This window comes from Campylobacter vulpis, assembly GCF_014217995.1.
Lineage (GTDB): Bacteria > Campylobacterota > Campylobacteria > Campylobacterales > Campylobacteraceae > Campylobacter_D > Campylobacter_D vulpis.
This window is the reverse complement of sequence record NZ_CP041617.1, coordinates 1,322,774-1,438,116: the sequence shown is the minus strand read 5'-3', so window position 1 is coordinate 1,438,116 and position 115,343 is coordinate 1,322,774. Positions and strand designations below refer to the sequence as shown.

General features: G+C 33.7%; 112 protein-coding genes and 3 pseudogenes (2 of these 115 running past the window's edge). 37 read left to right on the top strand and 78 right to left on the bottom strand.

Annotated features, from left to right (window positions below; translation table 11 throughout):
* The 8 genes in view from CVULP_RS07385 to CVULP_RS07350 are tightly spaced (at most 29 nt apart) and all read right to left on the bottom strand, a layout consistent with a single transcriptional unit that may run on beyond the window.
* On the bottom strand, positions 1-361 hold the start of the coding sequence (locus tag CVULP_RS07385) for a type IV secretion system protein (RefSeq protein WP_099506968.1). The gene continues 644 nt to the left of window position 1, outside the view; only the first 361 of its 1,005 coding nucleotides appear in the window; the start codon lies at positions 359-361; the stop codon falls past the left edge of the window.
* A complete protein-coding gene (locus CVULP_RS07380) occupies positions 358-1,173 on the bottom strand; it encodes a type IV secretion system protein (RefSeq protein WP_257874322.1) in 816 nt (271 codons plus the stop codon). Before CVULP_RS07380 ends, CVULP_RS07385 begins: the two co-directional genes overlap by 4 nt.
* Positions 1,174-1,177: 4 nt before the next feature.
* Positions 1,178-1,447: a hypothetical protein gene (locus CVULP_RS07375; RefSeq protein ID WP_213276854.1), complete on the bottom strand. Its 270-nt coding sequence runs from the start codon at positions 1,445-1,447 to the stop codon at positions 1,178-1,180.
* A gap of 22 nt (positions 1,448-1,469) precedes the next feature.
* Positions 1,470-1,892, bottom strand: coding sequence for a single-stranded DNA-binding protein (locus CVULP_RS07370; protein ID WP_213276852.1), 423 nt, complete (start codon positions 1,890-1,892; stop codon positions 1,470-1,472).
* Positions 1,885-2,469 (bottom strand): Rha family transcriptional regulator, encoded by a 585-nt coding sequence (locus CVULP_RS07365; protein ID WP_265415661.1) that lies wholly within the window; start codon positions 2,467-2,469, stop codon positions 1,885-1,887. The genes CVULP_RS07370 and CVULP_RS07365 overlap by 8 nt, the downstream gene beginning before the upstream one ends.
* 29 nt (positions 2,470-2,498) lie before the next feature.
* A complete protein-coding gene (locus CVULP_RS07360) occupies positions 2,499-3,128 on the bottom strand; it encodes a hypothetical protein (protein ID WP_265415660.1) in 630 nt (209 codons plus the stop codon).
* 9 nt (positions 3,129-3,137) lie between these two features.
* Positions 3,138-5,906 carry a VirB4 family type IV secretion/conjugal transfer ATPase gene (locus tag CVULP_RS07355; protein WP_265415659.1) on the bottom strand — a complete coding sequence of 923 codons (2,769 nt, stop codon included), beginning with the start codon at positions 5,904-5,906 and terminating at the stop codon, positions 3,138-3,140.
* A gap of 18 nt (positions 5,907-5,924) precedes the next feature.
* On the bottom strand, positions 5,925-6,188 hold the full coding sequence (locus CVULP_RS07350) for a TrbC/VirB2 family protein (protein ID WP_213276843.1): 264 nt from the start codon (positions 6,186-6,188) through the stop codon (positions 5,925-5,927).
* A 138-nt stretch (positions 6,189-6,326) separates the two neighbouring features.
* Between CVULP_RS07350 and CVULP_RS07345 the strand changes: the two genes are divergently transcribed.
* Positions 6,327-6,785, top strand: a complete 459-nt coding sequence (locus CVULP_RS07345) for a hypothetical protein (protein ID WP_213276842.1) — start codon at positions 6,327-6,329, stop codon at positions 6,783-6,785.
* Positions 6,786-6,840: 55 nt separating this feature from the next.
* Here CVULP_RS07345 and CVULP_RS07340 read toward each other — a convergent pair whose 3' ends face one another.
* The gene (locus CVULP_RS07340; RefSeq protein ID WP_265415658.1) at positions 6,841-8,835 is read right to left on the bottom strand and encodes a methyl-accepting chemotaxis protein; all 1,995 of its coding nucleotides are present in this window, start codon (positions 8,833-8,835) and stop codon (positions 6,841-6,843) included.
* Between the two features lie 158 nt (positions 8,836-8,993).
* Here CVULP_RS07340 and CVULP_RS07335 point away from each other — a divergent pair, with 158 nt between their 5' ends.
* From CVULP_RS07335 to flgG, 5 genes are all read left to right on the top strand, one after another.
* A complete protein-coding gene (locus CVULP_RS07335) occupies positions 8,994-9,827 on the top strand; it encodes a metal ABC transporter solute-binding protein, Zn/Mn family (protein WP_099461222.1) in 834 nt (277 codons plus the stop codon).
* The gene (locus CVULP_RS07330; RefSeq protein WP_099461223.1) at positions 9,827-10,654 is read left to right on the top strand and encodes a metal ABC transporter ATP-binding protein; all 828 of its coding nucleotides are present in this window, start codon (positions 9,827-9,829) and stop codon (positions 10,652-10,654) included. The genes CVULP_RS07335 and CVULP_RS07330 overlap by 1 nt, the downstream gene beginning before the upstream one ends.
* Positions 10,647-11,456, top strand: a complete 810-nt coding sequence (locus CVULP_RS07325) for a metal ABC transporter permease (protein ID WP_099461224.1) — start codon at positions 10,647-10,649, stop codon at positions 11,454-11,456. Before CVULP_RS07330 ends, CVULP_RS07325 begins: the two co-directional genes overlap by 8 nt.
* A gap of 66 nt (positions 11,457-11,522) precedes the next feature.
* The gene (locus tag CVULP_RS07320; RefSeq protein ID WP_099461225.1) at positions 11,523-12,335 is read left to right on the top strand and encodes a flagellar hook-basal body protein; all 813 of its coding nucleotides are present in this window, start codon (positions 11,523-11,525) and stop codon (positions 12,333-12,335) included.
* A gap of 25 nt (positions 12,336-12,360) precedes the next feature.
* Positions 12,361-13,152, top strand: a complete 792-nt coding sequence (gene flgG, locus CVULP_RS07315) for a flagellar basal-body rod protein FlgG (RefSeq protein WP_004276759.1) — start codon at positions 12,361-12,363, stop codon at positions 13,150-13,152.
* Here the strand turns inward: flgG and CVULP_RS07310 are convergent.
* The 6 genes from CVULP_RS07310 to CVULP_RS07285 all read right to left on the bottom strand — a co-directional run bounded on the left by CVULP_RS07310 (position 13,123) and on the right by CVULP_RS07285 (position 18,445).
* Positions 13,123-14,157, bottom strand: a complete 1,035-nt coding sequence (locus CVULP_RS07310) for a fla regulon two-component system sensor histidine kinase FlgS (RefSeq protein WP_099507466.1) — start codon at positions 14,155-14,157, stop codon at positions 13,123-13,125. The two genes, flgG and CVULP_RS07310, sit on opposite strands and share 30 nt — an antisense overlap.
* Positions 14,158-14,164: 7 nt before the next feature.
* On the bottom strand, positions 14,165-14,956 hold the full coding sequence (locus CVULP_RS07305; protein WP_252195546.1) for a DUF234 domain-containing protein: 792 nt from the start codon (positions 14,954-14,956) through the stop codon (positions 14,165-14,167).
* A 920-nt stretch (positions 14,957-15,876) separates the two neighbouring features.
* On the bottom strand, positions 15,877-16,161 hold the full coding sequence (locus CVULP_RS07300; protein WP_099507464.1) for an EexN family lipoprotein: 285 nt from the start codon (positions 16,159-16,161) through the stop codon (positions 15,877-15,879).
* Between the two features lie 102 nt (positions 16,162-16,263).
* Positions 16,264-17,490, bottom strand: coding sequence for a DUF5710 domain-containing protein (locus CVULP_RS07295; RefSeq protein ID WP_213276841.1), 1,227 nt, complete (start codon positions 17,488-17,490; stop codon positions 16,264-16,266).
* A 68-nt stretch (positions 17,491-17,558) separates the two neighbouring features.
* A complete protein-coding gene (locus tag CVULP_RS07290; RefSeq protein ID WP_265575621.1) occupies positions 17,559-18,137 on the bottom strand; it encodes an NTPase in 579 nt (192 codons plus the stop codon).
* Between the two features lie 26 nt (positions 18,138-18,163).
* Entirely contained in the window at positions 18,164-18,445 is a 282-nt protein-coding gene (locus CVULP_RS07285; RefSeq protein WP_213276828.1) for a hypothetical protein, read from the bottom strand.
* Between the two features lie 194 nt (positions 18,446-18,639).
* On the opposite strand from CVULP_RS07285, the gene CVULP_RS07280 reads away from it, so the two are divergent.
* Positions 18,640-19,191, top strand: coding sequence for a hypothetical protein (locus CVULP_RS07280; protein WP_213243790.1), 552 nt, complete (start codon positions 18,640-18,642; stop codon positions 19,189-19,191).
* Between the two features lie 8 nt (positions 19,192-19,199).
* A pseudogene (gene mobP1 / locus CVULP_RS07275) lies at positions 19,200-20,588 on the top strand (MobP1 family relaxase).
* Between the two features lie 227 nt (positions 20,589-20,815).
* Here the strand turns inward: mobP1 and CVULP_RS07270 are convergent.
* The 30 genes and pseudogenes from CVULP_RS07270 to CVULP_RS07125 form a co-directional block, all read right to left on the bottom strand.
* Positions 20,816-21,484 carry a hypothetical protein gene (locus tag CVULP_RS07270; protein ID WP_099506924.1) on the bottom strand — a complete coding sequence of 223 codons (669 nt, stop codon included), beginning with the start codon at positions 21,482-21,484 and terminating at the stop codon, positions 20,816-20,818.
* Entirely contained in the window at positions 21,481-21,729 is a 249-nt protein-coding gene (locus CVULP_RS07265) for a hypothetical protein (protein WP_099506925.1), read from the bottom strand. The genes CVULP_RS07270 and CVULP_RS07265 overlap by 4 nt, the downstream gene beginning before the upstream one ends.
* 372 nt (positions 21,730-22,101) lie before the next feature.
* Complete coding sequence (locus tag CVULP_RS07260) at positions 22,102-22,713, bottom strand: NYN domain-containing protein (RefSeq protein ID WP_213276829.1); 612 nt, start codon at positions 22,711-22,713, stop codon at positions 22,102-22,104.
* 253 nt (positions 22,714-22,966) lie between these two features.
* A complete protein-coding gene (locus tag CVULP_RS07255; protein ID WP_265415657.1) occupies positions 22,967-28,774 on the bottom strand; it encodes an SNF2-related protein in 5,808 nt (1,935 codons plus the stop codon).
* A 45-nt stretch (positions 28,775-28,819) separates the two neighbouring features.
* A complete protein-coding gene (locus tag CVULP_RS07250; protein WP_006803285.1) occupies positions 28,820-29,086 on the bottom strand; it encodes a hypothetical protein in 267 nt (88 codons plus the stop codon).
* Positions 29,086-29,649, bottom strand: a complete 564-nt coding sequence (locus CVULP_RS07245) for a P-loop NTPase family protein (protein WP_006803284.1) — start codon at positions 29,647-29,649, stop codon at positions 29,086-29,088. Before CVULP_RS07245 ends, CVULP_RS07250 begins: the two co-directional genes overlap by 1 nt.
* A 116-nt stretch (positions 29,650-29,765) precedes the next feature.
* Positions 29,766-29,915 carry a hypothetical protein gene (locus CVULP_RS07240; RefSeq protein WP_180753082.1) on the bottom strand — a complete coding sequence of 50 codons (150 nt, stop codon included), beginning with the start codon at positions 29,913-29,915 and terminating at the stop codon, positions 29,766-29,768.
* A complete protein-coding gene (locus CVULP_RS07235; RefSeq protein WP_099507693.1) occupies positions 29,912-30,511 on the bottom strand; it encodes a YopX family protein in 600 nt (199 codons plus the stop codon). The genes CVULP_RS07240 and CVULP_RS07235 overlap by 4 nt, the downstream gene beginning before the upstream one ends.
* 342 nt (positions 30,512-30,853) lie before the next feature.
* A complete protein-coding gene (locus tag CVULP_RS07230; RefSeq protein ID WP_213355903.1) occupies positions 30,854-33,037 on the bottom strand; it encodes a DNA topoisomerase 3 in 2,184 nt (727 codons plus the stop codon).
* Between the two features lie 137 nt (positions 33,038-33,174).
* Positions 33,175-33,795 carry a hypothetical protein gene (locus CVULP_RS07225; RefSeq protein WP_213276811.1) on the bottom strand — a complete coding sequence of 207 codons (621 nt, stop codon included), beginning with the start codon at positions 33,793-33,795 and terminating at the stop codon, positions 33,175-33,177.
* Between the two features lie 61 nt (positions 33,796-33,856).
* Positions 33,857-34,129 carry a hypothetical protein gene (locus tag CVULP_RS07220; protein ID WP_252195545.1) on the bottom strand — a complete coding sequence of 91 codons (273 nt, stop codon included), beginning with the start codon at positions 34,127-34,129 and terminating at the stop codon, positions 33,857-33,859.
* Between the two features lie 107 nt (positions 34,130-34,236).
* On the bottom strand, positions 34,237-34,641 hold the full coding sequence (locus CVULP_RS07215) for a hypothetical protein (RefSeq protein WP_252195544.1): 405 nt from the start codon (positions 34,639-34,641) through the stop codon (positions 34,237-34,239).
* Positions 34,641-35,390 (bottom strand): TrbM/KikA/MpfK family conjugal transfer protein, encoded by a 750-nt coding sequence (locus CVULP_RS07210; RefSeq protein ID WP_099507567.1) that lies wholly within the window; start codon positions 35,388-35,390, stop codon positions 34,641-34,643. The genes CVULP_RS07215 and CVULP_RS07210 overlap by 1 nt, the downstream gene beginning before the upstream one ends.
* A gap of 3 nt (positions 35,391-35,393) precedes the next feature.
* A complete protein-coding gene (locus tag CVULP_RS07205; RefSeq protein ID WP_006803315.1) occupies positions 35,394-35,822 on the bottom strand; it encodes a cag pathogenicity island Cag12 family protein in 429 nt (142 codons plus the stop codon).
* On the bottom strand, positions 35,803-37,614 hold the full coding sequence (locus CVULP_RS07200) for a type IV secretory system conjugative DNA transfer family protein (protein WP_213276818.1): 1,812 nt from the start codon (positions 37,612-37,614) through the stop codon (positions 35,803-35,805). The genes CVULP_RS07205 and CVULP_RS07200 overlap by 20 nt, the downstream gene beginning before the upstream one ends.
* A complete protein-coding gene (locus CVULP_RS07195; protein ID WP_099506933.1) occupies positions 37,615-38,238 on the bottom strand; it encodes a hypothetical protein in 624 nt (207 codons plus the stop codon).
* Position 38,239: 1 nt separating this feature from the next.
* Complete coding sequence (locus tag CVULP_RS07190; protein WP_099506934.1) at positions 38,240-38,938, bottom strand: Rha family transcriptional regulator; 699 nt, start codon at positions 38,936-38,938, stop codon at positions 38,240-38,242.
* An 11-nt stretch (positions 38,939-38,949) separates the two neighbouring features.
* Entirely contained in the window at positions 38,950-39,948 is a 999-nt protein-coding gene (gene virB11, locus CVULP_RS07185) for a P-type DNA transfer ATPase VirB11 (protein ID WP_199374434.1), read from the bottom strand.
* A complete protein-coding gene (gene virB10, locus CVULP_RS07180) occupies positions 39,929-41,098 on the bottom strand; it encodes a type IV secretion system protein VirB10 (protein WP_006803311.1) in 1,170 nt (389 codons plus the stop codon). The genes virB11 and virB10 overlap by 20 nt, the downstream gene beginning before the upstream one ends.
* A gap of 10 nt (positions 41,099-41,108) precedes the next feature.
* On the bottom strand, positions 41,109-41,996 hold the full coding sequence (gene virB9, locus CVULP_RS07175) for a P-type conjugative transfer protein VirB9 (protein WP_099507585.1): 888 nt from the start codon (positions 41,994-41,996) through the stop codon (positions 41,109-41,111).
* Positions 41,993-42,655: a virB8 family protein gene (locus CVULP_RS07170; protein ID WP_099507586.1), complete on the bottom strand. Its 663-nt coding sequence runs from the start codon at positions 42,653-42,655 to the stop codon at positions 41,993-41,995. Before CVULP_RS07170 ends, virB9 begins: the two co-directional genes overlap by 4 nt.
* Positions 42,645-42,818 carry a hypothetical protein gene (locus CVULP_RS07165; RefSeq protein ID WP_006803308.1) on the bottom strand — a complete coding sequence of 58 codons (174 nt, stop codon included), beginning with the start codon at positions 42,816-42,818 and terminating at the stop codon, positions 42,645-42,647. The genes CVULP_RS07170 and CVULP_RS07165 overlap by 11 nt, the downstream gene beginning before the upstream one ends.
* Positions 42,808-43,812 (bottom strand): type IV secretion system protein, encoded by a 1,005-nt coding sequence (locus CVULP_RS07160; RefSeq protein WP_099506968.1) that lies wholly within the window; start codon positions 43,810-43,812, stop codon positions 42,808-42,810. Before CVULP_RS07160 ends, CVULP_RS07165 begins: the two co-directional genes overlap by 11 nt.
* Positions 43,809-44,810, bottom strand: coding sequence for a type IV secretion system protein (locus CVULP_RS07155; protein WP_265415656.1), 1,002 nt, complete (start codon positions 44,808-44,810; stop codon positions 43,809-43,811). The genes CVULP_RS07160 and CVULP_RS07155 overlap by 4 nt, the downstream gene beginning before the upstream one ends.
* Positions 44,811-44,832: 22 nt before the next feature.
* Positions 44,833-45,255 carry a single-stranded DNA-binding protein gene (locus CVULP_RS07150; RefSeq protein ID WP_213276852.1) on the bottom strand — a complete coding sequence of 141 codons (423 nt, stop codon included), beginning with the start codon at positions 45,253-45,255 and terminating at the stop codon, positions 44,833-44,835.
* Positions 45,256-45,288: 33 nt separating this feature from the next.
* Positions 45,289-45,846, bottom strand: coding sequence for a hypothetical protein (locus CVULP_RS07145; RefSeq protein WP_099460823.1), 558 nt, complete (start codon positions 45,844-45,846; stop codon positions 45,289-45,291).
* Positions 45,843-46,403, bottom strand: coding sequence for a Rha family transcriptional regulator (locus CVULP_RS07140; protein ID WP_213315960.1), 561 nt, complete (start codon positions 46,401-46,403; stop codon positions 45,843-45,845). Before CVULP_RS07140 ends, CVULP_RS07145 begins: the two co-directional genes overlap by 4 nt.
* Positions 46,404-46,432: 29 nt before the next feature.
* Positions 46,433-47,035: a hypothetical protein gene (locus CVULP_RS07135; RefSeq protein WP_265415655.1), complete on the bottom strand. Its 603-nt coding sequence runs from the start codon at positions 47,033-47,035 to the stop codon at positions 46,433-46,435.
* Positions 47,036-47,044: 9 nt separating this feature from the next.
* Positions 47,045-49,141 (bottom strand): annotated as a pseudogene (locus CVULP_RS07130) (VirB4 family type IV secretion/conjugal transfer ATPase); the annotation flags it as partial.
* Positions 49,142-49,275: 134 nt separating this feature from the next.
* Positions 49,276-50,190 carry a DMT family transporter gene (locus CVULP_RS07125; protein WP_213315895.1) on the bottom strand — a complete coding sequence of 305 codons (915 nt, stop codon included), beginning with the start codon at positions 50,188-50,190 and terminating at the stop codon, positions 49,276-49,278.
* A gap of 92 nt (positions 50,191-50,282) precedes the next feature.
* On the opposite strand from CVULP_RS07125, the gene der reads away from it, so the two are divergent.
* The 5 genes from der (at position 50,283) to pflB (ending at position 56,969) form a co-directional block, all read left to right on the top strand.
* Positions 50,283-51,656 (top strand): ribosome biogenesis GTPase Der, encoded by a 1,374-nt coding sequence (gene der, locus CVULP_RS07120; protein WP_099506977.1) that lies wholly within the window; start codon positions 50,283-50,285, stop codon positions 51,654-51,656.
* A 123-nt stretch (positions 51,657-51,779) separates the two neighbouring features.
* The gene (locus tag CVULP_RS07115) at positions 51,780-52,277 is read left to right on the top strand and encodes a shikimate kinase (protein WP_213276707.1); all 498 of its coding nucleotides are present in this window, start codon (positions 51,780-51,782) and stop codon (positions 52,275-52,277) included.
* Positions 52,274-53,233 carry a tryptophan--tRNA ligase gene (gene trpS, locus CVULP_RS07110; protein WP_099506976.1) on the top strand — a complete coding sequence of 320 codons (960 nt, stop codon included), beginning with the start codon at positions 52,274-52,276 and terminating at the stop codon, positions 53,231-53,233. Before CVULP_RS07115 ends, trpS begins: the two co-directional genes overlap by 4 nt.
* Before the next feature lie 47 nt (positions 53,234-53,280).
* A complete protein-coding gene (gene serS / locus CVULP_RS07105) occupies positions 53,281-54,516 on the top strand; it encodes a serine--tRNA ligase (protein WP_099506975.1) in 1,236 nt (411 codons plus the stop codon).
* A gap of 8 nt (positions 54,517-54,524) precedes the next feature.
* Positions 54,525-56,969 carry a motility protein PflB gene (gene pflB, locus CVULP_RS07100; RefSeq protein ID WP_099506974.1) on the top strand — a complete coding sequence of 815 codons (2,445 nt, stop codon included), beginning with the start codon at positions 54,525-54,527 and terminating at the stop codon, positions 56,967-56,969.
* On the opposite strand, the gene recJ is transcribed toward pflB, so the two are convergent.
* On the bottom strand, positions 56,955-58,541 hold the full coding sequence (recJ, locus tag CVULP_RS07095) for a single-stranded-DNA-specific exonuclease RecJ (protein ID WP_099506973.1): 1,587 nt from the start codon (positions 58,539-58,541) through the stop codon (positions 56,955-56,957). The genes pflB and recJ overlap by 15 nt on opposite strands.
* The gene (locus CVULP_RS07090) at positions 58,525-60,150 is read right to left on the bottom strand and encodes a CTP synthase (protein ID WP_099506972.1); all 1,626 of its coding nucleotides are present in this window, start codon (positions 60,148-60,150) and stop codon (positions 58,525-58,527) included. The genes recJ and CVULP_RS07090 overlap by 17 nt, the downstream gene beginning before the upstream one ends.
* Before the next feature lie 104 nt (positions 60,151-60,254).
* Between CVULP_RS07090 and CVULP_RS07085 the strand changes: the two genes are divergently transcribed.
* The 3 genes from CVULP_RS07085 to CVULP_RS07075 all read left to right on the top strand — a co-directional run bounded on the left by CVULP_RS07085 (position 60,255) and on the right by CVULP_RS07075 (position 64,256).
* Entirely contained in the window at positions 60,255-62,162 is a 1,908-nt protein-coding gene (locus CVULP_RS07085; RefSeq protein ID WP_213355801.1) for a motility associated factor glycosyltransferase family protein, read from the top strand.
* Between the two features lie 18 nt (positions 62,163-62,180).
* The gene (thyX, locus tag CVULP_RS07080) at positions 62,181-62,801 is read left to right on the top strand and encodes an FAD-dependent thymidylate synthase (protein WP_099461154.1); all 621 of its coding nucleotides are present in this window, start codon (positions 62,181-62,183) and stop codon (positions 62,799-62,801) included.
* A gap of 66 nt (positions 62,802-62,867) precedes the next feature.
* Positions 62,868-64,256, top strand: a complete 1,389-nt coding sequence (locus tag CVULP_RS07075; RefSeq protein WP_099461153.1) for a cation:dicarboxylate symporter family transporter — start codon at positions 62,868-62,870, stop codon at positions 64,254-64,256.
* Here the strand turns inward: CVULP_RS07075 and CVULP_RS07070 are convergent.
* The 3 genes from CVULP_RS07070 to gltX are packed head-to-tail and all read right to left on the bottom strand — an operon-like array spanning position 64,246 to position 67,559.
* Positions 64,246-64,923 (bottom strand): MqnA/MqnD/SBP family protein, encoded by a 678-nt coding sequence (locus CVULP_RS07070; protein ID WP_099461152.1) that lies wholly within the window; start codon positions 64,921-64,923, stop codon positions 64,246-64,248. The genes CVULP_RS07075 and CVULP_RS07070 overlap by 11 nt on opposite strands.
* Positions 64,924-64,932: 9 nt before the next feature.
* Complete coding sequence (locus CVULP_RS07065) at positions 64,933-66,168, bottom strand: malic enzyme-like NAD(P)-binding protein (RefSeq protein WP_099461151.1); 1,236 nt, start codon at positions 66,166-66,168, stop codon at positions 64,933-64,935.
* Positions 66,165-67,559, bottom strand: a complete 1,395-nt coding sequence (gene gltX, locus CVULP_RS07060; RefSeq protein WP_099507249.1) for a glutamate--tRNA ligase — start codon at positions 67,557-67,559, stop codon at positions 66,165-66,167. Before gltX ends, CVULP_RS07065 begins: the two co-directional genes overlap by 4 nt.
* Before the next feature lie 111 nt (positions 67,560-67,670).
* Between gltX and CVULP_RS07055 the strand changes: the two genes are divergently transcribed.
* A complete protein-coding gene (locus CVULP_RS07055) occupies positions 67,671-68,489 on the top strand; it encodes a peptidylprolyl isomerase (protein ID WP_099461149.1) in 819 nt (272 codons plus the stop codon).
* 12 nt (positions 68,490-68,501) lie between these two features.
* Here CVULP_RS07055 and CVULP_RS07050 read toward each other — a convergent pair whose 3' ends face one another.
* Together CVULP_RS07050 and ppk2 are read right to left on the bottom strand one after the other, a co-directional pair.
* Positions 68,502-69,692, bottom strand: a complete 1,191-nt coding sequence (locus CVULP_RS07050) for a M20 metallopeptidase family protein (RefSeq protein ID WP_099507250.1) — start codon at positions 69,690-69,692, stop codon at positions 68,502-68,504.
* On the bottom strand, positions 69,667-70,554 hold the full coding sequence (ppk2, locus tag CVULP_RS07045; RefSeq protein WP_099461147.1) for a polyphosphate kinase 2: 888 nt from the start codon (positions 70,552-70,554) through the stop codon (positions 69,667-69,669). Before ppk2 ends, CVULP_RS07050 begins: the two co-directional genes overlap by 26 nt.
* Before the next feature lie 83 nt (positions 70,555-70,637).
* Between ppk2 and dsbD the strand changes: the two genes are divergently transcribed.
* The 3 genes from dsbD to CVULP_RS07030 are packed head-to-tail and all read left to right on the top strand — an operon-like array spanning position 70,638 to position 74,324.
* Positions 70,638-72,305, top strand: a complete 1,668-nt coding sequence (dsbD, locus tag CVULP_RS07040) for a protein-disulfide reductase DsbD (protein WP_099507251.1) — start codon at positions 70,638-70,640, stop codon at positions 72,303-72,305.
* Positions 72,305-72,973 carry an MOSC domain-containing protein gene (locus CVULP_RS07035; RefSeq protein WP_099507252.1) on the top strand — a complete coding sequence of 223 codons (669 nt, stop codon included), beginning with the start codon at positions 72,305-72,307 and terminating at the stop codon, positions 72,971-72,973. Before dsbD ends, CVULP_RS07035 begins: the two co-directional genes overlap by 1 nt.
* 10 nt (positions 72,974-72,983) lie before the next feature.
* Positions 72,984-74,324 carry a sodium-dependent transporter gene (locus tag CVULP_RS07030; RefSeq protein WP_099461144.1) on the top strand — a complete coding sequence of 447 codons (1,341 nt, stop codon included), beginning with the start codon at positions 72,984-72,986 and terminating at the stop codon, positions 74,322-74,324.
* Here CVULP_RS07030 and CVULP_RS07025 read toward each other — a convergent pair.
* From CVULP_RS07025 to CVULP_RS07005, 5 genes are all read right to left on the bottom strand, one after another.
* On the bottom strand, positions 74,287-75,186 hold the full coding sequence (locus tag CVULP_RS07025; RefSeq protein WP_257874342.1) for a 1-aminocyclopropane-1-carboxylate deaminase/D-cysteine desulfhydrase: 900 nt from the start codon (positions 75,184-75,186) through the stop codon (positions 74,287-74,289). The two genes, CVULP_RS07030 and CVULP_RS07025, sit on opposite strands and share 38 nt — an antisense overlap.
* A complete protein-coding gene (locus tag CVULP_RS07020) occupies positions 75,167-76,108 on the bottom strand; it encodes an OmpA family protein (protein ID WP_099461143.1) in 942 nt (313 codons plus the stop codon). The genes CVULP_RS07025 and CVULP_RS07020 overlap by 20 nt, the downstream gene beginning before the upstream one ends.
* Positions 76,098-77,462, bottom strand: coding sequence for a MotA/TolQ/ExbB proton channel family protein (locus tag CVULP_RS07015; protein ID WP_099461142.1), 1,365 nt, complete (start codon positions 77,460-77,462; stop codon positions 76,098-76,100). Before CVULP_RS07015 ends, CVULP_RS07020 begins: the two co-directional genes overlap by 11 nt.
* A 72-nt stretch (positions 77,463-77,534) precedes the next feature.
* On the bottom strand, positions 77,535-78,599 hold the full coding sequence (fbaA, locus tag CVULP_RS07010; protein ID WP_099461141.1) for a class II fructose-bisphosphate aldolase: 1,065 nt from the start codon (positions 78,597-78,599) through the stop codon (positions 77,535-77,537).
* On the bottom strand, positions 78,599-79,420 hold the full coding sequence (locus CVULP_RS07005; RefSeq protein ID WP_099461140.1) for a peptidylprolyl isomerase: 822 nt from the start codon (positions 79,418-79,420) through the stop codon (positions 78,599-78,601). Before CVULP_RS07005 ends, fbaA begins: the two co-directional genes overlap by 1 nt.
* A 76-nt stretch (positions 79,421-79,496) precedes the next feature.
* On the opposite strand from CVULP_RS07005, the gene nth reads away from it, so the two are divergent.
* Genes nth through CVULP_RS06985 form a run of 4 tightly spaced genes read left to right on the top strand, consistent with a single transcriptional unit; the run spans position 79,497 to position 81,584 of the window.
* Entirely contained in the window at positions 79,497-80,132 is a 636-nt protein-coding gene (gene nth, locus CVULP_RS07000) for an endonuclease III (protein WP_099461139.1), read from the top strand.
* Positions 80,133-80,137: 5 nt separating this feature from the next.
* Positions 80,138-80,773 (top strand): DNA/RNA non-specific endonuclease, encoded by a 636-nt coding sequence (locus CVULP_RS06995; RefSeq protein WP_372712702.1) that lies wholly within the window; start codon positions 80,138-80,140, stop codon positions 80,771-80,773.
* A complete protein-coding gene (locus CVULP_RS06990) occupies positions 80,773-81,390 on the top strand; it encodes a trimeric intracellular cation channel family protein (protein WP_099461137.1) in 618 nt (205 codons plus the stop codon). The genes CVULP_RS06995 and CVULP_RS06990 overlap by 1 nt, the downstream gene beginning before the upstream one ends.
* Positions 81,387-81,584, top strand: coding sequence for an EexN family lipoprotein (locus tag CVULP_RS06985; protein WP_099461136.1), 198 nt, complete (start codon positions 81,387-81,389; stop codon positions 81,582-81,584). Before CVULP_RS06990 ends, CVULP_RS06985 begins: the two co-directional genes overlap by 4 nt.
* A 1-nt stretch (position 81,585) precedes the next feature.
* Here the strand turns inward: CVULP_RS06985 and CVULP_RS06980 are convergent, their stop codons facing one another.
* Genes CVULP_RS06980 through CVULP_RS06935 form a run of 10 tightly spaced genes read right to left on the bottom strand, consistent with a single transcriptional unit; the run spans position 81,586 to position 90,826 of the window.
* Complete coding sequence (locus tag CVULP_RS06980; protein WP_180753033.1) at positions 81,586-83,394, bottom strand: Na/Pi cotransporter family protein; 1,809 nt, start codon at positions 83,392-83,394, stop codon at positions 81,586-81,588.
* A gap of 9 nt (positions 83,395-83,403) precedes the next feature.
* On the bottom strand, positions 83,404-83,838 hold the full coding sequence (locus CVULP_RS06975) for a hypothetical protein (RefSeq protein WP_099507254.1): 435 nt from the start codon (positions 83,836-83,838) through the stop codon (positions 83,404-83,406).
* Complete coding sequence (locus CVULP_RS06970) at positions 83,835-84,164, bottom strand: rhodanese-like domain-containing protein (protein ID WP_099507255.1); 330 nt, start codon at positions 84,162-84,164, stop codon at positions 83,835-83,837. The genes CVULP_RS06975 and CVULP_RS06970 overlap by 4 nt, the downstream gene beginning before the upstream one ends.
* On the bottom strand, positions 84,161-86,002 hold the full coding sequence (gene htpG / locus CVULP_RS06965) for a molecular chaperone HtpG (RefSeq protein WP_099461133.1): 1,842 nt from the start codon (positions 86,000-86,002) through the stop codon (positions 84,161-84,163). Before htpG ends, CVULP_RS06970 begins: the two co-directional genes overlap by 4 nt.
* A 44-nt stretch (positions 86,003-86,046) precedes the next feature.
* Positions 86,047-86,745, bottom strand: a complete 699-nt coding sequence (locus tag CVULP_RS06960) for a lysophospholipid acyltransferase family protein (protein ID WP_099461132.1) — start codon at positions 86,743-86,745, stop codon at positions 86,047-86,049.
* Positions 86,720-87,892: an SH3 domain-containing protein gene (locus CVULP_RS06955; RefSeq protein WP_099507256.1), complete on the bottom strand. Its 1,173-nt coding sequence runs from the start codon at positions 87,890-87,892 to the stop codon at positions 86,720-86,722. Before CVULP_RS06955 ends, CVULP_RS06960 begins: the two co-directional genes overlap by 26 nt.
* Positions 87,889-88,536: a phosphoribosylformylglycinamidine synthase subunit PurQ gene (gene purQ / locus CVULP_RS06950; RefSeq protein ID WP_099461130.1), complete on the bottom strand. Its 648-nt coding sequence runs from the start codon at positions 88,534-88,536 to the stop codon at positions 87,889-87,891. Before purQ ends, CVULP_RS06955 begins: the two co-directional genes overlap by 4 nt.
* Positions 88,537-88,545: 9 nt before the next feature.
* The gene (gene purS / locus CVULP_RS06945) at positions 88,546-88,782 is read right to left on the bottom strand and encodes a phosphoribosylformylglycinamidine synthase subunit PurS (RefSeq protein ID WP_099507257.1); all 237 of its coding nucleotides are present in this window, start codon (positions 88,780-88,782) and stop codon (positions 88,546-88,548) included.
* A 9-nt stretch (positions 88,783-88,791) separates the two neighbouring features.
* A complete protein-coding gene (purC, locus tag CVULP_RS06940) occupies positions 88,792-89,502 on the bottom strand; it encodes a phosphoribosylaminoimidazolesuccinocarboxamide synthase (protein ID WP_099507258.1) in 711 nt (236 codons plus the stop codon).
* A 1-nt stretch (position 89,503) separates the two neighbouring features.
* On the bottom strand, positions 89,504-90,826 hold the full coding sequence (locus CVULP_RS06935; RefSeq protein ID WP_180753036.1) for a S41 family peptidase: 1,323 nt from the start codon (positions 90,824-90,826) through the stop codon (positions 89,504-89,506).
* Between the two features lie 91 nt (positions 90,827-90,917).
* Between CVULP_RS06935 and CVULP_RS06930 the strand changes: the two genes are divergently transcribed.
* The 3 genes from CVULP_RS06930 (at position 90,918) to CVULP_RS06920 (ending at position 95,392) form a co-directional block, all read left to right on the top strand.
* The gene (locus CVULP_RS06930) at positions 90,918-91,193 is read left to right on the top strand and encodes a metal-sensing transcriptional repressor (protein WP_099461156.1); all 276 of its coding nucleotides are present in this window, start codon (positions 90,918-90,920) and stop codon (positions 91,191-91,193) included.
* Positions 91,194-91,276: 83 nt separating this feature from the next.
* Positions 91,277-93,850: an ATP-dependent Clp protease ATP-binding subunit gene (locus tag CVULP_RS06925; protein ID WP_099507260.1), complete on the top strand. Its 2,574-nt coding sequence runs from the start codon at positions 91,277-91,279 to the stop codon at positions 93,848-93,850.
* 219 nt (positions 93,851-94,069) lie between these two features.
* Positions 94,070-95,392: a major outer membrane protein gene (locus CVULP_RS06920; protein ID WP_099507261.1), complete on the top strand. Its 1,323-nt coding sequence runs from the start codon at positions 94,070-94,072 to the stop codon at positions 95,390-95,392.
* 444 nt (positions 95,393-95,836) lie between these two features.
* Here the strand turns inward: CVULP_RS06920 and CVULP_RS06910 are convergent, their stop codons facing one another.
* Positions 95,837-96,862, bottom strand: a complete 1,026-nt coding sequence (locus CVULP_RS06910) for a type II asparaginase (protein WP_180753038.1) — start codon at positions 96,860-96,862, stop codon at positions 95,837-95,839.
* 157 nt (positions 96,863-97,019) lie between these two features.
* Here CVULP_RS06910 and accB point away from each other — a divergent pair, with 157 nt between their 5' ends.
* Both accB and CVULP_RS06900 read left to right on the top strand, forming a co-directional pair.
* Positions 97,020-97,472: an acetyl-CoA carboxylase biotin carboxyl carrier protein gene (accB, locus tag CVULP_RS06905; RefSeq protein ID WP_099507262.1), complete on the top strand. Its 453-nt coding sequence runs from the start codon at positions 97,020-97,022 to the stop codon at positions 97,470-97,472.
* Complete coding sequence (locus tag CVULP_RS06900; protein ID WP_099461122.1) at positions 97,473-98,804, top strand: acetyl-CoA carboxylase biotin carboxylase subunit; 1,332 nt, start codon at positions 97,473-97,475, stop codon at positions 98,802-98,804.
* A gap of 218 nt (positions 98,805-99,022) precedes the next feature.
* On the opposite strand, the gene CVULP_RS06895 is transcribed toward CVULP_RS06900, so the two are convergent.
* The 9 genes from CVULP_RS06895 to hemB are packed head-to-tail and all read right to left on the bottom strand — an operon-like array spanning position 99,023 to position 106,617.
* Positions 99,023-99,643 carry a formyltransferase family protein gene (locus tag CVULP_RS06895; protein ID WP_213276711.1) on the bottom strand — a complete coding sequence of 207 codons (621 nt, stop codon included), beginning with the start codon at positions 99,641-99,643 and terminating at the stop codon, positions 99,023-99,025.
* Between the two features lie 31 nt (positions 99,644-99,674).
* Complete coding sequence (gene pseH, locus CVULP_RS06890) at positions 99,675-100,136, bottom strand: UDP-4-amino-4,6-dideoxy-N-acetyl-beta-L-altrosamine N-acetyltransferase (RefSeq protein WP_213356893.1); 462 nt, start codon at positions 100,134-100,136, stop codon at positions 99,675-99,677.
* Positions 100,133-100,966, bottom strand: a complete 834-nt coding sequence (pseG, locus tag CVULP_RS06885) for a UDP-2,4-diacetamido-2,4,6-trideoxy-beta-L-altropyranose hydrolase (RefSeq protein ID WP_099507265.1) — start codon at positions 100,964-100,966, stop codon at positions 100,133-100,135. Before pseG ends, pseH begins: the two co-directional genes overlap by 4 nt.
* Positions 100,963-101,643, bottom strand: a complete 681-nt coding sequence (pseF, locus tag CVULP_RS06880; RefSeq protein ID WP_099507266.1) for a pseudaminic acid cytidylyltransferase — start codon at positions 101,641-101,643, stop codon at positions 100,963-100,965. The genes pseG and pseF overlap by 4 nt, the downstream gene beginning before the upstream one ends.
* Entirely contained in the window at positions 101,640-102,899 is a 1,260-nt protein-coding gene (locus CVULP_RS06875) for a (Fe-S)-binding protein (RefSeq protein ID WP_099507267.1), read from the bottom strand. The genes pseF and CVULP_RS06875 overlap by 4 nt, the downstream gene beginning before the upstream one ends.
* A complete protein-coding gene (gene hemN, locus CVULP_RS06870; RefSeq protein ID WP_099507268.1) occupies positions 102,899-104,254 on the bottom strand; it encodes an oxygen-independent coproporphyrinogen III oxidase in 1,356 nt (451 codons plus the stop codon). Before hemN ends, CVULP_RS06875 begins: the two co-directional genes overlap by 1 nt.
* Entirely contained in the window at positions 104,241-104,741 is a 501-nt protein-coding gene (locus tag CVULP_RS06865) for a DUF2603 domain-containing protein (protein ID WP_099507283.1), read from the bottom strand. Before CVULP_RS06865 ends, hemN begins: the two co-directional genes overlap by 14 nt.
* Entirely contained in the window at positions 104,738-105,637 is a 900-nt protein-coding gene (gene argF, locus CVULP_RS06860) for an ornithine carbamoyltransferase (RefSeq protein WP_099507269.1), read from the bottom strand. Before argF ends, CVULP_RS06865 begins: the two co-directional genes overlap by 4 nt.
* Positions 105,634-106,617 (bottom strand): porphobilinogen synthase, encoded by a 984-nt coding sequence (gene hemB / locus CVULP_RS06855; protein WP_099507270.1) that lies wholly within the window; start codon positions 106,615-106,617, stop codon positions 105,634-105,636. Before hemB ends, argF begins: the two co-directional genes overlap by 4 nt.
* A 57-nt stretch (positions 106,618-106,674) precedes the next feature.
* Between hemB and ribA the strand changes: the two genes are divergently transcribed.
* From ribA to CVULP_RS06820, 7 genes and pseudogenes are all read left to right on the top strand, one after another.
* Complete coding sequence (gene ribA / locus CVULP_RS06850; RefSeq protein ID WP_099461798.1) at positions 106,675-107,235, top strand: GTP cyclohydrolase II; 561 nt, start codon at positions 106,675-106,677, stop codon at positions 107,233-107,235.
* A pseudogene (gene rsmG / locus CVULP_RS06845) lies at positions 107,232-107,799 on the top strand (16S rRNA (guanine(527)-N(7))-methyltransferase RsmG). Before ribA ends, rsmG begins: the two are co-directional and overlap by 4 nt.
* Before the next feature lie 102 nt (positions 107,800-107,901).
* Entirely contained in the window at positions 107,902-110,337 is a 2,436-nt protein-coding gene (gene hsdR, locus CVULP_RS06840; RefSeq protein WP_099507271.1) for an EcoAI/FtnUII family type I restriction enzme subunit R, read from the top strand.
* On the top strand, positions 110,337-111,827 hold the full coding sequence (locus CVULP_RS06835; RefSeq protein ID WP_099507272.1) for a class I SAM-dependent DNA methyltransferase: 1,491 nt from the start codon (positions 110,337-110,339) through the stop codon (positions 111,825-111,827). The genes hsdR and CVULP_RS06835 overlap by 1 nt, the downstream gene beginning before the upstream one ends.
* A 9-nt stretch (positions 111,828-111,836) precedes the next feature.
* Positions 111,837-112,121: a hypothetical protein gene (locus tag CVULP_RS06830; RefSeq protein ID WP_099507273.1), complete on the top strand. Its 285-nt coding sequence runs from the start codon at positions 111,837-111,839 to the stop codon at positions 112,119-112,121.
* Positions 112,111-112,287 (top strand): type II toxin-antitoxin system RelE family toxin, encoded by a 177-nt coding sequence (locus CVULP_RS06825; protein ID WP_180753034.1) that lies wholly within the window; start codon positions 112,111-112,113, stop codon positions 112,285-112,287. Before CVULP_RS06830 ends, CVULP_RS06825 begins: the two co-directional genes overlap by 11 nt.
* On the top strand, positions 112,284-114,047 hold the full coding sequence (locus CVULP_RS06820; RefSeq protein ID WP_099507274.1) for a restriction endonuclease subunit S: 1,764 nt from the start codon (positions 112,284-112,286) through the stop codon (positions 114,045-114,047). Before CVULP_RS06825 ends, CVULP_RS06820 begins: the two co-directional genes overlap by 4 nt.
* On the opposite strand, the gene CVULP_RS06815 is transcribed toward CVULP_RS06820, so the two are convergent.
* The gene (locus tag CVULP_RS06815) at positions 114,044-115,027 is read right to left on the bottom strand and encodes an argininosuccinate synthase (RefSeq protein ID WP_099507275.1); all 984 of its coding nucleotides are present in this window, start codon (positions 115,025-115,027) and stop codon (positions 114,044-114,046) included. The genes CVULP_RS06820 and CVULP_RS06815 overlap by 4 nt on opposite strands.
* A gap of 71 nt (positions 115,028-115,098) precedes the next feature.
* On the opposite strand from CVULP_RS06815, the gene CVULP_RS06810 reads away from it, so the two are divergent.
* Positions 115,099-115,343, top strand: partial view of a hypothetical protein gene (locus CVULP_RS06810; RefSeq protein ID WP_099507276.1) — the 5' portion only. 595 nt of this gene lie beyond the right edge of the window; only the first 245 of its 840 coding nucleotides appear in the window; the start codon lies at positions 115,099-115,101; its stop codon lies beyond the right edge, outside the window.

Sequence of the window (115,343 nt, the reverse complement as noted above, 5' to 3'; positions counted from 1 at the left end):
AAATAGTATTTGCTAATTTTGCAGTGTTTGCAAACATTTCGTCTAGATTTTGATACATTTGTGCTCCCCCTCCAGCCCACTCATAAATTCCATCCATTGCACCAATAACTAAATCTAACCAACCTCCAAGATTTAAAGCAAAGGTAATAACTAAAAGCTTTCCTGCCATATCCCAAGTAAGCTCTCTAATAGGACTTTGACTTTTACCCATTAACACCTCATAGCCTTTATACATAATGACTAGAGTGATGATGATAGAAAACAACACCATAAGTTCAGCAATCTTATCGCTTGTTCCTGTTTGTCTAATGGCATTAATAATTTGTTCTATACTTAAACCTAGAGTTTGAAAAAAATTCATTTGTTATCTCTATGTTTAAAATACTTTTTAATTTCTTCGTCTGTAAGTTTTTCATTTTGAAAATTTTGAAGAGATTTTGAGTATTCCTGCATTGCTAAATCTTTTTTGATATTTCTTTGATTTTCATAGCTCGCATTAGCTAAATCAACTTGATTTTTTACCATTTGTATTTTTGCAACCTCTAGTTGAATAGCATTACCCACATCAGTGCTTTCTTTAATGTCCTTTGAATTGACTAATCGCTCTTGCAATTTTTTAAGCGTTTGACTAATGGTATCCATTTGCTTTGAGGCTTGATTGTAGGTTTCTACTTGAGCAGCATAGGTGATTAAATCCATTTTGCAGATATTTTTTTCACTTTGACTCATATAGTCAAAATTACATCTATCAAAACTTGTATATTTGCCAAAAATTTCATTGCCTTTATCGCTTAAAAATTCTTGTGGGTCTCTTAGAACATCATTGTAAAAGGATTGAATGTTTTCTCCAGCTTCCGCAAAATCTGAATAGATTTGTTTTATATCTTTCACAAAAGCCACAGAATCTCTAATGCCTGTTTTTGATAAAAGTTCGTCTTTATAGGCTTGGATTTGTTTTTGATAGTGCGATACAGTTTCAGTCCATCTTGTGGCTTCTTTAGCCCACTCTGCAACTTGTTTAGCATTTTGTGTAGCCATTTGTTGATTTGCAGCTGCATCTACCACAGGAATACCTGCACTAAATGCTAAATTAGGCAAAATTAATAAGGAAGTAAGAGCGATGAGGGATTTTTTAATTCCTGTTGTTTTGCTTGTATTCAATGTTTTTTTCATTTTATTACCTTTCTAGTGATTTTTCTTGTTTTTTTGAAAGCTCTTTGTCAATGGAATCTTCTAAAATTTGATTAATATCCTCTTGTAAAAAAGAAGATATATATTTATTATCCATATAAAATTGATACGCTTCATCTAAAACAATTTGCTTTTGATTTGCGGTGAGTTTTTCCATTGAAGAGTTTTTTTCAAATAAAAACAAGGCTTTGATTAATTTTTCATAATTTAAAGCTCCAATCTTATTTGCCAATTCTTCAACGCTTAAATTTTCCATAGATATAACTCCTTTTTTATGTTTAAAATGGAACTTCTTCAGATTCCACATTAATGGCTTGGTGTTCGTATTCAACGCTTGGTTCTTTTGGTGGATTTTGTATTGCTTGTGGAGTTTCTTTATCTTTTTTGCCTAACCAATAGAATTTAGACACGATAACGCTTAGTGTTGTTTTAACATTTCCTTGTTCATCGGTGTATTGACTAGATGATAATTCTCCACTACACGCAAATTGAGAGCCTTTTTTGATATACATAGAAGCACTTTCTGCACTCTTGCCAAATAAGACAATAGGTATCCAAGTCGTGCTACTTTCATCATTGCCTTTTTCATTTTTCCAACGCTTAGTGATAGCAAGAGAATTTTTTGCATAAAGTTTTCCTCCACTTGTATTACCTACTTCAAAATCTTTGCCCAAATAGCCGATTAAATTGACATTATTCATTGTTTAGCTCCTTTTTATTTGTGTGATTCTTTGGGTCTTTTGGTGTGCGATTATCAACAAGATAATCCAAAGAAAAAATATTTTTAGCTTCTTTAGAGTGAGGTTTATCTGTTATAATTACACTAATTTTGTAATCACTTTGAGGCAAATTTGGTTGCACAAGTGCCATTAAATCTATAATGTATTTATTAGGATTTAGAAGTTCTTTTTTTAGAAGTCTTTCCATTTCATTAAAGGCATTTAAAAAAGCGATTTTCCATTGTAGTGCAGTTTTTCCTGTAAAGCCCATTGTTAAAAGTGAGAAGCCATCTCTGGTTAGATTATACATAGGCATTTTTCTATTAACTATCTTTCCATTCTTAGGGTTCGTTGTTTGCGAGGTTCTTACGACCTGCCGAAAATTGAGCATTTCGTTAGAAGCCCCTATTTCTCGTAAATCGCTTAAAATGCGTTCAATGCTTACTAGTATATGTTTATGTTGCTTTCCAAAAACCCTAGCTACATCTAAACTTGTGCAAAAAGTTTGATTATCTTGAGTGCTAAATTGCACTTCTTGTTTATTAATAACCACATTCATCGTTTCAACTCCTTTATATTGATTTGAGTTTAAGTTTTGTTTTTGGCGTTAAATGCTTTAAGTTTTGATTTAAAATCCTTTGCAGATTTGTCTTGCTGTGGTATAATTTCATTATGGACAGAGCCACGAAAATCGGGGTCATTAAAATAGGTAGCAGAGCTGACCCTGTCTGCTTGCCTCTGTCCCCTTTCTGTTTTACTATGAGCTGTTAGCAATCTATTAATTTCTTTACCATCTTGCTTGTATTCTCTACTTCCATAAGCTATAATATTTTTATCATTTGCTTTAACTCTCCAAGTATAATCATTTGTTTCCGCATTGTATTCAGGATTTACACCCTTAGCCACCTTAGGAAAAGAAAGCATTTCTTTAGTTGTTACCATACCTCTTAAATTTGGATTATCAAGGTGCTTAGTGATTTCTTTCTCCATAAAATCTTTATCAACCTTAATGTCCCCTAGCTCACTTTTAACCATAGTATGCGTTTTATCCTCTTTTAGCACCTTATACATGCTAGAGCTTTCTTTTTTGCTTTGTCTATCCCAAGCGAGGTCTTTAAGATTAAGTAATCTTTGCTTAATCGCACCAAGAGTTTTTTCAAGCTCTTTGACTTCATTTTCTAAGGCTAAAATCTCTTGTCTTAGTTTTTTATCTCTCATTTATAACCCCTATGAATTCCTATAAAATTCTTTAAGCTCTGCCACTTTCTCATCAAGGCTTTTATGATTTTGTGCAAATATTTTTTCTATGGTGTCTATATGAGCTGTTCCTGTGGAGAGAATTTTTAAATTCTCATTGCCTAAAGAGCTTAAATCCAAAGTGCAAATAACTTTTTCATCTTGTCTTTTGATTAAAAATTGTCTTTTTGAGGGTTTAAACCCTTTAATAATCATATACTCATCATAGCTTAAGCCTATTCCTTTTACATATTCTTCTTCTTTAGCTTTTGGATTAGGTAAAAATACCATTGTTGCGGATTGTTCTATAAGTGTTGTTGCGTTTTTAAGTTTTAAAAAGTCTTCCACGCTTTGCGTTGCTAATCTTAGAAAGCCATTTTGTTTTCTAATGGTTTTAAATTTATTTTTAACTTCTTCTTGCACGATGTCATTTTCAAGCCACTTCCAAGCCTCATCTATATCAATACAAAGTCTTCTACCATCTGCTAAACTCATCACACGCCAAAGAATGTAATAACTAAGTATCCCTGATACATCTTTATCATCAAGGAATTCTGTGCCATCAATGCCAAATAGATTAATTTCATCAGGGAAGTCTAAATTGTCAAATTCATTATCAAATACCCAGCCAAATTGTTTGCCTTTTTTAAAAAGTGCTAATCTTGATTTTAGAGAATTGTCATCATCTACATTTTCTGTTAAATTTTCAAGTAGCAAAGAGATAGGATATTTTCTCTCCTCCCTTTCAAAGCCTTTCATAAGAGAATTGACTGCATTATTAAGCATTTCCTCTTCTCTAGTTGTAAGGATTTCATTATTTCTAGTAACTAAAAGCTTCATTAGGGTTTGGAGTTGTCTTATATTTTCTTGTGTGCTTTCAACCATAAAAGGATTAAATCCTGTGGGCTTGCCATTTTCAATGCTAATATATCTGCCACCTGCACATAAAATATTGCCTAAAGCTCCTTTGTCTTTATCCAAGTAAATGGCTGTAAATTTTCTATTTTCTTGTGGTATATCATCAGGGAAAGTGTCTTTATTTGCATATTTAAGCATTTGATTGACGATAAAATTCATAAACACGGTTTTACCACCGCCACTTTGACCTAATATTAAGGTATTTGCTAAAAATAGCTCTCCAAAATCATTTTTATTAACTCCAGAGTTTTGATGAAAGTTAAAATAATAAGGCTGTTTATTAGGAGTTTTGAGTATGCTTACAGCATCACCCCAGCAATTTTTATCTCTTTTCCCCATAGAAAAATTATGTAAAGCTATTAATGAGGAATAATTAAGCGATGAAATAAGATTAATTCTTGGGCGTATGGCAAAATTTGATGGTAGTTGCGAAAAGAAAGTTGCACTTAGGGCAATGTTTGCTAGTGTTACTGCAAATCCTAATTCATTCATCTTTGTAATGACTCGATTTGCATTATCTTTACACTCTTTTAAGCTATCTCCATAAACAAGAATTGAAAAATGGTATTTTCCAAAAGAAATCTCCCCATTTGTGAGCTGGTCTAAAGCTTCATCAATTTGCTCTACTTGTGAAAATCCATCATCTTCAGTTGCTATGAGCTGCTTTTTTTGTCTAGATATTGCGGATTTTGCGTCTATTCTAGGAATAGGTGAAAAGCTTTGAGTGATGATATATTCAATATCTAAATACATCAAAATATCTAAAATACCCGAAAAGGTTTCATTTGTGTAATCTTTAATTTCAATACATCTAGCAAATCTTTTTACACCATCATTGCTATTAATTTGAATAGTTTCGTGTCCAAATTGTATGTTTTGTAAATTGCCATTTAAATATTGATGTATAGGAGCTTTTAAGACTCTTACGGGATTAATTTTTCCACCGAGTAGATAGTTGTAAAACTCTAATTGTTTTGAGTAAGTTTTATCATCTTTTAAATATGTTTTTAATCGTTTTGGATTAAAATCTTTGATATTTGCTTCCAATCTATCGGTAAATTCGCTAAATTTAATTAAAAATAAGCTAATTGCCTTTCTTTTGCTTTCAAAAGAGCTTTTTAGAAATGTTGTTTTTTCAATTTTTACCTTTAAGGGATTAAAGATTAGAGTTAGATATAAAGAATTTTTTCTAAGTGTTCCCTGTTTGAAAGATTCATAATATTTTTTATCAATTTCTTCTAAAAAAGCGTTGTTAAATTTTGAAGTCAATTTATCTTCAATAGAATATCTACAATTATGAAAATAAAAACTTACAGGCTCATTTGCGAAAGATTTAAATAACATATTTAAAAGATCATTTTTCATATCCAATTCATCATCTTCCTCAGCTTCAAAACTAATTCCACCAACTTCCCAAGTTGTCATCAAAAAATAATCTTTTGTAATCACCACAGAATCACTAATTAAAGATGAAAAGGGAATAAGCTTTTCAAAACTAGGTTCTGCGTTCAGTCCAAAAACTGATATTTTTGGAAAATTTGAGTTTTTTGGCATTTGTCTATAAGAATTTGTGCTATATGTTTTAACCTTATAGTAATTCTTAGAAGCGGGATTAGAGAAAAATCTCATCTTTAAAAACATCAAGCGGAAAATAAAATCATCTCTTTTTGTCATTGCTTTCATAATGAAAAATACAGGAATTGCAAAAGCAATTAAAAAGATATTTTGACTATAAAACGCAAGCAATAAAATGCCTCCCATTGCCATAACAAGAGGTGTCATAGGAACACCAAAAATCATAGGAGGACGAGTTAAGCCTTTGAAAAGTGGATTTTTCTGCATTTTTAATCCTGTTGCAAGTTATGAAATAAAATAACCAGCAAGTGCCGAAGCCGAACCAAAAAGAATACCACCGATAAAAATAGGAGCAACCTCTCTAAGTGTTTGTCCTTGAAACATTATTTTAGAACCACCCCACATAATTGCAATAGTAAGTATAAATACGCCAATAGCATAGAAAGCTGTGCTTAAATTCTGCAAAAAAGTATTAACTTTATCTATTCCACCAGCACCAAATAAAAATATAGGGCTAAATAAAATGAATAATAGTAGTTTTGTTCTCATTGTTTCTCCTAAAATTTAAAATTAAATGTCCTTTTATTTTCAACTTTCTTAAATTTATAAACTTAATTATTTACTTTTTATTTTTTTTTTTTTTGCTATTTTTTCTTCTCTAAATGTTAATTTTCATAAAGGAAAAATATGGCAAAAATCAAGATATTATCTGGTGCTTACGCAGGAAATGAATACCGCTATGTTAAAAATTGCGACGAAATGAAACAAATGAAAGGACCTAAAAATAATCCGGAGAAATTTTATCTCTCAAACATAGCTTCCTTTGAACTTAAAGATAAGGATAGTTCTAAAAAACTTACTGAAACTATTTTTGGAGCAATTATAGGAAATATGATTAACCCAGCTGGTGCTATCGTAGGTGCTACGGCTGCAGGAAATCAACCAACTTTTACCATTATTTTCACTTATGAAAATGGGACACAATCCTTAGCGCAAATTGATAACGAGATGCATACGATTTTACAAACGATGCTTTTTGACAAAAATTCTTTTAAACTTCAACATTGTAAAAGCATAGAAAAAAGTAAATTTTGGAAATATGCTTTAATATTTCTCATTGCTATCTCAATACTTTACATTTGGTAGTTTAACCCCCACAAAAAAGTGGAGGTTATAAAGAGTGGATATAAACTAAAATTTTTTAAAACTTCTTCTTCTTCACATCTTCAAGGATATTTGTAGCGATGTCGCTTACTGTGTTAGAGATGATGGCACTTTCATTAGCAATTTCCACATTATCCTTAGTGGTTTGGTCTATTTGAGCCACACTTTCATTAATCTGTGTAATACCAGCAGTTTGTTCCTTAATGCTTTCTGCCATATCATTGATAGATTGAACAAGTAAGTTAGTATTTGCTTCTATCTCACTTAAAGACTTTTGGGTTCTTTCAGCTAGTTTTCTCACTTCATCAGCCACGACGGCAAAGCCTCTTCCGTGTTCTCCTGCACGTGCTGCTTCTATGGCAGCATTAAGGGCTAGAAGATTGATTTGATCAGCTATATCACCTATAATGCCTGTAACATTTTTAATCTCTTCACTTTGAGTAATCACATCACTGGTTTTTTGAGAGACATTTTGCATAGAGGAGGTAATCTCTTCTAAAGCAGCAGCAGTTTCTTCTAAAGAAGCAGCTTGAGAATTTGAGCTTGAAGTTAAATTTTGCACAGCGTTTTGAAGTTTGGAGCTTTCATTGGCTAAAGAATTTGCAAAATCAGAACTTTGTTTAAGCATTTTGATGATTTCTTCGCCTAGGGCATTAGTGGTTACTTCTACACTACCTGTGGCATTTTCTATTTTGTTTCTAAAATCTAAGCTTTTAAATTCTTCAAAGATAGAGTGGATTTTATTCATATCTTTACCCACTTTAGTTTGTAAGACATCAAGGAGATTATTAAGCACACTTTTAAGTTCTATGAGTTGTGGGTTTCTAGGATTAGCTGTGATTCTTGCTGTTAAATCTCCGTTTTCAACTATGCCTACTGTGGTAACACTTTCTTTAACAGCTTGTTTATCTTGGTCTAAGCCTTCTTTGGTGGCTTGAATGTTTTGGTTAATGGCGGCTGCCATTTGACCGAATTCATCATTTGTTTTTATGTTGATGGTGGAGATATCTTGTGTTTTATGATTGATGAAATCAAAGAAGGAGTTGAGACCGGATTGGATGGAGCTAATTGGAGCGACAAGTTTTTTAATGAATATCACTAAAAACATCGCACCCACGACAAGTAGAATTAAAGAAATCGCCGTGCTGATGAAAAACTGTTTATTAATCGCGTCTGTGTAGTCGCTTTTCGTTGTTGCAGAGACTATGGTCCAGCCGAAAGGAAACTGCTTGTAAAAGCCTACTCTTTCTTTACCATTACTGACATAAGAAAACTCGCCCTCGAGTGAATTTTTTAAAGCCGCTTGCAAGGCTATCTCAGCTTCGATTGGAGTGGTGCTTTCTACGATTTTTTGGTCTTTATGAGAGAAAATTTTACCATCTGCGTCTGTGATATAAACATCAAGTCCAGGTAATTCTTCTCTTTCAAAATTCTCAAATCTTTTTTGAAAATCGCCCACAAATAAATCCATACCGATAACGCCGATAAACTCGCCGTTTTTAATGATAGGATAAGTCGCCGTTGCAAGTCTTTGATTTTTGTAGTTTCCAGCACTTGAGATATAAGTCGATGAGATGATTCCTGACTTTTTTGCTTTGGTTTCTTTATACCAAAATCTATCTCTTAAATCCAAGCCTACATCATCGAAATTTGAGGATAAATTCTCAATGCCTACTTCAGGATGATAATCTTGCAAAATCACCTTTCCGTCATTTTCATAAACAATATACATAGAAGGATACTTAATAAGCTCTTCTGTCGTCATCAAAACACGTCTTTGTGCTATAACATCGTTTTTATCAATCGCTGCAATTTGCTCCGCCACAGCACTTAAATGCTGGTTCGCTTCAACATTCATTGTGATATTTATCGTAGTGTAAGAAGCGTCTAAAATACCCTTTTGGATACTTTTAAAAAGTGTAGAAATTTGACTTGAGCTTGAGATATAACTATAAGTCATAATCACACCAATTACCACAATAAAAATCGCCACAACACAGGCTAAAAGTTTGCCACTTAGTGTTTTCATCATGCAATTCTCCTTGAAATTTTTACAAGGTCGCAATTTTATTACAATCTTTCTTAAAAATTTATTTGTTTTTTTTTTTTTTGTAAATTTGCCTTAAATTAAGGCTTTTTAAGGGTAATTTTGTATAATTTTGCTTTTAAAAATTTATTTCAAGGAAAACAATGAAAATTCTACTTTTTTTACTCTTAAATCTTAGTTTTTTAGTCGCAAAACCTGTAGCAAGTGTTAGCATAGCTCCGCAGGAATTTTTTGTAAAAAAAATCGCAGGAGATAGTGTAGAAATTAACACACTCTTACCGCAAAATAGCGATGAACATACCTTTGAATTTAAGACATCTCATCTTAGCAAACTTGAAAAAAGCGATCTTTATTTTACAATGGGTTTGGAATTTGAAAAAGTTTTTTTGGATAAATTTAAGCGTAATTTTCCAAATTTAAGCATTGTAAATACACAAAAAAATATTCATTTTTTAGAATTTGAAGAAGAGCATGAACATCACGACCACGACCACGCTAAAGATATCCACACTTGGTTAGATCCTATTTTGGTCAAAACTCTAGCGACAAACATAGCCACAGCCCTAAAAGAAAAATATCCACAAAATGCAAAAATGTATGAAAACAATTTGCAAAATTTTCATAAAGAATTAGAAGACCTAAATTTACAAATCAATGAAGAATTAAAAGGGGTAAAAAATCGCAAATTTATCGTTTATCACCCTTCTTGGGCGTATTTTGCAAAACGCTATCGTTTAGAACAAATTCCAGTAGAAATAGCAGGAAAAGAGCCTAAAATCAGTGATTTAAAACGCATTATCAAAAAAGCAAGAGAGGAAAATATCAAGGTCATTTTCGTGCAGCCAGGCTTTCCTGAAAATGCTGCAAAGGTTTTAGCTAAGGAGTGCGGTGCTAAAATTGTGATGATTAATCATCTTGCAAAAGACTGGGATAAGGAGCTTTTAAAAAGCGTTGAAGCTTTGAAAAAGGCACTTTAATGCTTTATTTTAAAATTAACAATTTAAATTATAGCTATGACAAAGAAGAAATTTTAAAAAATATCAACCTTAGCTACGATAGCCGCGAATTTCTTTCCATCATCGGTGCAAATGGTGCAGGAAAATCCACGCTTTTAAAGCTTATTTTAGGACTTTTAGATTTTAAAAAGCAAATTGAATTTTTTAATCTCCAAAAAAATGAAATTGCCTATGTTCCGCAACAAAGCCTTATTAATACAAATTTCAATGCGCGTGTGCTTGAAATCGTTTTGATGGGACTTGTAGGACAAAAAATTTTTGGTTTTTACACAAAAGAAGATAAAAAAAAAGCCTTAAAAGCCCTCGAAAGCGTAGCTATGGAAGAATTTTGGAATAAGAATTTTAACGACTTAAGCGGAGGACAAAGGCAAAAAGTTCTCATCGCTAGAGCTTTGGTTGATAAATGCAAATTATTGATTTTAGATGAACCAACGGCAAGTGTTGATAGTAAAAGTGCGGTGCAAATTTTTGAAATGCTAAGTGCCTTGCATAATAAAGGAATAGGCATTGTTGTCGTGTGCCACGATATTAATTTAGTTCTTGCTTATAGTGATAAAATTGCACATTTAAACAAAGAGCTTTTTTTGCATAAAAATGACAAAAAAGAAAAACAAAAAAGCGTTTTTTTAAAACATTTATATGAAAATCATACGCATTTTTGTGATGTGGAGATGAGTTTGGAGCATTGTTTGCAGTGCGAAAAAAAGCAAAATTGCGAAAGTAAGATTTTAAATTGCAACAAGAATATGTCAAAAAATATCACAACTTTTAGGCAAAATCGTGCTTGAGCTTTTGAACTACACCTTTTTTCAAAACGCCCTTTTAGCTGCACTTTTAGTCAGCATTGCCTGTGGAGCTATGGGGGTTTTAGTGATGATAAATCGCCTCTTTTCTATGGCAGGAGGCATTACGCACGGAGCTTTTGGAGGTATAGGTTTGGCGATTTATTTCTCTTTACCCATTTTACTTAGCACGAGTATTTTTACACTTTTTTTAGCTTTTTTAGTCGCCTTTTTAAGCAAACATTATTCTCACAGAAGTGATAGTTTTATTGCTGTAATTTGGGCTTTTGGAATGGCTGTGGGGATTATTTTGATTGATTTAAGCCCGGGGCAAAATAGTGATTTAATGGCGTATTTATTTGGCTCTATTTTGGCAGTTTCGACAAGTGATTTGTGGCTTATGGCTTTTGTTGATGGTGCCTTCATCTTACTTCTATTTTTATTTTATAGGCAGTTTGAAATTTTAAGTTTTGATAGTGAATTTGCAAAGGTTAAAGGCATAAATACAAGCTTTTTTCACTATCTTTTAATCGCAATACTTGCCTTTTGTATTGTTATTTCTATACGCTTAGTAGGGCTTATTTTAGTTATGGCTATGCTTAGTATCCCTAGTTTTATAGCAGAATCTTTTGCTAAAAGACTGGGGGCTATGATGATGATTTCTTCTTGCATTAGTAGCATTTTTTGTGTGCTTGGCTTATTTGTAAGTGCGATTTTCAATCTTTCAAGCGGGGCTTGCATTATAGGAATTTCTTGTCTTTTTTTTATGCTTCACTTTGCTTTTAAGCTCATTAAACGCCCAAAATAAAGCCTTTTTAAAAAGTGGAACACATTTTGCTAAAGTAGTTGTAAATCTTAAAATATAGGTGAAAATATGCAAAATGGATATTATCAAGCAACGGGTGGAATGGTAACGCAGTTTAATAAACTCGAAGTTATCACAAACAACCTAGCAAACATTAACACAAGTGGATATAAGCGTGATGATGTGGTTATTGCGGATTTTAAAAGGATTTTTAAAGAGACTCAGGACGAACTACCTATAGAAAATCACACAAAAGACGCTGCGCGTTTTGTCAATACGACTATTGATAGAGTGCCTCAAATTTCGCAAGATTACACGGATTTTAGCACAGGCTCTTTAAAAGCGACCAATAATCCTTTAGACTTTGCGATGACTAGGGAGGATACCTTTTACCTCGTGCAAACAAAAAACGGAGAGATTAGACTCACAAAAGACGGAAATTTTCAACTTGATGATGAGGGCTATTTGGTCAATAAACAAGGCTATAAGGTCTTAAGCAGTAATTATTTTAACAATCCTCAAAACGCTGGCATTATCATAGGAAATAATGCTGTGCATATTAATGTGGATAAAAATGGCAATATCAGTGTCGATGGAGAGGATAATGCTAGACTTTTCATCGCTCAAGTTGATGATATAAGAGCTTTAGATAAGGACGGGGACAATACCTATAAAATCGATGATTTAACGCGTATTAGAGATTTAGAAATTTCAAATTCCGTTAAACAAGGCTTTTCACAAGGCTCAAATGTCAATCCTGTGAGTGAAATGGTAGCCTTAATCGAGGCAAATAGAATGGTTGAGATGTATCAAAAGGTAATGACAGCTCATATGGATGATTTAAATCAAGATGCGATTAATAAACTCGCAAGCGTTAAGTGATAAAATAAATTAGAAAGGATAAACAATGATGCGTTCACTTCATACGGCAGCCACAGGTATGGTTGCCCAACAAACACAAATTGATGTAACCTCAAACAATATTTCAAATGTCAATACAGTCGGCTTTAAAAAATCAAGAGCCGAATTTGCGGACTTGATGTATCAAACGATGAAATACGCAGGCACTTCCACCTCGGCAACCACACTTTCTCCATCAGGCATAGAAGTGGGCTTAGGGGTGCGTCCTACGGCTGTTACAAAGGTTTTTACGCCGGGGAGTTATAAATCTACTAGCACGGATAGTTTTGATATGGCGATTGAGGGCAATGGCTTTTTTCAAATTCAGCTTCCTGACGGCACAACAGCTTACACAAGAAATGGGCAATTTACAAGAGATAATGAAGGCAATGTCGTCAATGCAGACGGATATAGACTAATCCCAGAAATGACAGTGCCAGAGGGTGCGACAAACATTAGCATCGCAAAAGACGGCACCGTCTCTGTGATGTTAGCAGGTGAGCAAGAAGAAACGCAAATTGGGCAAATCGAGCTAGTTCAGTTCATTAACCCAGCAGGACTTCACTCTATGGGGGATAATCTCTACCTAGAAACTGGGGCTAGTGGTGCACCAGTAGCAGGCATAGCGGGGCAGGACGGCTTAGGAAACATAAGACACGGCTTTGTAGAGCTTAGCAATGTCCAGCTTGTCGAAGAGATGACTGACCTCATCACAGGACAAAGAGCCTATGAAGCAGGTTCAAAAGCTATTACTACAAGTGATGAAATGCTAGGTATCGTTAATCAACTCAAGAGGTAAGGTAAAATAAAATAGCTTAGGCTTTATCTTAAAGCCAAGCTCTCCCTTATGGGCATTGATGATTTCTTTAGACAAAGAAAGTCCAAGTCCATTTCCCTTAAGCTTAGTCGTTTTAAAGGCTTCAAAAACAAGCTTTTCGTCCTTAATTTCACAACCATTATCTAAAATTTCCACATATAAATTCGTCTCTTTTACATAAGCTTTAATGCAAATTTTAGGCTCTTCACTCTCCTCTTCCTCAATCGCATCAATAGCATTATAAATAAGATTTTGCAAAACTAAGCCTAGCAAAGCCTTATCTGCATAAATTTCTAAATCAAAAAATTCCATTTCAAAGCTAATCTCACTAGAAAAATTATAAGCTGCTATGGCTTGTTCGCACTCCTCTTTTAATTCTAAAAGATTAAAAAAACTCTTATGAATATGCACACCCTTAGTAAAAAGCAGCGTAGAATTTACGATTCTTTCAACTCTAGCTATGGCTTTTTGAATTTCAAGCACGATATTTTTATTTTTAAGCTCGACCCTAGAAAAAAGCGTAGAGGCAAGTAAAGATATGGAGCCTATGGGATTTCTTATCTCGTGGGCTAAATGTGCTGCCACACTTCCCATACTCGCAAGGCGTTCGTTTCTTTTTTCATCGCTAATGTCTGTGGCTGAAATGATGGTTTTTTCATTTTGAGCTATGATTTTTATGGTATAAAATTTATTGTCAAATTCAAGCTCATAATGTGGATTTTTCAAATCAATTTGCTCCAACAAATTCGCATTTTGTGCGGCAGCTCTATTTTGCAAAATAATCTTTTTATCTCTATCCATAATCCATAACGCCGTAGGTAAAACCTCAATCACTTCGCTCATCATAGCCCTTAGAGCGTTATAGTTTTCGTTAAGAATTTTATACTCATTTTCTATCACATAAGTTTGCTCAATTAAGCTTTGAAGCCCTTTTTGCAGGGTTTCTTTTTCATTAGAATCTAAACTTTGTAAAATATTTTTATCCATTTTATCCTCACATTAAAGCCTTAAAATGACTTAAATCAAACAAAAGCAAATGCTCATCTTGCAAGCTTTCAAGCTCCTTAGAAAAGCCATTTTTGGAAAAGATTATATAATAATCGGGCTTTAAATTTAATTCCTGTGCCTTTTTATAAAGATCATTTAGGACATTTTTGCAAATTTTTTTATTTTTAAATTTTACTTCACCGATGAGAGAAATCGTTTCATCTTTATAATATAAATCAAGCTCCAAATTTCTGTTCCAGTAACTTTGCACACTATAAATACCAAAATGTTTTTCCACAAATTCCCTTGCCAATTGCTCAAAACAAAAACTTTGATAAAACTCAAATTTCTCCTTTATTTTTTCCAAAAGTCCTTCAAATTCTCCCGCTAAAATCAAATTTTCATTCGGCTTTAAAAAATAAAAATGAAAACGCGTATAATGGTCTTTAAAAAGAATTTTATCTTGTATAACATAGGCTCTTAACTCTCTTTTTAGCTTATGGTGCTTGGATTTTTCAATTTTATTTTCCTTGCTTTTTTCTATGCGTAAAATGCCTGATTTTAAAAGCTTATTAAAGGTGCTAAGTGCTTTAAAGTGCTGAATTTCTCGGTTAATAGAATAGCGTTTGCGATTATTTTTAGCAAATAAAGTCAAAGCCCTACATTCTGTTTTATCCATCAAAAATTTTTCATCTAAAAGCCTATAATTTGGCAAAATAAGCGTTTTAATATCTTCAAATACATCACCGGAAAAATACGCCACATCAAGCCCATCAAACACGCTGTAAAAATCGACCATTTGATTTAAATCAAGCTCAGGATGCAAACACGCAAAACTATGAAATTTAATACCTATCCTCACTACTTAAAATAATTTGTGTGATTTTACACTTACAGCGTAAATATATTTTTTTGGTAAATCAAAAATTAAAATTTTTGATTTACCGATATCTCCATTCAAAGAATGGTGTTCTTAAATTTTAAATTATTTAATATAATTTAAAATATTTAGGAACTATTATATCTATGTCAATATTTATTATATGTATATAAAAAATACTTCAAATTTGATAAAATTGACTTAAATAGAATAGTCTCTAAATTTATTAAATTATTTAAATTTATTCAAATATATATAATTCGGTAAATCAAAAATTAAAATTTTTGAACTTTTATAAAAAATTGCAAAATAGCAATTTTGAAATACTCCAAAAGAAAAGTTACATATAAAAAGCGAGAGTAAAATATTTTTATGCTATAATCTTCATATGAGTAAAAAAGAGAGAATAAAATTAGAAATTGATGTTTTAAAAGCATTAATGTTGGCTTTTCTTACTGCTTTATTTGGGATATTTGGTTTTTTGTGTTTTAAATTATAGTCGCATTGATTGGATACAAGCATTGTTTATTGTTTTAGGAGTTATTTTTGCTTGTATTTTGTTGTATGCTTTTAGCAAGAGAATATATAAAATTTTAAAACAAATTGAGGAGTTGGAGTAATGTTAGGGATACTTTGTGCTGTTTTTGCTTTAATTGCCTTTTTTGGTTCTGCTTTAATGATTGTTAAGATGCTTGAAAAAGGCAGTATTTAAAGTGATGAGAAGTATTAAGCCTTTAAAGATATAAAGGCTTAAAGTTCAGCAATCTTATCGCTTGTTCCTGTTTGTCTAATGGCATTAATAATTTGTTCTATACTTAAACCTAGAGTTTGAAAAAAATTCATTTGTTATCTCTATGTTTAAAATACTTTTTAATTTCTTCGTCTGTAAGTTTTTCATTTTGAAAATTTTGAAGAGATTTTGAGTATTGTGCCTTGTAAGCATTTGCACATTCTGTGTTAGTTTCTGCAGAATTAGCGTTTTTATCACATTCTTTGATTTTAGCTTCTAATTCTTTAGCATTTTTTGGATCTTCATAATATTGCACACTCTTTGGTTCTGAACAAGCAGAGAATAAAATAGCAACAACTGCACTAAGCAAACCTAATTTGGTAACATTTTTCATTGTGTCTCCTTATGTATTAAAATATTTGTTATTATATAATTTTATTTATTAAAATTTATTTAAATATATTATTATTTATTAAAATTATACAAAAATATAAAGCTATCTTATAAGCTCTTGCTCATTATGTTGTTTCGTAGAGTTTTTAAAATCTTTAAGTTTGTTTTGAAAATTAATAGAGTGCAGTTGTTTTTTAACTTCTTCAAGCCCTTTTTTTAGGAAAATATCATTAAAATCGCTCATTCCCTGTTCTGCTTCTTGGTCGCTAATTTTTGGAATGATAATTTTAATATTTGAAAATTTTTGTTGGATTTCTTTTGCTATTTCTACACCGATATTAGAAAATCCTTGCAATTCTCTTTTTCTATCATTATCTGCAATTATAGTGATGGGGATATTTTGAAATTTATCCTTTAAGGCTTCAACGATTTTGAGTAAATTTCCAGCATCTACACCCATTATAACAGGTTTTTCAAGCGCTTTATAAATTGTTGCAGCAGTAGCAAAGCCTTCTGCTATGATAAATTCTTTGCAATATTCTAAGCTTTTTGCACCTATGATGTGAAAGCACCCAGATTTTCTTGCGGAGTATTCAATGCCTTGTTCTTTTTCTTCTTTTGTTTTGATGATACCGATGATTTTATCGCCATTTGGAAAAATTCTTTGCACAGACCATATTTTTCCATTTTCGTCTTTTAGGGGAATAAGAAGAGAGCCTTTACTATCTTGTTTTAAATAAAAATTTTCGTTAAAACCTTTTTTGATTAGGTAAGGATGATTAGAATAAGCCCAATGGGCTTCGCTGTATTCTTTTTCAATTTTAAGTGCAGTTTTTTGCTGAAGTTTCAAAATATCCTGCTTAATATTATTGTTTATGTGCGATGTAGAATTTTTATTAATAGTTTGATAATTTATAATATTTTGTTTCGCATTTTCTAAGGGCATTTTCCAATTTTCTTTAATACCTGTTTTAAAGTTTTGAATAAAGCCCGCAGGATATTCATTTAAAAACCCACTATAAGCCCCACTCATTTCTCTGCCCTTATCCGTTGTAGTTTTCACTCTATGAATTTTACCATCCATAATGGGTAAGCCACTGATAATTAAGCCTTGTTTTTCTAAAGCAAATTTGAAAGTTGTTAGCACTTCATTTTCGTCAAATGAAAAATCTTTTTTTTGGTGTGGATAAAGCCATTGTGCAAAAATATTTTTATCCAAGCTTTTTGGAGCAAACCATTTTTTTTCTTTTTCGTCCCACATAGCTCCTAACAATCTTGCTTTTTCTTTATCTTTAAAAGGAACATACAAATAAATTCTTTTTTGTGGCATATGTTTCCTTTATTTGCTCATCGATAAAGTTTTATTTGCTGTTCTTTCTTTTTCAAATTCTTTTTTATTTAGTTTTTTTTTTTTTTTTTGAAAAATTCGTTCATTTTTTGCTTAAAAAATGACGGCTCTTTTGCGAGGTTATTTATTTTTTTTTTTTTTTGTTCGTATTTCCCTCTTGTTTTTAAGTAAGAGTTTGCAAATTCTTGTATCATTGCTGCTATATCTTTGTTTGCTATTTCTGACATATTTTTTAAAGCCTTAAAAGTTCCATCTAGCATTTCATCATATGTTTTAGGTTTGTATTGCTCTAGTTGCTTATTGAGATCTTTTTTTATTGTATCATTTAATTTTTCTTTATTGATAGCAGAGCCACCCATTTTGATTAAATGCTCAATCCCTTGTTGAAAATTTTTATCACCAAGTCTTATATCTAATGGAATTTTTTCTTTATCTGTGATGATTTCAAATTTGATGGATTGATTTGAAAAATCTTTTTTTAATAAACTTTCCGCAATGTCAAAAGTTTTGATTGTGTTGAAAAATTTATCAATATCTTCACCATCATAAGTGCCTTCTTGTATCGCCTCTTTATAATGGTCATTAAGTTTGCTTGTGTCTGTTACTTTTATTTTGTAGTCTTTTTCCATTTTTACTCTCCAAAGATGTGATTTGTTTATTGTTTTTTTGCTTCGTTAATTGTATCAATATTTTGATTAAAATTATATAAGTTACTTATAGACTCTAGGGCATTTTTAGTATTTTTGCAATTTAATTTTTCTATGAGCATATGAAATTCATTGAAAAAATTATCACTCTCTTCAAAATCTTTTAAGAGAGCCAATGAAAGTTTTTTATATATACGCTCTTTCTTTTCTTTTTCTTTTTGGCGTAATTTCTTTAATTTCTCATCATACTCACGCTTTAAATCTTCTATCATCTTGCTTTCATAAAGCATAATAACTCCTTGTAAAAATTTAAAATTGCATTATCTCAAAATAAACTTAATGTGTTATAAAGCTTAATATTGTAAAATGCCAATCAAGCAAAAATATTATTAATTACAGGATAGGCAAAGACGCCAAAAAGTTATATAACTTTTTTAGCTTACTTTGCCGAAATATCTCTGCGAGGCTCACTAAGGAAATATAAATGAATAAAAATAATAATTGTGTTATTAAAGTTAGTAAAGATGATAAAATAATTTTAGATTATATAAAATCAGAAACAAATGCACCATATAGTAAAATAATATCTGTTTTATTAAAAAATTTTAATTCTTGTGATACAGATAAGAAAAATAAAATAAATGATGAAATATCTAAAAATAAATTTTATAAAAGCGATGAAAGCAAAATAGTTAAATTAAAACTTACAGAAAATGAAATAAATACTTTGAAAGAAATTTCTAAAAAATCAGGTTATTCAAGCGTTACTAAACAAGCAAAATTTTTGCTATTAAACTCTATAAAAAACGAAAAACTTTTTACTAATTTAGAACTAGATGAATTTATAAAAACAAGAACTGAAATTAATGCAGTTGGCAAAAATATATATCAACTATTGAAAATTCTTAGAGCTGGAAATTCTGTAAAAATAAATGAGGATAATTTAAAAAATACGATTGATATTATAAATGAAAAGATTGACATTCTTTCTGCTTCTCTTGGAAAGATTATAGAGATTAATAATCAAAGGATTTAGGTTTTTATATGTCAAGACCGATTAAAATATTTGACGATGAGATAATTGCTAGGAAAGTTTTTACTAAAATAGAAAACGCTTCAAAGCTACCGCTAAACTATATCAATAAAAACAGAGATAAATACACTAAAGATATAAAAACAGGCAAGCTTATTAGTAAAAATATGTTTAGAAAAAATACTGAAGTCGTTGTAAAAATTACTTCAGGTTCTAAAAATTCTCAAGCACTTTCAAAACATCTTGATTATATTTCTCGCAAGGGAAGTATAGAGTTAATTACAAATGATTTTGATAGATATGTAGGAGAAGATGAAATTTTAGAATTAAAAAAATTTTTCAAAAATGAAGGAATTCCTATTCCTTTATATAAAGAAGGTGCTAAGGAAAAAAGACATACTATTAATATGGTTTTTTCTATGAAGGAGCATTCTACAACTCCAAAAGAAAAATTGCAACAAGCCACTATCACAACTTTAAAAAGAATATATCCAAATAATCTTTTTGTTGTTGCTTTTCACGGAGATACGGATAATCCGCATTGTCATGTTTGCTTAAAAGTTGCGGATAAAAATGGAAAAAGAATTAATCCTAGAAAGGCTGATTTAGCTAACTTAAGAGCGGAATTTGCAAAAGCATTAAATGAATTAGGTGTTGAAGCAAAAGCTACAAACAAAAAGCAAAAAGAAGCAGAAGTAAATCAAGAGTATTCTACAAAATTAAATAGAGAAAAGCAAATTGATAAAGCTCCACAAATAAAAATGCACTATTATCAAGTTATGGATTTTGGAGGGGCAAACTATCAATTTAGCACCGATAAAAATGCAAAGAAAAGTTATTATGTGAGCTATAAAACTAAAAAAGGAATAGCTACAATTTGGGGGCAAGATTTAGAAAGGGTTGTGAAAGAAAATAAAGTTTTAAGAGGTGAGTATGCAAGATTTAAAATAGTAGGGCAAGAAGAATATGAGATAAAAAGAAAGGCAAAAATTAACAATAAGTGGCAAGAAGTTTCCAAAACACTTACAAAACCCATTTGGGATGTTTCTGTTATCGGTAGAGAAAAAGATTTGAAACAAATCCCTAAAATAACAAATGCTAAAAAATATAAAATCATACAAGATAAAGGAGTAAATAGTGAGAGAGTTTATACAAAACAATATAGACAGAGAGTCTTACAAGAGCTCAGTAATCAATCGACTATCCGAAGAGAAGTTGCCCAAGAAAGAAACTCTATGCGAGTATTGTCCAAACAGCCTATGGTTTATGACACAAAACGAACTTAAATGCTTCTGCACCTCAATGCACTCAATCAGTTACAGCAAAGAGAGCGAAGAAGAGCCGATAATAGTTTGCGATGGACAAGTGCTAGGAATAATGAGATTGCAAGAGATGGATAAAATTATATAGGAGTAAGAAATAATGAGACAGACATTTTATAGCTTGGAATCCAGTCTTTTTCCTTATTTTGTATTTTTTCGATGATAGTGTCCCTATCTTTTTTCAAGGCATGAAGCAGTTCTTGTTTTACAAATCCACCTCGATTTTGTTCTAAAAGATTTTTACTCTGCTCTTTATCCGCTGTTAAGAGAAAAATAAGGCTATATTAGATACAATGCGATTTACATTAGTCAGTGGCTCCTCGTGCCACACCCTCTTTTATAAAATCTTTTATATTATCGTTAAGCGAATTAAGACACTCATTTAAGAATATTTCTATTTTATCGGGCATAATTCCAAAATAAAGTCTATGCTCATTAATTTTTATAAAGGTTGTGATACGCGGTGCAACAATTTGTTTATCATTACGCACAATTATTTTTACTTTGAGTAGATTCTCTGCGTGAAAGGCACGATTTCTAATCGTATGAATCCAATTTAAAATAATCTCCACCTTGTGTGTGTCTCGCAAAAATCTCTTTTTGCCATTATAATAAAATCTATTTGTATTATAATCATCATATCGCTTTAAATCAAAACTTTTGCGAAAATGAAAAATATCGTTATATAATTTATATTTCTCAATCATCTTGCACCAAAAATCGAGACTTTGCCTTGATACAAGTTGATGATTACTAAGATTTTTTTCCTTATGTTTGGTCTCATTTTCTTTTTCTAGCCAATTGTTGCCTAGTTTATGAAGTAAAATATCATTTGTGATATTACGCAAACAAATTTCTATCAGTAATAATTTTGGTGCAAGACGACCAATGAGAGCTAAATTCTCAAAATGCTCATTTAGATTCGCATAAGATTGTAAGCGTTCTTTTGAGAGCAGAATTTCTAAGCTTTTCAAATAATTCCTTTTTCTCTAATGCATTCTTTAAAAAATTTGGCGATTGAGAGATTTTGACTTTGACAATAGGTTTTAAGTTTAACATACTCGCTCACTTTTAAGGAAAGTGTAAAAATTTTAAGCCCATCAATTATAGGCTCTTGTGTTTGTGGAGTTTGAGTTTGTTTTGCTGTTCTATTTTCTTTCATTTCAGCACCTTGTCCAACCTGAGCTAAAATCTGCGTGTCGATGATTTTCTTTGCCATTGTTTTATCCTCATATTAAATAAATTAAAATATATTATAATAAATTATAATTTAATTAAGTAAATTATCAATTTCTTTAAAAAGTTTTTTTAATGAAGATAATACAGGATTTAGTATAGAGCAAATTGGTGATTTAAAGATAAGGAAAGATTTTGATTATATTCAAGAAGTTCATATTCTTAATATGTGCTATCAGCTAAGAAATTTACAATATGAAAAAGAAAGTAATGTTAAACTATAGAATCTTATAAAGATGATATACGCAAATTAAATAAAGAGAATGCTGCTCTTCGCACAAGAAATAAATTTATACTTTGCTTTTGCATAGCATTAATTTTTTTAATTGTTTGTTTAATAAAATAAAAGCAAAAATTAATTGCCATTTTTATTTTTATTAATAAAAACAGACGAAAGGATGTCAATATGCTCCAACAAACCTTTTTTAATTTGAGTTTCTGGAACTCTCATTGGATCTAATTGAACAATAATTCCTTCTTTTCTGGCGTGCTTAACAGCAGGGATAAAATCACTATCTGCTGTGATTAAAATTATTTTTTCGGCTTGATGTTTATTTGCTAAAGTTGCAATATCAAGCCCTATTTTCATATCGACACCCTTTTGTTTAATGTCTAAAACGAAATCTTCGCTTGTAAGCTCACAAATGTCTATTTCTTTGCGTAGAATTTTTCTAAATTTATCATAATCTCTAAATTTCCATTGAAACGAATTTTCATCGATTTCACCTAATCTTACAGCAAAATAAGGTTGCTTTCTTAGGTAATTTAAAAGTTCGCTTCTAAATTTGTATGTTGTAGTTTTGCTTAAGTTCTTAGATTTATCAGTTTTTTCTATGGGAGGCATAGGAACATTTTTATCTAATGGTTCGCAATCGTAAATATAAACTCTATGTAAATAATCTTCATTTCTTCTAAGGGTTTCCCATACATAGTCTTTTAATCTCTTAGCCAATTCTTTAGCCTCCATTGTTTTAATACTCTTGTGAGTATTATATCTTTCAAGAAAAAAAGAGAGATCTACAAGAACTGCAGTCTTTTTAGGCTGAATAATTGAAAATTCCATATTTGGATTGCTTGAATTCATTGTTGCGTAGTCCTAATTTATTAAATTGGAAGCACAAAGAGTCGTCAATTTAAAAATATGATGCTAAAAAGACCCCTCTATGTGCTAATGATGGCGGAATTATATCATAAAAATATTAATGAGAGCTTTAGCTGGTTTAGATAAGCAATTCTCTGTCTTTCATAATCTTATTGTGCCTATTTAAATCCTCTAAAATCTTTGCAGATTTTGACACGAAATCACTTTTATAACCTTTTTGCTTACTCATTTTTTCTATTTCTTCTATGACAATGCGATTATCTTCTCTTAATGCCTCCAAATAGTCTTTTCTCTTATAAATAGGAGTGTTGTCTCCTGTAATATTTTCTAGCTCTGCAATTTCTTTTTTAAGACTTTCTATCTTGCTTTTATTAAATTGGCTAAATTTTTCTAAATCGTTATAAAAATTATTTAACCTTTTCATAAAACCGCCGAAATTCACATAATTTTCTAATTTAAAAAAAGTTTTGTCATCTCTTTTATAAATCATATTTTCAGGCTCCATTATAGTTTGACCATCAGGAGTTGAAACATAAAAACTTAAGGTGTTTAAATCTGTTTTTTCTCCGCTAATAATCAATCCTTTGTATTCTAAAACTTTATATTCTTTTTGATAGTTATTTGCTATCATTTGAATGGTATTTTCAAAGTTTTTTGTCAGCTCCGCTTGTCTAGCTTTGTTTAAATCGCTAGTATCATCTTTAAGGACGATGAAGTCTTTTGCGGAAATATTTTCATCATCATTGATATAGTATTTTCCTTGAAAATGCTCATTATTATTTTCTTTAATGATTGCATTTAAGGTTTCCATTTTAATAATATCTTTTTGTAAGAATTCAATTTTTGAAAGATTGACTTTAAGACTTTCTTCATTATTGTGAATTTGCCTTTTATAGCCACTATAAAGCATTTCTTCTTGTCTTAAATCACTGGTTAATTGCACCTGCAATAAGATGAGTGGATTTCCTGTGGCTTCTGCTTTCATTTCTGCCGCATCTGCCGCTCCGCTTGTAATATCCTCTAAGGTTCTTACATCAGCACCAGCTTTTCTAAATTGCTCTATGGATCTTGCTTTGCTTTCAATAACTTGCCACATTCTAGCGTCATAAGTTCTTTCAGTTGCGTATCTAAATTCTTTAACTCTAAAATTTTGTGGATCTCTCATAAAAAGCTCATTGCCTTGCCTTATAACTCTACCACTTCTTTGCTCTAAATCGCTAGGACGCCACGGACAATCTAAATGATGTAAAGCTACAATTCTTTTTTGCACATTTGTTCCAGCACCCATTTTTTGAGTTGAGCCAATTAAAATTCTAGCTTTTCCTGTATTCATATCTGCAAAAAGTTGGCTTTTTTGCAAATCCGTTTTTGCGTCGTGGATAAAGCGGATTTCATTTTGTGGAATGCCTTTGGCAACAAGTTTTTTTAAAATATCAGTATAAACATCAAATTTTGATTGTTCTGCTAAGAGTTCATCAAGGCTTTTATGATTTTCTTCTTCACTTTGCTCCATTGTTTCATTGATATTGACAAATTCATCTTCTTTGTTTGGTTTTGGAGATAAATTGTTACCTATTAAAGCAACTTTTTGTGAATGTTGTTTTGGTGTAGATAAATCGCAAAAAATTAATTGCGTTCCCCTGTCGTCATTCCACGCATTATACTCACCATAAACATTTTCAATTAGTTTATTGATTTTAGAATCTGCATAATCATCATAATAAGGATTAATGAGCCTAAAATCAAGTCCAGCCTTTCTAGCGTCTGTGGTGCAAGCAAGAAGATTATTTCTAGCAATATCATCTTGTTGATGTTCCATTCTCCATACGATAGAGCCTTCGTTCCACCTTCCATTTTCATCTTGAATACCTATAAATTCTGCTATTGCTTCACTTCTAGGAGCAACGATATTAATAGGCTTATCATTGTAAAGTTTTGGCACGAAGTCTTTTTGATATTTCATAATATCATTATTTGTTACAATATCAGCCACGCTTTTATACATCGTAGAAAGTTCAGGGACATTTTTAAATTTGTTAAATCTCGCAACGATTTTATAATTAATTCCAGAGCTATCAAGTTCCCAAGCATTTGTAACTTCTCCAAAAGTAGAAGCCCAAGAATCAAAACTTTCTATTCCTTTTTCATTTAATGTATTAGGCTGTATGTATCTTTGTAAAGTGAAGAGTTCTGTAATTGAATTACTTATCGGTGTGCCTGTTAGAAAATAGAGCTTTTTATTTTGTTCGTGAATATATTGTGTTTTACAATAAAGGTCGTATGCTTTTTGCGAGCCTTTTAAATTTCCAAGACCGCTTATATCTCCCATTGAAGTTGTGATGAGTAGATTTTTAAATTCGTGTGCTTCATCAATAATTAAAGCATCGATACCTAGTTCCGAAAAATCTATCGCTTTGGATTTTTTATGTGCTGTTTGCAAATCTTTCAATTTCACCTTAAAATTCTCAATGCGTTTTTCTAAATCTTTGACGGAATATCGCATAACATTTTCATCATCTTGCTTTCTTTTTAAGGTTTCTTCCAAAATGCTAATATCTTTCTCGTATTGTCTTTTAATAATATCATAAGGAGCAGGGATTAATTTAAATTGCGAGTGAGTCATAATAACAGCATCATAGTTATTTGTAGCTATTTTTGAGAAAAATCTTTCTCTATTATCCTTTTTTAAATCATCATTTGTAGCGACTAGAATATTAGCATTTGTATAAGCGTGGTAAAACTCATCATTCCATTGTCTAGCTAAGTGATTTGGCACAACGATTAAGGGTTTATTTAAAAGCCCCATTCTCTTTTGCTCCATTACAGAGCAAATTGCGACTAAAGTTTTTCCAGCACCAACTTGATGGTCAAAAATAATGTTACTTTCTTGAATTGCCCTATATATTGCATTTTTTTGGTGTTTTTTGAGCTTAATGTTAGCATTGAAATTGGGAAGTTCTAAATTTTCTCCATTATATTGTGGTTCTTTATTTGTGTTAAATTTTTCATTATAGATATTTTCTAAATCTGTGCGTCTATCATAATCCTTATAAATCCATTCTGCAAACTCATTTTTTAAGTTTTCTAATTTAGAATTAGCAATTGCAGTTTCTTTTGGATTTAATTCCCTATATTCTCTGCCTGTTTCATCTTGTTTTTTATCATAAATGCGAATAGGCTTTCTCAATAAAGCGTGTTCAAATAAATCAAAACAGCCTATTCTTTCTGTGCCATATTGTGAGCGAACATAGGGACTTAAGGAATGTCCAAGACCTTTAAGATTCCACTCACCTGTTTTTTCTAATAAGAATAAATCATAGTCTCTAGAATCAATTTGCAGAGTTTCTTCTATAAATTGTTTGTAGTATTTTATAGGTATCCAAGTTGTCCCTAAGCTTAGTGAAATATCAACTGCTTTCAAGTCTTTGGGTAAAACTTGTTCTAAGCTTTCTAAATTATTAGCAAATTCATTAAAGCCATCTTCTATAAGCTTCTTTACCTCTTTGTATTTTGCTTTAACATTTCCAGAAAGATACTTTTCGGCTAAGATAAAGCGAGAGGGATTAAGGTGGTCTTTAAAGATTAATCTATTTTGTTCTAAAGTATTAAGTGTTTCATCTAGCGGTTGTTCCAAGTTGGCTTCTAGGAAATTTAAATCAATTCTTCCATACTCATTAATGCAAGCAATAAGTGCTTCTTGTGGAGTTGAGATTTTAATTTCTTTTTGTGCGTTGATGGTTCTTTTGAAAAAAATATCAGCCTTTGTGGCACTTGGCAATATAGGTTCAATGCCTTCTTTTAATGCGACATTTTTAGAAATACCCGCATTATAATTTTTCTCCAAAGCTAAAATTTTATTTGCTTCTACATCTTCTTTGAAGGCTTTTTTGTTTGCTTCTCTATTTAAATATCCCTCTTTGGTAACAAAATCATCATAAAGTTTATTAAGTTGCTTTCTTTGATTTTCTACCAAAACATCATTAGCTTCATTTTTTTCATACTCAATGAGAGTGTTAAATTGATTTCTAATGGCGATGAGTTTTTTAATTCTTCTTTTATCGTGTTCGTTTAGGGCTGGTTTTGAAAAAACCAACTCGTCATCACTTCTAACTTTCATATAAATTTCGCCACCATACTCAAAATAATTTCCATCTTTTAATTTGCTTATAATTTGGCTATATTTTTGATATTCAGGCGATTCTTTGTTAATTCTGTAATAGGACAATGTAATTTTTGTTTCTTGGTATTGATAAATATCCTTAGGTAAAGTTTTGACAAAATTTTCCAAAGCAATTTTTAAATCCCTACCATCATCTAAGCATTCTAAATCATGACCATATTGAGAGCTTTTAATATCCATTTTTCCTAAGATATTTTGAGGATTATTTTTAAAATATTCATTAATTCTAAAATAGCTGAAAATATTATGATTTAAACCTCTCTTTTCCGCCTCATCAAAACGATTCTCATAATACTCTACGCTCTCTAGCCATTTATTGTCAATATTTAAATCTTTGCCTTTCTTAAAAAAGATAATATCTGTGGTAACTTCAGTGTTGGCTCTTTTTTTAAAAGCATTGTTTGGCAATCTTACAGCACCTAAGAATGTTGCTTGTTCTGCGATATAATTTCTTATAGTGTTATTTTTAGAATCTAAAAAATAACTTGAGACTACAAAGGCAGCAATTCCATCTTCTTTCAAATTTTTAATGGCGTTGCCAATGAAATAATTATGCACACTTGATTTATTGAGTGTTGTATCATTTGGGTCTAGAACCTTTTTTTGACCAAAGGGTGGATTGCCTATAAAAGCATCATAAGGCTTATCAAATAAGTGATGTTCAAAGGCTTTATTATAAATTGTTTGATTAGGGTGTAAAGATTTTAGAATATTTGAGCTTATGCTATCAAGCTCAATGCAAGTAAAGTGATAATTATTGCTGTAATTTTTAGCATAAGATAAAAACGAGCCTATTCCTGCACTTGGCTCAAAGATTTCTTTCGTGTGTTTATCATTATTAAAGCCTAAATGATTAAGTCCTTGATAAATTGTATCAATGACAATTTTTGGAGTATAAAAAGCGTCTAAGGTAGATAGTTTTGCATTTTCGTATTCTGTGTAATCTAGTGTAGAGATAAGCTCTTTAAACTCTTTTTCCCATTCTTTATTTTGGTGGTCAAAAACTTGTGGAATTCCACCCCAACCTGAAAATTTATTGAGAATTTCTTGCTCTTGTTTAGTGGCGTAGCGATTTTCTTGCTCTATGGTTTTTAAAAGTTTAATGGCGTGGATATTTTTTTGAAATCTATCTTTCAAAGAGCCAAGATAGATTTCATCATCGGCTGTAAAATCTAGTTTTTGCCCAGATTTGAAACTTCTTCTTTTAAAGTCATCATCTCTTGTTGCAGATTCCAATACTGATTGTTGATTGTTTCTTCTTGCATTTGCTCCTTGTCTCTCATCATCATTTCTTGAAACAAAGGAGAATAAATCTGTGGTTCTATCGCTATGAATTGATTGAGATTGATTTGAGTTTGGGTTAGTATCTCCATATCCGTTAGTCCCTGCTCTCTCATTTCCTCCGCTTCCTTGCTCTCTAAAATTTGTAGTTCCATTTGTGCTTGTGGTAATGCTAGTGTCATTAGTTCTGACATTCCTAGATTCTTGATGGTGTTTGGATAAAGTTCCGCCCATCTCTCTAGTATTATCAAGCTGTATTGTGGAATTTTCTTGTCTATCCAAGCTTGATGAACTTGATGAAACGCTAATTCGTTCAACGCCATTTGCAGTTTCTCTATGTTGGGATAATTCTCCATTCTGTTGCTCATTTTCTTCTCCTTGTGAAAATTCTAATTCTATAAAATCAAATAGGCTTTTGCCACCATAATACTTTTCATCTTCAATTTGTCTTTTTGTTTTCCGCATAGTTTATCCTTGTAATTTTTGTTTTTTTGCAAGGATATTTTAGCATTATTCATTAATATTTAAAGCCTTAGCCTCCTTTAAGATTAGTTTTCTTATGTAGGTGCTTGATTCAGTATTAAATTCTAACTCCATCAATTTCTTTAGCGTTTCATATTCTTTTTGATTGAGTCTGCAAACGACCATATGTTCTCTTCTTAATTCTTTATCAATTGTTTTTCTACCAGATGATTTTTTCTCTGCTTTTTTGTAAGTTTTTTGAGAGCTTGTTTCAGATTTTAAAGCTTCATCAATTGTAAAAGGCTTTTTTTCCATTATGCTTTTTCCTTTTTAATAAAATGTAGAAGTCTTTGGTATTCATTAAAGAAATTTGTATAGCTTAACCTTGAAAGATTATTTTCATTGTAGAGTTCAGTAAAAGAAGCTCCACTACTCATAGAATTTTCAATGATTTTTGAAAATTTGAAAAAGAAAAGATTTAAATCTGTAAAATTACTTTCAAGAGTTTCACAAATTTGTTTTTTTTCTTTTTCGTCCCTGTAATCTGTAACTAAGATACAAACTCTATCATCATTACCTATTTCATTTAAAGTTTCTAGTGTTCTAAGTAAAGAATTATAATTGCTTGTGCAAGGAATAATAACAACATTGCTCTCTTTGACAATACTCAATACACCTTTTTCCACAAAACCGCCAAAATCATAAACGCAATTATCTATTTTTTTTGGCGTTGGTAGAATTTTTGCTTTCTCAGGATAAATTTTTTCAATAATAGAATTATCATTGCTTTGTAAAAAATATCCTAAATCTTTAGCAATAGAAAAAGCAAAAGGGGTTTTGCCGACCCCGCCTTTCTTATTTATGATAGATATAATCATCATTTAACCTTTAAATTTATTTGTATAACATTATATACTATTATTTATTAATATATTATAAAATATACTAACAATTATTTAAAGATATGTATGCTAAAAGTAGGCTTTGTCTATCTTTATATTATAGATATTTTTAAAGGCTTTTCCTTTATCTTTCTAACCTTAAGCCCTATTTTGATTTTTTGCTTTCTTTTTAGTTCCTTAGTTTCTTTCAAAAGAGCATAGCGTTTAGCCTTTCTTTCTTTTGCTTTTTCTTGTTTGTTCATTTGTATAGCTCATTATCTAAAAGTTTTTCTAATTCTTGTTGGAAGTAAATACTAAGTCTTGTATCTTCTTCGTAAAATTCTTTAACAGGCTTTCCATTTTCATCATATTTGTTTTCAAATTTTTGATGGAATTCTTTAAAAGCTTTCTTTTCTTTTTCCATAAAATCAACTAATTCTTTGTTTTTGCGAATATTACCTATAACCTCAGTGCAGCCCTCACAATATTCATCATCTAAATTGCAATCATCGCTAAAGAAAAAACCTCGCTCTTTATCGTAATTTATTGTATGTAAAAATTTCTCACTATCATTTGGCATAAAAAGCACAATATCATTTTCAAAAATTTTTACACCCTTTTTATCTTTAAAGCCTGTGTAAAGTTCTAGTTCTAAATCTTCTAATTTTTGAGTTCTTTGTTTGTATGTTTCTTTTGAAATGTTAGCATTGATATAAAATTTATATTTTTCGTAAGTTTTTTCATTATCACCGCAACAACGCAAAAAATAATTTTGATTGATTGTTTCAAATCCTATTTCATTAAGATAAATATAACTACTATTAAGCCAAATTCTAAAATCAAAATCTTTTAGTTTCATTTTTGCTATTATCCCTTATAACAATCGATGAGTATTTTACTCATCTTCCTCGAAGTTAAAGTTGATATATTCTTGCATTTCATAAATATCATCAAATTCAGCAGTATATCCATCGCTTTGGCTACAAACATAATATATACCCTCTTCATACTTTACCTTATATTCTGCCCCATACCACCCTTAACCCATACGCTTTTACCACCCTCTAGCTCTCTAACTAATTCGTAAATATCGTGGTCTTTCATACTAAATGTCATTGTTTATCCTTGTTGTGATTAAATAATTTTCGTATAATATTAATATATTAGTAAATATTATATAATAAAATATATTTATAATAAATTATATTTTAGGTTTTCCATTATCATCATAATACATAGCCTTACAGCCTTGTCTAAATTCATTACAGCCCCACCACCAGCTTTTACCATTTTTACTTTTCATTCTCTGCAAGAATCCTTTATCGCATTGCGGACATTTATATGTAGTGTCGCTATTGTTTTGTTTTGTTTCAAAATTTGGTTTGCCTTTATTATCAGGATATATAGCCTTACAACCCTCCTTGTATTCACTACACCCCCAAAAATCTCCATATTTCCCTTTGCGTTTTGTTAAATGACCTTTACTACATTGCGGACATTGAATTTTTTGCTGATTTTTATCTTCTAAGATTTTAAAATTTTGACTATTGCTAATTCTTTGAATTTCACCGATGACTTCTTTTGTTACTTCCTCTAAAAATTGCCCTCTTGTAAGCTCTTGTGCCTCTATCATTTTTTGTTGCTCAAACCATAAAGCTGTCATATCAGGTGTGGTAAGAGCTTTTGGAGAAAGTGCGATTAAATCCCTACCTTTTTGCGTAGATTTAACAACTTGCTTTTTATCTTTGCTTACCTCTATATATTCTCTTTCAATAAGGGTTTTTATGTGATTTGACCTTGTAGCAGGTGTGCCTATACCTCCACTTTCTCCTTTTTTGTCTTTATCTTTTTCCATCAGTAATTTTTTAATTTTTTCATCGCTTACATATTTTGCAACACTATTTAAATCTTTAAGTAATGTTGTCATAGTGTAATAGGGGCGAGGTTTTGTTTGCTTCTTTTCAATCTGCACCAAAGCACATTTTGTATTATCATTATCTTTTAAGCTAGATAAATCATATTCGTTTTTATTACTATCAAGCTCCTCTTCTTTATCGGTATCAATATTTTTCCATAGACTTCTAAAACCGCTTTTTGTTGTTTTGCTTTGTGTTGCGGTAAAAATTTTTTGATTGATTTCTAAATTAATTGTGGTGGTTTGATATTCTCTAGGCTGAAAAAATTGAATGATAAATCTTTTAGAAATTAAATCATAAACGACTGATTCATCTTTGCTTAATTGTGATGAAATCTTGTTTTGAGTAGGAATGATTCCATAATGTGCTGAAATGTTCTCATCATTAAAAGCTTTGCTTTTTATTTTTGTATCACTACCAGCGATGAGAGCTTCAATCTCATCATTATTTAAATTTGTTTTTATGGAATTTAAAATTTGTGGAGCTTCTTCAAAGATTGTTTCAGGAAGATACTGACAATCTGACCTATTGTAAGTAATTGCTTTATGTTTTTCTCTTAAGGATTGTGTGATTTGTAGGGTTTTATCAGGGCTAAATCCAAAAAATTTTGCACACTCTGCCTGTAAAATAAGTAAATTATAGGGTAGTGGCGGATATTCTTTTTTATTTTCTATCTTTACATTTATTTTTGCATTTTGATTTTCGCACATATTTTTAATTTCTTTAGCTAGATTTTCATCTGTAATTTTTTCTTCTGTCTTTAATCGTGCTTGAATTGTATGATTGTTAATTTCAAAATTTCCAAGTAAGGAATAATAATCGATGCTTTTAAAGCTTTCAAATTCTTTATCTCTAGCAACTACAAGTCCTAAAATAGGAGTTTGCACTCTTCCTACACTTAAGATGCCCTCAAAATTATTTTGTCTAGCAATGATGGTGTAAGCCCTTGTAAGATTAATTCCTACTATCCAATCAGCTTGACTTCTTGCAAAGCCTCTTTCGCTCATACCTTTAAAATCTGTATTAGATTTAATTTTTGCTATTTCTTCTTTGACTGCTTTTGGAGTTAAGTCATTAATTAAAACTCTAAAGACAGGTTTGGAGCTTTTAGAATACTGAATAATTTCATCGACTAAGATTTGTCCCTCATCATCTGCATCCCCACAATTTACAATAGAAGTAATTTTGTCGCTATGGATTAAATCGCAGATGATTTTGAGCTGTTTTCTGCTATCTTTCTTAGGTAAATATTTAAATTCTTTAATGGGTAGTGGCAAATCCTCAAGTTTCCACAGCTTATATTTTTCATCATATTCTTCAGGTTTAGCAAGTTCTAAAATATGCCCAAAAGCCCAAGTAATAATGTCATTTCCTTTTTGTATGTAGCCTTCGCCACTTTTATAACTTCCTTCTAGTCCTTCCGCAATGGCTCTACCAAGTTCAGGTTTTTCTGCTATAAATAATCTCATTTTTTACCTTTCTTTATTACTGGATAACATAAATAATTATTAGAATATAATAGTTATTTATGTTATATATTATTAATTATAAATATATTTTATATTACAATAATTATTATAAATACACACCCATAAGGGTGTGTATATCATCTTTCTAAGCCTTTATCTTGTTTTTTTTCAGACTCTTTAATCTCTTGGGTTTGCTGCATTTGTTGCTTTTGTTTTTGTGCTTTCATTTCAGCTTCATTAACAACTTCAAAACCTGCATTTGAAATTACAGCTACAAACTCTTTGCCTTTTTCTTTGAGTTCGCTTTTTAGCTCCTCGTTGTAGAGTCTCACATTAGTTTCCAAATAATGACTTTTAGAGCCATCTTGATTTTGGTGTTCTGTAATCCCAACCCCCTCGATTAATTCTTTTGCGGATTCTCTCTTTTGATTAATGGTGTAATAAAAATAACCTTGCTCATTGACATTTGAATTGATGTAGATAAAGTCATCTCTATTTTGTGAGTTAGTAGGTTTTAAGACGATATTATGAGTTTTTTCATCTCTATTAACAAAATAGTTTTTCCACTCATTATTAATCTTTGCAGAAAAAAGCACAGCACCGTGTTCCATTGCCGCAACTTGTCCTGCTTCTTTAATCACATCAATCAAAGCAGTATCCACTTTTCTTTGCTGAATATCACCCTCCTTGTTTTTGTAGTTTAAAGCATTGTTTGTATCAATAACAATCTTATCATTAACTAATCTTCCAAACGCCATTTTTATCTCCTTAAAATTTTTGTTTTTTGTTTTTTGCAATTTTTATATATAATTCCTTCGTTCATTCACCTCCTTGCAGTGTGATTTGAATACTATTTTTATTTTCCGTAAGAATAGTTTTTTGTTTTTTTGCAAAGCTCAAGGTAAGGCTTTTACCGTCTTCATCAACGGAGATTGTTGCCAAACCTTGAGTGATTACGCTTACTTTATTTTGTAAATTTTCAAGCTCTGTATTTTTTGTATAGATAAGAAATAGCAGAATGCCAAGTGTTATCCCAAGTCCAATTGCTGTAAAGCTAAAAAATATAAGAAATGATTTTGTATTCTTTATCATTTTTGTAAATATTTGCGAGAAAATATTAAGCTTATCTTTGCCATCTTTGATAAAACTATCAAGAAAGTCATTATAGTTTTGTGCATTATAAGAAAGTTTATATTCTACTATCTCGCAAAATTGATTAATCTGCTCATTATATTTTCTAGCTTTTCATCTAATGATATTTTTTGAATTTCATTAGCAAATTTTGCAAAATCTTCCATAGTCTTTCTTATGGATGCTGTTTTGCTGATGAGTTCTTTTTCCTCATCGTTTGGAGGATTTGTAAAATAAGAAACAAGAGCCAAATGCGTATTATTTAGCTCTATATAATTATTTTCTAAATCTTTAAAAATGCCATCTTCTGTATTGCTTTGCGAGTTTTGTTTGCCAATATGAATTTTGGCATTAATTTCTTTCATAATATTGGCAAATTTTTGTAATAACTCATTGTAATTAGTCGCAGATATTTCTTGCTCATTATTGACAATTTCAAAAAGATTTTCACTAGAATTAATCTCATTCATCATTATTTCTCATTAACCCAACATTCTTTTTTGATAGCCATTTTTTGATAATAAGCAATATGAATTTTGTAATATTTAAACCCAATTTGTTTTCTTTGATTTTGAGGCAATTTTATAAATTCATATCTGCTAATTTCTGTTAATTTTTCTCCTTGCTCTCTTTGCGATACAGGTAAGGCATTGTAAATTTCTTGCGAGATTTCCTTTAATTCATAGCCTCTTTGCCATTCTTCTTGTTCGTAAAATTTATTGTTGCAAGTGTATTTTAAATGATAATCTGTATATTTTGATGAAGATAGCAATCTGCAAGAATTTGTTAATTGTGGATTGATTCTAAAGCCATAAATATTTACATTTTTACACGAAGTGCCATCTCCAGCTCCACTACTCTCGCAAAATTGTTCAACTCTCAATAAGGTTTTTTCGATACGCTGATTCAACGCTTCTACGCTACAAGCTCCATCTAGGTTCGCTAAAATTTCGTTTTTATATTTAAGCATTTCACTATCTGCATCTCCTATGGGGCAAAGATTTAAAAAAGCTTTTCTAGCATTAATAGTTTTCCACGGCTTTTTAAAATGTATGCTAAAATATCTTGCCAAAGAGGCACTACATTCTGCTGGTTGAGTAGGACTTGCTAGACAAAGCATTGCCTCGCACGCTAATCTAGTATCTCCTGTTAGCATTTCTAATTCTATTGCATTAGAGGATACAACACCAAAAGCTAAAATAGATAAAAGAACTTTTTTCATTTTTTACTCTCCTTTAATTTTGTTAAAAAATAGAATACTAACCTTGTTGTAATCTTCTTCATAAGGATTGATAGGCTGTAATTCAATAGGGATAATGACTTGATTTTTGATAAAATATTCCTTGTAGGCTTGTATCAAATCTTCTCTACCGACTAAAATCATTCTACTAGCATTGTGAGCTAATAAAAAAGTTTTCGTTATAAGCTCATTTTTGATAAAGTCATCTTTTTCTGATTTCTTTTCAGCGATGATTTGATAAGTCCAATTTTGTGAGCTTAAAAAGCTATCTTTTGGAACAAAGTTATATTGTTTTTCCAAAATGGAAGTGTTAATAGTTAAAATAGAACCATTATCTAATTTTTTTGGTTGCGGGGCAGAACACCCAACTACTAATGAAGCAATTACAGCTAAACTAAGCGACATTTTTTTCATTGTTTTCTCCTATGATTTGAATTTTTACTTTGCATTCTCCTTTTAAGATTGCATTTTCTAATTGTTCTCTTGTTGGAATTTTTCTTATTGTTGATAAGCTTTTTGAAACAGCTTTAAATTTATCCATAAAATAAGAATCTGAATAATAAAATGCTTTATTGCATAAGATAGGTTTGCCACTATCAATAGTAATCAACTCGTTTTCAAAAGCCATTTCTCTCAGCTCTTGCGGTAACATTAAAGCTCTACTTGCTTCACTAATACTTCTTGAGCCACCACCATTACCACTTGTATTAATACTTCTTGAGCTTGTTTTAAAAGTGGTATTTCCTAAAATCCTAGAAATAGCTTCTGCGTCTTCTTGTTCTCTTGGTGCATAAAAAATTTGACAAGCGTGATTTGTTAATAATGTTTTAGCTCCTTCTTTTCCATAACCTAAAGGCTGTTGCGTTTCAAGTTGTGAGTTAGATTGATAAATCATTAAAGAGCGTAGCCAATATCCAGCCATAAAGCTTACAGCAGATTGATAGATAGGAATTCTACCAGGTGCAGTAAATTCGTCCATAACCATTAAGCAGGTGTATTTTAATTCTTTATTGCTTTGTGGCAATTCTTTAGTATTTAGTAGAATAAGTTGCGACCAAAATATATTTAAAATAAATCCAGCATTTGCTAATTGATCAGGCGTAATTCCTATATAAATTGTCATTTTCTTTTTGCGTAAATCTCTTAAATCAAAATCACTTGTTTCTGTGCTTAATCTTAGAGTTTCACTTTCAAATGGCACAAGAGGAGCATTAAAAGAACTCATTACGCCCGATTTAGTTGCGTCTGAGCTGATATTAAAATAAGTTTCTAAGCGTCTTATGGTAGCTTCATCTAAAATTTCACAATAGACTAAAAAATTGTATGTATCATCAAAGCCTCTAATGTTATTTTCCTCATTTTTAAGAGTTAAACCTTTTGAGAGTTGTAAGATATTGTAAAAGTTAAATTCTCCTACATCTACATTAAAAGCTTTTTGAAAATCTTTTCCATTGCCACTAAGTTGCAAATCACGCCATAAATAACAAAGTCCTATGAATAGATTTTGAGCTAATCCGTTGAAAAATTTTGAAGTAGAATCCCCATCAAGTGGATAAAGGATATTGCCTAAATCCATTAATTGACTATCGCAATGCTCTTTATCATTCATATCAATGTAGCTTAAAGGATTATAGCGATGTGTTTGTCTTGAAAATGGATTAAAAAGATAAACTTCTTGTCCTAAGATTTCTTTTCTATATTTACTGGTGTAATCAAAGCATTCTTGCTTAATATCTTGCACCACAGCACTTTCTTGCCATTCTAATAAATTTGGTATCACAATACCTACACCCTTACCACTTCTTGTAGGAGCTCCTAAAGCTACAAATTGCTGACCGCCAAATCTTAATAATTTTCCCTTATATTTTCCAATAATAATACCCTTATCCCCAAATAAATTCATTTTTTTAATTTCATTAAAATTAGCAAATCTAGCTTCGCCAAATTGAGATTTTTTGGTTTTTAAGGATAACACCAAAAGAGTCAAAGCAAACAAACAAAATGCGAAAGTGATACCCAAAGAAAGCCATATTTTTGGGTAATGATTAGCGACTGCCTGTAAAGTGAAGTTAATGTTATAGATTTCAATCGCTTTCATTATTTTTACTTTGTTCAAAACAAAGAAAACAATAGGAGTTAGTAAATAGGTAAAAATGAAACCTACTAGAATAAGAAAAATAATTTGAAGGCTTTTATTGTTTTGCATTTATTTCTCCAAGTCTTTATTTTTAATAGTTTTGTTTGCATTATTTTTGGTGTTAAATTCTTTGAGTTTTGATTTAAAATCCTTTGTAGATTTGTCTTGCTTTGCCTCATTTGCATAGTATCTTGCTACTTTAGGATTTTTAAATTCCATTTGTTTATTAAGATTTCTATCAGAGTAAAAGGTTATAATTTGCTCATCAGAGGGGGAAAGTGGCAGTTGTCGCCCTCCCCTTTGATAATCTTTCGTGATATTTTTTAAATGCCTTTCACCTATTTTGTCAGTAATAGCCCTAAATCTAATTCCTTCATCATTTTCCCATTCATAAATTTTTGCTTCTTTTTCCTCTACAAATGGTTCTTTAAATATTTTTAAATATTCTCTTATAGAATTACCTAGATTTAAAAGCTCTTCCATTGTGATTTGTCCATCGCTATTTTCTTCTAAATGAAGTTTGATATGATTTGCACCCATTCCTTTGTCTCTTCTTGTATCGTGAAAACCCTTTACATAATGCACGACATAATCTATAATGGCATTTTCAATAGCTTCAAGCTCTGCATTAATAGGAGTTGAGTTTTTTTCATTAAAACTTACATTATAAATGCCTCGCCTTTCTTTATTCATTTTATTTCTCCAAGTCTTTATTTTTAATAGTTTTGTTTGCATTATTTTTGGTGTTAAATTCTTTGAGTTTTGATTTAAAATCCTTTGTAGATTTGTCTTGTTGTGCTATAAAATTATTTTCAAAAAATTCTTTATTTTTACTCACCATTGGATCTCTTGGTTTGCCACCAACTTCATAATGATGAGAATAAATTATTTGATTGTTCTGATTTCTATCTTTAAGTGTAATATCAACACTAAAATCTTCTTGCGGAAGTCTTTTATAAAGCTCACTCATTATTTCTGTAAGATATTTATTAGGACTATGTATTTCTTGCGTGATAACTTGCTCCATTTTATTAAAGGCATTAATAAAAGAAACTTTCCATTTATTTGCTTTTTTACCTGTTAAACCCATTGCAATAAATGAAAAACCATCACGAGACACTTCATAGGCTGGTCTAAGTTCGCCTTTTAGGTCTTTATAATTAACCAGCCGAATTTTCGGCTGGTTAAATTCTTTCATATCTCCATCATTTAAATAGTTTTTAATGATATCTAAAATATGAGTATGTCTTTTTTCAAATACTCTAGCTATATCTAAGCTGGTGCAAAATATTTGATTATTTTTGGTAGTAAATTCCATTTTTTTATTATTTATATTTACAAGATTTGTGTTTGTTGCTTCTGTTTCTTGCCTGTTAATTTTCCACATAGACATATTTATCCCTTTTACTTGATATTCTCTATCTCTTTAAAATAAATTCCACTAATACGCCTTTTTCCGTGATGAGCGTGGATATGAACGACAATATCAATCAAATCTTTCAGTGTTTTTTGGATAATTTCAAAAGGCACACATTGACCTTGTGGGTTTTGTAAAGTCATTAAGGCAAGTCGTGTAAATGTTTCTTCAGGGCTTCCTGCGTGGCAACTTGTGATACTCCCTCCGTGACCACTTGCTAAAACATTGATAAAATCATAAGTTTCAGCACCTCTAAGCTCTGCTAATAAAATCCTATCAGGTTTCATTCTTAAGCAGGACTTTAAAAGCGTTGCAGAATTTAAAAAATCCGTGCTTTTTGCTTCACTTGGATAAAATAATTGCACGAAGTTTTTATGCTCGTAAAATTTGATTTCTTCTACATCTTCAATCGTAATAATCCTATCATCAAGACTGATAAAATCAATTAGCGTTTTCATAAAAGTAGTTTTTCCACTTCCTGTTTCTCCAGCAATGATAATGTTTTTACCATAGCTTACAGCCTTAGAGATGAAGCTTTGATAATCTTTTTCTTCATAAAGCTTAATGAGTTCTGCATCGCTAGGCTTGATGGTGTTTGTATCATTAGGATTTAAATCCTCAAAAAGTCCGCTTTCAATATGATTTTGCATTTTAAAGCGAGTTTTGCTAGGTTTTCTAATGGTGATTGAAATATGTTCGCTTTTAGTAGCAGGTGGGATAACGATTTGCATACGCTCCCCACCTACTAAAATACAACTAAGAATAGGACGAGAAACATCTATTTTGTCTTTTTTAAAAGCAGCAGCCGCAGTTGCAAAATGTCCAGCTTTTTCAAAGTCAAGCTTACTAGGTATAGCTTCCCATAATCCTTTAGAATTTTGTAGCCATACTTTATCATCGCCGTTGTAACAAATTTCATTAATGGAGTCATCTTTTAAGAATTCTCCAAAGTATTGATTTGTGTATTTATCTAAGGTGATTGACATTCTTTTTCCTTGTAAGTTTATAAACCTTTGAAAAATCAATATCTCTATTGACATAAACGCCAACTAAATCGCCGTGATTTTTATAAAGAGTTGGCTTAATATCAATCATTTTTTCTAAAGCAGTGTTAGCGATTTCACCGACATTTTCCCTTGTATTCTCACTATAATTGTAGTAGTTATTGCCATTTTTATTGTTTTTGCTTAATTGGTCAGCTAGTATTGCCATACCATCATCAATCATTGAAAGTAAAATAGCAGAACCAAATCGTTTTAAATAGTGATGATCCACCCAGCCTTGCATTCCACTAGCACCTAGCTCATCAGTAGCTCCAGAATATACAGGAATAATAATATTATTAGGTGTTCTAATTTCTTGCCAAATAACAAAAAGTCTATCCATACCATCATCCATTTGACCCGCATTAAATGTTCCTGTGATAGTGCTACCTTTTTCAATTAAAAGTGTGTTGCCATTTGCAGAATAAACATCATTAGATACTATGCAGGCAATCCCTCCTTTAATAGAGCTAACAAGCCTTGTTTTTAAAGCACAGCCAATATAAGTTCCTTTAGACAAAAGAAGATTTTGGTCAAACTCACTCACTTTAGCAATTGTAGGAGTGAAAACTTCACCTGTAAATTCTCCTCCACCTTGCAAATTATTAGAATTTTGTAAAGCACCATTTTGCCCAAATTCAAATAAGGTATTTGGTTTTTCTCCAAACTCTCTGTTATTGCCAGCATTGCCTCCCTCAAATCCTCCGCTATTAGTTGAAGCAATGACCGTAACTCCTGCACCTTTTACAATTCTAGGCTTTGGAGGTTTTGGCTCAAGCATTAAAGGTTGTTCTTGTTGTGGTGTGTTAGCGATAAGTTCGTCAAATGTCTTTTGTGGAGGAGGTGGAACAAATTCTTTAGCCTTAACGCTTTGAGCTAAATCTTTATTTTCTTCCTTTGGTGTTTCTTCAACACTTTGATTATTTGATGAAAATGATTTTAAGAAATAAACAATTAAAATGATGAGCAATAAACCGCCAATAGCAAAGATTGTATAAGCTTGTATCTTTTTGAGATGATTTTTTTGCTCACTCAATTCGCTTGTGTGGCTATCAAAGTCATTTTCTAAGCTATCTTGCTCTTTATTTTGCATAATTTACCCCTTATTTTTTATTAATTTCTCTTTGAATATTTTCATTAGAAGTTTCTCTTGTTTTTCTCAAAGGATTTTTTGCGTATCCACGATTAAAAATTCCTACGACCTTATCCCCACTTCTTAATAAAATTTGTTTTGTGGTTTTTTGTATCACTAAAACTTCATAGTTGCCATCTTTTTTAATATGAGTGTTTAAAATGCTTTCTTTACCATTTTCATACATAAAAACAGCAGGAAAGGTTTTAGTATTATCAAAACCTAAATAAGTAAAAACACCATCATCATACGCAAAATTTGGACTTATATCCTCACTGCCTTTATTGACTTTCATATAAAAATCCCAATTTCTAGGAATGGTATTTTTATCCAAATCCGTGCGTATATTTTCTTGTTCCACAGCTTCTAATAATTCTTTTGTTGCTTGTAAATCTTTTTGAGGATAGGAGAAGCTAAGTTTATAAGTTGTATTTTTATTATTAGCGACTAATTTTAAATCAAATACATAGGTATTTAAATTTGTGATGACAATTAAGTTTGTTTTCCAATCATAAGGATTAGGATCTACAACAAATTCTTGTGAGCTTTGTTGTTCTGCTGTGCTATTTTCATCTTGATGAACTAATTGTGTTTTGTAAGCTTTAGGTTTGATAAATAATAAATTGTCTTTTTGAGTTAAGTCCCAACCTTCAGCAAATCCTGTGGCAGTATTGATAATTCTTTCATCAACACCAAATTCTAAAACACTTACATAGCCATTTTTAGAATTAATTTGAAAAACATCATCGGCATTATAAACCGCATAAGCGATTCTTTTATCAAATGTAGAAGTTTTTGGGACATTCAAAGCCCAAACGAAATTACCTAATAATAAACTTGCTAAAATTATCTTTTTCATTTTTCTACCTCATTATCAATTCTGTATGTTAAAACTTTAAATCCTAGTGGATTTAATAATCTATTTTCTTCACTAGCTTTTCCTAGCGTGTAGTCATAACTTAAGGTGATGACTTTTGTAGCTTGTGATGTGCCTCTACTGGATAGATTTTTTGTAGTAATGTTTGCTCTTATTGTTGAAGTTTTAACTCCGTTACTTTCTCCTAAAACAACACTTAAAATTTGCACGCTTACTTCATTAGAGTTTTTTAAAATTTGGTCTCTTGCATTATCTCCCTCATACAAAGCCCTATACTCATTTGCAACATTTTCTGAACTCATTAATTGGGTGAGCAAATAATCTTGGTTTAAAAGCTCGTAATAATAACCCTCTCTAGCTTTAATGTATTGAGAGATAAAGTATTTATCCAATGCTTCATTTTGCGTGATTTCTTTTTCATCAAGCAGAGTTAAAATATCTACCATACCTGTGGTGTTATCTACCCTTATTACATAAGGCTCTATGGTTTTTAAAGGTGTTAATAACACAACAGCAATAAGAGAAAGAGAGGCTATAAAGATTGCAACAAAAGAGATAAGCCACGCTCTTTTATTGCTTTGCTCTATCAAATATCTAAAACTTGCTTCGTAATCTAATGCTGTATTAAAATCATTTTTCATTTGCATTACCTTTATTTAAGTCTTGATTTTGCGAATTAACAGGTATCCAACCTTTTTTATCGCTGAAAAAATCATCATATTTACCCTGATGTTTAGCACTACAAGCACTCAACATCAAAACACCAAAAAACAAAATAAAAACAAATTGAAATTTACGCTTCATTTCTAGCCCTTTCATACATTTTTTTAGCTAAACTATAACCGCCTTTACCTAAACCCTTACCCACAGCCCAAGCACCTTTACCAGCTAATTTAGCACCAGCTTTACCATAATTCATAGCCATTCCAGCAGCCTTACCTGCAGGTTTCATAGCTAATTGACCAGCAGGGCTTAAAACAGAACTCATCGCACCACCCATAGCACCATCCATTGATACATTTGCAACTTTTTCAGCAAAGATTTTTGCAGAATAAATCATAATAACTAGTATCAAAGAAGCAATGACATAGAAAATGCTTGTTCCTAATGGTTCTGCTCCTGATTGTGTGTGTTTTGAAAATGAAATAATCCAACCGCTTATTTCTCCCATAAAGGTTTTTAAAAATAAGCCAACAAGTAAAAGCACAAGAGTGTTTGATAATAAAAGCCCTATCCATTGTGTAAAGACATTTCTAGTAGCTTTAAAGACTAAAAGCCAAAATACTATGGGAGCAGAAATTACAAGCAGGGTTTGTGTAAAAGTTGTAACAATTAAGATAGAGAGTGTTGGAATAACAGCAATACAAAATCCTATATAACAAAGACACATTGCTACAACAGCTAAAATAGAATCCCCAACTCCACTTGATTTATCCCAAATAGTATTTGCTAATTTTGCAGTGTTTGCAAACATTTCGTCTAGATTTTGATACATTTGTGCTCCCCCTCCAGCCCACTCATAAATTCCATCCATTGCACCAATAACTAAATCTAACCAACCTCCAAGATTTAAAGCAAAGGTAATAACTAAAAGCTTTCCTGCCATATCCCAAGTAAGCTCTCTAATAGGACTTTGACTTTTACCCATTAACACCTCATAGCCTTTATACATAATGACTAGAGTGATGATGATAGAAAACAACACCATAAGTTCAGCAATCTTATCGCTTGTTCCTGTTTGTCTAATGGCATTAATAATTTGTTCTATACTTAAACCTAGAGTTTGAAAAAAATTCATTTGTTATCTCTATGTTTAAAATACTTTTTAATTTCTTCGTCTGTAAGTTTTTCATTTTGAAAATTTTGAAGAGATTTTGAGTATTCCTGCATTGCTAAATCTTTTTTGATATTTCTTTGATTTTCATAGCTCGCATTAGCTAAATCAACTTGATTTTTTACCATTTGTATTTTTGCAACCTCTAGTTGAATAGCATTACCCACATCAGTGCTTTCTTTAATGTCCTTTGAATTGACTAATCGCTCTTGCAATTTTTTAAGCGTTTGACTAATGGTATCCATTTGCTTTGAGGCTTGATTGTAGGTTTCTACTTGAGCAGCATAGGTGATTAAATCCATTTTGCAGATATTTTTTTCACTTTGACTCATATAGTCAAAATTACATCTATCAAAACTTGTATATTTGCCAAAAATTTCATTGCCTTTATCGCTTAAAAATTCTTGTGGGTCTCTTAGAACATCATTGTAAAAGGATTGAATGTTTTCTCCAGCTTCCGCAAAATCTGAATAGATTTGTTTTATATCTTTCACAAAAGCCACAGAATCTCTAATGCCTGTTTTTGATAAAAGTTCGTCTTTATAGGCTTGGATTTGTTTTTGATAGTGCGATACAGTTTCAGTCCATCTTGTGGCTTCTTTAGCCCACTCTGCAACTTGTTTAGCATTTTGTGTAGCCATTTGTTGATTTGCAGCTGCATCTACCACAGGAATACCTGCACTAAATGCTAAATTAGGCAAAATTAATAAGGAAGTAAGAATAAGAATAGATTTTTTACATTTTTGGATATAATTCCGTGGGGTGTTTGCCACAAGGTCATCACCCTTGTGGCGAAAATCTAAGCCCCTAAAGGAGCTAAGATGAATACCACTAAATTCATCATAGTTGTAATTATACTCCTTTGTGTAATTACAGTCAAGGCTTTTTAGTCTTGCCCCACTTGTTGGGGTGTGGTGGATTTCCCTTGTGGCTGTATTTGCATTAAAAATAATTTTTTTCATTTTATTACCTTTCTTCTTGTGTTTAAAATGGAACTTCTTCAGATTCCACATTAATGGCTTGGTGTTCGTATTCAACGCTTGGTTCTTTTGGTGGATTTTGTATTGCTTGTGGAGTTTCTTTATCTTTTTTGCCTAACCAATAGAATTTAGACACGATAACGCTTAGTGTTGTTTTAACATTTCCTTGTTCATCGGTGTATTGACTAGATGATAATTCTCCACTACACGCAAATTGAGAGCCTTTTTTGATATACATAGAAGCACTTTCTGCACTCTTGCCAAATAAGACAATAGGTATCCAAGTCGTGCTACTTTCATCATTGCCTTTTTCATTTTTCCAACGCTTAGTGATAGCAAGAGAATTTTTTGCATAAAGTTTTCCTCCACTTGTATTACCTACTTCAAAATCTTTGCCCAAATAGCCGATTAAATTGACATTATTCATTGTTTAGCTCCTTTTTATTTGAGTAATATATTTTCATCGTTTCAACTCCTTTATATTGATTTGAGTTTGAGTTTTGTTTTTGGTGTTAAATTCTTTAAGTTTTGATTTAAAATCCTTTGCGGATTTGTCTTGCTGTGGTATAATTTCATTAGCAGTCGATGAAATGTTCTTTTGAACCAGTCGCTCGTCAAGACTTTGGGCTTGAGTGTAGGAAGTGGGCGTCCCTACCATTGACTGCTTATATACTACTTCTTTTTTATCTAATTGTCCCATTTTTTTAACATTTTTTTCGTTAGCGTGAAAAATCTTGCTGATATTTTCATCTTTTCGAATCCCTACTTCACCCATTTTCTTTTCGTTTAGTTTTTTCCCCGCAATGTAGTCTTTTTCACTTTTTGGAGTTGGATTATTGATAATGATTTCAGGGTCATTGATAACTTTTTTGATTAAGTTGGCAACCTGCTCTTTGTTTTGAAACATTTCAGGGTGTCTGTCTAGTAAAATTTGTAAATCCGCAACAGCTTCTTTATCTCCTAAAAGATCTACTAATCTTTCACAAAGCTCAAAAATTTCTAATTCTTTATCGCTCATTGCGAATTCTTTGGGTCTTTTGGTGTGCGATTATCAACAAGATAATCCAAAGAAAAAATATTTTTAGCTTCTTTAGAGTGAGGTTTATCTGTTATAATTACACTAATTTTGTAATCACTTTGAGGCAAATTTGGTTGCACAAGTGCCATTAAATCTATAATGTATTTATTAGGATTTAGAAGTTCTTTTTTTAGAAGTCTTTCCATTTCATTAAAGGCATTTAAAAAAGCGATTTTCCATTGTAGTGCAGTTTTTCCTGTAAAGCCCATTGTTAAAAGTGAGAAGCCATCTCTGGTTAGATTATACATAGGCATTTTTCTATTAACTATCTTTCCATTCTTAGGGTTCGTTGTTTGCGAGGTTCTTACGACCTGCCGAAAATTGAGCATTTCGTTAGAAGCCCCTATTTCTCGTAAATCGCTTAAAATGCGTTCAATGCTTACTAGTATATGTTTATGTTGCTTTCCAAAAACCCTAGCTACATCTAAACTTGTGCAAAAAGTTTGATTATCTTGAGTGCTAAATTGCACTTCTTGTTTATTAATAACCACATTCATCGTTTCAACTCCTTTATATTGATTTGAGTTTAAGTTTTGTTTTTGGCGTTAAATGCTTTAAGTTTTGATTTAAAATCCTTTGCAGATTTGTCTTGCTGTGGTATAATTTCATCAGCAGGATTGTGAAAATTGCGGTCGTTAAACTCTCGGCGAAGCTGACCCCGTTCGTCCCTTCCTGTCTTTGAATGTGCTGTTAATAATCTATGCCCATTTCCATAATCTCTTTCGCCATAGTTTAAAATGCTTCCATCATTTGCCTTTACTCTCCAGCTATATCCTTGATACCTTTCATCATACTCTGCCTTCACGCCCTTAGCCACCTTAGGAAAAGAAAGCATTTCTTTAGTTGTTACCATACCTCTTAAATTTGGATTATCAAGGTGCTTAGTGATTTCTTTCTCCATAAAATCTTTATCAACCTTAATGTCCCCTAGCTCACTTTTAACCATAGTATGCGTTTTATCCTCTTTTAGCACCTTATACATGCTAGAGCTTTCTTTTTTGCTTTGTCTATCCCAAGCGAGGTCTTTAAGATTAAGTAATCTTTGCTTAATCGCACCAAGAGTTTTTTCAAGCTCTTTGACTTCATTTTCTAAGGCTAAAATCTCTTGTCTTAGTTTTTTATCTCTCATTTATAACCCCTATGAATTCCTATAAAATTCTTTAAGCTCTGCCACTTTCTCATCAAGGCTTTTATGATTTTGTGCAAATATTTTTTCTATGGTGTCTATATGAGCTGTTCCTGTGGAGAGAATTTTTAAATTCTCATTGCCTAAAGAGCTTAAATCCAAAGTGCAAATAACTTTTTCATCTTGTCTTTTGATTAAAAATTGTCTTTTTGAGGGTTTAAACCCTTTAATAATCATATACTCATCATAGCTTAAGCCTATTCCTTTTACATATTCTTCTTCTTTAGCTTTTGGATTAGGTAAAAATACCATTGTTGCGGATTGTTCTATAAGTGTTGTTGCGTTTTTAAGTTTTAAAAAGTCTTCCACGCTTTGCGTTGCTAATCTTAGAAAGCCATTTTGTTTTCTAATGGTTTTAAATTTATTTTTAACTTCTTCTTGCACGATGTCATTTTCAAGCCACTTCCAAGCCTCATCTATATCAATACAAAGTCTTCTACCATCTGCTAAACTCATCACACGCCAAAGAATGTAATAACTAAGTATCCCTGATACATCTTTATCATCAAGGAATTCTGTGCCATCAATGCCAAATAGATTAATTTCATCAGGGAAGTCTAAATTGTCAAATTCATTATCAAATACCCAGCCAAATTGTTTGCCTTTTTTAAAAAGTGCTAATCTTGATTTTAGAGAATTGTCATCATCTACATTTTCTGTTAAATTTTCAAGTAGCAAAGAGATAGGATATTTTCTCTCCTCCTTTTCAAAGCCTTTCATAAGAGAATTGACTGCATTATTAAGCATTTCCTCTTCTCTAGTTGTAAGGATTTCATTATTTCTAGTAACTAAAAGCTTCATTAGGGTTTGGAGTTGTCTTATATTTTCTTGTGTGCTTTCAACCATAAAAGGATTAAATCCTGTGGGCTTGCCATTTTCAATGCTAATATATCTACCACCTGCACATAAAATATTGCCTAAAGCCCCTTTGTCTTTATCTAAGTAAATGGCTGTAAATTTTCTATTTTCTTGTGGTATATCATCAGGGAAAGTGTCTTTATTTGCATATTTAAGCATTTGATTGACGATAAAATTCATAAACACGGTTTTACCACCGCCACTTTGACCTAATATTAAGGTATTTGCTAAAAATAGCTCTCCAAAATCATTTTTATTAACTCCAGAGTTTTGATGAAAGTTAAAATAATAAGGCTGTTTATTAGGAGTTTTGAGTATGCTTACAGCATCACCCCAGCAATTTTTATCTCTTTTCCCCATAGAAAAATTATGTAAAGCTATTAATGAGGAATAATTAAGCGATGAAATAAGATTAATTCTTGGGCGTATGGCAAAATTTGATGGTAGTTGCGAAAAGAAAGTTGCACTTAGGGCAATGTTTGCTAGTGTTACTGCAAATCCTAATTCATTCATCTTTGTAATGACTCGATTTGCATTATCTTTACACTCTTTTAAGCTATCTCCATAAACAAGAATTGAAAAATGGTATTTTCCAAAAGAAATCTCCCCATTTGTGAGCTGGTCTAAAGCTTCATCAATTTGCTCTACTTGTGAAAATCCATCATCTTCAGTTGCTATGAGCTGCTTTTTTTGTCTAGATATTGCGGATTTTGCGTCTATTCTAGGAATAGGTGAAAAGCTTTGAGTGATGATATATTCAATATCTAAATACATCAAAATATCTAAAATACCCGAAAAGGTTTCATTTGTGTAATCTTTAATTTCAATACATCTAGCAAATCTTTTTACACCATCATTGCTATTAATTTGAATAGTTTCGTGTCCAAATTGTATGTTTTGTAAATTGCCATTTAAATATTGATGTATAGGAGCTTTTAAGACTCTTACGGGATTAATTTTTCCACCGAGTAGATAGTTGTAAAACTCTAATTGTTTTGAGTAAGTTTTATCATCTTTTAAATATGTTTTTAATCGTTTTGGATTAAAATCTTTGATATTTGCTTCCAATCTATCGGTAAATTCGCTAAATTTAATTAAAAATAAGCTAATTGCCTTTCTTTTGCTTTCAAAAGAGCTTTTTAGAAATGTTGTTTTTTCAATTTTTACCTTTAAGGGATTAAAGATTAAGGTTGCAATAAATATTGTTCTAACTATAAAAACTAAAAATAACTTATTTATTTTATTTTATATATAAAATAATACGAAAATTAATTTTTAACTTAAGAAAATTATAAAAATTTTTATTATAAAATAATACCACCGAATTATTTCTTTTTATTTTTCATTAAGATAAGCCCACCTAAAACAATGCTCACTATCCCCAAAAAGACCATAGCACTAGGTAGGGCATCTCCTAAAAGCATACCGATGATAATGGAAAAAACGACATCTAAATAACTCACTCCAGCTACGATTCCCGCTTGCTTTGCTATGCCGTAACTTTTTGTAATGTGTATTTGATAAATTGTGCCTAAAATTCCCATAGCTAAAATAAAAATCCAAGCTTTAAAAGAGGGCATCACAAAAGGAGCGATGATAAAATCAAGCTTTTCATTGACATAAAATTCGCCCACAAGCATAGAAATTAAGGGCATTAATGTGCCTACAAAGATAAAAGAAAAAGCGATTTGCTCTGTTGCGTAGTAGTTTCTTAATTCTCTCACGCTTGTAAGCGCTAAAGCTGCTAAAAAGCCACTTAAAACGCCAAGTAAGGAATTTTTTAAATCAAAGCCAGAGTGTAAATCCTCGTGCGTGAAAGGTTGAGCGATAAAAAGCACTCCTAAAAAGGCGATGAAAATTCCAAACCACCCTTTAAGTCCTATATTTTCTTTGAAAATAACAAAAGCGATTAAAGTGATGAAAATGGGAGAGGTTTTTTGAAAGGCAAAAGCCCCTCCAAGCGTGATATTCGAGACATTGTAGAAAAAAAGATATAAAGAAAGTGCGCCAACAACTCCTCTAAAAATCAAAAGCCAAAGTTTGCCCCCCTCTTTATGTGTTTTCAATCTTCTCAGCATATAAAGCATAAAAATCACGCCGATGACATTACGAAAAAACATAATCTCTATGGAGCTTAATTCTTCGCTTAGGATTTTTGCACAAGCACTCATCAAAGCAAACTCCAAACAAGCTAAAATCATAAAATAAACGCCTAAATTACGCTTAATCACCCTTAGCATAACTTTCCTTATAGTGAAATCTTGCTATTTTAGTCTTTTTTGCTTAATTTTAAGGCAAATTTTATATAATTCATTTTAAAAAAGTTGGGAAAATGCAAAGTATCATACTTATAGGTAAGCCAAATGTTGGCAAATCAAGCCTTTTTAATCGTATGGCAAGGCAAAGAATTGCCATCACAAGTGAAATTTCAGGCACGACAAGAGATACAAATAAAATAAAAGTTAATATCAATGGTAGGGAAGCCTTATTGATTGATAGTGGCGGACTTGATGAAAGCAATGAGCTATTTAAAAATGTCAAGCAAAATTCCCTCAATGCTGCTAAAAATGCCGATATTATTCTTTATCTAGTCGATGGGAAAAATTTACCTGATGAAGAGGATAGGAAATTTTTTTATACCTTAAAAAAACTTCAAAAGCCTATGGCACTTATTATCAACAAGGTTGATAATAAAAAGGACGAGGAGAGGGCGTATGAGTTTGCAAATTTTGGTGTAAAAGAGCTTTTTAACCTTTCTGTAACGCATAATATAGGGCTTGATGAGCTTTATGCTTGGCTTGAGAAATTCTTACATACGAGCGTTTTAAAAAATGATGAAGAAGAGCAAAGTTTAGAGGAATTTTTAGAGAATTACGACGAAGAGAAGGAAATTAAATTTAAAGAAATTGATGAAAATCACATTAAAATCGGCATAGTTGGGCGTGTAAATGTTGGCAAATCAAGCCTTTTAAATGCCCTTGTGAAAGAGCAACGAAGTGTCGTAAGTAGCATAGCTGGCACGACCATAGACCCTGTAAATGAAAGTGTGATGTATAAGGATAAAATGCTAGAATTTATCGATACAGCAGGCATTAGAAAGAGGGGGAAAATTCAAGGAATTGAAAGATTTGCACTAAATCGCACGGAAAAAATGCTTCAAAACTCGCAAATTGCTCTTTTAGTTTTGGACGCAAATGAGGGCTTTAATGAGCTTGATGAGCGTATTGCAGGACTAATTAGTAAGCATTATTTAGGCGTGATTATCGTGCTAAATAAGTGGGATAAAACAAATTATGAATTTGATAAAGTAGTAAAAGAATTAAGGCTTGATCGCTTTAAATTCCTCGCTCACGCACCTATTATTAGCGTGTCGGCTTTAAGTGGGAAGAGGGTGCATATTGTAATGGATAAAATTTTAGAGGTTTTTGCTAATTTTACGCAAAAAATTCCTACCGCAAAGCTTAATGATTTGGTTAATAAAGCAACTAAAGCTCATCCTCTGCCACACGATTATGGGAAATTAGTCAAAATTTATTATGCTGTGCAATATGACTTAGCACCGCCTAAAATCGCTTTAATTATGAACCGACCTAAGGCTTTACATTTTAGCTATAAACGCTATTTGCAAAATCAAATCAGGAAGGAATTTGATTTTGAAGGAGTGCCGTTAATCCTCGCTTCGCGTAAAAAAGGAGAAAAGGATTGATAGTTGCTATATCCTTACAAATGATGAGGTGGAAACAAGTGATAAAATTAAATTATTTTCAAATTTTATTGAAGATTTGAAAAAATTAATTAAATCACACTAGATTAAAATGGTAAATTTAGCGTGGAAAAAGTAGATAATATTCTTTTCATCGGTTTTATGGGCTGTGGAAAAAGCACTTTAGCTAGGGCTTTTGCAAGAGAAAGTGGGCGTGTGTTTATGGATAGTGATGCCTTGATTGAAATGCAATTTCATTTAAGCGTGAGTGAAATTTTTGCCAAATTTGGCGAGGAGTTTTTTCGTAAAGAGGAGCAAAAAATGGCGGATTTTCTTACCCATACAAAGGGCATTTCTCTAGCCACAGGCGGGGGTTTTGTTAATGTAAAAAATTTAAATAAAATAGGCTTTTGCGTGTATTTAAGAGCGGGTTTTGATTTTTTAAAAGAGCGTTTGAGCGAGAAAGAAAAGGCAAAACGACCGCTTTTTTTGGACGAGGAAAAAGCGAGAAGATTATATCACGCAAGACTTGCTTTGTATGAGGAAAAGGCGGATTTGATTTTGGAGACTGAAAATCAAAATTTAGAAAGCTTGATAAAAGAATTAAAAAAGAGGATAAAATGAGAGTTTTAACAGGACTTCAGCCAAGTGGAGATTTACATATTGGGAATTTTTTTGGTGCGATTAAGCCTATGATAGAGGCACAAGAAACAAGTGAGATGTTTATTTTTATCGCAAATTATCACGCGATGACTTCGAGTCAAAAGGGCGAAATTTTAAAGCAAAATGCTTTAAAAGCAGCGGCAGCCTTTTTAAGCCTTGGCGTTAAACCCGAAAAAAGCATTTTTTGGCTACAAAGTGATGTAAAAGAAGTGCTTGAGCTTTATTGGATCTTATCGCAGTTTTGTCCTATGGGTTTGCTTGAAAGAGCGCATAGCTATAAGGATAAGGTCGCTAAGGGGTTGCCTTCTTCACACGGACTTTTTTCTTATCCTGTCTTAATGGCGGCGGATATTTTACTTTTTGACACGCAAGTCGTGCCTGTGGGAAAGGATCAAATTCAACATGTTGAAATTGCAAGAGACATTGCGTTAAAGGTTAATAATGAGTGGGGAGAAATTTTTACCCTGCCTGAAGCTAGGGTGAGTGAAAATGTTGCCGTGGTGCCCGGCACTGACGGAGCTAAGATGAGTAAATCTTATCAAAATACTATCGATATTTTTGCCGGCGAAAAGCTAAGAAAAAAACAAATTTCTTCTATTGTAACAGATAGCACACCTTTAGAAGAGCCTAAAAACTGGCAAGATTGCAATATTTTTAAAATCGCAAAGCTTTTTTTAGATGAGATGAAACAAGAGGAGTTGAAAAGAAGGTATGAAAGAGGTGGCGAGGGTTATGGACATTTTAAAGCGTATTTAAATGAACTTGTAGGAGCGTATTTTAAAGAAGCACAGGAAAATTATGAAAATTATTTAAAAGAGCCTAAAAAGCTTGAAGAAATTTTAGAATTTGGAGCAAGTAAAGCGAGAAAAATCGCACAAAATAAAATGCAAAAAATTTATGATAAAATAGGCTTATAATTAACTTAACTAAGCTATGATTAAGAAATTTTTATAAAAGAGGGTTAATGCTAGATTTAAAAAAATTACAAAATGACTTTGATGGCGTGGCGGCAAAACTTAAAAATAAAAAGCTTGATGAGGCTTTGCTTAAGGATTTGAGTGAAATATTTACACTTTTAAAAAAAGAAAAAACGCTTTTAGAGGAACTTCAAGCCTTTCAAAATAAATTTAGTAAAGAACTAGCAAATGCCGAAAATAAAGAAGAATTAAAGCAAAAATTAAGTGAAAATAAAACAAAAATCTCCACACAAAATCAAAAGGTCAAAGAGCTTGAAGAAAGGCTTGAAAGCTTAGCCTTTAAGATACCAAATATCCCCGATGATGATGTGGTAGTGGGCGAAGATGAGGACGCAAATTTAGAGCTTAAAAGGGTGCTTACTCCACCTTCATTTGATTTTGAGCCAAGGGAGCATTTTGAGCTTGGTGAGAAGCTTGAGTGGCTTGATTTTGTGCGGGGGGTTAAAATCGCACAAAGTCGTTTTTGTGTGCTTAAAGAGGAAGGAGCTTTACTAAATCGTGCTTTGATAAATTATATGATAGATTTCAACAGATCGCGAGGTTTTAAGCTTGTCAATGTGCCATTTTTGGTAAATGAAAATGCGATGTTTGGCACAGGACAGCTGCCGAAATTTAAGGACGATATGTATAAGATTGAGGAGGAGGATTTATATCTCATCTCAACTTCAGAAATTGCCTTAACAAATCTTTTTAACGATGAAATTTTAAGTGCGGAGAATTTACCACTTAAAATGACGGCTTATAGTGCGTGCTTTAGAAAAGAAGCGGGGAGTGCAGGGCGTGATACAAGAGGCATTATAAGGCAACATCAATTTGAAAAAGTCGAACTTGTCAGCATCACAAGTCCTAAGCAAAGCCAAAGTGTGTTTAATGAAATGTGTGAGTGTGCGAGTGATTTACTTAGCTCACTTGGTTTGGCACATAGGTGGGTGATGCTTTGCACGGGGGATTTGGGTTTTAGTGCGGCTAAAACGATAGATTTAGAAGTATGGTTGCCGGGACAAAACAAATATAGAGAAATTTCTTCCATATCAAATTGTCGTGATTTTCAAGCAAGAAGAGCGAAAATTCGTTATAAAAATGAACAGGGTAAAAATGAGCTTGTCCATACACTTAATGGCTCTTCTTTGGCTGTGGGGAGGACTTTAGTAGCGATTATGGAAAATTATCAAGATAAAGATGGCAAAATAGCTATACCAGATGTGTTAAGAAAATATTTTTGAGAAGTTAAATGGCTGAAGAAGTAATCCTTGAAAAACCCGAAGAAAAAAGACTTGATGAAAGCTTAGATGGCTTTAGAGGTGAAGAGGGGGCGGCACCTGAGGGGGAAGAATTAGCCGCTTTACCAGAAGAACTTCCTAGTGAAAGTAGCACAGGCTTTAGTTTTACAAGAGAGGGAGCTAAAGAGGAGGAAAGCACTTTTTTCGAAGAAGTCGATGAGCAAAAAACGCAAGAGTGGTATAAAGATAAGAAATTTATGTCTCTTGTGGGACTTTCTTTGGCTATTATATCTGTTCTTATTTTCACGCTTTTTTATCTCACTTTTAGCGAGGGCAATATTAAAGCAGACTTTTTTGCCGACAAAGAAGAGTCGCACCCTATAACGCCTCTTGATGAGTCTTATGATTATAGCGATATGGCTAAGATTGATGGAATGATACAAAAGGCAAATGCACTTTATCTTAGAGGTGAGATTGAGCAAGCCTTAGAAGTTTATGCGCAAGTGGCTGTTTATAATGAAGCACTTTCTAATTATAATTTGGGCGTTTCGCAGATGAATGAGGGCGATTTTAAAACCGCACTTGAAAGTTTTAAAAGAGCCATTTCTAATGGAGAAAATCAAAGCGTTTCGGCTATTAATGCTGCTGTTTGTGCCTTAAAACTCAATGATGAAGAAAAATTTCGCTACTACATAAGCTTGGCTGAAATTTATTTGCCAAAAGAGGGTAAATCTAAGCTTTATGAATATTATCTTAGCTTGATTAATTATTATAAGGGCTATTATCCAGAAGCTTTGCAAATGCTTCAAAAAACAAAAATAGAACCTTATACTGATACGGCAAAATATCTTTCAGCTAAAATTTATGCCAAAATGGACCTTGATAAAAAGGCAATTAATGAACTTACAACGCAAGGAAGTTTTGAGTCAAGTCTCTCTTTAGGGCTATTGTATGCAAGAGTAGGTGAGTATGATAGGGCTAGAAGAGCTTTAGAAACAGCTATGAAGATAGAAAGAGATTTTAACGCTAGTTTAGCAACTCTTACGCTTGTGGATTTAAAAACAGGTCGTTTTCAAGATATGTTAGCACGGCTCGATAATGCTTATAAAGACGAGGCGGAAAAATACAAAATTTTAGGGCGTTACAAGATTAAAACTATACTTTCAAAAGAGCTTTTTGATATTAATTTGGCACAGGAAAATTTTTCAAAAGATTTACTTAAAAATTCTAAAGATCAGTTTGATTTACTTTTTTATTTTGCACCCTATCAGGTTTTTGACAGCAAACAAGCGGCTTTTTATATTAAAAAAGCAAATATTACAGGCTTTGTCGATGATAATTTTAATACGGGCAGTTATTTGAATGCAAGCCGTGCGCTTTCTTCGACAAATGTTAAAATTGCTAGCATTATTAATCACGCTTTAAATCAACGCTTAAGGCAGGCAAATGCCGAATTTAAAGCCTTGCTTGATGTTTATCCAGAACATAGTATTTTACATTATAATCTAGCACTTACCTACGCTCAATTGCAAAATTATGAACTTGCCTATAAGCATTTTGCAAGCTCTTATCATCTTAATCCTAAGAACTATCAAGCAGGTGCTTTTGCGATGCTAAGTGCAAAGCTTAGTGGAGTGAATACAAACAAATTCTATAATGAAATTCTAGAAAATATAAGTGTAGATGCTGAATTTAAAGCCACTATGGCAAAAAGTATGCTTTTTTTAGCAAATGCAGACTTTATTTCTATGCTACCTTTTTTAGATGAGCTTAAGCAAGAAACGCCCCTTAGTCTCATTTTTGAAGCCATTATCGCTAAAAATAATGGCTTAAATCAGCAAGTAGGCGTTAAAATCGCTAAACTAAAAACTCTTTTACCAAATGATATTATAAGTAATATTTTGTATTTTAATTCTCTTAATGAAAATGCCAATATCAAAGAATACGCTCAAAACGCACAAATTCATTTTAAAAATTTGGGTTTTGATTATAGGGCGGTGTTTGGCGGAGCAGACATTGCTAGGGAGTATTATGTTTCTTTGATGCACATTGCAGGGATTTTAAATTTAGAAAGGCAAAAATTTAAAGAATATCTTAATACAAACGCTGGACAAAATGAAGGAGCGATTCAAACTTTAGCCTATTTGGATATTTTTGCAGGGCAGTTTGAGGAAGCTTATGCACTTTATAATGTTTTGATTGACGAGTATGGAGTTAAAGATTCTCACACGCTTTTTTTAGCCGCTGTTGCTGCCACAGGAGCGAATAATCCAAACTCCGCCATAGCTCTTTTACAACTTGCAAAATTAAATGATAATGGTAATAAAGAAAGTAAAGCTGCTTTAGGCTTTTTATACCACGAAGTGCAAAATTATGAGCCCGCACTTTTGCAGTATAAAACCCTGCCAAATGACTTTAAAAGTAAGTTTTTTACCTTTGATTTAAGAAGAGAGTAAAGAAAGTTCTTGAATGATAAATTGAGGCGTTACAAGTCCTCTAAATTCATTTTTAGAAATGCTACCTACCACATCAATAGTCTCTTCTAAATTTGGCTCTTTGTCGAAATTGAAAAAAAGTGCTTCTATGGTTTTATTATCTTTGACTAAGATGAGTTTTAAATGCTTTTTTTCTTTACCGAGTAATTTTTTATTTTTGACTTTTAAATTTTTTAGCACGAAATAAGGACGAGGATTTTTATACCCAAAAGGCTCAAAACTCTCTAAAATTTCAAGCATTTCAAAATCAATCTCACTAGGCTCTAGCACTCCTAGAGTTTCTTCTGTATCTAAAAATTCTTCTTTATTAATTAAAGTGCTTTCTTTTTGAATTAGGTTTTTAAAATTTTCATAATCTTTAAGTTCCAAGCTAAGTCCCGCCGCTCCTTTATGACCGCCGTAGTTTTTAAGATAGGGATTTGCTTTAGAAATTAGACTTAAGATATCTATCTTGCCGACACTTCTAGCACTCCCTTTAAGCTTATTGGCATTGATAGAAAAGACAAAAGAGGGTTTTTTAAAATGCTTTGCCAAACGGCTTGCCACTATGCCAAGCACCCCTTCGTGCCACTCTTCTCCTCCCACAATGATACAAGATTGCTTTTCATCAATTTGCTTTAAACTCTCTTCAAAAAGCTGTTTTTCCTCATCTTTACGGCTTTCATTAAAGCTAATGATTTGTTCTAAATAATCCATTGCTTTATTAAAATCTTTAGTGTGTAAAAATTTATAAGAAACGCTCGCATCGTCCATTCTCCCTGCACTATTAATTAAAGGGGCGATTAAAAAGCCTATATTATCAATGGCAAATTTATCTTTTTGATAATAGTGCTTCATTGCTCTAAAAGCCGCTCTTTTGGATTTATTAATGCACTCTATCCCTCTTCTTACACAAGCCCTATTTAAGTCCCTAAGCTCCATCATATCAGCCACAATGGCTATGGCTAAAAGCTCTAAAAACTTACACATATCGTATTTTAATCTACACACTTCTTTCAAAGCTGCGATTAGGTACCAAGCTACCTGTGCTCCGCAAATTTCGATATTGGGAAAATTACATTCTTTTTGTTTAGGATTGATGATAGCGTAAGCTTGCGGCAGGGTTTGTAAGGGTGTGTGATGGTCTGTAATGATAAGGTCAATGCCCCTTTCTTTGCAAAGTTTTGCAGCCTCAAGTGCGGCTATGCCATTATCTACCGTGATGATGACTTTAATATTTTCAAGTTCATTGATAATCTCTTCATTAAGTCCATATCCGTCTTTAAAGCGATTAGGAATTTTCACACTATAATCAAAACCTATATCATCAAAAAATTCGCTTAAAATCACACAAGAAATGATTCCATCGACATCATAATCGCCCACAATGGCGACTTTTTCATTTCTTTCAATGGCTTCTTTAATGCGATTTGCCGCTTTATAAATATCTTTTAAGCAGCTAGGTAATGGTAGTTCGCAAAGCTTTTTATGTAGATCATTTTCAAAGCGTGAAGCTAAAATTTGTTTGAGTTCTTTTTTAGTTATGGTGTGCATTTGCTGCCTTGATAAAATTTAAAATGACAGGATTAACTCTTTCTAGTCTTGAAGTAAATTCAGGGTGAAACTGCACGGCTAAAAAGAAATCGTGTGTTTTAAGCTCCACTGCTTCGATTAAGCCATCACTCTCCCCACTCACTACCAAGCCCTTATTTTCGTAATTTTTACGGAATTTTGGGTTTGCTTCAAAACGATGACGATGGCGTTCTTTGATATTTTTTGTATTGTAAATTTTACTTAAAAGAGTGTTTTCTTTGATTTGACAAGGATAAGCACCCAGTCTCATCGTGCCTCCAAGCGGAGTTTTAGCCGTGCGAATTTGCTTTTTGCCACTATTATCGATAAATTCATCGATGAGATAAACGACAGGATTTTTACAATTTGGCTCAAATTCGCTCGAATTTGCATCTTTAATTTTTAAAACATTTCTTGCAAACTCCACCAAAACAAGCTGCATTCCTAAACAAATCCCTAAAAATGGGATTTTATACTCTCTTGCGTAAGTAATGGCTTTAATTTTGCCCTCCACTCCACGCACACCAAAGCCCCCAGCGACTAAAATTCCACTCACTTCCTTAAAGCTTTCATTTGGGTCTAAATTTTCTAGTTTTTCACTATCAATCCAACGAATTTCAACCCTAGTATCAAGTGCCGCACCAGCGTGGATAAGGGCTTCTGTAAGGCTTTTATAACTTTCTTTTAAATCGACATATTTTCCCACAAAAGCGATTTTAACTTCATTACTTGGAGCAATTACTCTTTTGACTAAGCTATCCCAATTTTCCATATTTGGTTTTAAATTTTTAAGGCTTAAAGCTTCACAAATAGGTGTTAAAATATCCTGCTTTAAAAAATTAAGCGGAATTTGATAAATGCTAGCCGCATCGATACTTTCTATGACGCAATTTTTCTGCACTCCGCAAGAAATAGCGATTTTATCTTTCAAATCCCTATCAAGAGGCTTTTCGCTCCTGCAAATAATCATATCAGGACTTATTCCTATGCGTCTTAGCTCTCCTACGCTGTGCTGGGTTGGCTTGGTTTTAAGCTCTCCTGCGGCTTTGATGAAAGGCACTAGGGTTAGGTGGATATTCATCGCATTATTTTTACCTACTTCAAGCTTTAGGGCGCGTATAGCTTCTAAAAAGGGCAAACCCTCGATGTCGCCGACAGTGCCGCCTATTTCTACGATTAAAATGTCCTTGTTTTCACCCGCTTTAATAATACGCTCTTTAATCTCCCCTACAATGTGCGGAATCACTTGTATGGTTTTACCTAGATACTCGCCCCTTCTTTCTTTCTCTATCACGCTTTGATAAACCTTACCTGTGGTAAAATTATTGTTTTGGCTTAAATTTTCATCTAAAAATCTTTCATAATGCCCTAAGTCCAAATCCGTCTCTGCTCCATCTTCAGTTACAAACACTTCGCCATGTTCAAAAGGACTCATCGTTCCCGGATCGACATTGATATAAGGGTCGGCTTTTAAAATGCTGACTTTAAGTTTTGAGTTTTTAAGCAAGGTTGCAATGGAAGCGGCGGCTATGCCCTTACCAAGAGAGCTTAAAACCCCACCCGTTACAAAAATATATTTAGTTTCTTTCATTGTATTTGCCTTATTTTTAGTGTAATTATAACGAGAAAAAACTTTTTGTTTTATTATTTAAAGTAAAATTTCAAGTCAAATAAGCCTATTTAATAAGGAAAATTATGGATTTTAATGCCAAACAAAGGTCAATTTTTGAAGCAAATTTAAATGCTATCGAAGATGAAGTTTTAAAAAAAGAATTAAAAGAAATTCGGGCTAAAGATTATCAATTTTCACAAGGAAGCGATCCCTTAGATATCAATGCAAACGGGGGGGGGGGGGGTAAGCTTTATCAAAATCCTTTAAGTGAAATTCAAAGTAAAGCTACTTTTTATCAGCAAAACTTCGCCCTTTATCCTGTGTTATTTTTTTATGGCATAGGGAATGGAGTTTTACTTAAAATTCTTTTTCAAAATCCTACGCATAAACTTATCATTGTTTTTGAAAGAGAGCTTGAAATTTTATGGCACATCTTACATTTTTTAGATTTTTCTAAAGAATTGACATCAAAAAGGCTTTGTTTTTTCGACACTAAAAAACTTGACAATGACCAATTTAATGAAATTTGCGAGAGATTAAATATTTTTGCGAGGATTTATCATTTGGAATTTATGAGTGCTTTTTATACAAATTTTAAAGAAGATTTTGCAAGGGTTGATGAGGCTATGCGTGAATTTTTTGACAAAAGCACCTTGCGTTATGGAAATGACATTAACGACTGCTTAATGGGACTTGAAAATTTCGTTCATAATCTTCCTAAAATGCTAACAAATCCAAGCCTTAAAACACTCAAAAAAGCTTATAAAAAATGCTATCAAAACGCCATCATAGTCAGCACAGGACCAAGCCTTTCAAAACAACTACCCCTTTTAAAACAATATGCCTCTAAAGCTGTGATTTTCGCAGCCGATAGTGCTTATCCTATCTTGGCTAAACACGGCATTAAGCCTGATTTTGTCTTTATGGTCGAACGCACAGATTTTACGGCAGAATTTTTTAATAATGATTTTAAAGAATTTGACGCAGGGGTGCTTTTCATTTTAGCAGCTGTGGTGCATCCTAGAGCTTTGGAGCTTTTAGAAAAAAATCACCGCCCCTATATCATTGTGCCGCGTAATTATGACTTTGCTTATTATTGTGATTTTAAGGAGTATGGTTATGCTACGGATAGCGTAAGCGTAGCACATATGGCTTTTGAGTTAGCTAAGGATTTGGAATTTGAAAATATCATCTTCATAGGGCAGGATTTAGCCTTTGATGAGGAGGGAAATTCGCATCCTAAAGATTATCTTCATAAGGCAGATTATGAAAGCGGAACTAAGGCTATTCAAACTTTAGCTTATGGAGGTAAGGGTTTGGTTAAAACGCACGAATTTTGGCTTATTTTCAAACATATGTTGGAGCTTTTAATCATTGAGGCTTCAAAAAAGGGGATAAAAATTTATAATGCTACTGAAGGAGGTGCGAGGATACAAGGTGCTATTGAAAAGCCCTTTAAGCAGTGCTGTGAAGAGTTTTTGAGTAAGGAGCTTTCAAAACCCTTACCGCCCTTACAAAATGCAAGTTGCAACAAGCAAGATGAGTGGCTTTTAAAAGCTTTTGCTAAGGTTTTAAAAGCGGTTAAAAAATGCGAAGCGGTCGAAAAAGATCTTGAGTATCTTTTTGCAAATTTAAATTATGAAAATTTGGATAATGAAGCTTTGCGTAATTTAAGCTTTGAGCTTGATAATTTGAAAGAAAAATTGCTAAATTCTAGACCTTTGCTTGAGGTTTTGCGTCCTAGTTTGCATAGTTTTGAACTTAAATTTATGCAAATTTTTGTCATAAAGCCTCAAAATGAAGAGCAAAAAAGAGAAAAAATTTTAGCACTTATTAGGCTTTATTTATGGTGGCTTGATATTTCTTTAAATTCGATTAAAAAAGAAAAAATGACCTTACAAAATCATATCAAGCCCTTAAAACTTGAATTAAAAAAGAGAAATTTTTTAGAAAAAATTACAAAATGGCAAGAAAAAGCGGCTAAAATTTGAAAAAATTGAAGGAAAATTATGCGAGTTACTTTACTTTTTCATACCCCTCTTAGCGTTTGTTCTCACGCTACACGCACTTGTTGGCAGAGTTTTGAAAAGGGCGATTGTGGTGGAGAAAAGGATAAAGAATTAATTGATAGGGTGGGGAATAAATTTAAGCACGCCTCCACTTTGGAACATTTAAATTATAATTTTTATATTCAAGAAATTTCAAGGGCTTGTTTGCAAGAATTAGCAAGGCATCGGCATGCAAGTTTTAGCGTCAAAAGCACTCGCTATACGCTTAAAGAGCTTAGAAGTGAAGCTGAATTTAAAGAAAATGATTTTGAAAACGCGGGGCGTTATTTGGTCTTTTGCGGTAATGAGGCAGTGGATAATGCTAGCATTAAGGCACTTGAGAATTTAAGAGAGATTTTACAAACAAGCATTAGTTTGGATTTGGCTAAATACTGCCTCCCTGAAAGCTATAAAACAGAACTTACCTTTAGCATTAATGCTAGAAGTTTGCAAAATTTCTTATCCTTACGAAGCTCAAAGTCGGCTTTATGGGAGATAAGAGCTTTGGCTAGGGCTATGTTTGAAGCCTTGCCTGATGAGCATCGCTTTATTTTTGAGCATTGTATGCAAGATAAATCGTAGTATTTTTATCCTATTTTAATCAAAAAGCCGTTATCATCACCACATTATTTCTTGTAAGGACTTTTGATGAATAGGGAATTTTTTACACATTTTTTAATGCTTTCAAGTTGGCAAATTTTTGCTATTTTTGCTTTTTTAGGCTTGATGTTTTTTAGCATTAAAAAATTAAGAGATAAGAAATTTAGTTTTTCTTTTAGAATGATTTTTGCTTTAATTGTTGGACTTATTTTGGGATTTTTCTTGCAGTTTTTAGCAAATTTTCCAAATGAGGCAGAAGCTAAAGCTATTGTCTGGTTTGGTGAGGCAAAACACTGGCTAGGCTTTTTTGGAGCTGTTTTTGTAGCCTTTATCAAAATGCTTGTGATCCCCCTTGTTTTTGCCTGTATTGTGAAAGTGATTGTGGAGATTGATAAGGATATTAAAATTTCTTCTTTGCTTGGAGTTAGCCTGTTTTGGATACTTTTTAGCACAACTTTAGCGGCGATTTTAGGACTTAGTTTGGCTGTGATGTTTGATTTGGGTTCAAATTTAACTATGCAAGAAAGCTCAAGGCAAATTAGAGAAATTTCAAGTTTTACAAGTATTTTACTTAATCTTATCCCAAGTAATATCATTAACGCTATGAGCCGTGAAAATATTATTGCCATAGTTATTTTTGCTTTTTTGGTGGGAATTTGTGCAAAAAATATCAGTAAAAAGGAAGAATACGAAAAGCCTTTTGAAAGCTTTAAGAATCTTGCCATAAGCTTTTATGGCTTAATGATGCAAATGACAACTATGGTCATTCGCTTTATGCCTTATGCGGTGGTTTGTATGATGGCAAATGTGATTTTAAGCAATGGCTTTGAGGCGATGAAAACAGCTGGACTTTTTATAGCGTTGAGTTTTTTGGCGATGTTTTTGATGTTTGGCATTCACTTTCTTATTTTGCTTTCTCAAGGGCTCAATCCTCTCATTTATGCTAAAAAAGCTTTTAGCGTGTGGGTTTTTGCCTTTTCTTCGCGTTCAAGCCTAGCGACTTTGCCTTTAACTATTTCTACCTTGCAAAATAAGCTTGGTGTCTCTTCGGCGGTGGCAAATTTTGTTGCAAGTATCGGTGCGACTATGGGGCTTAATGGCTGTGCTGGGTATTTTCCTGCGATGTCGGCTGTTTTGGTGGCGAGTTTGCTTGGTGTGGAGGTGGATTTTAGTTTTGCCTTAATGGTCGTTTTGGTGGCACTTTTGGGGTCTTTAGGCATAGCCGGAGTTCCTGGGAGTGGGACTATGGCAGCTTCAATTATGTTAGCAGGTATAGGCTTTGGGGATAATTTTGTGCTTTTGGGTCTTGTTTTGGCAATCGATCCTATAGTCGATATGGCAAGAACGGCTAGTAATGTTTCAGGAGCGATGACTTCAGCACTTTGCACGGCTAAAAATTTAAATGCCATTGATAAAGAGCTTTATCTTAAGTCTTAAATTTATTTTGAAAACGCACGGCTTTAGCAAATTGTGCTAGAGCCCTTTTTTCTTTTCTTTCTAGTTTATAGTAAATCACTTTTTCTAAATAAAATAAAATATCTTTTTTATCTATTTCTCTCGTTTTGGCGTAGTTTTCTAGGATATAATTTGGAATTTTAATCTTACTTTTTGCAAAAGGAAGAAAAATTTTTTTGTATATCGTTTTGTGTTTAGTGCAAGAAAAGCGTGCAAAAACAAAGGGCAAATTTGTCTTTTCATACCAAAGTTCGCAAAGGTCTATAAAGGAATTTGGTCTTTCTAGGTAAAGTTTTAAAGCCCTATCTCCTATAATCACCCTGCCTTTTTGTTTTAAAATACTAGCTAGGGCATTAGAACTTGCCGAGCTTGAATCCTTTTGATTTGCCGTTTTTTTCTCCACCAAAACGCTTAAAACCCGTTTATTTGCACAAATTCCTAAATCTAAATTGTGATATTTTTTTTTAACACTTTCCACACTTGAAATGAGTGCCGCGTCAATTTTCCCCTTATAAAGAGCGTGATTTAGCTTACTTGGCACACCTTTTTTACGCTCAAAACTTGCCTTAATGCCACTTGGTAGGGGATATTTTTTAAGATAAATGTGAAGGGGTAAGAGATTGATATAATCAATCTTTCCAAAAATCATTTCATATCCTCATTGCAAACTTTGAAAATAAGCTTTTTCGTCAAATTCTTTAATCTTCGCCACCCCATCTTTAATTGCCGCATTTGCGACTGCACTACTTACCACTGCTTTAACCCTCTTATCAAAAGGTTTTGGTATGATATAGTCTTTACCAAATTCTAAATGTGTGATGGCATAAGCTTTTTTCACTTCTTCGCTTACGGGAAGTTTAGCAAGGTTTGCTAAAGCTTTAGCGGCGGCAATTTTCATATTCTCTGTGATTTGACTCGCCCTTACATCAAGCGCACCACGAAAGATGAAAGGAAAGCCTAAGACATTGTTAATTTGATTAGCATAATCACTCCTACCCGTGCCAACTATGGCGTCTTTGCGGACTTGATGCACAAGTTCAGGCATTACTTCAGGCACAGGGTTTGCTAGGGCGAAGATGACGGGATTTTGTGCCATAGATTTTAACATTTCTTCGTCGATGATATTAGGTCTTGAAAGCCCTAAGAATACATCAGCACCCTTCATAGCGTCTCTTAAAGTTTTTTCCTTTGTATCTTTTGCAAATTCAAGTTTTTCTATACCTAAATCTGCTCTATCCTTACTTACAACGCCTTTGCTATCAATTAAAACGATATTTTCAACGCCTAAATTGCGATACATTTTAGCACTAGCGATCCCTGCCGCTCCAGCCCCACTAATAACGACCTTAATATTTTTAAAGCTTTTATTATTGATTTCCATAGCATTCATTAACCCTGCGGTAGAAATAATGGCTGTGCCGTGCTGGTCATCATGCATTACAGGAATGCCAAGTCCTTGCAAAGCGGCTTCTACGGCAAAGCATTTGGGGGCTGAAATATCTTCTAAATTAATTCCTCCAACACTCGGTGCTAAAGCTTTACAAAAGGTTACAATCTCTTCTATGCTATGTGCGTTAATTTCTAGGTCAAAAGCGTCAATATTTGCGAATTTTTTAAATAAACACGCCTTTCCCTCCATCACAGGCTTACTTGCTGATGCCCCTATATTACCTAAGCCAAGCACTGCTGAACCATCACTGACTATGGCGACTAAATTTGCTTTATTTGTATAAGTATAGGCTAAATTTTCATCTTTAGCGATTTCAAGGCAGGGTTCTGCCACGCCCGGACTATAAGCTAGACTTAAATCGTAGCTTGTATTTAGAGCTTTGGTAGGTTGTATGCTCGTTTTGCCACCTAAGTGGTATTTTAATGCTTCTTCTTTTAAATTCATTGTTGTTTCCTATTTTGTAAAAATATTTCAATGCGTTCTTTACACTCTTTAACACCCAAAAATTCCAAAACCTCAAAAATGCTAGGACTTACCGCTGTGCCTGTAAGAGCAATGCGTAGAGGCTGGGCTAGGTCTTTTAATTTTGCCTCATTTTGCTCCAAAAATTGTGTGCTAAATTCCTCAAATTCTTTTGCTTTATTTTGTGTGTTAAGAGAAGTTGCGAAATGTTTCAGCAAAGCTAAATTATTTTCATTGACAAATTTTGCAATCGCTACTTCATCGTAGCTTTTTGGCGTTTCTAAAATGCTTTTTGCAGAATTAATAATATCAAGCAGGGTTTTTGCTCTTTCTCTTAATAAATCTAATAAAAATCCCGCCTTTTCCACTCCACTTAAATCAAATCCTAGCCCTTTAAGCTGGGAATTTAACTCCTCAAAAGAGAGAGTTTTGATATAATGTGCGTTAAGCCACTCAAGCTTTTTAAAATTATAAGAAGACGCACTTTTACTAATGTGATGTGGGTCAAAAAGCTTCTTTAAATCCTCTAAAGAAAAAATTTCATCATCATTATGCCCCCAGCCTAAACGCACGAGAAAATTAAGCAAGGCTTGTGGAAGTATGCCCATTTGTTTATACTCCATCACATCAGTCGCGCCGTGTCTTTTGGAGAGTTTTTTGCCGTCTTCGCCGTGTATCATTGCTACATGGAAAAAGTTGGGAATTTTAAAGCCAAGTGCCTCATAAAGCACGATTTGCTTAGGGGTATTTGAAAGATGGTCATCGCCTCTTATAACATCACTCACACCCATCAACGCATCATCAATCACAACGCAAAAATTATAGGTAACGCTCCCATCACTTCTAGCGATTACAAAATCATCTAATATATCTTCAGCCTTAAATTCAACTCTTCCTTTAACTCCGTCTTCAAAGCTAATTATCCCACTTTGCGGAGCTTTGATACGCACCACAGGCTTAATTCCTTGTGGCGGAGTGCCTTTAAAATCTCTGTATCTGCCATCATATCTTGGACGCTCTTTTTTTGCCTCTTGATCTTTTCTTAATTCTTCTAATTCCTCTTTAGACATATAGCAATAATATGCCTTGCCCTCATCAAGTAATTTTTGGATATATTGTTGATAGATTGCACTTCTTTGCGATTGGTAACAAACCTCGCCATCATAGTCTAAACCACACCATTTAAAGGCTTCTATGATAGCTTTTGTAGCTTCTTTGGAATTTCTTTTTAAATCTGTATCTTCAATGCGAAGTAAAAATTTCCCCCCATTTTTTCTTGCATATAAATAGCTATAAAGTGCCGTTCTCAAACCCCCTATGTGTAGGTATCCAGTAGGAGATGGAGCAAAGCGTGTTGTAAGAATTTCTTGCATATTTGACCTTTAAATTTAGTGCTGAAAATTATAATTGAAATTTCTTAATGCTAGTGTTTATTTTCTTAGTTTTGTTATAATTTATTTTGACTACACAAACAAGGGTTTTTTATGAAAAAAAAATTGATGATTTTATTATTTTTTGTTGCAATTTTAAATGCTAGAGTGCTTAATTCTGTTGCTTTAGTCGTAGAGAAAGAGCCGATTACGCATTATGATATAGAGCAAACGATGAAAACTTTAAAGCTGCCTAGAGAGCAAGCTTTGGCGGTGCTTATTAATGAAAAAATGGAATTTTCTCAAATAAAGCAATTTGGCATAGTTGTTAATGAACTTGAGGTTGATGCGGCGATTTCTAAGATTCTTGAACAAAATAAAATAAATTTAGACCAGTTTAAAAATTCTTTAAAAGCTAAGGGACAAGATTATGAGTTCTTTCGCCATAATCTTAAAAAAGATTTAGAAAAAAGAAAGCTTTATGAAAAAATCGCTAGCATGAATAAGACAGATTTTAGCGAAGAAAGTGCGAGAAAATTTTTTGAAGCAAATAAAGAAAAATTTCTTTTTTACACTTCTATTGATGTTAAAATTTATCATTCTAATAATCAAGCTATTTTAGAAAAAATGAAAGCAGATAAAAAAGTCACATTAAAAGCTCAAAGTGTAAATTTAAATATAGGCAATGCCGATCCTAGACTCTTAGCTCTTTTATCGCAGCTTAAAATAGGTGAATTTTCTCCCGTGCTAAATTCTAAAGAAGGTTTTGAGCTTTATGAGGTGAGAGCAAAAAGTGGAGCGAGCGTTCCTGAATTTGAGCAAATTAAAGATAGTGTTATGAATGTTTATTTTAATGAACAAAGGCAAGATTACATTGAGGATTATTTTGATAAACTTCGCTCTAAATTAAATATAGAATACCTTAAGAATTAATCTTAAGGTTATTTAAGTTTGTTTTAAAAATTCCAAAGCCATTAAGGCATCACCTTGCATTAAAACCTTTAAATTTTCATCGTCCCAGCAAAAGGTGCTACTATGGTGCAAGGTAGGATTTTTTAAATCCTTAGAAATCCCAACAAAGACATAAGCACCTTGCCTTGCCTGTGTTAAAAAAGCAAAATCTTCCGCACCCATATCAGGTTTTGCATTTGTGATAATATTTTCTTCCCCTAAAACTTCTGCAAAAGCTTTTCTAGCTAATAGTGCCATTTTTTCATCGTTGATGAGGGGTGGATATTCTCTTTTATAATCTAGTTTAAATTCTCCACCAAATTCTAAAGTTACAGCCTTAGCCGTATTTTCGATGGCTTTTTGCAAAAGGGCTTGATTTTCTTCACTTAAAAAACGCACTGTGCCTGTTAAAATCGCATTTTCTGGGATAATATTAAAAGCCGTTCCTGCGTGGATACTTCCTATGGTTATCACTCCAGCATCGACAGGCTTTAAGCGCCTTGAAATCGCACATTGAATATCGCTAATAAATTTCGCCGCCATTACAATGGGGTCTATTGTAGTGTGTGGGTGTGCGCCGTGTCCGCCACGACCGATAAACTCAAGCTTAAAAACATCAACTCCGGCCATCATTTCTCCGTTTACAATTTGTGCAGTATTTTCAAGCAAAGCTCCCCACAAATGACAGCCAAAAACGGCATCGACCTTAGGATTTTCCAAAATTCCTGCCTCTATCATAGGTTTTGCTCCACCACTTCCTTCTTCGGCAGGTTGAAACATAAATTTAATTGTTCCATTAAATTCACTTTTTAGCTCGTTTAAAATAAGCAAAGCTCCCATGAGTCCTGCACTATGTCCATCGTGTCCGCAAGCGTGCATTTTACCTGCTATCTTTGAGGCATAGGGCAAATTTGTTTCTTCTTGCACGGGCAAGGCGTCCATATCAGCTCTTAAAAGCACACATTTGCCTTCTTTTTCGTCTTGAATTTGTGCCAAAATACCCGTTTTTGCGATATTTCTTTGATATTTTATGCCATATTTATCTAGCATAGCACATAGTAAATTTGCTGTATTTTCTTCTTCAAATTCAAGCTCAGGATGCATATGAATAGCGTGTCTAAGTGCGACAATTTCAGGATAATATTTTTGCGTAAGGCTCTTAATCTTGGGCAGTATCTGTCGCATCGTTAAATTCTTCTTCATAGTTGCCATTTTCAGCATTTTCTATGTCTTTATTTTGTCCTGCTTCAGCTTCCATTTTAAAAATTTCAGCCTCCCCACTTCTTACTAAATCTTTATCAATTTTGGAGAATTTACCTTCTTTTTTGCCCGGATACTCGACTTTTGAAAGAATGAAGCGTATGAGATTAAGCCTTGCTTTTTTCTTATCGTTTGAATCAATAATCGTCCAAGGACAAGCCTCCGTATTAGAAGCTAAAAGCATAGAATATTTTGCTATGGTGTATTTTCCCCATAATTCTTGTGATTTTTGATCGACTGGGGAGAGTTTATATTGTTTAAGAGGATTTTTCAAGCGTTCTTTGAAGCGTTTTTGCTGTTGTTTTTTCGACACAGAAAGATAAATTTTAAAAAACATAACCCCACTTTTGTGAATCATATGTTCAAAAAGCGGCACTTCTCTTAAAAACTGCTCGTGTTGTTCTGGGGTGCAAAAGCCCATTACATACTCCACACCCGCCCTATTATACCACGAGCGGTCAAAAATGACGATTTCTCCAGCTGAGGGTAGGTGATTGACATAGCGTTGAAAATACCACTGCGTTTGCTCAACTGCATTTGGCTTTCCAAGTGCGACTGTGCGACAACCCCTAGGATTTAAATGCTCAGTTAGTCTTTTAATGCTCCCCCCCTTACCCGCTCCATCGCGACCTTCTAAGATGATAAGAACTTTTAAGCCTTGTGCTTTAACATGATTTTGAAATTTTAAAAGTTCAATTTGCAAACTTTCTAAATCTTTTTCATATTTTAAGGTGCTTTTTTTGACCTTAACTTCGACATATTCCTCTTCATTATGCTCTTTTGACATTTGCTTTCCTTGTAATGAGTATTTAGTTTAAATTTACCATAATAACTTAGAATTAAGCTTAAAATCACTTTTAAAAGGTAAAAATGCGACTGCTTTTTTTAGTCTTGCTTTTTTTGCAATGCTCTTTTGCCAATGTTTTAAGTGCTAAAGATGCCTTTAAGCTTGATATTTTGGCAAATGAACAGGCTTTAATTTTGAAATTTAATATAGTAAAGGATCATTTTTTATACCACAATCAGCTTAAAATCAAGCTAGATAATAAGGACATCACAGCCTTAATAAACTATCCGCAAGGTGAAATCAAACAGGAACAAAAAGTCTATTTTCACTCCCTTGAACTCGCCCTTTCAAATTTAATGCTAGATAATTATGCTAAAAATAATGCTAAATTAAGTGTTTTATATCAAGGCTGCTCAAATGATGGTTTATGCTACGCCCCACAAAAGCGTGAATTTAGACTTTATAAAGAGGGTCAAATTTATAAGACTAGCCCCTATGAAACGATGCAAAATGAAGAAGAGCAAATCGCCCTTTCTTTGAAAGATGAAAATCTAGCACTCATCTTATTTAGCTTTTTTGGTTATGGACTTTTACTTTCTCTTACGCCCTGCACGCTGCCGATGATTCCTATTTTATCTTCGCTCATCATAGCAAAAGGTGGCACGAAACCTTCCAAAAAACAAGGCTTTTTACTTTCTTTAATTTATGTGTTTTTTATGTCTTTAGCCTATGCTTTGGCAGGAATTTTAGCAAGTGTTTTTGGAGCTAGTATTCAAGCACTTTTACAACAAACTTGGCTTTTGGTGTGTTTTTCTTTGCTTTTTGTTTTCTTTGCTTTTGTGTGTTTTAGCAATTTTAATTTCGAATTACCCAAAAGTTTGCAAGGCTTAATTCAGCATAAAACAAGTAAAACAAAAGGCATTTTAGGCGTAGCCTTAATGGGCTTTTTATCCGCTCTTATCGTAGGTCCTTGCGTAGCAGCACCTTTGGCGGGAGCTTTACTTTATCTTGCAGATTCTGGTTCGTTTGTGCTTGGGGGCTTGGCTCTTTTTACGCTTAGTTTTGGTATGGGTGTGCCTTTGCTTTTTGTAGGGCTTGGTTTAGGTTTTTTAAAGCCCGGTTTTTGGATGGAGAAGGTTAGGATTTTTTTTGGTTTTATAATGTTAGCTATGGCACTTTGGATACTTTCGCGCGTGCTACCTTTAAATTTGATTTTGTTAGCTTACGGAATTTTAGGTGTGTTTTTTGTTGTTTTTATGGGACTTTTTGAAAGGGCTTGTAATGGGATACAAAAAGTGAAAAAAGCCCTTTTAATCTTAGTTTTAACTTATAGTTTGATGCTTTTTCTTCAGGGTATTTTTGGTGCAAGTTCCTCTTTTAATCCTTTAAATTTTAATCAAAAAGAAATGAAGGGACAAAAACTAAACTTTAAAACATTACAAAATTTAACACAAATTAAAGAAAAAATCGAAAGGAAAGAAAAAGTTTTGCTTTATTTTACCGCTTCTTGGTGTGAATATTGTAAAATTTTAGATGCAAAGGTTTTTAGTGATGAAAGAATTATTGCTAAATTTGCAAATTATGAAAAAATCAAGATTGATGTGAGTGAAAATAATGCCGCACAACTTGAAATAATGAAAAAATTTGATGTCTTTGCACCGCCAGTTCTTATCTTTTTTGATAAAGGCGAAAGGAGAGATAAAATTACAGGCTATATCACAGGCGATGAGCTTTTAAAAAGGGACTTGTAATGAGGCTAATCAGTTTGCAAGTGGGGAAAATTAAAGATTATGGAAAATTTAAAAGTGCTTTTATTAAGGATATTTACCTCCAAGATGCCTTTATAAGCACTTTAGGCTTGAGTGAAAATGAACTTGCCGATACAAAAAATCACGGAGGCGTGTTTAAGGCTATTTTTGCGAATGCGACAAGTAATTATAGGCTTTGGGAGGAATTTTTGGGTAAAAAGCTAAGATATGGGGCGATGGGGGAGAATTTAAGTTTAAGCGGACTTGATGAAATGAGCGTTTGCGTGGGAGATATCCACCGCTTAGGAGAGGTTGTTTTACAAGTGAGTGAGCCACGCTTACCTTGCGTGAAAATTTCAAAAGTGCATCAAAAAAATGATTTTTGTGCGAAAATTTTTGAAAGTGGCTTGAGTGGGTGGTATTATAGGGTTTTAAAGGAGGGGAAATGCTCTGTCAATGTCTCACTTGAAATCACACAAAAACACCCTGCAAAACTTAGCATTATGGACTTAAATCGGTTTTTTTATGAGCCGAGTGCTTTTTTAAAGCAAAATCCAAATTTGAAAGAAAAAATCGAACAAGCAAAGGACATTTTAAGCAAAGAGTGGCAAAAAAGCATTGCCTTAAGGCTTAAAAATCAATATGATATGAGTTATATGCGAAATTTATAAAGGATAAGCCATGCAAAGACAAACTTGGAGTAATACCCTCACTTATATTTTAACCGTTGCAGGAGCAACCATAGGCTTTGGAGCGACTTGGCGTTTTCCTTATTTAGTAGGAGAAAATGGCGGTGGGGCTTATGTTTTAGCCTTTTGTCTTGCGATGATTTTTATAGGAATTCCTGTGATTTTAGTCGAAAATATCATCGGCAGAAAGGCGATGAAAAATAGCGTTGATGCTTTCAAGGGTAAGTGGCAGAGCGTGGGTTATATGGGACTTTTGGGGAGCTTTGGGATTATGGCTTATTATATGGTGCTTGGGGGTTTTGTTTTGGTGTATATCTTTTCTTTACTTTTTGGAGATTTTGACCTTTCAAGTGCCGTGAGTAAAGAATACACGCAGACATTTTACACGCAAAATATCCTCTTTAATCCCCTTGGTATAGGGATTTTTACGACTATTTTTGTTGTGATAAATTGGGTGATTTTAAGGCGGGGGATTATTGATGGGATTGAAAAGGCTGTGAAATTTTTAATGCCTATGCTTTTTATCTGTCTTATTTTAGTCGTGGGGAGGAATTTGAGCCTTGAGGGTGCTATGGAGGGGGTTAAATTCTATCTTTTGCCTGATTTTTCAAAGCTTAGCCCTAAACTTTTCATCGATGTTTTGGGACAGGTATTTTTCGCTCTTTCTTTAGGCTTTGGTGTGATGATAACGCTTTCTTCTCACCTTAGCAAAAAAGAAAATATGATAAAAACAGCGATTTATACAGGGGTTTTAAATACGCTTATTGCGGTTTTGGCGGGTTTTATGATTTTCCCAGCACTTTTTTCGGCAAATTTAGCTCCAGATAAGGGTCCTTCTTTAGTCTTTGAAACTCTACCCATAGCATTTTCTTATATTCATTTTGGGACCTTGATTTGTGCTTTGTTTTTCTTTCTTTTGCTTATTGCAGCACTAACGACTAGTTTGCCTATTTATCAAGTGATAATTAGCGTTTTGGAGGAGAAATTTAAGCTTAAGAAAAAAGTCGCTATTAATCTTACTTTAGGCGTGATTTTTGTGCTTGGGAATTTGCCTTGTATTTTAACTTATGGACCTTTGAGTGATGTGATTTTGATTAAGGGTAAAAATATTTTTGATACCTTTGATTTTATTAGTGGTAATGTGCTTTTTGTTTTAACAGCATTTTTGTGTTGCATTTATGTAGGCTGGGTATTAAAAAAAGAAGTGTGCTTAAAAGAGCTTTCTAATGAGGGTGCGTTAAAAAGTGTATGGCTTAGCGTTTGGTTTTACTATGTGAAATTTGTTGTGCCTTTGATTATCTTGGTGATTTTTTATTTTGGTATGGTAAGCTAAAGCCTTTAAAAGCGTATCTTTGCAGCATAGTTTCATTTCCTAAAAGCCCACCTTGATGGATATAAAGAGGGTTTTTAAGTTTATTTTTGTGAAGCATTAGAGTGCTAAAACCTAGCATATCGTAAAGTAGGTCAAATTCTACGCCACATTCTTGCTTTAAGGTGTGATATAGAGTGTAAAATTCTGCATAAGGCTTGGCAAAATGGTATTTTTTAAGTGGCTCTAAAATGAAAAGATTAGAAAAATCATAAAGCGGTTCAAGCCTTAAGATTTGCTCTTTTAAATAGGCACTTCCTCCCACACAAGCACAGGTAAAAACTCTAAATTCGCTATGTTTGGCTAAAAAGGCAGCAGATGTGCCTGTGCCCGAGGGTAAGAAAATGTCAAATTTCACGCCTTGCTCTTTGCTATGCTCTTTTAATTCTTTGGCAAGTTCTTTGTAGCCAAACTCGGCATTTTGATTCGCTATGCCCTCTTCGATAAAAATATCTCCTTTTTTACAGAGGCTAAGTGCCATTTCTCTATGATTTTGAAAATGTAAATTTTCTAAAATTTCTACTTCATTTTGCAGAGCTAGGGCGTAATTTCCACAAGGATTTTGTTTTAAAAAATTTGAAATTTTTTCACATACAAAGATGAGTTTATGATTTTTTGCAAAAATGCTAAGAGCGGCTAGGGCGTTACTTTGTGAGCCTCCGTAACTTACAAAGCGTTGATTTTGAGGGTAGTTTTGCTTAAGATAAAAGCGAAGTTTTCTTGCCTTATTGCCATTAAGTTCTCCCAATAAATCATCGCGTTTAAGATAAAATTCTAAATCTTTAAAACGCCTTTTTTCAAGCACACTAGCGGAATTCAAAGAAATTTTCAAGCTCCTCTAAGGCTATGTCATTTTTAAGACTAAACTTAATCTCAATCCTACGGCTTAAGTCTTTGTCCTCCACGCCATTTTTTAAAATCGGCACAGAAAAGCTCCTTCCACTTGCCATTAAAAGCTTTTGCAATCTTTCATCTTTGTAAAAACTATAAATAAAACTCATCACCTCATAAGCCCTTTTTTGTGATAAATCAAGATTGTAAATATAAGAGCCGTCGCTGTCTGTGTGTCCTTCGATGATGATATTTTCAATATTTTTGCTGATATTTTCATCGTCTAAAATTCCTGTCAAATATCCACTTAAAATTTTCTTAAGGCTCATCTTCGCTTCATCTTTTAAAATGAAAGAATCCTTGTCAAAAAGCACTTCTGCTGGTAAGGAAATCGCCCCTGTTTTTTGGTCTATACTGATATTTTCATCAAGTTTTTTTTGTAATTCTTTGCTTAAATTCTCCCTGATAAAGCTTAAATTTTCTACTTTTTCTTTAGCTTCTTTGAAATCCTGTTGAACGGCTTTTAATTCTTTTTCTTTGAGTTCGATTTGATTGAGTAAGATGAGAATTTGCCTGTCTTTTTCATCGATATTATTTTTTAAATTTTTGCTTAAAGCGCTAATATTGTTTTCAAGTTCTGTTTTTTGACTATGAATTAGGCTAAGGGAAGTTGCGGTGGAATTGAGCTCTTTGCTAAGTTGAAACACTATGGATTCTTTGTCTTTTAAGGCTTGTTTGCTAAGTTCTAAATTTGCTTCTTGTGTGTTTAAATTTTCTTTAATTGCCCTTAAATCACTTTGGGTTAAGACATATTTAACCACGATAGCACCGATTAGAAGTATGAAGATAAAAAGCAGTCCCGCCATTAAATCCGCATAAGCTATCCAAAAATTCCCTTCTTCTTTGTTATTTTTCATCATCTTTCTTTAATGCTTCGTCATTTTGCGTAATTTGTTGTTCATTTTTAGGCACTTCTTTACCTTCAAGTTTGGCTATAACTTCTTTTGTTTCGCCATCTAAAGCGTTTAATTCTTTTTTAAATTCGTCCATTAATTCGATTTTTTCATCGATATTTTTTTCTTCCTCATAAATTTCTTTAAATTTCTCCATACCCTCAAAAAGACTTGTTTTAAAGCCGTTAAAGACTTTTTCTTGACTTTCTAGCATTGCTTTTTCATAAAGTTCGAAATTTTTAGAAAAGCGTTCGATTTTATCGTCAAAACTTTCTAAGGTTTTATCTAAATGTGTGATTTTTTCGGTGCTTATGTTAAGAAGTCTATTGTATTGTTCGCTCATTCTTGTGCTGACTTCTTTTAAATTTTGATTAAGCAAACTGACTCCGTTTAGCATTTCGCTATAAAGTTTTCCTAAATCTCTTTGGTCTCTTTGCATTTTAGAAAGCTCACTCATACTTTGCTTAATATGCTCACTACTAAGTCTAATCGCCTTTTCTTCGATATTTAACATATCTTGAAAAATGCCAAATTTACGCTCTATGGTGTGGTCAAGTTCGCTAAAAAAGTCATCACTGCTTACCTGTTTAAAGATAGTCCCTATCTTATCAAAATGTTGCAAACTCTCACTTAGATATTTTAAGTCAAGTTCTTCTTTTGTCCAAAAAAAGCCTTCAGTTGAATTTTTTTGACGATTTAAGAGCCTTTGAATCTTGCTTGAACCAAATTTTTCAAAGAAAATCCACCACAAAGCGAGAAAAATTCCATAAATCGACACGTAAAAAGCCGTGCCAACTCCACTTAAAAGCAGAGCTATTTCTTGCTCTAGGGCTTCTGTGCTAGAAGAAGAAAAATTTGGCATAGAAAGAGCTATGCTAATGAAAGTGCCTAAAATTCCCATCATAGGAAAGATAGTCGCACCCACTGCGGCGAAATTTTCATTACGCGTCCCTTTAATGTAGGCATTAGCAAAATCATCAAAATTTGCATTTGACTTTGTGTCTTTACCTATGGTCAAAAAATGTTTCATAATGTAACGCTTTAAAGCTTGTTTAAATTCATCTTTTTGCTGCTCGAAGATATTATAGGCGTATTCTGCACTATGCCTAGCAAAAATTAAAGCGCTAAGATAGATAATGCCCGTCATTACAAGGGTGTGAATTTCGACTTGAAAATTGATTTGTTTTAAGTAGCCAAGCACAACAAAGGCATAAAGCAAAGTTGGGATAAAAATAATTTTAAGATAGACTAAATAACCCTTTTTTTCTTTACTTTCAGGCAAAACAAGTTCTGAAAATTCTTGTGATTTTAACTCCATAAAAAGACCTTATCGATAAGTTTTATTTTAAAGACTTAATCTTCAAAATAAAACCAACCTTAAGGTTGGTTTTCAATTTTTATTAATGCAATTTAAATGCTCAAAAGCGTCTTCGAGTCTTTTTACCATACTTTCCTCTCCAGCCCTAAGCCAAGCGCGTGGGTCGTAGTATTTCTTGTTAGGCTTATCATCGCCTTCTGGATTGCCGATTTGCCCTTGTAAAAACGTTTTATGTTTCGCTTCATACTCACGCACCCCGTCCCAAAAAGCCCATTGTGTATCGGTGTCGATATTCATTTTAATCACGCCATAGCTAATTGCCTCTTGTATATCTTTTAGCTCACTTCCGCTTCCGCCGTGAAAGACAAAATGCACGGGCTTATCGCTATTTAGTTTAAATTTCTCTTTGACAAAAAGTTGCGAGTTTTTCAAAATTTCAGGCTCGAGGCTCACATTACCTGGCTTATAAACCCCATGCACATTGCCAAAACTTGCCGCGATAGAGAAATTTGGGCTAATTTTCATCAATCTTTCATACGCTAAAGCCACATCTTCAGGTTGGGTATAAAGCTTAGCATTATCAATGCCCGTATTATCCACTCCATCTTCTTCGCCACCCGTGCAGCCAAGTTCGATTTCTAAAGAAATTCCTAATGCACTAAGCTTTTTAAGATAATGCTCACAAGTGCTGAGATTATCCTCCAAGTCCTCTTCGCTTAAATCAAGCATATGGGAGCTAAATAAAGCCTGTCCGTGTCTTTGTTTAAAGTCCGCATTGGCTTCGATGAGAGCGTCTATCCAAGGAAGGAGTTTTCTAGCGGCGTGGTCTGTGTGTAGAATCACAGGCACACCATAAGCTTTAGCTATTAAATGCACATGTCTAGCCCCACTTATAGCTCCTAAAACATCGCCATTTGGGCAATTTTTCCCCGCGACAAATTTTGCACCTCCGTTAGAAAATTGTATGATAACGGGAGAATTAACCCTTCTTGCTGCTTCTAAAACGGCATTAATAGAGCTACTTCCTACGACATTAACCGCAGGAATAGCAAAATTTTCACTTTTAGCATAGTCATAAACAAGATTAAGTTTATCTCCGCTTATAACTCCCGCCTCAACGATATTTAAAAGTCCCATTACTTAATTTCCACTTTAGCGTTTTTATAAAGTTCTTGTCCTTTAAGAGCTATTCTTTTTTGAAATTCTTCAAATTTAAGTCTGTTTTCAATGCCCATTTTAGCGTCTTTAAAAGCAACTTGCTCTTTCGCTCTTGAATCTTGTTTTAGGATAATGTGGTAACCGAAATTTGTTTTTACTGGAGTTTTTGTGATTTCACCTTTTTTAAGAGAGAAAGTCGCATCAGTAAAAGGTTTTACCATAGTTGATTCATCAAACCAACCCAAATCGCCACCATTAGCAGCTGAGCCCGTATCGATTGACTTTTCTCTTGCAATTTGTGCAAATTTATTTTCTAAGTCTTTAGCCTTTAGATTTTTAAGCTCATTGATAATGTTTTTGGCATCTTGTTCGCTTGTAACTAAAATGTGTTTAGCCTTGACTCTTGCTGGTTTTACAAATTGCTCTTTGTTTTTTTCATAAGCTTCTTTAACCTTAGCAGCATCGACTTTAATATCTTGCATAATTTTATTTTGATAAACATTGAGCAAAAGCTCATCTTTTGCACGCTCAAGTCCTTTGATATACGCAGGGTCTTTTTCTAAATTTTGTTTTTTTGCATCTTTTAAAATTAAATCCTGCATAACATATTGTTGAATTAAAGCTTTTTGTTGTGCTTCAGGTAATTTTTTAAAATCTTGCCCTCTAAGCATAGGGGCATAAAATTCATTTACTTCTGTATCACTGATTTTTTCACCATTTACGGTGGCTACTGTGGCAGCATTTAAGCTTAAACTTACGCTAGTGATTAAACCAGCTGCAACTAAAGAAAATTTTTTCATAATGTATCCTTTTTGAAAATTGTTAGTAAGTGATTATATATAAACTTGGTTAAAACTAATTAACTACAATAAAAAAATGAAAAGAAATTTAGCAATAAAAGAACTTTTTTTAAAAAAATTTGATAAACCCGTTACAGAACTCAAATTTTCTACCCTTTACGAGCTTTTAGTTTGCGTAATGCTTTCAGCTCAATGCACGGATAAAAGGGTTAATCTCATCACTCCCGCACTTTTTAAGGCTTATCCTGATATTAAAAGCCTAGCTAAAGCAAATTTGGCTAGTGTTAAAAGCTATATTCAAACTTGTTCTTTTTTTAATAATAAAGCACAAAATCTCATTAAAATGGCACAGGCAGTTTGTGAGAATTTTGGCGGAGAAATTCCTTTAGATGAAAAGGATTTAAAAAGCCTAGCAGGAGTGGGACAAAAAACTGCTCATGTGGTTTTGATAGAATGGTGCGGGGCAAATTTTATGGCAGTGGATACGCATGTTTTTCGCGTTTCGCACCGACTTGGTTTAAGCAAAGCTAAAACGCCAGAAGCAACTGAAGAAGATTTAATCCGCATTTTTAAAGATAATTTAAATTATCTTCATCAAGCTATGGTGCTTTTTGGTCGTTATACTTGCAAGGCGAAAAATCCTTTATGCCATCAGTGTTTTTTATATGATTTTTGTAAAAGTAAGGATAAAAAGTTAAAGGAGAAAGAGTGAGAGTTATCATCTTGCTTACTATTTTTAGCATAAGTCTTTTTGCGAAATATGAATTAGACGAAGAATTTAAGGGCTATTTTAATGCCTTAAATTGTTCTATTGTGCTAAATAAAATTTACTATATTAATTGCTATGACTATCATCTAAAAGGCTCAAAGGCTCTAGCTTATGAAGTTAAAGCGAAAAATTTAGCCTTAAAGCAACTTAAAAAAAGACCAAGATTTGAAGAGGATTTTTCTTTAGCGAAAAAATATAGAACTCACTGGGAAGACTATAAAAATAGCTCTTATAGTAGAGGACATATCGCACCTAATGCGTCTTTTAGCTATTCTTTGGCTTCACAAAAAGCCGTATTTTTAATGAGTAATATTACGCCACAAAATTTTCAAATTAACAATAAAATTTGGAACGATATAGAAAAAAGAGAGAGGGAACTCGCGCGTAAATTTCAAAAAATAGATGTTTTAAATCTTATCCTATATGATGAAAATCCTAAACGCATTAAAAATTACATTGCCGTGCCTAGTTTTTATATTAAAATTTTTAAAGCAAAAGATTTTAAAGAGTGCTATAAAGTGCCAAATCTTGATGTTATAGATGAAAATATCAATACTTATCAAATTTCTTGTGAGAATTTTTAATGCTTTTAACCACGCTTTATATTATAGGAATTTCTGCTGAGGGTATGACGGGAGCTTTGGCAGCTGGACGGCATAAAATGGATCTTTTTGGAGTGATTTTCATCGCTTTGGTAACGGCGATTGGGGGTGGGAGTATTAGAGATGTGCTTTTGGGGCATTATCCATTAACTTGGGTTAAGCACCCAGAATACATCATTTTAATATGCTTTTGTGCGCTTATTGCCACTAGAATTCCGCGTCTTGTAACAAGACTTGAGAGCCTTTTTCTCACTCTTGATGCAATAGGACTTGTCGTTTTTAGCATACTTGGAGCACAAATTGCTATTAATGAGGAGTATGGTTTAATCATCGCCATTTCTGCTGCTGTGATTACGGGTGTTTTTGGGGGAATTTTAAGAGATATTTTGTGTATGCGAATCCCTTTAGTGTTTCAAAAAGAAATTTATGCTGGTATTGCTATAATTGCCGGTGCACTTTATTATGCCTTAGTGGTTTGGGTGCAACTTGATGTGCTTGTTTGCACCATTATAACGCTTATTGTAGGTGTGGGAGCGAGACTTTTGGCGATTAAATACCAATGGTCTTTGCCGATTTTTTCTTATAAGGAAGAGAAATGAAAATTTATGTTTTATTATTAACTTCTTTATTTTTCGTTGCTTGTGAGCAGACTAGGTCGCTTGAATTTTATGAGCAAAATCCGCAAATTGCTAGAGAAAGATCTTTAGAATGTCGTGATAAATCTATCATTAGTCAAGATTGTGTTAATGCCTATAAAGTCGGTTTTCCAAAAGATGAGAATATGAGCAAATGAGTTAATTTTCCTCTTGCTTTTTATCCTCCTCTTTCTTTTTAATTTCATCTTTAGAGAAGATGATTTCAACTGCTTCGATGATTTCTTCGGCTATTTTAGCGATAAAGGCTGTATCATTAAGGATAGAAATTCCCTCTGTTGTGGTGATTTTACCTTGTGAGAGGAGATTTTCTATTTTTTTCAGGGTTTCATTGTCGATTTCTTTTAATATTTCTTTTGCTTTTGTGAAATTTTTAATGATGAGATAAGCCTTTTCGTCTTCAACTAAACGCAACTCCTCTATACTTCTTAAGAGTTCCCCCAAATTCATTCTCATAATATTGTATTCATTTGCTAAATTTTTGTTTTGAGAATTTGAATTTTTTTTGATATTAGCTTGTATAATTTTGAGATTTTTAGTTGCTTCTGTTAAATTTTTAGCGGCAATTTTAAAGGCAAAAATGCGTTCATTTTTTTCTTCATCTTTGATGTGAAGCCCTGCTTTTGCGGAAAATTCCATTATAGCTTCAAAAAGGACTTTGATTCTTGTTTGGTAAAGGTAGTCCAAATCGACATTTTGTCTAAACCATTTTTTTGTTTTTATAATTTCGCTAAAGCTTAAATTTGAGCGAATGTCTTTACGATTAAAGCCTATGGTGTGAGCTATGATGGCATAAGTATTATTATAAAGATGCTCACTTTCTTTTCTTAAAGCCTCAATGGCTGTGTCTGGATAACGCGTAAGATTAGGGTCTAAATAAAGGGCTTTGTCTTTATTTTTATCTTTTGTGGCTTTGATAAAGTGATCTAGAAATTTGACAATATGTTTAATTAAAAGACCAAATAAAATCACGGCTATGAGATTAAAAAGCGTGTGGAAAACGGCAGTTTTAAGGGCAAAATTATCTTTTTCTATACCTATAAATCGGGCAATAAAATCAACCAAGATCACAAAATAAGGAAAAATAGCCAAAACAATTGCCGCAATGCCAAAATTAAAAATGCAATTTGCAACGGCAAGTTTTTTCCCCTCTATATTTGTGCTAAGTGAAGCAAGTAGGGCTGTTACCACACCTCCAACACTAGTTCCTAAAGTCGCTGCCAAAGCATTTTCGTAAGAAATTTGATGAGAAAGTAGGGCTGAGATGATGATGGCTAAAGTGGCGTGAGAGGATTGTATCACACCTGTTAAAATAGCTCCAAGTGCTGTAAATACAAGCACCCCCTTAAAACCCTCGACATTAAAACGTGCAAGATTGAAAATTTCTTTGACTTCTTCAAAGCCATTTTTAATATAATCCACTCCTAAAAAGAAAAAGCCTATGCCAATGAGAATTTGCCCCACTCCTTTAAAAATCACATCTTTTTGAAAAAAAAGCAAAACTCCAATAATAAGCATAGGGATAGCAAAGCTTGAGATTTTAATGCTTGTAATACCCACAATAAGCCAAGAACCAGCACTATTACCCAAATTCGCACCGAACATAATGCCAATGCCTTGAAGAAGTGATATAAGACCAGCCGAAAGAAAAGAAATACTAATGATAGAAACAAGCGAAGAAGACTGCATAATCACAGTGCTAACCGTGCCAAAAATAATGCTTTTTGGTGTTGTATCAGTGCTTTTTGCTAGAATTTTTTCAAGCAAACCACCGCTAAAGATTTTAAAACCTCCACTTAAATTCATCATACCTATAAGCAAAATAGCTACCCCCGCTAAAATGTTAGCAAGCTCATCATAAACCACAAGCATATAGGCTAAAAGAGTGATAAAAACGATAATGGCAATTTGTTTGATATATTTTAAGTCGCGTTTGTTTTCTTCTTGCAAATGCTTTCCTTAAGCTTTTAAGCTTTCAAAGGCATTCATCAGCCTTTCTCTTAAGGTATCGCTTAAATTTTCTGCATTTTTAAGATAACGCAAGATTGAATTTTCAAGCTCTTTTAAGAAGTCAAAAAGCTCACCTTGCCAAATGGAGTCATTTTTTTTACTCAAATTCATTGTTTGTATAAAAGTGAGCTCTCTACTTAAATCCCCAAGTGATTCTAAAAATTCTTCTTTTTTCTCGCTTTCTAAAAGCTCAAATTTTCCACTTTCTACACCTTCTTTTAAGGCTCTTATTTCCTCATCAATGATATCGCAAAATTTAGGATAAATCTCCGCTTTTATCGGCTCTAAAAGCTTATTTTCATCGATATTTAGTGTGAGTTTTTTCACTGCAAAATAAAGCGCTAAAAAACTTAGAGTCGCGATTAAAAGATAAAAGCCTATCATTTGATAAGCTCTTTTTTGTAGGCTAAAATGCCTCCAGCCAAATTTACACCCTTAAGCTCAAGCTCATCAAGCACTATTCTAGCTGCAATTTCACTTCTATGTCCGCTACGGCAAATAAAGGCTAGAGTTTTGTCATTTTCTTGGTATTTTGCTTTAAATTCCTCGATAAAATTTGCATTTAAAAGCCCCTTATTATCGAATAAAGCCACACATTTGACATTGTTTATAATTCCATCTTCTTGCCATTCACTTGGTGTTCTCACATCAAAAATTTGGTAAGAGCTTAAATTCTCATTCCAAATTGCGGGATTAATATGTTCTATCACGATAAAGCCTTAGTGATGATTTTGCTTAGGCTTGCATTAAATTCACTTGCATTTTCCACGCCCATACCCTCGCTAAGTTTTGCCATATTTAGGGTTAAAATAGCAACATCTGGGATAAAGCTTTCATTTTCTTTTAATCTTGAAAAAATACTATGCTTAGGATTTAGCTCCAAAATGGGCTTGACATTTTGCTCTTGACCCATTTGTTTTAAGAGTTGTTGCATAGCAAAATCAGGCTTATTTTTATCATACACTATGCAGCTTGGACTATCTTTAAGCCTTGATGTTAGTCTCACATCTTCAACTTCATCTTTTAAGAGTTCTTTAAATTTTGCAAGAAAAGGAGCGAAATTTTGCTTTTCTTCCTCACTAAGCTCGTTTTTATCCTCGACTTGATTAATTGCTGTGAATTTCAAGCCCTCAAATTCTCCTAACATAGGCATAATAATGCTATCAATCTCCTCATCAAGTAGCAAAACTTCGACATTTCTTGCTTTATAATCCTCAAGTAAAGGAGAATTTCTTAGCAAACTTTCACTACTACCCGTGATGTAAAAAATCTCTTTTTGCTCATCTACTAGGTCATTTTTATATTCTTCTAAGCTTCTTAAATCCGTCCCTTTAGAGCTTTTAAAATACATCAATTTTAGCAAACTTTCTTTCTCTGTGCTAAAGCCATAAAGTCCCTCTTTTAAAACTCTGCCAAAATTCCTAAAAAAGCTTAAATATTTTTCTTTATCTTTTTCTTTAAGCTTATGAAGTTCGCCTAGAATTTTCTTAACGCTCGCTTCTTTAACGCCCTTTAAAATGGCATTTTCTTGTAAAATTTCACGGCTGACATTTAAAGGCAAATCCTCCACATCGATAATCCCTCTTACAAAACGCAAATAAGTCGGTAAAAGTTCTTTATCATCATCGCTGATAAATACACGCTTTACATAAAGTTTCAAGCCACTTTGATAATCGACTCGGTAAAGGTCAAAGGGTGCATTTTGTGGGATAAAAAATAAAGAGTTATACTCAAGTTTTCCCTCGCTTTTTGTATGGATATAAAGTAAAGGCTTATTTGTATCGTGGAAATTTTGCTCGTAAAAATTTTCATAATCATTTGCCTTAAGGCTTGATTTTGACAGAGTCCAAAGGGCGTTTGCCTTATTGATTTGTGAGATTTTAAGCTCTTTTTTGGGCTCTTTATTTTCTTTTTGCTCCTCTTCGCTTAATGGCACAAATTCTTCTTTCTCCATAAAGATAGGAAATTGTATGTGATTAGAATATTTCTCCACTATGTTTTCAATTTTAAATTCGTTTAAAAATTCTTCATCTTTAAGATGCAAGGTTATGCTTGTGCCTTGTGTGTCTTTTTGTGCCTTTTCTATCTCATAACCACTTGCATCAGAAGTCCATAAATACGCCTTATCCTCTAAAGCTTTTTTGCTTAAAACTTCGATTTTATCCGCCACCATAAAGGCTGAGTAAAAGCCCACGCCAAACTGCCCTATGAGTTGAGAGTCCTTTTTTGCATCTCCGCTTAAATTTTCCAAAAAGCTTTTTGTGCCGCTTTTTGCTATTGTGCCGAGGTGGTTGATTAAATCGTCCTTATTCATACCTATACCATTATCGCTTATAGTAAGAGTTTTTTTGTCTTTATCAAGTTTAAGTTCGATTTTGGGTTCGAATTTTAAGTTTTTATACGCATCATCACTCACGCTTAAAAAATTAAGCTTATCTAAGGCATCACTAGCATTAGAGATGAGTTCGCGTAAAAAAATCTCTTTATTAGAATATAAAGAGTGTATCATCAGTTGTAAGAGTTGATTGACTTCAGTTTGAAATTGCATTCCTTATCCTTTTTTTTAAAATTTGACGCATTGTAGCAAAAAATTTACAATGAAATAGCCCTTTCTTGCTCCAAACGCTCTTGCATTGTTTTTCTTGTATTTTCTAGCCAATTTGCGTCATTTGTATCCACAAGTGGTAAGGCTATAAGCTTTAAAATTCCACTTTTTGCTTCGAATTTTTGAGTATCTAAGATCTTAGCAGAATCGACAATTAAAACGGGTTGCACCTTTAAATTTAATTTCTCGCTTAAAATCTTAGCTCCACTTTGAAATTTAAGCATTTTTTCACTTTTTGAGCGTGTTCCCTCAGGAAAAATTGCTAAAACTCTCCCAGCCTCAAGCCTTTCTTTAGCTTCTTTTAAAACACTCACTAAGGCACGAGGATTTTTTCTATCTATGCAAAGAAGTTTAGGTTTTTTAATGGCGATTTTAAACACAGGAATTTCACCCAATTCTTTTTTGGCTATCCAGCATAAATTTTTAGGATAAATACTCTCTAGTGCGATAATATCAAGTGCGCTTTGATGATTCATCACTAGCATTTGTGCGTCTTTGTGAAATTCGCCTATAAGCTCTATTTTGTAAGTTAAAACAAGCCTCTGCATTTTAGCCCAAAGACGGCGAATTTTCCAAATATTATTTTGATTTTGCGTGAAACAAAAGGCTATAATAACGCCACTCACGCTAAAAATAAAAAAAATCCAAAAGATTAAGGCTTTAATTTTTGAGTAAATCCACATCATTTACCCAGCCTATTTTTCCATTTTTAAGTAAAACTTTAATATAATTTTCTCTCTTTCCTAGAATTTCTACCTCCTCTTCTGCGTTGGTAGTATAAAAATAAGTCGATGGTTCAGTCGGTAGAATTTTAATTCTAGTATTTGCTTTTAAAAATCCATTGTGCGTATTTGTATCGACCAAAAAGCTCAAAGCAAAACTTAGTAAAGCAAAGCCTAAAATGAAATAATTTCTTTTGAAAATAAAAAGAATAGCCAAAACAAAAGCCAAAGCCCATAAAGCGTATTGCTTATAGATATTAAAATCCTTATTTGTAGGGTTTAAATCGCTTTGTGTGCTGATTTCATCATTAGAAATTTGAAGTTTGATGTTGAAATTTTCAAGTTTTTTGTTTTCTTTATTAAAATAAGAAAATTCAAAATGACTTTTATTTGCAGGAAAAATAGCATAATAAAATGCCTTTGAAGCGTTAAAATCGCCCTTATAATTTTCAATGCCTTGCTTTTGTACTCCGCTTACAAAAAAGCTTTTAAGATTCGCATTTGTAGCATTTAGCTCAAGCATCATAATGATATTTTTTTCATCAAAATAACTTGTCTTAACTTGCCCTACCTCCAAAGAACTTGCCACGATGTGAGCGTAAGTTTGATCTTTGGGCGGGTATTGAAAACGCAAAGCTTGAATTTGCAAACTAGCCTTTTGAAAAGCCTCGCCATTTCTTAGCATAGAAACGACAATTTGTTCTAAATTTGCATTAGCATCTTTAGCTTCAAACCATAGCGTATTTTTGTAAGTATCGTTAGAGATTTTTTGAAAAGGGCTTTTAGGGTTTAAAAAATGCAAACTGTCATTTTTGACTAAAGAGAGATTAAACTCAAATTTAACATCTTCTAAAGTTTTTGCATAAAGCTCTATGCTAAAGGCTTCACCGACATAAAAATTTTGTGGATATTCCTCGCTTGTTAGGACTAGACTCGAGTGCGCAACATAGTTTTCATAGGTATTATTTTCGTAATTTGTGCTTTCATCGCTTGGAGCGATATTTTTATAAAACTCTTTTTGGTTTTTTATCGTTTTTTGCTGACCCTCAAAAACGGATGGTTCTGCCCATAAACTTATGGTAAATAAAAATAAAACACTTAAGAATTTCAAGACAAAAATCCCTCAAACATCTTAAGCCCCACATCATTACCCAAAAGCTTTTCGCAAGCTCTTTCAGGGTGAGGCATAAGACCGAAAATTTTCCTAGTTTCATCGCAAATTCCAGCGATATTATCACAAGAGCCGTTGGGATTATTTTCATATTTGAGTGTGATGAGGTCTTTATCTTCTAAATATTTCAGTGTTGCTTCATCGGCATAGTAATTGCCCTCTCCGTGTGCTATGGGGAGAGTAATTAGCTCATTTTTATTCAATTTTTTTAAAAAGGCATTGTCATTAGAAATAACCCTTAGGGTTTGATTTTTAGAGATAAAGCTTAAATTTTCATTATGTTTCATCGCGCCCTTTAAAAGTCCTGCTTCGAGCAGAATTTGAAAGCCATTGCAAATGCCAAGTATAAAGCCACCTTTTTTAGCGTGCTTTAAAACGCCTTGCATAGCGGGAGCTAGTTTAGCAATAGCCGCACAACGCAAATAGTCCCCATAAGAAAAACCTCCCGGTAAAACGACCAAATCCGCCTCAAATTCCCTTTCTTCGTGCCAAATGAGTTGCACCTTAGCACCGATCTTTTCAAAGGCGTATTGAGTGTCAAATTCGCAGTTTGTCCCTAAAAATCTTATAATAGCAACTTTCATTTTTTCTTCTTAAAGTAAAATTTCATAATCTTCTATCACGCTATTAACAAGCAATTCTTCACACATCTTAGCTACAAGTTCTTTAGCCTTTTGCGTGTCATTTTCATCAAGCGTGATTTTAAGCTGTTTTGCCATACGTACTTCTTTAACCCCAGAGAAATTTAAAGAGTGTAAAGCTTTTTCTAAAGCTTTTCCCTGCGGGTCTAGGACGCCATTTTTTAAAAATACATTAACAATGACTTGCATTTTTATCCCTTAATTCAAAATTCTTTTTAAAACTTCTTCATAAGCCATTTTAACATTACCTAAATCTTGCCTAAATCTATCCTTATCAAGCTTTTCATTTGTCTCTTTATCCCAAAATCGGCAGCTATCAGGACTTATCTCATCGGCTAAAATGAGCTTATTATCTTTATCTAAGCCAAGTTCGATTTTAAAGTCTATCAGTCTTAAATTTTTTGTATCAAAAAAGTCCAAAAGTATGGAGTTAATTTTTCTAGCTATTGTTTTAATTTCTTCGATTTGCTCTTGATTTTTAACTAAATTTAAAAGCAAACAATGTTCATCATTAATGAAAGGATCGCCTAAAGCATCATCTTTTAAACAAAATTCCACCAAAGCAAAAGGAAGTTTTGTGCCGTCCTTAATGCCTAGCCTTTTAGTCAAAGAGCCAGTAGCGACATTACGCACGATGACTTCGATAGGCACAATTTTGCATTTTTTAACAAGCTGTTCATTTTCGCTTAGGGTTTCAACCAAATGCGTAGCGATCCCTCCTTTTTCTAAAAGATGAAAAAGCTCTGTGCTAATTTTGCAATTAAGCGCCCCTTTACCCGCTTCATTACCCCTTTTTTCGGCATTAAAGGCAGTTAGATCATCTTTAAATTCTGTGATGAGTAAAAATTCATCATCGGTTTTATACATTTTTTTGCCCTTACCCTCGTAAAGCAATTCTTTTTTTTCCATTTTACTTTCCTTTAATGTTTAAAATTTTAATGCTGTCAATCGCCGCTTTTAGCTGTGCGTCCTCATTGATTTGTTTTTTTGTGATGAGGTTTTTATCTTCTTTTGCGTCTTTTTTATCTTCTTTTTTTTCTAGCTTTTCAAGCTCACTCTCCAAATGCTGTTTTAAATCACTTTCTTTAATGCTAAAGCCATCTTCTTTAGCCGTTACCTTACCCGGAAAAACTTCTATATCCGGCTTTACGCCCACAGCCTGTATAGTGCGTCCGCTTGGGAGATAGTATCTTGCTATGGTGAGTTTTAAGGCTTCTGTTTTGTTTAGCGGTATAGTTTGTTGCACACTGCCCTTACCAAAGGTATTTTCACCTATGATAATGGCTCTTTTTAAATCCTGTAAAGCCCCACTTACAATCTCACTTGCACTTGCACTTCCGCCATTAACTAAAACAACTAGGGACGAATTTGAGATTTTGTTTTTAGGGTCTGCCTTATAATCCCTATTTTCACTCTCATTTCTACCCTTTTGAGAAACGATTATCCCTTTATCGACAAATAAATTTGTAAGTCCTATGGCTTGATTTAAAATCCCGCCCGGATTATTTCTTAAGTCCAAAATTACGCCTTTATTATCAGGGTATTTTTTAAGCTCCTTTCGTGCTTCATCGACTATATTTTTATTAAAACTTGTAACTCTAAGATATAAAATGTCTTCATCTTCTATTTTTTTGCTATAAACGCTTTCTATCTTAATGATTTCTCTTGTCAAATTCACATCAAAAGGCTTACTCGCTCCCTCTCTAAAAATGGTTAAGGTAATTTTAGTTTTCGGTTTGCCACGCATTTTATCCACGGCGTCTGTTAAATTCATACCCAAAGTGGCTTCATTATTGATTTTGAGGATAATATCACCTGATTTTATCCCCGCTTTATCCGCAGGTGTTCCCTCAATGGGAGCAACCACGCTCAAAGCTCCGTCTTTCATACCCACAGTGATTCCAAGTCCGCCAAATTCGCCACTCATTTGCATTTTCATATCATTATAATCTTTTTCATTTAAAAAAGAAGAGTGTGCGTCCAAATTTGTCAAAAGTCCCGAAAGTGATTTATCGACTAAATCGCTAATATTTTGCTCATCGACATAATACTGCTCGACAATTTGAAGTGTTTTAGTAAGCTTTTCCAAAGCTTCAAGGCGTTTTTGCATTTGTTCTGTTTTATCATCAGCATATAAGACATTTGCAAGCCCAAGACATAAAATAAGCGACCCCGTAAATCCCGCTAAAGCAGCGAGAATTTGTTTCCTTTTCAATACCAACTCCTTAAAGATTTTAAAGCTAAGATTTTAATAAAAATTTGTAAATATAAAGAATTTTCATTTTTTGCTACAATTTTATAAATTTCAAAAAGAAAGTAAAATTATGCATCATCACCACTCCTCCAAGCACATTAAGCAAATTTCAAACCGCTTAGCCAAAACCATAGGACATTTAGAAGCCATTAAAAAAATGGTCGAAAGCGACAAAGACTGCAGCGAAATTCTAATCCAACTCTCCGCCGTTAAATCCGCCGTTAATAACACTGCCACCGCCATTTTAAAGGAACATTTATCCCACTGCCTTATTCACGCTTTAGAAGAAAATGATCATAAAAGTTTAGAGGATTTGCATAAGGCTATTGATATGTTTGTAAAGTAAATTAAAAAAAATTATTAAAATAACTTGATATTAATAGACTAAAGTTATATAATACTTCCATTATAAAACTAAAAGGAGCTATTATGGCAAATTTACAAGATTTTCTCACAGATTCTATGCTTTCAAATGTTGAAAGTGCAGTCTCTTTAGCGATACATAGTAAAAATAGCGAAGTAGTCCCACTTCATCTTTTGTGGGCTTTAGCGGTGGATAGCACGAGCCTACTTTCTCAAATTTGTAATAAACTTAACATTTCAAAAGAAGCCCTAGAGCTTGAGCTTAAAAGTCAAATTTCTACCCTAGCTACAAGCTCAAATGTAAGCAGAGATAATATAAGAATTTCAAACGAACTTTTAAATTCCTTAGAAAATGCTAAGGGTTTAATGAGTGCAAACGGCGATAGTTATTTAAGTGTAGATACTTATCTTATAGCAGAAAGCAAGCGTTCTCCCATTAAAGAGCTTTTAGCTAAATTTATGGATTTAAACGAGCTTAAAAAAGAATTAGAGCTTTTAAGGGCAGGGCGTAAGATAGAAAGTAAAACAAGCGAAGATACTATGGACGCTCTTAATAAATTTGGCATAGACTTAACGCAAAAAGCTCAGCAAAATGAGCTTGACCCTATCATAGGTAGAGAAGAAGAGATAGAAAGAACTATGCAAATTCTCATTAGAAAAAGTAAAAATAATCCTATCTTACTAGGCGAACCGGGTGTTGGTAAAACAGCCATTGTAGAAGCCTTAGCACAAAGGATAGTGAAAAAAGATGTCCCCACTTCCTTACAAAATAAACGCCTCATCGCCCTTGATATGAGTGCCTTAATCGCCGGAGCAAAGTATAGAGGCGAATTTGAAGACAGGCTTAAAAGCGTGGTTGATGAAGTGATAAAAAGTAAAAATGTGATTTTATTTATCGATGAAATTCATACCATAGTAGGAGCAGGGGCTAGCGAGGGCAGTATGGATGCGGCAAATATCCTAAAACCAGCCCTAGCAAGAGGCGAACTTCACACCATAGGAGCGACTACGCTTAAAGAATATCGCAAGTATTTTGAAAAAGACGCCGCACTTCAACGCCGCTTTCAGCCCGTAAGTGTGAGTGAGCCAAGCATTAATGAAGCCTTAGCGATGTTAAGAGGCATTAAAGAAAAGCTTGAAATTCATCATAATGTAAGCATTACAGACTCCGCCCTAGTTGCAGCGGCAAAGCTTTCTAAGCGTTATATAAATGATCGCTTTTTGCCTGATAAGGCGATTGACCTCATTGACGAGGCTGCGGCTGAGCTTAAAATGCAAATAGAAAGTGAGCCAAGCTCCTTGAGAAAGGTAAGAAAGGAACTAGAAACCTTAGAGGTCGAAAAAGAAGCACTTAAAATGGAGCAAAATGAAGCAAATGAGAAAAGATTAGAGGAAATTGCCAAAGAATTGGCAAATTTAAAAGAGGAGCAAAACGCCCTAAACGCCCAGTTTGAAAACGAAAAAAGCGTATTTGATAGTATAAGCGTTAAGAAAAAGGAAATTGATAGCCTAAAAAACGAAGCAAATTTAGCGAAAAACAAGGGCGATTTTCAAAAAGCCGCCGAGTTAGAATACGGACAAATTCCAAGCCTAGAAAAAGAAGTCTTAAGCCTTGAAGAAAAATGGCAGCTTTTAAGTCAAAAGGGTGTCTTGCTTAAGAATAAAGTTGATGAAGACCTAGTCGCAGGAATTTTAAGCAAATGGACAGGCATATCCGTGCAAAAAATGCTAAAAAGTGAAAAGCAAAAATTCCTAGAGGTTGAAAAATATTTAAAAGAAAGTGTCGTAGGACAAGATAGGGCTTTAAACGCCTTAGCCAAGGCGATAAAACGCAACAAAGCAGGACTAAACGAGGGCAGCAAACCCATAGGAAGCTTTTTGTTCTTAGGACCAACAGGCGTGGGTAAAACGCAATCTGCCAAGGCTTTAGCGAAGTTTTTATTTGACGATGAAAAAGCAATGATTCGTTTTGATATGAGCGAATTTATGGAAAAACATAGCGTTTCACGCTTACTTGGTGCACCTCCGGGCTACATAGGGCATGAAGAGGGCGGAGAGCTTACTGAAGCTGTGAGGAGAAAGCCTTATAGTGTGATTTTATTTGACGAGGTAGAAAAAGCACATAAAGATGTTTTCAACATACTTTTAGGCATATTAGATGATGCAAGGGCTACCGATAGCAAGGGCGTGAGTGTGGATTTTAAAAACACTATTATTATCTTAACCTCCAACATCGCCTCAAGTGCCATTATGAATTTAAAAGGCAAAGAGCAAGAAGAAGCCGTAAAAGCAGAGCTTAAAAGTTTTTTTAAGCCCGAATTTTTAAACCGCCTTGATGAGATTATCACTTTTAACCCACTGGGCGAAAGTGAAGCGTATGAAATCGTCAAACTTCTCTTTAAAGATCTGCAAAAAAGCCTAGAAAACAAGGGCTTAAAAGCGACTTTAAGCAACGAAGCGGCTAAATTTATAGCTAAAGAGGGCTTTGATGAGGACTTTGGTGCTAGACCTCTTAAAAGAGCCATTTATGATAAGATAGAGGATAAACTAAGCGATATGATTTTAAGCGATACATTAAGCCTAAACGATACCATAAGCATAGATTTAAAAGAAAATGAAATAGTGATAAATAAAATTTAATATTATTTACTTATCATTAAGCTTTTAAATTTATCATTTCATCGTGTAAATTAAACATTCATAAGAACTCCTTAAAAGCCCTAGTTTAAAGCTCTGGGGCTTTATTTCTTATCTTTTTCTTTCTTGTTATTTTTGAATTTTAAGTCTTATTTAAGTAAAAAAGCTCATTTATATGCTATAATTTCGCCGTTTTATATCTTATTTTTAAGGAGAATTCTCATGAAACTAGTTAAACTTAGTTTAGTTGCAGCTCTTGCTGCGGGTGCTTTCTCAGTGGCGAATGCTGCTCCACTAGAAGAAGTGATTAAAGATATCGATGTATCTGGTGTTTTAAGATACCGCTATGAGTCAGGTAACATTGATAGTAAAGATGTTGCTGGTATGGATGGTGACTTATTAAATAAAAGTAAGCAGAACCACAAATATAGAGCACAAATCAACTTCAACGCTGCGATAGCTGATAACTTCAAAGCTTTCGTTCAATTAGACTATAATGCTAAGGACGGAGGTTACGGTACTCAGTATGGCACCATTAATAAAGGACAGCAAACTGAAACAACACATTTCTACAATGAGAGTGTTACAAAGCAAGGTTTAAACGTTCGCCAACTTTATTTAACTTATACAAATGAAGACTTCGCAACTAGCGTTATTGCAGGTAAGCAACAGCTTAACACTATCTGGACTGACAATGGCGTAGATGGTCTTGTTGGCACAGGTATCAAAGTGCTTAATAACAGCTTTGATGGCTTAACTCTTGCAGCTTTTGCGGTAGATAGCTTCAATTTTGATGAGCAACTCGGTGATGTAACACCATTATTTGCTGAAATCGGCAATTTTAATACTCAAGTCCCAGCAACAGCAGAAGTTACACATATTAAAGTAGGTAACCTTTATGGTGGTGCTGCTATCGCTTCTTATGAAGTTTTCGGCGGACAACTTGACTCTCAACTATGGGGTGCTTACTGGGATATGGTGGGTGCTTTTTATGCTTTAGATTTAGCTTATGGCACAACTATCTTTAGCGACATCAACTGGAAGCTTAATGGTGCTTATTTAGGAAACTACCTAGATAAAACTGATATTGAAAATGGTAATTTCTTTGCTTTAAGAGGCACTATGGAATGGAATGGCTTTGACGCTAGCCTAGGTGGTTTATACTATGGTGATAAAGAGCAAGCTACATTAACAATAATTGAAGATCAAGGTAATTTAGGGCATCTTCTTGCTGGTCAAGAAATTTTCTACACTGAAGGTTCAAACCTAAATGGCGATTATGGTCAAAATACTTTTGGTTACCTAACTGCTGGTTATACTTTTAACGAAGTATTGCGTTTAGGTGCAGATTTCGTTTATGGTGGAACTAAGACAAATGACCACATGAGCGGTGGTGAGAAAATGGAAGCTGTTGCAAGAGTAGATTATAAATACTCTCCAAAACTATCTTTCCAAGCTTGGTATTCTTACCTAAATGTTGATAGAGATGCAAACGGTGAGGGTAAAAAGGATACTGTAAGACTTCAAGCTCTTTACAAGTTTTAATTTTTATGGTATAATGCCATTTATCCACCCAGCCCCCTCCCTTTTAGCTGGGTGGTCAGCCCCTGCCCCCAGGGGCTTTTTTCGTTCTAAGCATATAAAATCCTAAAGATAACAATTATCCAAGACTTAGTTAAAAAATTATTCCCCTTTTTTATTTTCTTAGAAATAATAAGAATTTTGCATTTTATGATTTTATAAAACTTTTAGCAAATTATCCTCCACGCTATAAAATCTAGTTTTTATCCACCTCACTTACTGCCACATTTCCAGCCACTACACGAGAACTTACAGCAACTTTAAGCCCTTTAGCTAAAAGCTCTTTTAAAACTTCTTTTTGTGCTTCGTGTATGCTTACTATACCTTATGAATACGCAATGTGTTTTTGAGCGAATTTAAAATTAAACAATGTAAAGTTTGAACATAGGCTCTTTATGAGCCTATGTTTTAGTATTTTAAGAAATACTCTTGAATTTTCTTAGGATCGTTAGTCTTAGTTAAAGCCAACATTAGTAAAATTCTAGCTTTTTGTGGATTTAAATCTTCCGCACTGATGAAACCTAGCTTTTTATCAGCCTCACTTACTGCCACATTTCCAGCTACTACACGAGAGCTAACGGCAACTTTAAGCCCTTTAGCTAAAAGCTCTTTTAAAACTTCTTTTTGTGCTTCGTGTATGCTACCAGCACCACTTCCAGCGACTACTATACCTTTTGTGCCATTTTCAAATAAAGCCTTAGCAGCCACTGCACTGCCATCATTTGAATAGGTATAAAGAATATCTACTTTTGGTAATTCTTTAAGATTTTTCACATCAAAAGGTGCTTTTTTAGTGTGTGCTTTTGCGACATTGTTATAAAAATAAACTTTACCATCTACGATATAGCCTAAATCTCCAAAATCAGGCGAAGAGAAAGCATCGACATTTAAAGTATGTGTTTTTACCACACCTCTAGCACTTTGAATTTTATCATTCATAGCGACCATTACGCCTTTACCTTTAGCGTTTTTATCGGCTGCTAGAGCAACTGCATTGTAAAGATTTTTAGGACCATCAGCACTTATGGCTGTGCTTGGACGCATAGCACCAACTAAAACGACAGGCTTATCGCTTTTAATGGTTAAATTTAAAAAATAAGCCGTCTCCTCCATAGTGTCCGTTCCGTGAGTGATCACCACGCCATCAACTCCACTTGCGAAAAGTTTGTTAATCTCTTGTGCGAGTTTGAGTTGAATTTCATCACGCATATTTGAGCTGTCGATATTTGCGATTTGCTGACCTTGAATTTTCGCTAAATTTTGAATTTCAGGCACTGCTTTAATCAGCACATCAACACCTACAACACCAGCCGTATAGCCAGTAGTAGCAACCGCACTATCGATAGACCCTGCTATCGTTCCCCCTGTGGCTAAAATAGCAACTTTTGGCTTCGCTTCCGCCATACTCGCCCCTACTATGAAAAATGCAATCATACAAAGCAATAGTTTCTTCATATGTGCCTCCTTTAAGAATTTATCTCATCTTTGCGATGAAATATGCTTAATTTTAGCAAAAAAAAATCAATTTTAAATTTAAATTACTATTTTTTAATATAATAGCAATTTAAAGTCTTTAATATAGGAGAATTGTATGACTAAAGAAGAGATTAAAGAGCTTGTGAATTTGTTTGCTGAGGCAAATATTAGCAAGATTAAGATTAAGGAGCAAGACGGCTTTGAGATTGAACTTGAAAGGGATATGTGCTGTGATACTCCAACCCCTGTTTGTCCTCCCTCTGCTACTCCTCAACCTATTAATGTCAATGTCGTTAATGAAACCCATCACACCCCAACTAAAAATAATCAACCAAGCATTACAAGCCCTATGGTAGGCACTTTCTACCAAGCACCAAGCCCAGGTGCAGCACCTTTTGTCAAAGCGGGGACTAATGTGAAAAAGGGCGATACGATAGCCATTATCGAGGCGATGAAGATTATGAATGAGATTGAAGCGGAGTTTGATTGCCGTATCGTTGAAGTTTTAGTTGCGGACGGACAGCCTGTGGAATTTGGTATGCCTTTATTTGCAGTGGAGAAACTATAAATGGAAATTAAAAGCGTTTTAATAGCAAATCGCGGTGAAATCGCTCTAAGAGCCTTAAGGACGATTAAAGAAATGGGAAAAAGGGCTATTTGCGTCTATTCTGAAGCAGATAAAAACGCCCTTTATCTCAAATACGCTGACGCAAATATCTGCATAGGTAAGGCAAGAAGTGCGGAGAGTTATCTTAATATCCCTGCCATTATCACAGCGGCAGAAATTGCGGAGGCAGATGCGATTTTCCCTGGATATGGCTTTTTAAGTGAGAATCAAAATTTCGTTGAAATTTGTGCCAAACATAATCTTAAATTCATAGGTCCTTCAGTGGAGGCGATGAATTTAATGAGTGATAAAAGCAAGGCAAAACAAGTTATGCAAAGGGCTGGTGTGCCTGTGATACCCGGAAGTGATGGGGCTTTAGCTGGGGCAGAAGCTGCGAAAAAACTTGCAAAAGAAATAGGCTATCCCGTTATTTTAAAAGCGGCTGCTGGAGGCGGTGGGCGTGGTATGCGTGTGGTGGATAATGAAAAAGATTTAGAAAAAGCATACTGGTCAGCTGAAAGTGAGGCGATGACGGCTTTTGGGGACGGGACGATGTATATGGAAAAATATATCCAAAATCCTCGCCATATCGAAGTGCAAGTTGTAGGAGATAGCTTTGGCAATGTCATACACATAGGCGAGAGAGATTGCTCTATGCAAAGGCGTCATCAAAAGCTTATCGAGGAGAGTCCTGCCATTTTGCTTGATGAAAAAACTAGGACAAGACTCCACGAAACGGCGGTAAAAGCGGCAAAAGCCATAGGCTATGAGGGAGCTGGGACTTTCGAATTTTTGGTAGATAAAAATTTGGATTTTTATTTTATAGAAATGAATACGCGTTTGCAAGTTGAACACTGCGTAAGTGAAATGGTAAGCGGTATAGACATCATAGAATTGATGATAAAGGTTGCCGAGGGCTATGCCTTGCCTCCACAAGAAAGCATTAAATTACGCGGCCATAGCATAGAATGTAGAATCACAGCCGAAGATAGCAAGACCTTTTTGCCAAGTCCGGGTAAAATTACCAAATATATCCCACCAGCAGGGCGTAATGTGAGAATGGAAAGCCATTGTTATGAGGGCTATGCTGTGCCGCCTTATTATGACTCGATGATAGGCAAACTTGTCGTGTGGGGAGAGGATAGAAACACGGCTATTTCTAAGATGAAAGTGGCTTTAAATGAACTCATTGTTGGGGGGATTAAAACCACGCGTGATTTTCATCTTTCTATGATGGAAAATCCAGATTTTATCAATAATAGCTACGATACGAACTACCTCGCAAGACATTGAATTTGTAGCCTTAGGGCTACAATGTTAAGTTTATATTTTTGCGATAGGTTTTATTAATTTCAATAGGCTTTAAACAATTTTAAAAATTTTTGTTTTGGTGTGTTTGTTTGCTTGTAAGTTGTGATGTGAAATGCTGCTTAAATTATGATTTGTTATTGATATATTATTAATATAAATTTAATAATTACTTAATAATAATTTATTTTTTAATGCTAAAACTAAATTTCCTCATAAATCTTTAGCACAAATTTTTTACCTTTGTGATAGAAAAAAGCAGGGAAGTCTTCGTTTGAGCAAATGCGTAAAAGATTAAATTGCTCTTTTAAACTTTTATCGATGTTTAATTTGCTATCTTTAGGGCTTCTTTTAGGGTAAAAGCTCTCTACACCACTTTGCTTTTTTGGCTTTAAATTGGGATAAAGTTTTAAAAAATCTTCACAAAGCTCTAAACTAAAAAAAGCTTGTTTAGCTCTTAATTCCTCATAAAGCTCATCGCCTCTAAGCTTAAGCGTTTTTTGTAGGTAAATGTCCCCGCTATCTACCCCCACACCTGCTTCAAAAAGCGTGAAAACAATGTCATTTTTACCCTCTAAAATTTGATGAAACATAGGCGACCAACCCTTTCCTTGCGGGAGTTTGGAAGCGTGTATGATGAGATTGTGTTGATTAAGGCTTAATAAATTTGGCGAAATAATTTTATGATAAGATAAAATGAAAACGACCTCATAGCCCCTTACTTTCTCGTATGTATCAAAAAAATCCGCTCCAAGTCTTTTTGCAAATTCTAAAGCCTTTTCGTAAAACCATTGCTTAGGAGAAGTTACGAGGGCGATTTTCACGAAGCCCTCCTTAAAGGGTTATGATAAAGGGCTACCCCCCCCCCCCCCGTATTTTACAAACATAAAGCATTTTTTCGTCCTCATTGATGATTTCAAAGCCATTTTTAAGATACAAAGTTAAAGCCTTTTCATTTGTCTTAAGCACGCAAGCATTAAGCTTTTGCACCTTTAAATGTGTAAAAGCATAGTTTAAAACTTCATTCATTAAAAACTGCCCTACGCCTTTTACACAGGGCTTTGCATAAAGTCCAAATTCACAAGTTTGAAGACTGATATTGAAAAGATGTATCACGCCTATGCTCTGTCCCTCTTTAAAAACTACAAAATAACGCTTACTGATATCATTTTTAAGGCTCTTTACAAATTGCAAATGTTCCTCTAGGCTAATATTTTGCGTTTTCATAAAAGCTGCCACGCTTTTATCATTACGCCATTTTAAAAGCTCCTTAAGCTCGTTTTCACTAAGAGAGATAAAATTTCTAAGCTCTATCATCGATATTCCACTTCATAGTTTTTTTCTAAAAGCCACTGGGCGAGTTTTTCTTGATTTTTCTGGGTGCAAATGGCTTTAAAATTCGCCTTTAAAAGTAAGGCTTCATTGACTAAACTTGAAGCTTGGATAATGAGTTTTTTACTTTCATTCATCGTCTTAGCAAAATGTTTTAAATCCACCGCCAAAGTGATATTTGCCTCATTTTGCTCTAAATGCTTTAGGGCTTTTAAATTTTTATTTGCACTTGTCGTGACGATGAGAATTTTTAGGCTTTTGGGAAGATCAAGTGCAAGTTTGGCGGAGAGATTTTTACTATCTGTGCCACCCATACAAATGAAAATATCCCAGATTTTCTTACGCTTAATCCTTGCCTCCTCATAAAATTCCTCCCTGATTAAAGCATAAGAAAAACCGCACCTAAGCTCACAAGTAGCAGGAACTAAATTTTTATAAAACGAGGCTTTTGCATAGGCATTGACATTAAGCAAAATATCACAAAAATGAGGTTTTAACTCATCATCAAAGCTTAAAATTTGCACCTCACACAACGCCTTAATCGCCCTTTCATCTTGCTCACTAAAATCATAATGATCAAGCACTAAAAGTTCAAAATTCTCCTCTTTAATCAACTCACAAAGTTCATCTAAACTTGCTCCCTCAAGCAAAAAAACCTCATTAGGAATTTTTTCTATGATATTTCCCTCAAGCTCCAAACAAGCAAAGCTTACCTCGTGTCCTAGCTTTTCATACTGCCTTGCTAAAATAAGACAACGCTGTATGTGTCCGTGTCCTAGCTTAAAAGAACTATCCGCACGAATGAGAATTTTCACAGCAATGCCTTATTTAACGCAAAAAGTTTTTTTGCAAATTCTAAATCCTGTGGCGTGTCAATGTCACAAACCAAATTTCTTGCTAAGACATACACGCTAGAATTAGGCGTGAAAATCATCTCTTCCTTAAGCCACGCTTCTTTTTTACCAAAATAAAACGCCCCCGCATCGTGATACGCCCTTTCTAAATCCTGCGAGCGTGCAAAATACTGACTCTCATCAAACATATAAACTTTTTTTTCTTTTAAATAAAACGCCCTTTGTATAGGATAGTCAAATTCCACAGCACTAAACAAAAAGCTAAAATCACTCTTAATAAATTCTTCATAAGCCTCTTTTAAAAGCTTTGCATTAAGTAAGGGAGCAGTAGCGTAAAGACAGCAAATATTTTCATATCCAGCCCCTATTTTTTCGCTAACGCTTTTTATAACCTTAGAGCTTGAGCTAAAATCATCACTTAGCTCCTTTTCCCTCATCAAAGCCCTCGCCCCAAAAGTCTCTGCCACTTGCAAAATTTCTTCATCATCACTAGAAACCACAACTTCCTCAAAAACACCTGAATTTAGGGCATTTTCTATGCTATAACTCATCAAGGGTTTGCCACAAAAATCAATAATATTTTTTCTTGGAATTCGCTTAGAGCCTCCACGCGCTGGGATAATGCAAAGATTTTTCACCGCTTTAAAGCCTCTGCGATTAATTCAAGAGGGCTTTTAAAAATCGCCTTGCTTTGATTTTGTGTGAGGGCGTTTGAAATTTGCATTCTACAAGCAGAACACTCCGCACTTACCACACTAGCACCGCTTTCATCTATCATTTTAGCTTTTTTAAATCCTACTTTTAAGGTATTTTCATAATAATCACTTTGCATACTCACGCCCCCAAAACCGCAACAAGCATTAGAATCACTCATCTCAACAAAGCGGTAATTTGCTTTTAAAAATTCACGCGGTTCTTTAAAAACTCCTTGCATTTTCCTCGCGTGGCAAGGGTCGTGATAAGTCAAAAGTAAATCTTTTTTTCCCTTAGTTTTTAAAAGCTCTAAAAGGGGTGTTTTTTCATAAAAATACCAAGTTGCAAGCTTGATTTTAGGAGCGATTTTAGCCGCTCTTTTAGCCCACTGCTCCTCTTTTATCATCGTAAAAAAATGCTCCAAATCCACACTTAACATCGCCGAGCAAGTCGCTTCAGGAGTGATGATATACTCCACACTTTCAAGCTTTTTTTCAAAATACTCCACATTTTTTTTTGCTAGAATTTCAAGGCTTTTAAAATCCCCTGTAAAAAAATGTGGCGCCCCACAGCAAACTTGTCCTTTCATCAAATCGACATTAATTTTAAGCTCTTTAGCTATGCTAAGCACGGCTTTTGCACTCTCTATATAAAAATAATTTGCCAAACAGCCCACAAAAAAACCAACGCTTTTTTCTCCGCCATTATCGATAAATTCGGTGTTTTGATTTAAAAAGCTTTTTTGCTTAAAACTAGGCAAAAGCCTGCCTTTTTTGATAAAGGGTAAAGAAAAACGCGCCTTCATACCAGAATTTTGCAAAGCAAAAGCACAGCTTTGAAATACAAAACCAAATTTAGCTGCTATATCAAGGGCTTTTCGCCTGCGTAAAAAATAAAGCAAAAGTCTTTTATACCACGCTATGCCAAATTTCTTAGCGATGTCATAACGCACCGCCTCAATGGCATTATCAACCCTAATGTGCGAGGGGCAAACCTCCACGCAATTCGTGCATAAAAAGCAGGATTCAAAAACCCTTTTTGCCTCTTTATCAAGCTCTAAATTTCCCTCTTTATAGGCGGCTAAAAGGTCTAAAAAACCACGCGGAGAATTTATCTCATCGCGTTTGATTTGATGAATAGTGCAAGTAGGGATACATTTACCGCATTTTACGCAGCTTTGAGAAAATTTTGTAAAGTCCATTATAAAGTCTTTGAAAATACTTTTTTTTCTTCGCTAATGTTTTTTAAATACGCATCAAAACACATTGCGATATTTCTTATAAGCATTGTGCCTGTTTCATTGACCTTAATGAAATCATCTTCAATACTTACAAACTCATCATATTCCTTAAGTGCTTTTAAATCCTCTTTAAAATACGCCTTAAAATCAATGCCAAATTCCCTCTCTATCTCCTTAATATCTAGCTTAAAATTTGCCATCAAAGCCATAATAACAGCCTTTCTAAGCCTATCATCATCACTAAGTAAAACACCCCTTTCAAAAGGCAAAACACCCCTTTCAATCGCCTCTTCATAGGATTTTAAATCCTTGAAATTTTGTGCATAATAATTTTGCCCCTCACCTATGCTAGTTAGTCCAACGCCCACTAAATCCACACCCCCCTTAGTCGTGTAGCCTTGAAAATTTCTATGCAAGGTATTATCCTTTAAAGCCTTAAAAAGCTCATCATCTTCCTTAGCAAAATGGTCCATTCCTATCATTTTATAGTGATTTTGCCCCAAAAATTGCTCACAATATTCTAAAATTTGCAATTTCACATCAGGGCTTGGTAGGGTATTTTCGTCAAATTTTCGCATATTTTTCTTAAGCCACGGCACATGTGCGTAATTAAAAATCGCCAAGCGGTCAGGGTCTAAAAGCAAAATTTTGTCTAAGGTTTGCTTAAAACTTTGCAAATTTTGAAAGGGTAAGCCATAAATTAAATCGATATTAACGGACTTTATCCCCCTGTTTCGCACCTTTAAAAGTGCTTCTTTTGTCAAATCAAAAGGTTGAATTCTATGAATTTCTTTTTGCACTCTTTCGTCAAAATCCTGCACCCCAAAGCTAATGCGGTTAAAGCCATTTTGCACCAAAACATCGGCTTGTGCGTCATTGAAAAAACGCGGGTCTATCTCACAGCTTAGCTCGGCTTCTTCGTCAAAATAGGGGAAAATGCTTTTAATTTTTAAGATCAAGCTTTCTAATTCCTCAGCAGAAAAAAATGTCGGTGTGCCGCCTCCAAAGTGCATTTGAACAACTTTTTTTTGTGTGTCTAAGAGAGAACTTAAAATTTCAAGCTCTCTAAAAAGATATTTTAAATAACGCTTTTTACTTTCTTCTTTAGCCGTGTAAATGACATTGCACCCACAAAAATAGCAAGCACTCCTACAAAAAGGCAGATGAAAATATAAAGAAAGATTGCGTTTTGATTCTTTTAAGCATTTTAAATACTCTTCATAGCTAAATTTTGTGCTAAATTCCACAGCCGTTGGGTAGGAAGTGTAACGCGGACCAGCCTTAGAATACTTTACAAAGGCCTTATAATCTTTCATTTTGCAAACTCTCCATCATCATATTCATATCGATAAATAAATTTGGGTGTTCTTTTTTAATGTCTTCGAGTAAGCGGTCTAAATCGACATTAGTCCTAGCTACCCCAGTAACACTTACAATCCTTTCAACAGCGTCCATCGCCACAGCCCAAGCGTCATTAAAATCCACAGGCATTTGCTGATAAATCGCCTTTTCAAGCCTTAATTCAAAAATTTCTTTTTGATTTTTCTTAATGGTATCTAGCAAATTATTAAGACTACGCAAAGAAGTTAGCGCATGTGTGCCACCATCTTCATCGATGATAAACCAAGGCTCGACTCTATTAAGCTTGCTATTTTTAAGCCTTAGTCTATACTCATTTTCTTCAGGAAGCATTTCAAAAATCGTCAAATCTCGCTTTTTCATACCTAAATACTTGCTAAAATCATTAATCTCCGCCACAGCACCTTTTGGTTTTTTTGTTATGGTTTTTTTAATTTCTTTCATTTTTCTCTCTCCAAAAAACACAATAAAGCCTTTACAACAAAAAGGCGGTTTCTCGCCTCCTCAAAAATCACCTCGCTGTGTAACTCAAACAGCTCCTCACTCACCTCATAGCCCCTATAAGCGGGTAAGCAATGAAGCAAAATCGCATCTTTTTTCGCTACACTCATCGCATCTTTATCGATGATAAAGCCCTCAAAATCCTTGATTTTCCGCTCCTTTTGCTCCTCTTCACCCATAGAAATCCAAGTATCCGTAATCACAACTTCCTTATCCTTGATAGCCTCGAATTTATCATTTGTAAGAGTGATTTTCGCTCCGCTTTTTTTCGCATTTTCTTTCGCAAATTCCAAAATTTCAGGGCGAATGTGATAGTTTTTAGGTAAAGCAATGCTTAATTCATAGCCTAGTATTGAAGCGGCGATAAGCCAAGAATTACACATATTATTACTATCTCCTACAAAGGCTATTTGACCTTCTTTTTGATACTCTTGCATTGTTAGCAAGTCACCTAAAATTTGCGTAGGGTGGTATAAATCACTCAAAGCATTAATCACGGGTGCTTTTGAGTATTTAGCAAATTCCTCCAAACTTGCGTGGCGATTAACCCTAAGCATTACAAAATCGACCATAGAGCCTATAACTCTCGCCGTATCCTTAATAGGCTCTCCTCTACTAAGCTGCAAATCATTAGCATTTAAAAATAAAGCCTTTCCACCAAGCTCTGTAATGGCTAATTCAAAAGCCATTCTCGTGCGTGTGGAATTTTTTTCAAAAATCATAGCCAAAGTTTTATCTATCAAAAGTTTTTCGGGCTTTTGCTTTAAAATTTTAGCGTGATGAATCAGGGCTAAAATTTCTTCTTTGCTAAAATCTTTTAGGCTTAAAAAATGTCTCACGCTTCTTTCCTTAAAATTTGTGCGATTTCTTTAGTGTGATAAGTGATGATAAGCTTTGCGCCCGCTCTTTTAAAGGCTATCATCGTCTCCATAAGCATTTTTTCATAATCAATCACCCCAGCCCTCTTAGCGGCTTGAAACATTGCATATTCGCCACTTACATTATAAACGCAAAGCGGTAAATTTGTATTTTGCGAAAGCTCTTTTACCACATCTAAATACGCAAGGGCAGGTTTTACCATTAAAATGTCCGCTCCTTGTGCTTCATCTTCTAGGCTTTCCATTAGGGCTTCTTTGCCGTTGTGAAAGTCCATTTGATAGCTTTTTCTATCTCCATAACTTGGGGCGGAATTTGCCACCTCTCTAAAAGGTCCATAATAACTTGACGCAAATTTAGTCGAATAGCTCATAAGAGGCAAGTTTTCATATCCAGCCTCATCTAAAGCCTCGCGTAAGCTAAGGATAATGCCGTCCATCATTCCGCTTGGTGCTATCATATCAACGCCTGCTTTAGCGTGGATAAGGGCTTGTTTAGCTGAAAGCTCCAAAGTCGCGTCATTATCCACACTTTTACTTTTTGGCTCTATGATGCCACAATGTCCGTGTTCTGTATATTCACAAAAGCACAAATCGCTAATGATAAAAAGCTGCGGATACTCCTTTTTAATAGCCCTAATAGTCCTTGCAATGAGGCCATTTTCATCTAACGCTTCACTTCCACAACTATCCTTTTTTTCCTCCTCTATCACACCAAAAAGAATAATGGCTTTAATGTCTAGCTTTACAAGTTCCTCGCACTCTTTTAAAATCATATCTAAACTCATTTGAAATACGCCGTTCATAGAGGAAATTTCATTTTTAACTCCACTTCCCTCCACGACAAAAAGAGGATAGATTAAATCGCGAAGTTCTAAAGAATTTTCCCTTAACATTTCTCTTAAATTTGCATTTAGTCTTAATCTTCTAAATCTTTTAAACATAATTTGCCTTTTTTTTGTTAAAATCCAATTTTAACATAAATTAATTAAAGGTTATCAATGGAAATTAAAATTTCAAAAATTGCAAATTTACCAAGCAAATGGGGGAATTTTCAAATTCAAAGCTTTAAAGAGGGAGAAAAAGAACATCTTTGCATTTTTAAGGGAAAGCCTAGTGATATTTTAAATTTAAGAATTCATTCAGAATGCCTCACTGGCGATGGTTTGGGAAGTTTAAAATGTGATTGCGGTGAGCAACTTGAATTTGCCCTAAAATACATCGAAAAAAACGGCGGTATGGTGATTTACTTAAGGCAAGAGGGGCGTAATATCGGGCTTTTTAATAAGGTCAATGCTTACGCCTTGCAAGATGAGGGTTTAAATACCATAGAAGCAAACGAGCATCTAGGCTTTAAGCCTGATGAGAGGACTTATGAGGTGGTGGATTTCATACTAAATTATTATCAAATTTCGCAAATTAATCTCATCACAAATAATCCCAACAAGCTTAATTTTTTAAAAACAAAGCTTATTAAACGCATTCCTATACTTATCAAAAGTAATGAATTTAACGATGCTTATCTTAAAATCAAGCAAGATTCTATGGGACATTTAAAGTGAAATTTTTGCCAGATTATGACAAAAAATTTTTTGAAAAAAGGGTGGAAATTTATAAAAATTTGCTTAAAAAATTTAATCAAATTCACAATCTCACCCATTTTAAAAACATCGATGAGAACATACAAGATAGCATAGAAATTTTAAATTTCATCGACCTTACAAAGGCTCAAAATATCATTGATATAGGAAGTGGGGCGGGCTTTCCTGCTATTTTTTTAAGCTTTTTACTTGATAGTCATTTTACTCTTTTTGAGCCAAATGCCAAAAAAGCTGCCTTTTTAAGAAGTGTAAAGATAGAATGTGAGCTTAAAAATCTTACCATTTTTAAAGAAAAAGTTCAAAATCATAAAGCACAATTTAAGGCTGATTTTATCACATCAAGAGCCTTGATGAAGGCAAAAAATTTGATCCAAATTTGTCAAAATTTAAGCGATGAAAATACAATCTTTGTTCTTTATAAAGGAAGCGAAGCCCAAAAAGAAATGCAAGACTTTAAGCACTATCAAATTTTATGAAAATAAATGGCGTAAATACTGCGTTTTTACGCTTAAAAATTCATTATGAAACTAATGCTTTGCGTAGTTGCTCTATAAACTTTTTATTTCATTTTTATTTATTATCATTTTTTAATATAATCGTCTAATTTTAATAGCTTAGGAGTTAAATTTGAAAGCATTGCAAAACCTTAGCGAAGAAGACACCAAAAAGCGTTATATTGAACCTGCTTTAAGCAAAGTGGGCTGGGATTTTGAATTTATTAAAATGGAATATGGAGTAAAAGCTAAAGATTATGAATTTAGCGAGGGCAAAATTGACATCAAAACAGGCAAAAGAGATAAAAGCACCATAAAAAAGGCTGATTATGTGCTTTTTCACAATGGAATCATTCTTGCAGTTTTAGAGGCAAAAGCCTATAAATACGAAGATAGCGAGGGGATAGAACAAGCGAAAAACTATGCCAAAGCACTTAAAGCCCCCTTTGCCTTTTCTAGTAGTGGCAAGGGCTTTGTAAAATACACGCTTACAAAAGATTTTAAGGGGGTAGCAAAAGAGAATTTACCCCTTAATGCTTTCCCAAGCCCACAAGAGCTTTATGAAGCCTACAAAAAATGGCAAAATCTCACAAATGACAATCTTTTACAAACGCATTGTGATTTAAGCCAAACAACACCGCGTTATTATCAAAACAACGCCATAAACGCCGCCCTAATCGCCGCACAAAAAGGACAAAATAGAATCTTACTCGTCCTTGCCACAGGCACGGGCAAAACTCTCATCGCCTATCAAATCGCCCACCGCCTTTTTAACCAAATCTTGCCAAATGGCAAAAAGATAGAGAAAATTCTCTACCTAGCTGATAGAAATGAGCTTATAAACACCGACACCACAAGGACTTTTAAAAGCTTTGCCAAAGGCATTTATAAGATAGAAAATCGTAATTTTAAAAGCGGGTATAGTTTGTATTTTGGAATCTATCAGCAATTTATCAGCGGTAGTGAAGAAAATGGCGATAAAAAAGAGCATTATAAAGCCTTAAAGCCGGACTTTTTTGACCTTATTTTTATCGATGAGTGCCACAGAGGCAGTGCTAGGGCGGATTCTACTTGGCGTGAGATCTTAGAGTATTTTAGCTCCGCACTGCAAATTGGTATGACTGCCACGCCTAAATATAATAAAGAGCAAAGAGAGAGCCAAGAGATAGGAGAGCTAGAAGAAAGAGAAGATGATAATATAGATTATTTCGGCGAGCCGGTGTATCAATACAGCTTACAACAAGGCATAGAAGATGGCTATTTAGCCCCCTTTTCTGTGGTAGAGTTGCTTTCAAATGTCGTGCAAGAGGGCTACACACCAGAGCTAGGTAAGCGTGATGAAGAGGGCAGAGAAATCCCACAAGAAACTTTTAACTCCCCAGATTTTAACCGCACAATTTATCTCAAACCTCAAATCCGCTTCGTTGCTAAAGAAGTGAGCAAATTTTTACACCACACCCTAAAAAATCCTTACGCTAAAACTATCATTTTCTGCGAAGACCAACGCCACGCCCTTTTGATGAAAGATGCCTTGCAAGATGAAAATAAGCAAGAAGTGGCAAAAGACTCTAACTATATTACACGCATAACAAGCGATGATAATTTAGGCAAAGCCCTGCTAGATAATTTTAAAAGCCAAACCAAACGCTACCCAGTCATCGCCACGACCTCCCAGCTTTTAAGCACAGGGGTAGATACACAAATGGTGCAAGTCATAGTCATTGATAAAATCGTGCGTGATAAAAGCCTATTTAAGCAAATGATAGGGCGAGGCACAAGACTCAATGAAGGCTTAGAATCTAGGGGCAAAACACATTTTTATGTGCTTGATTTCAAAGGCATTGCAAGGGATTTTTTAAACGACCCTGACTTTGATGGCGAGATAGAGTTTATCGGCACAGATGAGGTAACAAAACGAGAGAAAAAGCCAGAAAACACAAGCCAAGAGAATAAAAACAGCAAAGACAATAAAACCCAAACTAAAGAACCGCCGATAAAGCACACCATAGACGGCGAAGAGATAGAAATCTACACACAAAGCAAATCTGTCGCCATTTTACGCAATGTTAATGGCGTTTTGACATATATCACGCAAAGCATAGAGAGTTATAGTGGTGAAAAGCTTAAAAATACTAAAGCTTTTGAATCTTACCTTGACACCCTACGCACAGGCGATAAAGCCACGCGTGAAGAGCTTTTAGCTATGCTAGAGCAAAAGGGTATTTTTATCCAAGAATTAGGGCAAATGGATAAATTTAAAAACTGCGATGAATTTGACATTTTACTCTCCCTTGCTAAAGGTAGCCCCGCCCTAAGCCGCACACAAAGGGCAAAAAAGGCAAATAAATTCCTAGAATCTTTACAGCCAAAGGCTAGAGAGCTTTTAGAACTCTTACTTGAGAAATACGCACAAGGGGGCATTAACGAGCTAGATTCTAGTGTATTTGTCAATGAGCCTTTTGCTTCAAAGTATAATCTCACCACAATCGCACAGATTTTTAAAGAATATGGCGGAGTAAATGCAATACTACAAAATCTTAAAAACGCACTTTATAAGGAGGTAAGCTAATGCTAAATATCAAAAAACTTCAAAACATTATGCGTCAAGACGCAGGAGTTAATGGCGATGCACAAAGAATGGAGCAAATCGCGTGGATTTTATTCCTAAAGCTTTATGATTATTATGAAAAAGAATGGACTGCCCTAAATGAGATGAATGGCACGGAGTATCACTCTATAATCCCAGAGCATTTGTGTTGGGAGTCTTGGGCAGTGGGTGAAAAGTCCCCCACAGGCGAACCCTTACTCACATTTGTTAATAATGAGCTTTTCCCTACGCTAAAAGCCCTAAATATCACAGAATCCACTCCGTTAAATCAATCCATCGTGCGAAAAGTTTTTGAAGATTTAAACAACTATATGAAAGATGGCTATCTTTTACGCGAAGTGATAAATGAGATAGAATCTAGCCTTAAGATTCACAATAGACAAGATTTTAAAGAGCTTTGCAAAGTCTATGAAAGCTTTTTAAAAACCTTGCAAAGTGCAGGAAATGCCGGCGAGTTTTACACACCGCGCGCCGTTACAGAATTTATGGTAGAAATGCTTAGCCCAAAGCTAGGTGAGAGTGTGGCGGACTTAGCTTGTGGGACAGGGGGCTTTCTCATTTCAGCGGCACATTTTTTAGAAAAGCAAGTAAGTCTCACAAGTGAGCGAAAAGTCTTTGAAACAAGCTTTTATGGTGTAGAGAAAAAGTCCTTGCCCTTTTTGCTTTGTGCGACAAATTTACTCATTAATGGCATAGAAAATCCAAACCTAAAGCACGGCAATGCCTTTGAATTTAGCAATTTTGAAGACTTTGATATAAATCTTACAAAATACCCCAAATTTGACATTATTTTAATGAATCCCCCTTATGGTGGCAATGAGCGTGGTGATGATATTAAAAACTTCCCCCAAGAATACAAAAGCAGTGAAACGGCAGATTTATTTATGGCTCTCATTTTGCACAGACTTTCATACAAAGGCAAAGCCGCAGTCGTGCTACCTGATGGCTTTTTATTTGGTGCTGATAATGCAAAAATCAATCTCAAAAGAAAGCTTTTAAGTGATTTTAATCTCTACCTTATCTTGCGTTTGCCTAAAAGCGTTTTTGCCCCTTATACGAGCATTCCTACAAATTTACTTTTTTTCAATGCCGACCCACAAGGCACACAGCACACCCACTTCTACCGCCTTGATATGCCAGAGGGTATAAAATCCTTTGGCAAAACGAAGCAAATGAGCCTAGAGCATTTTGAGCCCTTTTTGCAGTGGTGGCAAAGTGATAGACAAAGCTTACAAGATGAAAGCGGGAATTTCAAGGCTAAATCCTACACCAAAGAAGGGCTAGAATCTAGGAATTACAACTTTGATTTATGCGGCTATGTAAGCGAAGAAGAAGAGATACTAGCCCCCTTAGAGCTTATGGAGCAAATCAAAACCGAGAGAGATAAGCTAAACGCCACGCTAGATTCCATAATGAAGCAAATTTCTACTATAATTAAAGAAAACGAATAAGGAGAAACTATGCTACTAGAAGTCAGTATTGATAAACGCAACAAAGACGCCATAATTTCAGCGATAAATCTCATCAAAGGCGTGGAGCTTGTAGAAGTGCTAACACAAGCAGAAGACTATGATGACACCATTATGACAAAAGAGGATTATGAAGCGTGGGTAGAAGCGCGTAAAGAGTTAGCAGAGGGCAAAACCATAAGCCACGAAGAGCTAAAAAGGCTTGTAAGCCAAGAGAATACCCAAGAAAATAAAAGGGGAAATACAACAGAACAAGGCATACAAAATGCCCTATAACATAGAGTATCACAAGGATTTTATAAAGTTTTTAAAAAAGCACCAAGACATACAAGCCAAAGTTTTTGAAAGCTTTGAGACAATCGCACAAAATCCTTATGAAGCGAAGCTAGATATTAAAAAACTTCAAGGCAAGGCAAACTCAAGGGGCGATATTTATAAATGAAAACAGATACCTTAAAAAAGTCCTTGCTAGACTATGCCATTAAAGGCAAACTTACTGCTAGATTCCGCCGTGAAAATAATGGGCTTAACGCCTTTAATGAAATCAATACTTACAACGAAGCCATAAAAGAAAAACGCAAAGATTTAGAAAAAGAGCTTAAAAAGCTAGAAATCAAACTTAAAAAGCCCCAATCCGTCATTGCGAGGGAGCAAAGCGAGCGAAGCAATCTACAAGGCAAACAAGAGCTAAAATCTCAAATCCAAATTCTAAAAAAAGAGCTTACAAAATGCAAAGAAATTCAGCCTATTATTACCCCTGCGTCATTGCGAGGCGAAGCCGAAGCAAACCACACACCAAAAACCGCAAATAGATTGCCGCAAGTTTCTAGCGAAACTCTCGCAATGACGACTACCCCGCCCTTTACTATCCCAAATTCTTGGGCGTGGGTAAAACTTGGGGATATTTGTGAAGATTTATTTGCTGGTGGAGATAAACCGCAACTTTTTTCAAGCACACAAACAGAAAATTGTCAAGTCCCAATTTATACAAATGGGGTAAAAAATAATGGCTTGTATGGTTTTACAAACGAAGCTTATGTTAAAAAGTCTGCTATAACGATTTCAGGCAGAGGCACGATAGGTTTTGTATGTGTAAGAAATGAGCCTTTTTACCCTATAATCCGTCTTTTAGTGGCTATTCCAAACGAAGCAATAAATTTAAATTATTTAGCTTATGTCTTAATGCCTTTAATTCCAAAATCAAGCGGAACAAGTATTCCGCAATTAACAATACCGATGATACAAAATCTTTCTATCCCCCTGCCGCCATTATGCGAACAGCAAGAAATCGTCAAAAAACTTGATTTGCTCGTTACACTCGCAAATGATTTTGCTATCACTAAAGAGAATTTAAAGAGAATTGAAAAGAGAATTGAAAAGAGTTTGCTTAAACTTGCCCTAGAGGGCAGTTTAAGCAAACTTTATCGCAGAAGCTCCCCTACACTCTCCGCCTTTGATGAAATCAATACTTACAACGAAGCCATAAAAGAAAAACGCAAAAATTTAGAAAAAGAGTTAAAAAAATGTGAAAAAGAATTAAAGCTTGAAAAAGACAAAGATAAAAAAGCCCTTTTTAAATCTCAAATACAAATGCTAAAAAAAGAGCTTACAAAATGCAAGGAAATCACGCCCTTAAACCTTAGCGAAGCACCCTTTGAAATCCCAAATTCTTGGGCGTGGGTAAAACTTGGGGATATTTGTGAGATGAAAAAAGGACCCTTTGGGAGTGCAATTACAAAAGATATGTTTATCCCAAATGGAAGTAATGCGGTAAAAATATACGAGCAAAAAAATGCTATTCAAAAGAGCGAAACTCTAGGGGAATACTATATTTCATTAGAACATTTTGAAAAACTAAAGCAATTTGAAGTTTTTGAAAATGACATTATTGTAAGTTGTGCGGGGACGATAGGCGAAATTTTTAGAATTCCAAAAAATGCACCAAAAGGAATTATCAATCAAGCCTTAATGAAAATCAAGCTAGTCAATGAAGAGTGGATACCATATTTTATGATTTTTTTTGATTTTCTTATTAAGCAAAAATCTCAAGAAAACAGCAAAGGCTCAGCTATTAAAAATATTCCACCGCTAGATATTTTAAAAAACTTTTCTATCCCCCTGCCGCCATTATGCGAACAAGAACACATCGTGCAAACTTTAGACACCCTTTTCACACTCAAAAAGGGCTTAAGGGTGGATTAAGAGATAAAAAATTCGCCCAGTTTCGCTTTATCTTCAAAAGCTTTCGCCTCAAATTCCTTTTCTTTAAAGCCTAGTTTATAGGAGTTTTGAGGGTCATTTTTAGTATAAGTAAGGGCTATTTGAAGAGCTAGGTTTAAATCCTCCTCGCAAATGTCCTTGCTGACTAAAGAATAAGCGCCGATTAAATCATATAGCTTAATCTCTTCATATTTGCTTGTTTTCAAAGTCCTTAAAAGCTCGTTTTCAAGCTCGTTACGCCCTATAATCATCTTTGCGCCTTTTGGCAGTCTTAGGTGGCGTCCGTATTTTAAAAGCTGAGCGTCATTAACCTCCATATTGCTATCAAATTCTTTAAAATCCTTAATTTTTTTCGCAAAACTCTCTAGCGTGAGTAAGCACCCCCCGCCAGGACTTTCAAAGTCCTCTATGCCAAACTGGGCTGCCATTTCAAGCTGTCTTTTTCGGCTACGCCCACTTATGCCCTCAAGTTTTGCTCTATCGACCCAGCCTTCTCTTTCGGGCTTGGTTTCGGGCAGATTTTTCGCACACATAGGACGCAAAATTAAATCCTCCTCATCAGCGGCTAGGCGTTTAACTTTCGCCATAGCATCGCCTCTTTGACTCATAGGGCGTTGTCCTAAAACCTCGCCTGTGATGATGAAACTCGCTCCCTCGTCTTTAAGCATAGCAAGGGCTGTTTTAAACATAAAGGCGTGGCAGTCTATGCAGGGGTTAAAATGCTTGCCGTAGCCATATTGTGGGTTAAAAAGCACTTCTTTAAGATAAGAATTCCTTACATCAACCATTTCAAATTCCGCTCCTACTAAGGCGGCACGGCGTCTCATCTCCTCGCTTTTATCGCTTCTTGAGCCAAAGCCTATGTTGATATTTAAAGCCTTAACCGCTATGCCTTGTTGCGTGATAAGCTTCATCGCTAATAAACTATCCAAACCTCCGCTAAAAAGTGCTAATGCTTTCATTTTCTTCCTTTCAAGTTTTTTAAAATTGTGTCGATTTACAAAAAGGGGTATTTTAGCAAAAAGGAGTGAATATGGATAAGATAAACGCTTTAAACAGCTCTTCTGCAAGTGTGATTAAAAAAGAAATTCTAGCACTCAAACAAGAAGAGCAAGATAAAATCAAAGTCGATGACATCTCAAGCGTAAATTCGGGCTTTAAGGTGGTGTTTGAAAACAAAAAGGGCGAGTTAATGGCTGTGAGAATTAGCGAGGAAAATTATCAAAATTTGCAAAATCATTTTAGCTCTTATACAAATTATATCGCTAGAAAGGACGG

Bases quoted from the DNA above. Each gene is read 5' to 3' on its own strand.
- CVULP_RS07380 (WP_257874322.1), bottom strand. From the start codon at position 1,173: ATGAAAAAAACATTGAATACAAGCAAAACAACAGGAATTAAAAAATCC.
- CVULP_RS07375 (WP_213276854.1), bottom strand. From the start codon at position 1,447: ATGGAAAATTTAAGCGTTGAAGAATTGGCAAATAAGATTGGAGCTTTA.
- CVULP_RS07370 (WP_213276852.1), bottom strand. From the start codon at position 1,892: ATGAATAATGTCAATTTAATCGGCTATTTGGGCAAAGATTTTGAAGTA.
- CVULP_RS07365 (WP_265415661.1), bottom strand. From the start codon at position 2,469: ATGAATGTGGTTATTAATAAACAAGAAGTGCAATTTAGCACTCAAGAT.
- CVULP_RS07360 (WP_265415660.1), bottom strand. From the start codon at position 3,128: ATGAGAGATAAAAAACTAAGACAAGAGATTTTAGCCTTAGAAAATGAA.
- CVULP_RS07355 (WP_265415659.1), bottom strand. From the start codon at position 5,906: ATGCAGAAAAATCCACTTTTCAAAGGCTTAACTCGTCCTCCTATGATT.
- CVULP_RS07350 (WP_213276843.1), bottom strand. From the start codon at position 6,188: ATGAGAACAAAACTACTATTATTCATTTTATTTAGCCCTATATTTTTA.
- CVULP_RS07345 (WP_213276842.1), top strand. From the start codon at position 6,327: ATGGCAAAAATCAAGATATTATCTGGTGCTTACGCAGGAAATGAATAC.
- CVULP_RS07340 (WP_265415658.1), bottom strand. From the start codon at position 8,835: ATGATGAAAACACTAAGTGGCAAACTTTTAGCCTGTGTTGTGGCGATT.
- CVULP_RS07335 (WP_099461222.1), top strand. From the start codon at position 8,994: ATGAAAATTCTACTTTTTTTACTCTTAAATCTTAGTTTTTTAGTCGCA.
- CVULP_RS07330 (WP_099461223.1), top strand. From the start codon at position 9,827: ATGCTTTATTTTAAAATTAACAATTTAAATTATAGCTATGACAAAGAA.
- CVULP_RS07320 (WP_099461225.1), top strand. From the start codon at position 11,523: ATGCAAAATGGATATTATCAAGCAACGGGTGGAATGGTAACGCAGTTT.
- flgG (WP_004276759.1), top strand. From the start codon at position 12,361: ATGATGCGTTCACTTCATACGGCAGCCACAGGTATGGTTGCCCAACAA.
- CVULP_RS07310 (WP_099507466.1), bottom strand. From the start codon at position 14,157: ATGGATAAAAATATTTTACAAAGTTTAGATTCTAATGAAAAAGAAACC.
- CVULP_RS07305 (WP_252195546.1), bottom strand. From the start codon at position 14,956: ATGGTCGATTTTTACAGCGTGTTTGATGGGCTTGATGTGGCGTATTTT.
- CVULP_RS07300 (WP_099507464.1), bottom strand. From the start codon at position 16,161: ATGAAAAATGTTACCAAATTAGGTTTGCTTAGTGCAGTTGTTGCTATT.
- CVULP_RS07295 (WP_213276841.1), bottom strand. From the start codon at position 17,490: ATGCCACAAAAAAGAATTTATTTGTATGTTCCTTTTAAAGATAAAGAA.
- CVULP_RS07290 (WP_265575621.1), bottom strand. From the start codon at position 18,137: ATGGAAAAAGACTACAAAATAAAAGTAACAGACACAAGCAAACTTAAT.
- CVULP_RS07285 (WP_213276828.1), bottom strand. From the start codon at position 18,445: ATGCTTTATGAAAGCAAGATGATAGAAGATTTAAAGCGTGAGTATGAT.
- CVULP_RS07280 (WP_213243790.1), top strand. From the start codon at position 18,640: ATGAATAAAAATAATAATTGTGTTATTAAAGTTAGTAAAGATGATAAA.
- CVULP_RS07265 (WP_099506925.1), bottom strand. From the start codon at position 21,729: ATGGCAAAGAAAATCATCGACACGCAGATTTTAGCTCAGGTTGGACAA.
- CVULP_RS07260 (WP_213276829.1), bottom strand. From the start codon at position 22,713: ATGGAGGCTAAAGAATTGGCTAAGAGATTAAAAGACTATGTATGGGAA.
- CVULP_RS07255 (WP_265415657.1), bottom strand. From the start codon at position 28,774: ATGCGGAAAACAAAAAGACAAATTGAAGATGAAAAGTATTATGGTGGC.
- CVULP_RS07250 (WP_006803285.1), bottom strand. From the start codon at position 29,086: ATGGAAAAAAAGCCTTTTACAATTGATGAAGCTTTAAAATCTGAAACA.
- CVULP_RS07245 (WP_006803284.1), bottom strand. From the start codon at position 29,649: ATGATTATATCTATCATAAATAAGAAAGGCGGGGTCGGCAAAACCCCT.
- CVULP_RS07240 (WP_180753082.1), bottom strand. From the start codon at position 29,915: ATGAACAAACAAGAAAAAGCAAAAGAAAGAAAGGCTAAACGCTATGCT.
- CVULP_RS07235 (WP_099507693.1), bottom strand. From the start codon at position 30,511: ATGAAACTAAAAGATTTTGATTTTAGAATTTGGCTTAATAGTAGTTAT.
- CVULP_RS07230 (WP_213355903.1), bottom strand. From the start codon at position 33,037: ATGAGATTATTTATAGCAGAAAAACCTGAACTTGGTAGAGCCATTGCG.
- CVULP_RS07225 (WP_213276811.1), bottom strand. From the start codon at position 33,795: ATGGCGTTTGGAAGATTAGTTAATGATAAGATTGTTATTGATACAAAC.
- CVULP_RS07220 (WP_252195545.1), bottom strand. From the start codon at position 34,129: ATGATAAAGAATACAAAATCATTTCTTATATTTTTTAGCTTTACAGCA.
- CVULP_RS07215 (WP_252195544.1), bottom strand. From the start codon at position 34,641: ATGATGAATGAGATTAATTCTAGTGAAAATCTTTTTGAAATTGTCAAT.
- CVULP_RS07210 (WP_099507567.1), bottom strand. From the start codon at position 35,390: ATGAAAAAAGTTCTTTTATCTATTTTAGCTTTTGGTGTTGTATCCTCT.
- CVULP_RS07205 (WP_006803315.1), bottom strand. From the start codon at position 35,822: ATGAAAAAAATGTCGCTTAGTTTAGCTGTAATTGCTTCATTAGTAGTT.
- CVULP_RS07200 (WP_213276818.1), bottom strand. From the start codon at position 37,614: ATGCAAAACAATAAAAGCCTTCAAATTATTTTTCTTATTCTAGTAGGT.
- CVULP_RS07195 (WP_099506933.1), bottom strand. From the start codon at position 38,238: ATGAATAAAGAAAGGCGAGGCATTTATAATGTAAGTTTTAATGAAAAA.
- CVULP_RS07190 (WP_099506934.1), bottom strand. From the start codon at position 38,938: ATGTCTATGTGGAAAATTAACAGGCAAGAAACAGAAGCAACAAACACA.
- virB11 (WP_199374434.1), bottom strand. From the start codon at position 39,948: ATGTCAATCACCTTAGATAAATACACAAATCAATACTTTGGAGAATTC.
- virB10 (WP_006803311.1), bottom strand. From the start codon at position 41,098: ATGCAAAATAAAGAGCAAGATAGCTTAGAAAATGACTTTGATAGCCAC.
- virB9 (WP_099507585.1), bottom strand. From the start codon at position 41,996: ATGAAAAAGATAATTTTAGCAAGTTTATTATTAGGTAATTTCGTTTGG.
- CVULP_RS07170 (WP_099507586.1), bottom strand. From the start codon at position 42,655: ATGAAAAATGATTTTAATACAGCATTAGATTACGAAGCAAGTTTTAGA.
- CVULP_RS07165 (WP_006803308.1), bottom strand. From the start codon at position 42,818: ATGAAGCGTAAATTTCAATTTGTTTTTATTTTGTTTTTTGGTGTTTTG.
- CVULP_RS07160 (WP_099506968.1), bottom strand. From the start codon at position 43,812: ATGAATTTTTTTCAAACTCTAGGTTTAAGTATAGAACAAATTATTAAT.
- CVULP_RS07155 (WP_265415656.1), bottom strand. From the start codon at position 44,810: ATGAAAAAAATTATTTTTAATGCAAATACAGCCACAAGGGAAATCCAC.
- CVULP_RS07150 (WP_213276852.1), bottom strand. From the start codon at position 45,255: ATGAATAATGTCAATTTAATCGGCTATTTGGGCAAAGATTTTGAAGTA.
- CVULP_RS07145 (WP_099460823.1), bottom strand. From the start codon at position 45,846: ATGAGCGATAAAGAATTAGAAATTTTTGAGCTTTGTGAAAGATTAGTA.
- CVULP_RS07140 (WP_213315960.1), bottom strand. From the start codon at position 46,403: ATGAATGTGGTTATTAATAAACAAGAAGTGCAATTTAGCACTCAAGAT.
- CVULP_RS07135 (WP_265415655.1), bottom strand. From the start codon at position 47,035: ATGAGAGATAAAAAACTAAGACAAGAGATTTTAGCCTTAGAAAATGAA.
- CVULP_RS07125 (WP_213315895.1), bottom strand. From the start codon at position 50,190: ATGCTAAGGGTGATTAAGCGTAATTTAGGCGTTTATTTTATGATTTTA.
- der (WP_099506977.1), top strand. From the start codon at position 50,283: ATGCAAAGTATCATACTTATAGGTAAGCCAAATGTTGGCAAATCAAGC.
- trpS (WP_099506976.1), top strand. From the start codon at position 52,274: ATGAGAGTTTTAACAGGACTTCAGCCAAGTGGAGATTTACATATTGGG.
- serS (WP_099506975.1), top strand. From the start codon at position 53,281: ATGCTAGATTTAAAAAAATTACAAAATGACTTTGATGGCGTGGCGGCA.
- pflB (WP_099506974.1), top strand. From the start codon at position 54,525: ATGGCTGAAGAAGTAATCCTTGAAAAACCCGAAGAAAAAAGACTTGAT.
- recJ (WP_099506973.1), bottom strand. From the start codon at position 58,541: ATGCACACCATAACTAAAAAAGAACTCAAACAAATTTTAGCTTCACGC.
- CVULP_RS07090 (WP_099506972.1), bottom strand. From the start codon at position 60,150: ATGAAAGAAACTAAATATATTTTTGTAACGGGTGGGGTTTTAAGCTCT.
- CVULP_RS07085 (WP_213355801.1), top strand. From the start codon at position 60,255: ATGGATTTTAATGCCAAACAAAGGTCAATTTTTGAAGCAAATTTAAAT.
- thyX (WP_099461154.1), top strand. From the start codon at position 62,181: ATGCGAGTTACTTTACTTTTTCATACCCCTCTTAGCGTTTGTTCTCAC.
- CVULP_RS07075 (WP_099461153.1), top strand. From the start codon at position 62,868: ATGAATAGGGAATTTTTTACACATTTTTTAATGCTTTCAAGTTGGCAA.
- CVULP_RS07070 (WP_099461152.1), bottom strand. From the start codon at position 64,923: ATGATTTTTGGAAAGATTGATTATATCAATCTCTTACCCCTTCACATT.
- CVULP_RS07065 (WP_099461151.1), bottom strand. From the start codon at position 66,168: ATGAATTTAAAAGAAGAAGCATTAAAATACCACTTAGGTGGCAAAACG.
- gltX (WP_099507249.1), bottom strand. From the start codon at position 67,559: ATGCAAGAAATTCTTACAACACGCTTTGCTCCATCTCCTACTGGATAC.
- CVULP_RS07055 (WP_099461149.1), top strand. From the start codon at position 67,671: ATGAAAAAAAAATTGATGATTTTATTATTTTTTGTTGCAATTTTAAAT.
- CVULP_RS07050 (WP_099507250.1), bottom strand. From the start codon at position 69,692: ATGCGACAGATACTGCCCAAGATTAAGAGCCTTACGCAAAAATATTAT.
- ppk2 (WP_099461147.1), bottom strand. From the start codon at position 70,554: ATGTCAAAAGAGCATAATGAAGAGGAATATGTCGAAGTTAAGGTCAAA.
- dsbD (WP_099507251.1), top strand. From the start codon at position 70,638: ATGCGACTGCTTTTTTTAGTCTTGCTTTTTTTGCAATGCTCTTTTGCC.
- CVULP_RS07035 (WP_099507252.1), top strand. From the start codon at position 72,305: ATGAGGCTAATCAGTTTGCAAGTGGGGAAAATTAAAGATTATGGAAAA.
- CVULP_RS07030 (WP_099461144.1), top strand. From the start codon at position 72,984: ATGCAAAGACAAACTTGGAGTAATACCCTCACTTATATTTTAACCGTT.
- CVULP_RS07020 (WP_099461143.1), bottom strand. From the start codon at position 76,108: ATGAAAAATAACAAAGAAGAAGGGAATTTTTGGATAGCTTATGCGGAT.
- CVULP_RS07015 (WP_099461142.1), bottom strand. From the start codon at position 77,462: ATGGAGTTAAAATCACAAGAATTTTCAGAACTTGTTTTGCCTGAAAGT.
- fbaA (WP_099461141.1), bottom strand. From the start codon at position 78,599: ATGGGACTTTTAAATATCGTTGAGGCGGGAGTTATAAGCGGAGATAAA.
- CVULP_RS07005 (WP_099461140.1), bottom strand. From the start codon at position 79,420: ATGAAAAAATTTTCTTTAGTTGCAGCTGGTTTAATCACTAGCGTAAGT.
- nth (WP_099461139.1), top strand. From the start codon at position 79,497: ATGAAAAGAAATTTAGCAATAAAAGAACTTTTTTTAAAAAAATTTGAT.
- CVULP_RS06990 (WP_099461137.1), top strand. From the start codon at position 80,773: ATGCTTTTAACCACGCTTTATATTATAGGAATTTCTGCTGAGGGTATG.
- CVULP_RS06985 (WP_099461136.1), top strand. From the start codon at position 81,387: ATGAAAATTTATGTTTTATTATTAACTTCTTTATTTTTCGTTGCTTGT.
- CVULP_RS06975 (WP_099507254.1), bottom strand. From the start codon at position 83,838: ATGATAGGCTTTTATCTTTTAATCGCGACTCTAAGTTTTTTAGCGCTT.
- htpG (WP_099461133.1), bottom strand. From the start codon at position 86,002: ATGCAATTTCAAACTGAAGTCAATCAACTCTTACAACTGATGATACAC.
- CVULP_RS06960 (WP_099461132.1), bottom strand. From the start codon at position 86,745: ATGATGTGGATTTACTCAAAAATTAAAGCCTTAATCTTTTGGATTTTT.
- purQ (WP_099461130.1), bottom strand. From the start codon at position 88,536: ATGAAAGTTGCTATTATAAGATTTTTAGGGACAAACTGCGAATTTGAC.
- purS (WP_099507257.1), bottom strand. From the start codon at position 88,782: ATGCAAGTCATTGTTAATGTATTTTTAAAAAATGGCGTCCTAGACCCG.
- purC (WP_099507258.1), bottom strand. From the start codon at position 89,502: ATGGAAAAAAAAGAATTGCTTTACGAGGGTAAGGGCAAAAAAATGTAT.
- CVULP_RS06930 (WP_099461156.1), top strand. From the start codon at position 90,918: ATGCATCATCACCACTCCTCCAAGCACATTAAGCAAATTTCAAACCGC.
- CVULP_RS06925 (WP_099507260.1), top strand. From the start codon at position 91,277: ATGGCAAATTTACAAGATTTTCTCACAGATTCTATGCTTTCAAATGTT.
- CVULP_RS06920 (WP_099507261.1), top strand. From the start codon at position 94,070: ATGAAACTAGTTAAACTTAGTTTAGTTGCAGCTCTTGCTGCGGGTGCT.
- CVULP_RS06910 (WP_180753038.1), bottom strand. From the start codon at position 96,862: ATGATTGCATTTTTCATAGTAGGGGCGAGTATGGCGGAAGCGAAGCCA.
- accB (WP_099507262.1), top strand. From the start codon at position 97,020: ATGACTAAAGAAGAGATTAAAGAGCTTGTGAATTTGTTTGCTGAGGCA.
- CVULP_RS06900 (WP_099461122.1), top strand. From the start codon at position 97,473: ATGGAAATTAAAAGCGTTTTAATAGCAAATCGCGGTGAAATCGCTCTA.
- pseH (WP_213356893.1), bottom strand. From the start codon at position 100,136: ATGATAGAGCTTAGAAATTTTATCTCTCTTAGTGAAAACGAGCTTAAG.
- CVULP_RS06875 (WP_099507267.1), bottom strand. From the start codon at position 102,899: ATGGACTTTACAAAATTTTCTCAAAGCTGCGTAAAATGCGGTAAATGT.
- hemN (WP_099507268.1), bottom strand. From the start codon at position 104,254: ATGAAAGATTATAAGGCCTTTGTAAAGTATTCTAAGGCTGGTCCGCGT.
- CVULP_RS06865 (WP_099507283.1), bottom strand. From the start codon at position 104,741: ATGAAAGAAATTAAAAAAACCATAACAAAAAAACCAAAAGGTGCTGTG.
- hemB (WP_099507270.1), bottom strand. From the start codon at position 106,617: ATGTTTAAAAGATTTAGAAGATTAAGACTAAATGCAAATTTAAGAGAA.
- ribA (WP_099461798.1), top strand. From the start codon at position 106,675: ATGGAAATTAAAATTTCAAAAATTGCAAATTTACCAAGCAAATGGGGG.
- CVULP_RS06835 (WP_099507272.1), top strand. From the start codon at position 110,337: ATGCTAAATATCAAAAAACTTCAAAACATTATGCGTCAAGACGCAGGA.
- CVULP_RS06830 (WP_099507273.1), top strand. From the start codon at position 111,837: ATGCTACTAGAAGTCAGTATTGATAAACGCAACAAAGACGCCATAATT.
- CVULP_RS06825 (WP_180753034.1), top strand. From the start codon at position 112,111: ATGCCCTATAACATAGAGTATCACAAGGATTTTATAAAGTTTTTAAAA.
- CVULP_RS06820 (WP_099507274.1), top strand. From the start codon at position 112,284: ATGAAAACAGATACCTTAAAAAAGTCCTTGCTAGACTATGCCATTAAA.
- CVULP_RS06815 (WP_099507275.1), bottom strand. From the start codon at position 115,027: ATGAAAGCATTAGCACTTTTTAGCGGAGGTTTGGATAGTTTATTAGCG.